Here is a 115,343-nt window from a genome sequence, read left to right as displayed (position 1 = left end):
ATGCCCTGGCGGTTGCGCAGCGCCGGGCGCTTCTCGATCCGGTATTCGGGCCGCTCGGCGGTACGGCGAAAGGCCGAGAAGATCGCGGCGTCGCGCCCCAGATCCATCGCATAGTCGCGCCAGTGTCCCGCCGCGACCATCCGGCCATACAGGTCGAGGATGCGGTTCAGCTCGGCACGCTCGAACCCCACCTGCCCCGGTGCCTTCGGAAACGGGACGATCCCCATCAGGCGCGGTCGCGCTCGATATTCTGTTCGGCCAGCAGCGTGTCGAGCTGTCGCCGCAGCGTGTCCAGCTCGCACCGCAGCATCTCGATCTTCTGGGTCTGGGGGTCGAACACCTCCGAACAGGGCGTACCATAGGGGACGAAGCGCTTCTCGGGCGCCGCGCCGCCCTCGACCATCGTCGGCCTTGCCGGAATGCCGACCATCACTGCGCCTCCGGGCACGTCACGCGTGACGACCGCATTGGCCCCGACCCGCGCACGCGGGCCGATCGTGATCGGGCCGAGCACCTGCGCGCCCGATCCGACGATCGAACCGTCCATCAGCGTCGGATGCCGCTTGCCCGCCACGCCATTGTCGGGGCTGGTCCCGCCCAGCGTCACGCATTGATAGATGGTGACGTCGTCGCCGATCTCCGCCGTCTCGCCGATCACGACGAAGCCATGGTCGATGAAGAAATTCCGCCCGATCTTCGCACCCGGATGGATGTCGATCGCGGTCAGGAAGCGGGTGAAATGATTGACCAGCCGCGCGAGAAAGAAGGCGCGCGACCGGTAGAGCCGATGCGCCACGCGGTGCCCCGCCAGGGCCCAGACGCCCGGATAGAGCAGGATCTCGGCACGCGAGTGCGGAGCGGGGTCACGAGCCCGGATCGAATCGAGATAAGCGGCCAATCGGCTCGGCATGAGCATGTCCCCAGATGCGATACCGGCATTTAAGCACGGCTTTTCCTGAATTCCAGATAGGCGTGGAACCTTGGCGGACGCGACAAAGTCTATCTTTGTTGCAGCCACGCTTCGGGCACGGCATGGGCCGGGCGTCACAGGGTAAGGAGAGATGATGGACCCGACCAGTAGCGAATGGATCCATATCCTGCCCTTTATCGGCGTCGGCTTTGCCGCCCAAGTGGTCGACGGCGCTTTGGGCATGGCGTTCGGGGTGATTTCCAATACCCTGCTGATCAGCTTGGGCGTGCCCCCGGCAGCCGCGTCGGCGGGGGTTCACAGCGTGGAAACCTTCACGACCGCCGTATCGGGGATCAGCCATGCGGTGCATCGCAACGTCAACTGGCGGCTGTTCCTTCGGCTGATGATTCCGGGCGTCATCGGCGGCGCGCTGGGCGCCTATGTCCTGTCCAATATCGATGCGGCGGTGGTGAAGCCGTTCATCCTCGCCTATCTGACCGCGATCGGCGTCTATCTCCTGATCCGTGCCTGGCGGCACAAGGCGCATAGCCGCGAGCCGAAGGTGGTCGAGCCGCTGGGCTTTCTCGGCGGGTTTCTCGATGCGGCGGGCGGCGGCGGATGGGGGCCGGTCGTGACCTCCAACCTGCTGGCCCAGGGCGCGGCCCCGCGGACGACGATCGGGACGGTCAACACCGCCGAGTTCTTCCTGACCGCGACGATCTCGGCGACCTTCATCACCCAGCTGGGTTGGGAGGCGTTCACCATGGCGACGGTCGGGCTGCTGATCGGCGGTATCTGCGCCGCGCCGTTCGGTGCGATGCTGGCCAAGCGCGTGCCCGCGCGGGTCTTGCTGACGCTGGTCGGCGTCATCCTGACCCTGACCAGCCTTTGGGGTTTCTACCAGGCCATGAAGGGCTGACCTGCAAGAGCGATGGGGCGCCCGGCCAATGCCGGCGCGCCCCTCGACCGGTTACGCGATCGCCGCGTGGACGGTCGCCACCGCCTGCATCACCGCCGCGATACGGACCGAGGTCTGGATGACCTCCGCCGTGACGCCCGCCTTCTTCAGCACCGCCTCATGTGCGTCGATGCACATGCCGCAGCCGTTCATCGCCGACACGGCGAGGCTGAACAGCTCGAAATCGATCTTGTCGATGCCGGGCGCGCCGATCACGTTCATGCGCAGCTTGGCGGGCATGTTGCGATATTCCTGGTTCCCGGCCAGGTGCGTGAAGCGGTAATAGACATTGTTCATCGCCATCACCGCGGCGGCCGCGCGCGCCGCATTGGCCGCCTCGGCCGACAGCTTGGGGGCGCATTCGGCTTCCGCCGCCTCGACCAGCGGCTTGTGGCCCGAGCCATGCGCACAGGCGAGCAGCAGGCCGTATTTGCGCTGGTCGTTCAGCACTGGCTCGTTGATCAGCGAGCCGACGTTCAGGCGGATGTCCTTGGCGAAATCGGGCAGCTGCCCGGCAAATTCCTTGAGCGACATGGATGGAATGCTCCAGATATGCGACGCCCCAGTCCGGGCCGTCGATCGCATGGGACCGACGACCCTCGCCGGGGCGCCTGAAAGATGGGCCGGGGGACGATGCCGCCCCCCGACGCGAAGATTACTCGGCCGCGAGCTGGAGGACGTCGTCGCCCTTGTTCCAGTTGCACGGGCACAGCTCGTCGGTCTGCAGCGCGTCGAGAACACGCAGCGTCTCGGCCGGGTTGCGGCCGACGTTCAGGCCGTTGATCGTGACGTGCTGGATGACATTGTCGGGGTCGATGATGAAGGTCGCGCGGTAGGCGACATGCTCATTCTTGTCGACGATGCCCAGCGCGTCGGCCAGGACGCGGCCATTGTCCGCGATCCAGGGGAAATCGGCCGCAGCCAGATCCGGGTCCGACTTGCGCCATGCCAGGTGGACGTGCGCGGTGTCGGTCGACGCGCCGATCAGTACGGCGTCGCGATCCTCGAAATCGCCCTTCAGCTCGGAATAGCCGACGATCTCGGTCGGGCAGACGAAGGTGAAGTCCTTAGGCCAGTAGAACAGGACCTTCCACTTGCCCTCGTACGACGTGTCGCTGATCGTCTCGCCGGCGGGCAGCGCGCTGGTGCCCTGCTGGACGGGAACGGTGAATGCGGGGAGCTTGTCTCCAACGGTCAACATGGCAATGTGCCTCCTTCTCTAGAAATTCGGCTCCAGCCATCCTCTCGCACGATCGGCGGTTCGACCGCCTGTATTCGTTGTACCGACGGATATGGGGACTGGCGCCTTTGATCCAACAAGCTATTTGTCACATGGCAATCGACTGAGACGATCAATGGCCGCGACCTATCTACCGACCCTGAAACAGCTTCAATATCTCGTGGCCTTGCAGGACCATGGCCATTTCGGCCGGGCCGCCGACGCCTGCTTCGTGACCCAATCGACCCTGTCGGCAGGCCTGCGCGAGCTGGAAACGCTGATCGGCGTGACGTTGGTCGAGCGGACCCGGCGCGTGGTGCGCTTCACCCCGCTGGGCGAACGGATTGCCGACAAGGCGCGCCGGGTGCTGCGCGAGGCGGACGAGCTGGGCGACATGGCGCGCGCCGCCGGGCGTCCACTGTCGGGCGAGATGCGCATGTCGGTCATCCCGACCATCGCGCCCTTCATGCTGCCGCGCATCCTGCCCAGACTCCGCCGCGACTTTCCCGACCTGAAGCTGTTCCTGCGCGAGGAGCCCAGCGGCCCCGCCTGCGAGCGGCTGCACAATGGCCGCACCGACTGCGTGCTGCTCGCCCTGCCCTTCGCCTGTGGCGAGGTGACCGCCGAGCCGCTGTTCGACGACCGGCTGTTCGTCGCCTTCCCGACCGACGAGGATCACAGCCCCCCGCCCGCCTTCCCGGCGTCGGCGATCGACGAGAATCGGCTGCTGCTGCTCGAGGACGGGCATTGTCTCAAGGACCATGCGCTCGCGGCGTGCAATCGCCCCGAGCTGCGGGCCGAGGCGACGATGCTGGGCACCTCGCTCCACACCATCGTTCAGATGGTGGACAATGGGCTGGGCATGACGATGCTGCCCGAAATGGCGCTGCGGTCGGGTATCCTCGACAATACCAACATCACCGCGCGGCCGCTCGACGCCGACAATGCCGTGCGCAAGATCGCGCTGGTCTGGCGCCGGGCGAGCCCGCGCGAGAAGGATTTCCGGCTGCTCGCCCAGGTGCTGGCGGAAGCGGCCTGATCGATCGCGTTCATCGACACCCATCGATTTGCAAAGGAGTTTTGGCCCATGACCCATCCAGCGAAGCGCATGCTGGCGGCCCTGCCGATGGCGGCTCTGGTGATGCTGGGCGCCTGCGGGCGGGGACGGGACGAGCGAGAGGCGCCCGCCGCCCCCTCCGCCACGGCGGTCACGGCGCCCGCGCAGGAGGCCCCCTTCGTCGCCGACCGGCCGATGGCGCCGACCCGCACCATCCTGGACAATGCGGCCGCGACCCCTTCGCTCTCGTCGCTGGTCGCGGCGATCCGCGCGGCCTCGCTCTCGACCACGCTGGCGGGCCCCGGCCCCTTCACGCTGTTCGCGCCGACCAATGCGGCGTTCGGGCGGCTCGCCCCCGGTGTCGAGGCGCAGCTGCTCCAGCCCGCCAACCAGGCCTCGCTGGTCCGCGTGCTGCGCTATCACCTGGTGCCGGGGGTGGTGACGGTGACCGAGCTGCAACGGCGTATCGCGGCGGGCGGCGGGACCGCCACGCTGATGACGGCACAGGGCGAACCGCTGACCCTCAGCATGACCCAGTCGGTCATCACCCTGACCGATGGCGGCGGTAACAAGAGCTATATCGAGGCGGGCGACATGCGTCAGGCCAACGGCATGATCCACATCGTGAACGGTGTATTGGTGCCAAAACTGGATTAAGTGCGTTACCCTCGACGGGGCGTCCGTTTCGCAACCGGTTCGGATGTCCTGCCCTTCCACGCGGCGTGGGCCCCTATGTGTGCTCCGCCGCCCATAGACGGGAATATGCTTTCATGACGAAGACCTTTGCCATCCTGATGTCAGCCACCGCGATGGTCGCCGCGGGCACCGCCGCCACCGCCCAGACGGCCCAGACCGCGCCGACGGCCACGGCCCCCGCCCAGGCTCCGGCCCAGCCTGCTCCGGCCACCCCGGCCGCGACCGGCACCGTCGTTCAGGTCCTCGCCGCCACGCCCGACCGCAGCACGCTGGCCAAGCTGGTCACGACGGCGGGTCTGGCCGTCGATCTGTCGGGCCCCGGCCCCTTCACCGTCTTCGCCCCCAGCGACGAGGCGTTCAGCCGCATGCCCGCAGGCGCGCTCGACACGCTGAGCCAGCCCGCGAACAAGGCGGCGCTGACCACGATCCTCAAATATCACGTCGTCTCGGGCAAGCTGACCGCCGAGCAGTTGAAGCAGCAGATCGCCGCCGGCAACGGCACCGCGACGCTGACGACGCTCGCCGGACAGCCGCTGACCGCGCAGCTGGGGCCTAACGGCAACATCATGCTGACCGACGTTAACGGCCAGAAGGCCTATGTCGACAAGGCGGACGTGGCGGCGACCAACGGCGTCGTCCATCTGACCAACGGCATCAGCGTGCCGAAGATCGGCTGATCCCTCCCCCCCTCGGGGGACGATCGGAAAGGCGGGGCTGCGGCTCCGCCTTTTTTGTGTCGATCAGATGTCGTCCCAGCGCGCGGCAGCCGCCCCGTCGCTGTCGCGCGCCTCGACCCAGCGGGCGTCCGCCCCCCGCGTCTCGCGTTTCCAGAACGGCGCATCGGTCTTGAGCCGGTCGATCAGATAGGCGCAGGCGTCCAGCGCATCGCGCCGATGCGGGGCTGCCGCCGCGACGAAGACGATCCGCTCGCCGGGCCGCATCGGTCCGACCCGGTGGACGATGGTGGCCGCCTGCAACGACCACCGCGCCTTGGCGAGATGGGCGATCCTGTCCAGCGCGCCCTCGGTCGCGCCGGGATAATGTTCGAGTTCGAGCCGGTCGACCCCGTCGTCCGCGCGGACCAGCCCGCAAAAGGTGGCGACCGCGCCCACCTCCGCCTGCTCGACGTGCGCCGCCTCGGCCGCCAGGTCGATGGGATCGCGCGATACGAGAATCCGGATCATCCGCCAGTCACCGGCGGGAAGATCGCGACCTCGCGCGCCCGACCGATCGCCGTATCGAGGCCGACGAAATTCTGGTCCACCGCCGCGCGCAGCCGTTCCGGCTCGGCCAGCGCCTCGGCATAGCCGCCGCCCCGCGTCGCCAGCCAGCCGATCAGATCGGCCATGGTCGCGACCTCCGGCGGCGGGGTGACCGTCTCTTCGGACAGGCCGATCCGTTCGCGGACCCAGGCGAAATAGAGAATGGTGAGCGGCATCAGCTGTCCATATGCTTGAGGCCGACGCGCAGATAGTCCCAGCCGGTGACGAGCGTCAGCACCGCCGCGCCCCACAGCGCGGCCAGCGCCGCCACGTGGAGCCAGGGCCATCCGGGCAGCGCCCCGCCCAGGATCAAGCCGCCCAGCGCGATCAGTTGCAGCGTCGTCTTCCACTTGGCGAGCCGCGACACCGGCACCGACACCTGCAACTGCGCCAGGAATTCGCGCAGGCCCGAGACCGCGATTTCCCGCAACAGGATGACGAGGCCCGCGACGACGCTGATCCCGCTCAACACCTGCACCGCGACCAGCACCAGGATCACCGAAGCGACCATGATCTTGTCGGCGATGGGGTCGAGGAACACGCCCAGCTTGGACACCGTGCCCTTGGCCCGCGCCAGATAGCCGTCGAAATAATCGGTGATGCCCATCAGGCAGTAGAGCGCGAAGGCGATGGCATAGCCCAGCGCCCATTCGGGTTGCCACAACAGCCCCGCCAGAAGCGGCACGGCCAGGATTCGCGAGAGTGTCAACAGGTTGGGCAGCGTCAGCATAAGGCCTTCTAACGACAAGCCTGCCCATGACAAACCGCTTTAAGCGGTTGGCGATGGCCCGCCGGATGGTTATGTTGCTGCCATTCTGTTGCCACGATCGGGCCATTTTTCGTTATGCTCAATGCCCTCGGGCTTCTCAAGCGGCGTCGGTTCCTGCCGCTGTTCGCCACCCAGTTTCTCGGCGCCTTCAACGACAATCTGTTCAAGACCTCGATGGTGCTGTTCGCGACCTATGCGATCTTCACCGATGCGACGTCGGAATCCTATTTTAACGCCGCCGCGACCGGGGCATCGATCCTTCCCTTCGTCTTCCTCTCGGCATTGTCGGGACAGCTGGCGGACAGCCATGACAAGGCGCGGATCATCCGCATCGTCAAGACGGTCGAGATCGGCATCATGCTGGTCGGCGCGGCGGGCCTGCTGATCGCCAGATCGGGGCATAGCACCATCGGGCTGGCGCTGATGCTGGGCACGGTGCTGGCGCTGGGCGTCCATTCGACCTTTTTCGGCCCGATCAAATACGCCATCCTGCCCCAGCATCTGGAGCCCGACGATATTCTGGGCGGCACCGGGCTGGTCGAGGCGGGCACCTATCTCGCGATCCTGCTGGGCACCGTCGCGGCCGGATGGATCCCGGTCGAGACGGCGGCGGGCGGCGTGATCGTCGTGGCGGTGCTGGGCTGGTTCACCGGGCGGCAGGTGCCCCCCGCCCCGCGCGAAGGGCCGCCGCTCAAGCTGAACTACAACCCCTTCACCGCATCCTGGCGGCTGATCTCGGCGACGCTGCATATCCGCCGCCTGTTCCTGGCCATCATCGCGATCAGCTTCTTCTGGACGATCGGCGCGGTGCTGATCATCGTCTTCCCGCCACTGGTCAAGAATGTGCTGACCGCCGACAAGGAGGTGGCGAGCCTGGCCATCGCGATCTTCTCGGTCGGGGTGGCGATCGGATCGGTGGTCATAAACACGATGCTGAAGGGTGAGATCTCGGCGCGCTATTCGCCGATCTCGGTCATCGCGATGGGGGCGTTCGTCGTCCTGTTCTCGGTCCTGTGCCGCAACTGGACACCGGCGCCCGATGGCGGGCTGTATAGCTGGCAGGCATTCCTCGCCGAACCGCGCGCGATCGGCATCCTCGCCACCTTGCTCGCCATCGCGACGACCGGCGGCATGTTCGTGGTCCCGCTCTATGCCTTCCTGACCACCACCGTCGAAAAGGACCAGACCGCGCGTACCGTCGCGGCGAACAACATCGTGAACTGCTTTGCGATGACGATCGGCTCGGTGGCGGTCTTCGGGATCAGCGCGATGGGCGTCACGCCGGAGAATATGCTGTTCGTCGTGGCGGGCATGTGCCTGGTTTCCGCCTGGCTGGCGCTCCGGCTCCACCGCGCCTGCGACGATGGGTGCGTCCAGCCGGGCTGATCCCGCCCGGCGAACGGCGGCCGCTCAGAACAGGAAGCTGTAGAAGCAGATGAAGAAGGCGGTGAAGCTGAGCACGAACAGGCGAATGTCCTGATCGTCGTCCCGGCGGCTTCGCGTGGGCGGCACGGGCGGCAGCGACCGTCGAAAGGGGTGACGGGCGGCTTCGTTGGTCAGGACAAGGCGGCGTCTCATGGCATGGACGTTAACGTTTTGTTGACCATTGGGGCACGGGTCCATGCCGCGCCGGAACCGTCCCCGCTGCCCCATTTGAAGACAGCGGGGACAGGCTCGATCAGTGATCGTGCGCCGCCGCCGCGCCGATCCCGGTTTCCGAGCGGATGCGCTGGGCCGGATAGCCCGCCTTGTCGACCGCCGCGCGGCCGCTGCGATCGGTGATCGACACCAGCCAGATGGTCAGGAACGCCAGCGGCATCGAGAAGATGGTCGGCGATCCATAAGGGAAGATCGGCGCGTCATAGCCCAGCACCTTCACCCAGATGGCGGGCGACAATATGGTCAGCACCAGCGCGGTCGACAGGCCGACCACCCCGCCCACGACCACGCCGCGCGTCGTGCACCCGGACCAGAGCAGCGACAGCAGCAGCACCGGGAAATTGGCCGATGCCGCCAGCGCGAAGGCCAGGCTGACCATGAAGGCGACATTCTGCTTCTCGAACAGGATGCCCAGCAGGATGGCGACGACCGCCAGCACCAGCACCGTGATGCGCGACACGCGCAGTTCGGAGGCCGAATCCGCCTGCCCCTTCTTGACGACGGTCGCGTAAAGATCGTGGCTGACCGCCGAGGCGCCCGACAGGGTCAGCCCCGCGACCACCGCCAGGATCGTCGCGAACGCCACCGCCGAGATGAAGCCCAGGAACAGGTTGCCGCCGACCGCCTGCGCCAGATGGATCGCGGCCATGTTGCTGCCGCCGCGAAGCGCGCCATCGGCATCAAGGAAGCCCGGGTCGGTGGCGACCAGCACGATCGCGCCAAAGCCGATGACGAAGGTCAGGATATAGAAGTATCCGATCCACCCCGTCGCCCACAGCACCGAGCTGCGCGCCGCCTTGGCATCGGGCACGGTGAAGAAGCGCATCAGGATGTGGGGCAGGCCCGCGGTCCCGAACATCAGCGCCGCACCGATCGAGATGGCGGAGATCGGGTCCTTGATGAACCCGCCCGGCCCCATGATCGCCCGGCCCTTCGTCACCGCCTCGTCAGGCCCCGCCCCGGCCAGCGCGGCGAGCGCCGTCTTGACCTCGACCGCGCGCGCGAACAGCGCCTCCGGGCTGAAGCCGAACCGCGCCAGCACCGCGATCGCCATGAAGCTGGCCGCGCCGAGCAGCATCATCGCCTTGACGATCTGGACCCAGGTCGTCGCGGTCATCCCGCCAAACAGGACGTAGAAGGTCATCAGCACGCCGACGATCACGACGGCATAGCCGTAAGGCAGGCCGAAGAGCAGCCGGATCAGCTGCCCCGCCCCCACCATCTGCGCGATCAGATAGAACAGCACGACCAGCAGGGTCGAACAGGCCGCGACCATCCGCACCGGGGTCTGGGCAAAGCGGAACGACGCCACATCGGCAAAGGTGAACCGCCCCAGATTGCGCAGCCGCTCGGCCATCAGGAACAGCAGGATCGGCCAGCCGACCAGAAAACCAATCGAATAGATCAGCCCGTCATAGCCGTCGGCATAAATCTGCGCCGAGATGCCCAGGAACGACGCCGCCGACATGAAGTCGCCCGCGATCGCCAGTCCGTTCTGAAAGCCGGTGATGCCACCGCCCGCCGTATAGAAGTCCGATGCCGTCCGCGTCCGGCGCGCCGCCCAGCGGGTGATCGCCAGCGTGAGTGCGACAAAGGCCGCGAACATACCGATCGCGGTCCAGTTGGTCGCCTGTTGCACCGCCGGGCCGATCGCATGGGCATGGGCCGCCGACAGGGGCAGCAGCGCCAGCGGCACGGCGAGCCATAGCCCCCGCCCCCTCATGCCCTTTCCTCCGCGCGCAGGGCGTCGATCACCGGATCAAAGTCGCGATTGGCGCGCCAGACATACAGGCCGGTCAGCAGGATCGCGAGCGCGATCACCCCCAACCCGACCGGGATGCCCCAGGATGTCGCGCCGCCCGAGATCGATCGGGCCAGCAGCGCCTTGTCGAAGGCGATGGTGAGGACGAACCCGAAATAGACGATCAGCATGATGATCGTCAGGATGGTGGTGAAACGACCTCGCTTGCGGACGAGCGCGATGTAGCGCGGGTCACGCGCCAGACGGCTGGCGGCATCCTCCATGGCATTCTCCTAACCCTGCGCCGATTGCGTCCGGCGTCGGGGCCATGCTCCCCCGCCCCCCGTTCGGCGTCAAGCGGGAATGGCGCTAACTTCGCTGGGGTCGATAGGCGTTCAGGTCGATGCCGTGGCGCGCGACCTTGTCGTAGAAGGTCTTGCGCGGAATGCCCAGGATGGCGAGCGCGGCGCGGACATCCCCCGCCGCTTCCTCCAGCACCGCGCGGATCGTCGCCCCCTCGAACCGCTCCACCCGTTCGGGCAGCGGCAGCGGATCGCCCTCCGCCTGCCCCTCGCCCGACAGGCCTAGCGCGACGCGATTGGCGTAGTTGCGCACCTCGCGGACATTGCCCGGCCAGTCGTGCGACAACAGCCGGGCCTGGATCGCGCCGTCGATCATCGGCACCGGGCGGCCGAAGCGCTCGGCCGCCTCGCGCAGGAAATGGGCGAAGAGCAGCGGCACATCGGCCCGCCGTTCCCGCAGCGGCGGCACCCGCAACCGCACCGCGTCGAGCCGATAGAGAAGGTCGGCGCGGAACCGCCCCTCGTCCACCGCCCGCGCCAGGTCGGACTTGGCGGCGGCCACGATCCGCAGGTCGAGGATCTGCGGGTCCTCGGCACCGATGGCGCGCACTTCGCGCTCCTCGACCACGCGCAGCATCCGGCCCTGCAGGGCGGGTGCCATGCTGTCCACCTCGTCGAGGAACAGCGTGCCGCGATGCGCCGCCGCGATCCGCCCCGGCGTCCGGCCATGCGCCTGGCCGAACAGCTCGTCCTCGGCGATCGCCTCGGGCAAGGCCGCGCAATCGACCGCGACGAAGGGGCGCGTCCGCCGCCCGCTCCAGCGGTGGAGCAAGAGCGCAACCAGTTCCTTGCCGGTCCCCGTCTCCCCCTCGATCAGCACATCGACATCGGCCTGCGCCACCTGCCGCACGGTGTCGCGCAGTCGCATCATCACCGGGGTTTCGCCGATCAGCGGATAGGCCCCCTGCGCCTCCTCCACCGCCAGCCGCAGCCGCCGGTTGTCCAGCACCAGCCGCCGCATCTCCAGCGCGCGTTCGGCGCTGGCGATCAGGTGATCCGCGGCAAAGGGCTTGGCGACGAAATCGAACACCCCCTGTTTCAGCGCGGCGACCGCCATTGGCACGTCGCCATGCCCGGTCATCAGGATCACGGGAATCTCGCTGTCGATCGCCGCGACCCGCCGGGCCAGTTCGATCCCGTCGATCCCCGGCATCCGGATGTCGGAGACGACCATCCCCGGAAAATCGGCGTCGATCCGGGCGAGTGCCGCCAGCGGGTCGCCATGCGGCTCGACATCGATCCCCGCCAGCTCGAACGATTGGGCCAGCGCCTGGCGCAGCACCGTGTCGTCATCGACCAGCAGGACGCGCAGCATATCGCTCATGCCCGGCGCATCCGGATGCGGAAACCCGCACCGCCCAGTGTCGAGGGGATGACCTCCAGCATGCCGCCAAACTCCGTCATGATATCCCTTGCGATCCCCAGTCCCAAGCCGAGCCCGTCGGGCTTGCCGGTGACGAAGGGGGTGAAAATCTCGGTGGCGATGGCGGGGTCCAGGCCCGGCCCGTTATCCTCGACGGTCAGGTCCACCCCGTCCGGCTGCTCGGTTACGGTCAGCCGCACGCGCGGGGCCGGGCGGTCCGCCACGGCGTCGAGCGCGTTCTGGAGCAGATTGACCAGCACCTGCTCCAACCGGACCCGCCCCGCCACCACCCGTGGCAGCGCGCCGCCGCCGGGGCGCTCCAATGCGACCCCGGCGGTGCGGAAACGGTCGCCGATCAACAACATGGTGCCGTCGAGCACTTCGTTTAGCGATACCGCACCGATGCCATGCGTGCCCCGCCGGACGAAACGGCGCATCTCCTGGACGATCGACCCGATCCGCTCGGTCAGCTCGACGATGGTCGCCAGGTTGGTCGCCGCCCGATCGGGCCTGTCGCGGGTCAGGAAGGTGCGGGCATTGTCGGCCAGGGTGCGGATCGCCGCTACGGGCTGGTTGATCTCATGCGCGACGCCCGCCGTGATCGATCCCAACGAGCCCAGCCGATTGGCCTGGGCCAGTTCCTCGCGCGCGGCGCGGAACCGCTGGTCCGCCCGGATGCGCTCGGAGATTTCGACGGTCAGCTGGTCGTTGGTCGCGCGAAGCTCGGCGGTGCGGCGGGCGACCTCCTGCTCCAGCGCCTCGCGCGCCAGTGCGGCGCGTTCGGCGCGGGTCCGGCGCCAGATCGCCAGCAGCGTCAGACCGATCAGCCCGACCGCGATCAGCGCGGTCGCCGAACGGACCCAGCCATCCGCCTCCTTGAGCGCCGGGCGCGACGGCAGGACATGGACGAGCCGCCAGCGTGGCAAGGGCGCCGCCGTGGTCCCGGCGACATAGCGCGCGCCGTCGCGGTCCGTCGCGTCCCCCCCGGTGATGCGAAAGGGGCCGGGACGCAGCAGGATGTCGCCGAATTGCTGGCTCTGGCGGATCGCCGCCCGCGCCGCGGCGGTCAGCGGGCGGGTCAGGGTGAAGACCGCGCGCGGATCGGTCGTGACGACCACCACGCCATGCTCGTCGAGCAGCAGCGTCTGGCCCGCGTCGCTGGCCCAGGCCTGCACCATCCGGGCGAATTCGACCTTCACCACCACGACGCCGTCCGGGGCCGAGGCGGGGCCGATCCGCCGCGCGAGGAACAGGCCGGGGCGAAGGCTGGTATTGCCCAGCGCGAAATATTCGGCGGTGCCGGTGCGCATCGCCTGCCGGAAATAGGGGCGGAAGCTGTAATCCCGCCCGACGAAACTGTCCGACCGGCCCGCATTGGAGGCCGAGATGGTCCGCCCCCGCCGGTCGATCGCATAGATGACGGGCGCGCCGGTCCGCTCCGCCAATCCGCGTAGCTTTTCGTTCAGCCGCTCGGCCGCGCGAACCGATCCGTTGCGCAACGCCGCGCCCACATCGGGATATTCGACCAGCACGATCGGAAGCAGGCGAAAGCGCTGCAGCTCGCTGTTGAGCAGCCGCTCTTCCTGCCGGGCCACGCGGACGGCCTCGGCACGCAGCTCCGCCACGGCCTGGCGATGCGCATAGACCCGCAGGATCGCCGCCGCCGCGATGGTCAGGACCAGCACGCCGATCAAGGGCAGCGCATAGCGCTGCATATACAGACGGATGACGGACCATGTCGGCGGCATATGTGCGAAATATCGCAACCGACCGCCAAGCGCCATGCGGATTTTCGCGCTACGTGTCCGACCACATCGACTTATATCGTTGTTTTACAATATATTAGGTAGGTTTCCGGAAAATTTGTAATGCGTACGTGCATCCCGCACACTCACGGCAATTCGGAAGCGCGGCCTACCGCGTCCGGCCCTTTTTTGCAGAGGATGTCCTAAAGTCATGATCGCTCAGGATTATGCCGTGGCAGAGGCGCCCCGCCGGGCGCGTATCTGGTCCCATCTCTATGTCCAGGTTCTTTTCGCGATCGCGCTCGGCGCGGTCATCGGCCATTTCTGGCCCTCCTTCGGCGAGTCGCTGAAGCCGATCGGCGATGCCTTCATCAAGCTGGTGAAGATGATCATCGCCCCCGTCATCTTCCTGACCGTCGTCACCGGCATCGCGGGCATGCGCGAGCTGGGCTCGGTCGGCCGCGTCGCTGGCAAGGCCTTTTTCTACTTCATCACCGTGTCGACCTTCGCGCTGGTCGTCGGTCTGATCGTCGCCAATGTCGTCCAGCCGGGCGCGGGCATGAACATCGATCCCGCCACACTGAACGCCGGATCGATCGCCGAATATACCGCCAAGGCGCATGATACGACCGTTACCGGCTTCCTGCTGGGCATCATCCCCGACACGCTGGTCAGCGCCTTCACCCAGGGCAATATCCTGCAGGTGCTGATGGTCGCCATCCTGTTTGGCGTGGCCATGGCGCTGGTCGGCGAGCCCGCCCGTCCGCTGCTGACCAGCCTGGAGCGGATCAGCGTCGTCATCTTCCGTCTGGTCGGCATCCTGATGCGCGCCGCGCCGATCGGGGCCTTCGGCGCCATCGCTTTCACCATCGGCAAGTACGGCGTCGGCAGCCTCGTCAATCTCGGCGCACTGGTCGCGACCTTCTACCTCACCTCGATCCTGTTCGTCGTCGTCGTGCTCGGCACCATCGCCCGCGCCAACGGCTTCTCGGTCCTGAAGCTGATCCGCTATCTGAAGGCCGAGCTGCTGCTGGTTCTGGGCACCTCGTCTTCGGAAGCCGCGCTGCCCAGCCTGCTCCAGAAGATGGAGAAGGCCGGTTGCGAAAAGTCGGTCGTCGGCCTCGTCGTCCCCACCGGCTATTCGTTCAACCTCGACGGCACCAACATCTACATGACGCTGGCGGCGCTGTTCATCGCCCAGGCCTGCGGCGTGGACCTGTCGCTCGGTCAGCAGCTGGCCCTGCTCCTCGTCGCGATGCTCTCCTCCAAGGGTGCGGCGGGCGTCACCGGCGCGGGCTTCATCACCCTGGCCGCCACCCTGTCGATCGTGCCGGACGTGCCGGTCGCGGGCATGGCGCTGATTTTGGGCGTCGATCGCTTCATGTCGGAATGCCGCAGCCTCACCAACTTCATCGGCAACGCCGTCGCCACGGTCGTCGTCGCCCGCTGGGAGAATGCCCTCGACAAGGACGCGCTCGACGCCGCGCTGAACGGCACCCCCGTCCTCCCCGATCCCGCCGCCCGGCCCGTCATCGCCTGATCCCGGTACAGGCCCGGCCGCTCCCAACGGCCGGGTCATTTGTTTACCTGGGTGCGATAAGGCCGCCATCGTCTTGGCAGAGTGGTTTGATTGAGGGGGGTATTTCATGAAGTTTCGTTGGCTTGTCGGTACGGCCATAATGACCGCGGGGCTCGCCGCGTCCCCGGTGACGGCGCAGACCGTCACCCCCAAGGCGGCATCCGAACCCGCCAGTCCCGCCAGCACCGCCTATCCGGCCAGTGCGTCGGGGGACGGCAACACCGCCGGCGGGTATAACCAGTCGCGCTGGGCCGAGGACTGGCGCAAGATGTGCGACCCCGCCAAGCGGGACGATGTCATCGACGCGCTCAAATGCGTGAAGCTGACCGAGGACGGCAAGTCCTATGTCACCTTCTCGGGCGAGCTGCGCACGCGGGTCAACATCACGACCAATCCCAATCTGCGCGAGGTCGAGCAGCAGCGGCAGGACATTGCGCGCATCATCGGTGGCGCGGACGTCCATCTGGGCGACCATTTCCGCGTCTTCGGCGAACTGGGCCGCGCCGAGCTGCAGGGCATCAACCTCGGCACACCGGGCGGCAACCTGCGCAACAAGCTGGCGGTGCAGCAGCTGTTCGCCGAGGTGAAGGGCAAGGCGCTGGGCCTGGATGTCGGCGTGCGCGCGGGCCGTCAGGAATTTTACGACGGGCCGCAGCTTCTGACCGTAGGCCGCGACAACAACACGCTGTATTTCGTGCTGGACGGCGTTCGCGCCTATGCCCGCGGCAAGGATGCGCGGGTCGATGTGTTCGACCTGAACTATGTCACCTACGGCTTCCAGGGCATCAGCGACGACAAGACCAACCCGGACGTGCGCTTCACCGGCGCGACCTTCGGCTTCCGCCTGTCGCCCAAGCTGTTCGGCGGATCGAAGCTCTATCTCGATCCCTTCATCTGGCGGCTGCGCAACCGTCGTGCCGTCTGGGGGCCGACCACCGGGTTGGAGGAACGCTATTTCCTGGGCCTGCATGCCTATGGCGATGCCGGGCCGGTCAATATCGACTGGACGGTCAACAACCAGCGCGGCACCTTCGCCAACCGCCCGATCTCGGCGTGGCAGGCGTTCATCGCGCAGACCTATCGCCTGGGCAAGAAGCCCGATGCCCCGCGTGTCGGCGTCCATTTCGACTATGGCTCGGGCGGCGGTTCCTATCAGCGGACCGGCGAGCTGAACACGACCAACGGCCTGTTCGGCAACAATATCTATTACAGCTATGGCCTGTTCCTGACACCCACCAACCTGCTCTACGCGGCCCCGAACTTCACCTTCACGCCGATCAAGGGCGTGCGTCTGGCGACCGAATATGGCTTTGCCTGGCGTCCCGACGAGTTCGACGCGGTCTATCGCGCCAGCGGTGCCCCCTGGGCGGGAACCCAGAATGTCCGGGGCAAGAAGATCGGCGAGGTCGCCCGCCTTCAGGCCGTCTGGACCATCACGCCGCGCTTTTCGTTCACCGGGCGGTACGAACATTTCAAGGCGGACACGGTGATGCAACGCGCCAACCTCAAGAGTTCGGATTTCTGGGCCGGCTGGCTCAGCTTCCGCTTCTGAGGATCGTTCGCGGGCAAGATGCAACCAAAGGGAGTATGACATGACCACCAGTATCGCCGACCCCGGGCGCGAGCGGCTGAAGGCCATTATCGGCGGCTCGACCGGCAATCTCGTCGAATGGTTCGACTGGTATGTCTACTCCGCCTTCACCCTGTATTTCGCGCCGCACTTCTTTCCGTCCGAAGACCGCACCGCGCAGCTGCTGAGCGCGGCGGCGGTCTTCGCGGTCGGTTTCATCATGCGGCCGATCGGGGCATGGGTGATGGGCATCTATGCCGATCGCAAGGGGCGCAAGGCCGGGCTCAGCCTCTCGGTCACGCTGATGTGCCTGGGGTCGCTCATCATCGCGGTGACGCCCGGCTATGCGACGATCGGGATCGCCGCCCCGGCGCTTCTCGTGCTGGCGCGGCTGATGCAGGGCCTGTCGGTCGGCGGCGAATATGGCGCCAGCGCGACCTATCTGACCGAGATGGCGGGCAAGGACCGGCGCGGATTCTTCTCGTCCTTCCAATATGTCACGCTGATCTCGGGCCAGCTGCTCGCCATCTGCGTCCTGCTGATCCTCCAGGCGACGCTTTCGGAGGCGGCACTGGACGAATGGGGCTGGCGCGTCCCGTTCGCGCTGGGCGCGGTGCTGGCGGTCGTCGTCTTCTATATCCGGCGCGGGCTGGCCGAGACGAAGAGCTTCGAGAACGTCAAGAAGGACGGTGCGCCGCAATCGGGCCTGATCCAGCTGTTCACCAAGCACCCGCGCGAGACGCTGACCGTGATGCTGCTGACGGCGGGCGGCACCCTCGCCTTCTATGCCTATTCGATCTACATGCAGAAGTTCCTGGTCAACACCAGCGGCTTCAGCCGCGAGGTCGCCAGCCAGATCAACGCCGTCACGCTGTTCGTCTTCATGCTGCTCCAGCCGGTGGCGGGCGGGCTGTCCGACCGGATCGGGCGCAAGCCGCTGATGGTCGCGTTCGGCATCGCGGGCGTGCTGTTCACCTATCCCATCTTCTCGACGCTGGCGACGACGCGCGATCCGATGGTGGCGGGCGGGCTGGTGATGGTCGCGCTGATCATCGTGACCGGCTATACCTCCATCAACGCGGTGGTGAAGGCCGAGCTGTTCCCGGCGCATATCCGCGCGCTGGGGGTCGCTTTGCCCTATGCGCTGGCCAACACCATCTTCGGCGGCACGGCCGAGTCGGTCGCGCTGCTGTTCAAGAAGGCCGGGTTCGAACAGGGCTTCTACTGGTATGTCACCGCGATGATCGGCGTCTCGCTGATCGTCTATCTGCGGATGCGCGACACCCGCAACCACAGCCAGATCGTCGAGGACTGATCCTCAACCGCGCGCGGCCAGGACGCGCGACACGATCGGGCCGAGGCTGTCGGCCTTGGCCCGATCGATATGCGAACCATGGGTGATCAGCGCCTGGTCGAGCACCGTATCGATCGGCGACGCGGTCCGCTCCGCAGGCAGCAAGGCCGCCAGCTCCGTCACCAGCCCCCGCGCGGTCGCCGCATTCCGGGCCAGTTGCGCCAGCACCGCGTCGACCTCGACATGCGCCTCGTCCTCGCGCCAGCAGTCATAATCGGTGACCATGCCGATCAGCGCATAGGGCAGTTCGGCCTCACGCGCGAGCTTGGCCTCGGGCATGGCGGTCATGCCGATGACGTCGGCGCCCCATTGGCGATAGAGCAGGCTTTCGGCACGGGTCGAGAATTGGGGGCCCTCCATCGCCAGATAGGTCCCGCCATGCGTCACTGCCGCTCCGGCGCGCTCCCCGGCCTGTGCCGCCAGCGCCGACAGGCGCGGACATACGGGATCCGCCATCGAGACATGCGCGACAAGGCCAGCCCCGAAGAAGCTGGTGTCGCGGTGCACCGTCCGGTCGATGAACTGGTCGACCGCGACGAAACGGCCCGGCGCCAGCTCCTCGCGCAGCGACCCGATCGCCGAGAGGGCGAGGATGTCGGTGCAGCCCGCCAGCTTCAGGGCATGGATATTGGCGCGCGCATTGACCTCGGTCGGCGAGAGGCGATGCCCCCGGCCATGGCGGGGCAGGAAGACGAACCGCACCGCGCCGATCCGCCCGCGCACCAGCGTGTCCGACGGCGCGCCCCAGGGCGTGTCGACCACCAGCGGCTCGACATCCTCCAGCGCATCGATCGCATACAGACCCGATCCGCCGATGATCCCGATCGTCCAGCCCGTCATGCCCTGCTCCTGTTCCATGACAGGCCGGTTAGGCGCTCCGGGTCGCAAAGCAAAGGGGTGGGCCGGCGATCCCCCTGTCCGCATGCCAAAGCCACCAGCCGCGACGATCCGAAAGGGGAAAATTTGGACCGGCCGTGAAACTCCCCGAACCCCATGACGTTCAAGTCCTGCAATTCCCCTGGATCACGCATTTTGCATAAACGACACGACGCGGTGCAGTTGAATTTGACGGCGCAGGGATAAGGCCGCAGAAGGGGGATCATGGCCATTACGAAAAGGACTGCTGGCCGCCCGACCCGGGAGCAGGCACAGCAGATCGACGATATCATCATGTCGGGCGCGCGCGAGGCGTTTTGCCGTCGCGGGATCGAGGGCACCTCGATGGAGGAAATCGCCCTTTCCGTCGGCGTCAGCAAGCACACCATCTATCGGCGTTATGCGGGCAAGATGGCGCTGCTCGACGCGGTGGTGTCGCGCGATCTGGATCGCCTCAACCAGGCGATGGTCGAAGACAGCAAGGGCAGCGATCCGCTGGAGCGGCTGAAGAATTCCGCGCGCCGCTTCTTCTTCTTCTGCGTCGAACCCGACACGGTGCGTTTCCTCGCCTTCCTGACCTCCGAAGCGGTGTTTTCCGACGAACTGCGTCGACGCTTCGCGACCTGGGACCGCGTCCTTTCCGATCCGATCATCGCCTGTATCCAGGCGTCGCAAAAGGTCGGGCTGTTGCGCGCGGACGAGACGCCGATCGCGCTGTTCAACCTGCTCGCCGACATGATCGACGGCCCCAGTCGCCGGATGCAGTTCGAATTGCCCGATCCCTTTTCGGGGTTGGACCCCAGCGACTTCTTCGAGCACCGCTGGTCGGTCTTCCTGAAGGTCGCCAGCGCCGGATGAGCGGGAACGGGCGATGACAGCAGGCGTTGGCGGCACATGTCCGACGACCTGCTGATCTTTCGCCCCGACGATGTCGACCTGTCCCGGTCGCCGCTGCGCCGGGGCATCGCCGAGCCGACCTATGTCCTGGGCGCCTTCAATCCGGGCATGACCCGGCTGGCCAATGGCAATCTGCTGCTGATGGTCCGGGTGGCGGAAGCGCTGTCGAACCCGGTCGATGGCGATCATGTCCGCGCGATCCGCTGGACCGGGGCGGGTTATGCGCTCGACCGCTATCCGGTCGACCGGGTCGACATGACCGACCCGCGCCAGTTCGCGATCCGTGGCTCGGCCCATCGCATATTGGCGCTGACCTCGCTGTCCTGGCTGTTGCCGGTCGAGCTTTCCCCCGACGGTAGGACCGTCCTGGCGGTGCATTACGACAAGGCGATCGAGCCCGCCGCCTCATGGCAGAATTATGGGGTGGAGGATGCACGGATCAGCCGGGTCGGCGATCGCTGGTACATGACCACCTGTTCGGTCTCGGCCGAGCGGCATTCGACGACGCTCCACATCTCGGACAACGGGCTCGACTATCGCCTGGCGGGGATCATCCTCGACCATCAGAACAAGGACATGCTGTTCTTCGAGGGACTGGTCGACGGGCGATTCATGGCGCTGACCCGGCCGCTGGGCGAAGTCTATTTCGCCTATCCCGAGGACAGCCCCTTTGTCGGCGGTCCGTCGATCAATTTCGCGACATCGCCCGACGGGCTTCACTGGAAACCCCTCGAGGCACCCGGCATCCGCGCGCGCAAGGCCTCGACCTCGGCGATGAAGGTCGGCGGCGGCACCCCGCCGATCCTGACCGAGCGGGGCTGGCTGACCCTGTATCACGGCGTCGAGCGGCGGGAGTCGGTGGGCATTTACCGCAGCTTCTGGGCGCTATTCGACCGGGACGATCCGACCCGTATCCTGCGCGTAGAGGACGAGCATCCGCTGCTGGAAGCGAACCCCAGCCTCACCGCCTCCATCGCGCACCAGATGTACCTGCCGACGCCGGTCGTCTTCTCGACCGGCATCGTCGATATGGGCGATCATTATCTGGTGGCCAGCGGTGAGGCCGATCTGGCCTGCCGGATGACCCGACTGCCCAAGGATCTGTTCCGGTGAGCGCACGGCCCTGGTGGCAGTCGGCCGTCCTCTATCAAATCTATCCCTGGTCGTTTCAGGACAGCGATGGCGACGGGATAGGGGATTTGCGCGGGATCGAGAACCGGCTCGCCTATCTGGTCGAGCTGGGGGTGGATGCGATCTGGCTTTCGCCTATCTTTCCGTCACCTATGGCGGATTTCGGATATGACGTGGCCGATTATTGCGGGATCGATCCGCGCTTCGGAACGCTGGCCGATTTCGACTCGCTGCTCGCCTCGGCGCATGCGCGCGGGTTGAAGGTGCTGCTCGACTTCGTGCCCAATCACAGCTCCGACCAGCATCCCTGGTTCGTCGAGAGCCGGGCATCGCGCGACAACCCCAGGCGCGACTGGTATATCTGGCAGGACGCCGCGCCGGACGGAGGACCGCCCAACAACTGGATCAGCGATTTCGGCGGCTCCGCCTGGACCTGGGACGCGACGACCGGCCAATATTATTATCATGCCTTTCTGAAGGAGCAGCCCGACCTCAACTGGCGCAACCCGGCGGTGCGGGCGGCGATGCTCGACGTGCTTCGCTTCTGGTTCGCGCGCGGGGTGGACGGCTTTCGGATCGACGTGCTGTGGCACATCGTCAAGCATGCCGGCTTTCCCGACAACCCGCCAAACCCGGACTGGGACCCGGCGACCGGCGAGATGAACCGGGTGTTCCAACTTCATTCGACCGACCAGCCCGAGGTCCATGACATCGCCGCCGACATGCGCGCGATCGCCGATGCCTTTGGCCGTGAAGGTGACGACCGGGTGCTGATCGGCGAGATCTATCTGCCGGTCGAGCGACTGATGCGCTATTACGGATTGGCGGGCGAAGGCGTCCACCTGCCCTTCAATTTCCAGCTGATCGATGCGCCCTGGAATGCGCGCGGACTGGCCCGCATGATCGCCGATTATGAGGCCGCCCTGCCACCGGACGGCTGGCCTAACTGGGTGCTGGGCAATCATGACCGCCCGCGCAGCGCCACCAAGCGGGGGCGCGCGCAGGCGCGGGTTGCCGCCATGCTGCTGCTGACGCTGCGCGGTACGCCGACGCTCTATTATGGCGACGAACTCGGCATGGAGAACGGCCATATCCCGCCCGAGCGGGTCCGCGATCCCCGCGAACTGCGCGAGCCCGGACTGGGCCTGGGTCGTGATCCCGTTCGCACGCCAATGCCATGGGACGACAGCGCGCAAGGGGGGTTCACCACCGGCGAACCCTGGTTGCCGCTGGGCGGTGAATGGCCGCGCCGCAATGTCGCCGCCGAGTTGGAGGACCCTGCTTCGATGCTGGCGCTCCACCGCGCTCTACTAAGGCTCCGGCGCATGACGCCCGCGCTCGCCACGGGAGCGATCCGGCTGATCGAGGCGGACGGCGATGTCCTGGCCTATGAGCGGGAACAGGATGGCGAGCGGCTGGTCGTGGCGCTAAACCTGGGGTCTACCCCGGCGCCGGTCGTGCTGCCGCCGGGCGTGGCGCTGCTCTCCACCCTGCCCGGCCCGCTGTCCGATGCCGATCCCACCCTGCTTCGCCCCGATGAAGGGCTGATCCTGAAAGTCGATACCCACGCATGAAAATCGCAATGATCGCCCCGATTGCGTGGCGTACTCCGCCGCGCGCCTATGGTCCGTGGGAATTGGTGACGAGCCTGTTGACCGAAGCCCTGGTCGCGCGCGGCGTCGACGTGACGCTGTTCGCTACCCAGGACAGCATCACGAAAGCCAGGCTCGCCGGGCCCGTGCCCGCCGCCTATTCGGAAGACCCGTCGATCGATGCCAAGGTCTGGGAGATGCGCCATCTCGCCGCCGTGTTCGAGCGGGCGGGCGAGTTCGACCTGATCCACAATCAGGCCGATTTTCCGGCCCATGCCTTTTCGGGGCTGGTTGATACGCCGATGGTCACGACGATCCATGGTTTCTCGTCCAAGCGCATCCTGCCGATGTACGCCCCCTATCAGGAGCGGGTGCATTATGTCGCCATCTCGGACGCGGATCGGCACCCCGATCTGCGCTATGCCGCGACCATTCACCACGGCATTCCGATCGAGGATTTCCCCTTCGATCCAAAGGGTAGCGACGACCTCCTCTTCTTCGGTCGCATCCATCCCGACAAGGGCGCGGCGGAGGCGATCGCAACCGCGCGGGCGGCCGACCGGCGGCTGGTGATGGCCGGGATCGTACAGGATCAGGGCTATTGGGAGCGCGAGGTGCAGTCCCATGTCGATGGCGACCGGATCGTCTATCGCGGCCCCGTCGGCGGTGCGGACCGGACCGCGACGCTGGGGCAGGCCTATGCCCTGCTGCACCTCATCAATTTCGACGAGCCCTTCGGCCTGTCGGTGGTCGAGGCCATGGCCTGCGGCACGCCGGTCATCGCCATCCGGCGGGGCTCGATGGCCGAGCTGATCGAAGACGGCGTGACCGGCTTTCTGGTCGATACGGTCGAACAGGCGATCGAGGCGGTGGCGCGCATCGGTGAAATCGATCGGGCCGCCTGCCGCCGCGCGGCGGCGACCCGCTTTTCGGTAGACCGGATGGCCGACGAATATCTGGCGCTCTATCGCTCGATCTTGGGCTGATCGCGCAGCGACAGTGCGACCGCATCGATCCGGTGGAGCATGGCGACGAATGTCTCCAGCTCCTCCGGTTTGAAACTGGAGAATAACTGTTCCTCCAGTTCCAAGGCCTTGGGCGACACATCTGCGTAGAGTTCTCGCCCCGCATCGGTCAGGACGAGCAGGTGCGAGCGTCGGTCGCCGTCATGCGCGGTCCGGGCCAGCAAGCCGCGCCCGACCATCGCGATCGCCGCGCGCGAGACGGTGACCTTGTCCATCCGGCTGCGCTCGCACACCGCCGACTGCGCCACCGCGCCTTCCTCCGCCACGATCGCGATCAGCCGCCATTCCGGGATCGTGAGCCCGAACAGCTGCTGATAGGCGCTGGCGATATGGTCGCTGACCAGGTTCGAGGTGATCGACAGGCGATAGGGAAGAAAGGCGTCCAGCCGCAACTTGCGAGATCGTAACATTTGACACCAATTCTCCGGTCTGCGATTTAGTCTCCAACGTTACTGGATCAGGAGTTGGACGTCATGGCAACCACCCCGAACAATCCGCTGGGCCTCGACGGCTTCGCTTTCTGCGAGTTCACGACCCCCGAACCCGACCTGCTGGCGCGCCAGTTCGACATGATGGGCTTCGTCCCCACCCATCGGCACCCCGCCAAGGCGATCACCCGCTACAAGCAGGGGCGCATCACCCTACTTCTCAACGCCGAGGCCGAAGGTCAGGCCGCCGAGTTCCGCAGCCAGCATGGCCCCTCGGCCAGCGGCATGGGCTTTTACGTGGCCGATCCGGCGGAGGCGTTCGACCATGCGGTAAAGGGCGGCGCGGTGCCGGTCGACGCGGCGCGCGGCTGCCTGAGCCCGGACGCCCGGGCGATCGAGGGCATTGGCGGCAGCTATCTCTATCTGGTCAAGGCGGGCGACGACCTGTTCGCCGACTGGACCGAGGTGGCGGGCTGGCAGCAGGCGGAGGTCGAGAACAATGTCGGGCTCGACCTGCTGGACCATCTGACCCACAATGTCCGTCGCGGCGAGATGCGGACCTGGTCGGGCTTCTATTCCAAGCTGTTCGGTTTCGAGGAACAGAAATATTTCGACATCAAGGGCAAGGCGACCGGACTGTTCAGCCAGGCGATGATTGCCCCCGACAAGGCGATCCGCATCCCCCTGAACGAGAGCCAGGACGAGAAGAGCCAGATCGAGGAATTCATCCGCGAATATAATGGCGAAGGCATCCAGCATCTCGCGCTGACCACCGACGATATCTACGAAACCGTCGAGAAGCTGCGCGCGCGCGGCGTCCGGTTGCAGGACACGATCGAGACCTATTACGAACTGGTCGACAAGCGCGTGCCCGGCCATGGCGAGGATCTGGACCGGCTGAAGCGCAACCGCATCCTGATCGACGGCAATGTCGGGGAAGAGGGCATCCTGCTCCAGATCTTCACCGAGAATATGATCGGCCCGATCTTCTTCGAGATCATCCAGCGCAAGGGCAATGAGGGCTTTGGCAACGGCAATTTCCAGGCGCTGTTCGAGAGCATCGAACTCGACCAGATCCGTCGCGGGGTGATTACGGTCGACGCCTGACCAGGATCGACCGGCCGGCACGGCGGGGCCACGCCACAGGGGCGCGGCTTCGCCGTGACCGACGGCGTGGCGGGTAGAAGTGCCCGGACAAAGGAGAGGATCATGAACGAGACGGCAACCCCGCGCTACATCCCCGGCTTCGGCAACCACATCGCGACCGAGGCGGTCCCCGGCGCGCTGCCCATCGGCCGCAATTCGCCGCAGCGCCCCGCCTTCGGCCTCTATGCCGAGCAGCTATCGGGCACCGCCTTCACCGCGCCGCGTCACGAAAACCGCCGTTCCTGGCTCTATCGCCTGCGCCCGACCGCCGAGCATCCGCCCTATCGGCCCTATGACGGCGCGCCGCGTTTCGCGCCCGGCACCAGCGACGCCCCCCTGCCCCCCAACCGGCTGCGCTGGGACCCGGCACCGATGCCGCCCGCCGGGACGGACTGGCTGGACGGCATGACGACGATGCTCGCCAATCGCGACCCCGCCGATCTGGAGGGCGTGGCGGTGCATGTCTATGCCTGCAACCGCGACATGGCGCGGGTCTTCGTCGACGCTGATGGCGAGTTGGTCTTCCTGCCGCAATCGGGGCGCCTGACGATCCTGACCGAACTGGGCCGGATCGACATCGCGCCCGGCCAGATCGCGCTGGTGCCGCGCGGCGTGCGCTTCCGCGTCGAGTTGCCCGATGGCGAAGCGTCGGGCTATGTCGCCGAGAACCATGGGAGCCTGTTCCGGCTGCCCGACCTGGGACCGATCGGCGCCAACGGCCTGGGCAATCCGCGCGACTTCGAGACGCCCGTCGCCTGGTTCGAGGATCGCGACGAGCCCACCCAGGTCGTCCAGAAGTTCCTCGGCTCGCTCTGGACGATGACGCTCGACCACAGCCCGCTCGACGTGGTGGCCTGGCACGGCAATCTGGCACCGTGGCGGTACGATCTGTCGCGCTTCAATACGATCAACACGGTCAGCTTCGACCATCCCGATCCGTCGATCTTCACCCTGCTGACCTCGCCCAGCGACGTGCCCGGCCGGGCCAATGCCGATCTCGTGCTGTTCCCGCCGCGCTGGATGGTGGCGGAGGATAGCTTCCGTCCGCCCTGGTTCCACCGCAACGTCATGTCGGAGGCGATGGGCCTCATCACCGGCGCCTATGATGCCAAGGCGGAAGGCTTTCGTCCCGGCGGGCTGTCGCTGCACAATCTGATGGCGGGGCACGGCCCCGACCTCGCCAGCTGGCAGGCGGCGAGCACCGCCGACCTCAAGCCGCACCGGATCGAGGGGACGATGGCGTTCATGGTGGAAAGCTGCTGGCCCTATCGGCCCACCACCCATGCCCTGTCGCATGCGCAGCTCGACTATGACGCGGTGTGGAAGGACTTCCCCAAGGCCCGGCTGCCATGAGCCTGACGCTCCACGGCTATTGGCGGTCGAGCGCGGCCTATCGCGTCCGGCTGGCCTTGGCGCTGAAGGGCCTCTCCTATGACAGCGTGTCGCACGATCTGCGGACGGGGGCGCAGCGGGCGGAGGCATATCGCGCCCTGCAACCGCAAGGGCTGGTGCCGGTCCTGGACGGCCCGGACGGCGCGCTGATCCAGAGCCCGGCGATCCTCGAATGGCTGGAGGAGCGCTATCCCGATCCGCCGCTGCTTCCCGCCGATCCGGCTGGCCGCGCGGTGGTGCGCGCCATGGCGGCGATCGTCGCGTGCGACATCCATCCGATCAACAATCTGCGCGTCCTGACGGTGCTTCGCCAGGACATGATGGCCGATGAGGATGCGGTCCGGCGCTGGATTGCCCACTGGATCGCGGAGGGCTTTGCCGCGCTGGAGGGGCTGATCGCGCGGCACGGACGCGGCTATGCCTATGGCGACACCGCGACGCTGGCCGACTGCCATGTCCTGCCGCAAGTCTATAATGCGGAGCGGTTCGCGGTCGACCTCAGCTCCTACCCGCATCTGACCGCTGCCGCCGACCGGCTGCGAAGCCGCACGCCCGCAGCCGCGCCCGAAGCGCAGGAGGACGCGGGATGAGCGACGAACGGCTGACCGCCACCCCGGCCGGAATCGCGCTCGGCCCACTGGAGACGATCGCGGACGGCGCGGCGCGCAACTTCGTGATCCAGATGCGTGCCGGACGCTTCCACGGCTTCGTCGTCCGACGCGGGACCATGGTGCATGGCTATGTCGACCGCTGCCCGCATATGGGCCTGCCGCTGGCGCAGGAACTCGATGCCTACCTCACTCCCGGCGGCGAGCGCATCGCCTGTTCGTGGCATGGCGCGCTGTTCGCGGTCGAGGACGGGCATTGCCTGGGCGGCCCCTGCATGGGCCAGGCGCTCACCCCCTGGCCGGTCGCCGTCCGCGACGGAAAGATCGTCACGGAATAGCTTGCGTCAGCTCGGCCTGGGCGATCGCCTGCAACCGGCCGACCACGCGCGGATCGAGGCCCAGATCGCGCCCCGCTCGCTCCTGCTCGCCCAGCCGCCGGACGTCATAGCCGGTCACTTTTCCGAACACGACCAGCGCCTCCAGATAATAGCCCGCCGCGCTGGCATGATACTGGTCCCAGGTCCACAGATCGACCTGACCATAGGCAATGCCGTCATAGGGGTTGGGATCGGCCACCCGGTCGCGCCATGCCCGGTTCCAGGCCTGCCCCACCGGGATCGCCCCCGCGATCTCCGGATTGCGACGCAGGGCATAGGCATTGCCCGCCGCCAGATCGTCCGCCATCGCGTCGATCGGCTTGCCCCGCCACGGACTGGGGGTGCGATAGGTCAGGTCGGCGCGGCTCCAGGTGGTGACCAGTTCGATGCGGACGCGCGGATTGGCGCGGCGGAGCATCGACGCGATCAGCCCCGCCGCCTCGGCATGGCGGGTCGGATCGCCGGGGCGCTGCGCATCGAGCGTGCTGTAATCCTGAAGGATCACGACATCCCAGCGCCCATCGATCTCGCGCCGTTTCTGTTCGTAATGGAACACCAGGTCCTTGCCCGGCGAGGTCTCCAGACTGACCGTCCAGTTCTGCCCCACCTCCTCTGCAAAGGTCTTGAACAGCGCGGGCACGCCGCCGATCCCCTCATTGTTGAGGTCGCGGACCAGATCGGGGCGATAGCGCATGACCGGCGAGTGGGCGCCGAAGGTGAAGCTGTTGCCGACGAACAGGATCGTCTCCGCCCGGACCGGCAGAGCCGCCGTGCCCGCCAGGAACCCCGTCAGCGCCACACTCCATCGCCGCCATGCCTTCACGTCCGCCATCTCCCGCCGTTGTATCCACCACCTTGGCCGAACCGACGCCGCCCCGGCAAGCCGTCTTGCGGAAACGCCCGATATACCCTATACCCCTATAAGTTATGGCACATGTCACCACCAGCAAGGAAAAGATCGTCGCGCGCGTCCGCCGCATCGCGGGGCAGGTCGCGGCGATCGAGCGATCGGTGACGGCGGATGCCGATTGTGCCGAGACGCTTCATCTGGTGGCGGCGGTACGGGGTGCGGTGGCCGGGTTGATGGACGAGCTGGTCGAGGATCATCTCCACGCCCATGTCGCCGCCCCCGATCTGGGCGACGCCGAGCGGACCGCCGCCGCCGCCGAGTTGGCCAAGCTGCTCCGCCGCCATTTCCGCTGAGTTTCCATCCCGTGACCCGATGCTGCCGAAGGACCCGACCGTGACCGCCCACAGCCATGATTATCTGGGCCATGCCCATGACGAGAATGCCCGGCGGACGCGGGCGGTCGTCTGGCTGTCGGCCGGAATGATGGTCGCGGAGATCGTCGCGGGCTATCTGACCGGATCGATGGCGTTGCTGGCGGACGGCTTTCACATGGCGACGCATGTCGGCGCGCTGGGGATCGCCGCGCTCGCCTATTCCTATGCCAAGAAGCATGTCGCCAATCCCCGTTACAGCTGGGGCACGGGCAAGGTCGGCGAACTGGCGGGGTTCGGATCGGCCATGGTGCTGGGCATCGTGTCGCTGGGCATCGGCTATGAATCCGTCGTGCGGCTGGGCGATCCGCATCCGGTCGCGTTTCGCGATGCCATATTGGTCGCGGTGCTGGGCCTGGCGATCAACCTGATCAGCGCGTGGATGCTGGCCGGTGGCCACGGGCATGATCACGGGCACGGGCACAGCCATGGGCATGGGCATGACCATGGCCATCATCATGGGCATCCTCACGACCATACGCATGACCGGCATGGCGGCGACACCAATATGCGCGCGGCCTATATCCATATCCTTGCCGATGCGCTGACCTCGGTCATGGCGATCGTCGCGCTGGTCGCGGGCCGATATCTGGGTTGGGTCTGGCTCGACCCGGCGGTGGGCCTGTTGGGCGCGCTGGTCATTGCCAACTGGGCGGTCGGGCTGATGCGGCAGGCCTCCGCCGTGCTGCTCGACGCCGCCGATCCCAGGCTGGCCGCCGAAGTGCGCGAGCGGATCGAGGCGTCCGGCGATACGCGCATCCATGACTTCCATATCTGGCGGATCGGCCCGACCGCCCATGCCGTCGTCCTGTCGATCGAGGGGATCGGCACCACGCTGGACTGTGCGGAAGTCCATCGCCGCCTGGATGGCATGCCCGCGGTCGGCCATGTGACCATCGAAATCCGGTAACGCTTCGTTGAAGCCATTCTGCTAAAGCGCTGTCCATGCGCCCCTTGCAGCTTCTGGCCGGTGCGATCCTGATCGGCGCCCTGGGTGGCGGTGTGATGCTGATCCGGCATTCCGCCGATGCGGACGCCACGCGGGCGAAGGTCGCGGCGGCGCCAAAAGCGGCGGCTACCCGTTCCCCCGCCCCCTCTCCCGGCCCAAGCCCCTCGCCCGCGCCTTTCGTCGTGCGCCGCATTCTCGACCTGAAGGCGCCGCTGCACCATGGCGACTTTGTGTGGGACGAGAGTGGCGCGCCGCAGGGACCGGTGGTGATTACCGTCGACCTCGCCGCGCAGGTCGTGTCGATCTTTCGCGACGGCTATGAGATCGGCACGGCGGCGATCATCTATGGCGCGGACAATATGCCGACTCCGCTCGGCGTCTTTCCCATCTTGGAGAAGGACGCCGACCATGTGTCCAACCTCTATGATGCGCCCATGCCCTATATGTTGCGGCTGACCCGCGACGGTGTGGCGATCCATGGCAGCGATGTCCGCTATGGCTATGCGACCCATGGCTGCGTCGGCGTGCCCACCGCCTTTGCGCGCAAATTGTTCGCCGCGACGCGGATCGGCGACCGGGTGATCGTTACCAATGGCAAGCAGCTCGCCATGGGACAGAGCATCGTCGGGTAAAACGCATTCCCCGCACAGGCACCATTGGATCACAGCTATTTCAATGGCTTGCGCCCAATACCTCTGGTTAGAAACCAAAACGCGACACGAAATCCGCGCAACTGGCGATGCACCGCCCCTAGCGTTAGCTCATAGGCCATAATGCGAGTCATTTGCATTTTTCCATTGAGAATTGCACCTTAGCGCCTTATTGCGAGTGATAGGCAATAGATGAAAGGGGTCATATGCTTCTGGCGCTCGCCGTAATGGCTGCGATCGGGGAACCCGGGGAAAAGGCTGACGAAAAGACCGAACAGCGCGACATCGTCGTGACGGCGACCCGCGCGCCGATCGAGGCGCAGGATGCGCCGGTCACCATCTCGGTCAAACGCGCCGAGACCATCGCCGACGAACTGGCGACCGACATCAAGGATCTGGTCCGCTTCGAACCGGGCGTCAGCGTCCGCCGCGCGCCCACCCGCTTCGGCGCCGCATCGGGATCGACCGGACGAGCGGGCAATGAAGGCTTCGTCATCCGCGGCATCGGCGGCAACCGCGTGCTGATCCAGGTCGACGGCGTACGCGTGCCCTACGGCTTCAGCTTCGGGGCGCAGGATGCCGGGCGCGGCGACTATGTCGATATCGGTCTGATCAAGTCGGTCGAGTTCCTGCGCGGCCCCGCCTCGGCGCTCTATGGCAGCGACGGGCTGGCGGGTGCGGTCAGCTTCGTCACCAGCGACCCCGCCGATATTCTGGGCGACAAATCCTTCGGCGGATCGCTGCGCACCCAGTATAATTCGGCGGACGAGGAGTTCACCCAGTCGGGCATCGTCGCGGGTCGATCGGGCGCGGTGTCGGCCATGCTCGCCTATACCCGGCGCGACTTTTCCGAACTGAAGAACCGGGGCGATGTCGAGGGCACCGGCGTTACCCGCACCGCGCCCAATCCGCAGGACGGCCATTCCAATGCCCTGCTGGGCAAGCTGGTCTGGAACGTCGCGCCGGGCCACCGCCTGCGCGCGACCGGCGAGTATCTCGGCAACCGCGTCGCCACCGACGTGCTCACCGGGATCAGCACCAGCGTCGCCGGGTTGCAGGCCCGCGACACCGCCGAGCGCTGGCGCGGCACGCTCGACTGGACCTATGACGGGACCGGCCTGATCGAGTTTGCGCGCGCCGCCGCCTATGTCCAGAATGCCGAGGATCGCCAGTTCAGCGCCGAGGACCGCCGGACGCTGGCCGACCGCACCCGGCTCAACACGCTGGAGAACCGGGTCTATGGCGGCTCGGGCGAGGTCCGGCTCGGCTTCTCGACGGGGGCGATCACCCACCGGCTGGTGACGGGCGCGGATGTCAGCGTGCTGCGCCAGCGGGGCGTCCGCGACGGCACCGTGCCGCCTTCGGGCGAGACTTTCCCGACCCGTGCCTTTCCGACGACCGACTTCACCCTGGCCGGGGCCTTTGTTGGGGACGCGATCGGCATCGGGCCGGTGACGCTGCACCCGGCGCTGCGCTATGACTGGTATCGCCTGTCGCCCCGGCGCGATCCCCTGTTGCCGCAATTCACCGGCGCCGGGCAATCCGCCGACCGGGTCAGCCCGCGCATCGGCGCGGTCGTCACGCTCACCCCCATGGTGCGACTGTTCGCCAGCTATGCCCGTGGCTTCCGCGCGCCCGAGCCGGGGCAGATCAACCAGTTCTTCTCCAACCTCGCCTTCGGCTATACCTCGATCCCCAATCCGAACCTTCGCCCGGAAACGAGCGAGGCGGTCGAGGCCGGATTGCGGCTGAACAGCGATGCCGTGGACCTGTCGGCAAGCGTCTTCCGCGCCGATTACCGCGACTTCATCAGCCAGGAGGTGGTGGGCGGCCGCTTCACCCCCAGCGATCCCGCGCTGTACCAATTCATCAATCTCGACCGCGCGAGCGTGAAGGGCGCCGAAGCCCGGTTCGAGGGGCGGGCCCGCAACGGCCTGACCGGCCAGCTCGCCATTTCCTATTCGCAAGGGGACCAGATCGCTGCCGACGGCACCCGCAAGCCGCTGGCGACGATAGACCCGCTCAAGCTGGTGATGGGGGTGGGCTGGCGCGAACCCGGCCAGGGGCGCTTCGGCGGTCAGGTCGTGATGACCCACAGCGCGCAAAAGGCGGCGCGGGACACCACCGGCCTGTGCTCCACCACATGCTTCCGACCGGCCGCCTTCACAATCCTCGACGCGACGCTGTTCGCGAAGCTGACCGACACGCTGACCATGCGCGCGGGCATCTTCAACCTGACCAACGCCACCTATGCCTGGTGGTCCGATGTGCGCGGCCTGTCGGTGCCGCGCCCCCTCCCCACCGGCGCCGCCGATGTGCCCCCCGCCGCCTTCACCCAGCCGGGGCGCAACGCCAGCGCGTCGCTCTCCTTGCGCTTCTGAAAGGACTGACCCGATGATGAACCGTCCGATGTTGATGCTGGCCGCGCTCGCGCTGCTCCCCGTTCCCGCCCATGCCGATGGCCCGGTGAAGCAGACCATGGCCGAGGCCCAGGCCGCCAAGGCCGCCGACCGGGCCGAGATCCTGGCGATGGCGGGCGATTACAAGGTCCGCTTCGACATGCAGGAAACCACGCCATGGGCGGCGGACTATGTTCCGTTGGAGCGCAAGATTTCCGGCGGGAACGAAGTGGTCCGCGTGATCGAGGACACGCCCGACCATATCGCGCTCCAGCATCTTCTGGTTGTCGAGCATGGCGGCAAGACCCATGTCATCAAGCATTGGCGGCAGGATTGGGATTATCAACCGTCCCGCGTGCTGGTCTATGCGGGACCGGGCCGATGGGTGTGGGAGGCCGTGCCCGAGCGGATGCGCGCCGGACGCTGGTCGCAGACCGTCTATCAGGTCGACGACAGCCCGCGCTATGCCGGATGGGGCCAGTTCGAGACGCAAGCCGGCATCCGGCGCTGGCGGTCGAACTGGACCTGGCGCCCCCTCGCCCGCCGCGATGCGGTCCGCCATCCGGTCTATGACCGCTATTATGCGATCAACCGGCACCAGCCGACCCCGACCGGTTGGATCCATTGGCAGGACAATACGAAGATGGGGCTGAAGGACGGCAAGCTCGTCCCCATCGTCCAGGAATCGGTGCTGAACAGCTATGAGCGCTTCGACGGCTATGACGTGAAGGCCGCCGACACCTATTGGGCGAAGACCAGCGCCTATTGGGCAGCGGTGCGGGCCGCATGGCAACGGGTCGCCGAGACGAAGGGCGGGATCGCGATCCAGGAAGAGCCCGAAACCGGCACCGTAATCAGCGGCCGACTGCTGACGATCGCCGACGAGATCCAGTCGGGCAAGATCACCAACGCCGCCGGAACGGCCGAGGCCATCGCGCTGATCGATGGGCATACGAAGCGGATCGGGTGATCGGCTGACGGATTTCGGGATCGTTCGCAATCGGCCATAAATCACGACCCGCCGGTTTGCCGACCGGCGGGTCGAACGGCTTGATGACGTGACTTTTGTCGGCCCAAGCGTGTGGCGTTGAATTTGGGGGGGGGGCAGGGCCGCGTTGCAGCGATCATCATCCGGCGATCGAAAATCTGCCGAGCAGGACCATTCCTATCAGAATGGAGCGGGTGAAGGGAATCGAACCCTCGTCGTAAGCTTGGGAAGCTTCTGCTCTACCATTGAGCTACACCCGCATCGCGTAGAGTTTACTGGAAAAACCACGCTTTGCCGTTCGTCGTTCCAACTTCCATTCCGTTGGAATTCCGACATGGTGTAAGCCCACTATAAAAGTGCGCCTCCCTTGGCAAGCACCCGGATGTCGTTTTCTTCATTCCGTCATTGCGCCGCGGTGCCGGTTTCGTCACGCCGCCCCGCCTTGGCGGGCGGATTGCGCTTCGGCAGGGTGCGCAGATAGAGGATACGCACGACGCACAGGGCCAGTGCGGTCCCGACAGCCGAAATGCCTGCGCCGATCAGGCCGAACAGCCAGAGGCTGAGCGAACTGAGAAGCACCGTCAGCAGCACGCCGCCGACATTGGTGATGGCATAGACGCGATCCTTGCCCGCGCTGGTCAGTCCGACGCTCAGCAGGTCGCCACAGGCTCGCAGGACCGCCGCGATCAGCATGAGGATCAGCAACGGGCGCGCCACCGGGAATCGTCCCGGTGGCGCGAAGCGGATGATTGCCTCGGTCGCCAGGAAGATAACGACGCTCAGGACGGCGGCGAACGCCAGGACCTTGAGAACCTCCCGACGCAACGCCGCCAACCACTCGTCCATCCCGCGCTGGCGCAGCACCAGCACCATCCGGGGCAATGCCAGCTGGACGACCGCGGTGCTCAACAGCGTGTAGAGCGCATTGGTGATCGACCAGTAGAAGCTGTAGATGCCGGTCGCCGCGAGCCCCAGCATGGCGTTCAGGATGAAACGATCGGCATAGCTGAGGCCGACGAGCCCCAGGTCGCTGAGGTAGATATACCATCCGTTACGGATGCGCAGCCACATCCCCGCGCGGTCGAGCCGCTTGGAAAGCGCGGCGCGCACCGGCCAGTGGCGCAGAAAGACGAACAGCAGGGCGATCGCCATGAAATGACTGACGATCCAGCTCGCGAACACGGTTTCCAGATTGCGGAACGTCGGCGACACCATGCCCAGCCCCACCGCCACCGGAATCCAGAGGGCGGACCGCACAAGCACCAGAATATTGGCCTGCAAGGCCATCTGAAGCCCGACCAGCGGCATATACACGTCAAGCGCCAAGGTTTCGAGCCACAGGAGCGCGAGGATCAGCATATAGACGGTCGAAACCCCGCCGGTCTGCGCGACAATCACGGGAATGGCGACGGCCGTGCCCAGGGCCAGCGATACCAGCGTCACGGTCAGGCGATCGCGCACCAGCGGCGCGGCCCCATCCGGGGTCATGCCGACGACATCGCGCGACACGAAATAGTTCAGTCCCCAGCCCAGCAAGGCCGGCACGATGCCGATCGCGCCGATCGCCAGGCCATAGACGCCGGCCGCCTCCAATCCGAGATAGCTGACCACGTAAAAGGACAGCGCGAAGCGGAAGAACAGCGTTGCCGCACGGATTCCCATGCTGACGAAACCGCTGCGCATCAGGCGAGAAAGGAGTGCGGCCATTCGTTCGGGACCTATCCTGTTTCTGCCGTCCTGACCACGGGGATTGCACTCCGGGACATGACGTTCGGGCGTGAAGGGCCACCGTCTCGCAGACGGGCCGCTGGCCGGACCGGGACGTTGATGCAGCGCAGCATGATGTCCCAATGCGGGAAGAGGGTGCCGCTGCGCAAGGGTTAAAAAAGGGACAATCTGTCCCTCAAATAATGGCGATCGGCATATACCCCGGCATATTGCATGCGCTAAGGCATTTGACGGAATGGGTTTCGTCGCACAGCGGAGGCAGACCCGTCTTGTGGTGTTACGAAGCGGGAGAGTGAACTCTGATGCGTTCCCAACGGGTCGATTCACTACAGGTCCTGCGCTTCGTCGCAGCATTCCTGGTCTTGTGCGGTCACGCGCAGCAGGCGCTGGTCAAGCTGACCGGCGGCACCCCCCGCCCCTGGTCGGTCATTCCCCTCGATTGGGGTCTGGGCGTCGACATCTTCTTCGTCATCTCGGGTTTCGTCATGTATTATATGATGCATGATCGGTTCGGGGTGCCGGGCGTCGCCGCCGACTTCTTGCGCCGCCGGGTCATTCGGGTAGTGCCGCTCTATTACCTGTTCACCACGCTCACCCTGGTCATGGGGCTGGTGCTGCACGTGCCGCTGCCCAGCACGATACGGATCGTCTTCTCCTATCTGTTCCTGCCGGGACCGACCTGCGATCTCTATTGCACGCCGCTGCTGACGCTGGGATGGACGCTCAATTACGAGATGATGTTCTATCTGGTGTTTGCCGCGGGATTGCTGCTGCCCTATCGGCGGGGACTGATGCTGATCGTCGGCATTCTGCTGCTCCTGATCGCAATCGCCGCGCCCACGCCGCCCGATTGGCGCATGATCCGTTTCTGGGGCCTGCCGATCACCCTGGAGTTCGTGGCGGGCATGGGAGTGGCGCATATGTTCCTGCGCGGCATGGCGATTCCCCGCGCTCTGGCGTGGACGATCGTCGGCGCCGGATTTGCACTGGCGGTGCTATTCTATCAGATCGGGGCCTATGACACGATCGGCCGACCCTTTACCGGGGGGCTGCCCGCCGTGATGATCGTCACCGCTTCGGTTCTGGGGCTCGAGCCACGGCGGCGGACGCGCTGGATAGGCTGGCTGATCGCGGGCGGGAACGCGTCCTATGCGCTGTATCTTTCCCACCCGTTCGCGATCCATGTCGGCGAGATCCTGGACGCGCGGCTGGGATTGTCGGCGCGGTCGCCGGCGCTGTTCCTGGCGATGGTCATTCTCGGCGCCTTGATCGGATCGGCGATCGTTCATGTCGGTATCGAAAAACCGATGCTGCGATGGCTGAACCGTCGCTGGAGCCGCGAAGGCAGCACCGGGCGCGGCGACGGCCAGCCCGCCCCCGGCCGATCGGGCATCATCGTAGAAGCTGAAACGGGAGTTCGGTAAATGGCGACGACCATCGGCGAAATCCTGCCAGTACGGCGCTGGCGTTCCGCCCCATCGCGCAAGACGACCGAAGCGCCGATCATCGGCGAGCGCGCCTATCTGCTGATCCTGGCGGTGGCGTTCATGTTCTTCTTCCGGGATACGCTGACCAGCTCGCTACGCTATTACCTGTCGCTGGTTCACCTGAGCGCGGCCTGGTTCATCCCCGACCTGTTCAGCCTGTTCATCTTCTTCTATTTCGCATGGCGTGTCGCATGGCAGCGCCGGTCGCCCTATGCGATCCTGCTCACCTGTTCCTTCCTGTTCTCGACGATCGTCGGCCTCGTGTTCATGCAGTCGACGGTGTTCGCCTTCGTGTCGTCGATCAAGCTGTTCCTGCCCTTCTTCGTGGGGGCGGTCATGGTCGATCGCTCGCTGACGGCAACATGGCCCGCACGGTGGGCGCTCACCGCCCTGTTCGTCGCGTCGACCATCGGCCTGCTGATATCCCCCTATGTGGATTTTCCCTGGCTGGGACAGAATCTCGACAATTTCGGCGCGGTCAAACAGGTCGGCAAAATCTGGTGGACGGGCGGCAAAATCCGATACGGGGGATTCGCCGGAGAATCGACCATGGCCGCCTATATGGCGGTTATCCCCTATATCGTCATGCACCGCCATTTTCCGCGGATGGTCAACTTCGCGCTGTGGATCCCGCTCTATATCGCGGTGGAGCTCTCGACGAGCAAAACCGCTCTGTTGACCCTCATCGCTTTCTCTGCGATTTATATTGCGGTAGAAATTCAAAGGGATCGCGAACTGCGGGTCGCCCAGTTTCTGGCTCGCGCCTCCTATCTGACCATTCCAATCCCGTTCATCCTTATGCCGCTGATGGGCGGCATGGACCTGACGAAGATCAGCCCCGTCCTTTTCAGCATGCAGGACCGGATCAGCCGCACATGGATCTTCCCCTTCACCTGGCTGGCGGAAAACGCACCGGCGGCGATCTTCGCCGGGTGCGGCCTGGGCTGTTTCACCTATCCGATGGAATATACCAAATTAGGTTATCTTATTGTTCCAGTTGACAATTTCTACGTAGCAACCTTTATCATGATGGGGCTGCCGTTTTTGGTTTTCGTCATCGGATCCTATTTCACGATCGGCAAGAATCAAAGTATCGAAAAGCTTTTGTTGCTGACCACGCTGAATTTTTATGCGGTCACGGTGCAATGTTACGGTCCTTCGACTGCAACCTTGTTCCTGGGATATGCGTTTAGCAATATGTTCATCAGCGGTGACAGATGGAAAAGGAGTTGGCGTGGTTCTGGTAAGGCTGATACCTCTTCGGATTTTGCCGGACAGACGTAGTATGTATTTCCGGCGGCGAGCCGATTGATGCAAAAGCCGCGACTTGACTGGATCGACGCCGGGCGTGGATTTTGTGGCGTGGGCGTGGTTTTATACCATGTCTGCGACTGGTTTTCCGAATTCTCGCCCGACCGTTTCCTGCTGCAAGATGTCGCGCTGGCATTGGCGCCTCTTCGGATGCCCTTGTTCTTCCTGATCTCGGGCATCCTGTCGCAGAACATCCACAAGGCTCCGGTCGAGAAGCGCGACGCCCGCATCGTCGGCCTGTTGTTCATCTACCTCTTCTGGTCCTGCATATTATTCTCGCGCAGCTTCCTGATCACGTTGGCGACCGGTGAGACGGCCCCGACGGTCGGTGAATTCCTGACGGCCCTGGCCATTCCGACCATCTACTGGTTTCTGCTGTGCCTGCCGCTGTTCAACGTGCTGATCATCCTGTGCAAGAACCGGATCGGGCCTCATCCCTGGCCGGTGCTCCTCGTCGCATTGGCGATGGCGCTGCTATCCAATGTCGCGCAACAGCGTGTCGAACCGATGGTGACGAACACGTTCGGGCACGTTCAGGTCGGACCGATCCTGTTCAATTTCATCTGGTTCGCGCTGGGCGCCTATTTCGGCGAGATCTACAAACGGATCGTTCAGCAGGCGAACGGGATGCGTCTGCTCATGACGGGCCTGTTGTGCGCGCTCGTCATCTGGGCGAGCTGGGGGTCAGACGCCGCCGGTGTTCGGCTTATCAAGTCCGTACTATTGCTGTGGTTCTTCGCCAATTTGCTGGGCATGATCCCCGGCCGACTGGCGATCATGCGGATTTTCAAATCGGTCGGCAAACAGACCCTGCCGCTCTACATCTTCCACATTCTGATCATCGCCGGAGTCGGCGGACTGATCCGCATCATGGCGCCGCCGCTGGACGCGATCCATCAATCGTCGATCGTGGCGAATGGAGTCATCCTCGGGATCACCGTCTTCCTCACGGTGATATGCGTCGTGGCGGGCCAGTGGTTGAGCAACAGCCGATTTTCCTGGCTGATCGTGCCGCGCTATTGGGGGCGGGCGCCGCGAGCGGAAAGGCGGGAAGCCGTTTAGGCCCCCGCCCCACCCCCTACCGCTCCCGCGCCGCTTCGGATACGTCGCGGCTGACCGGGTCGATCAGATATTCGATCAGGCGCCGCTGACCGGTGCGGATGTCCGCCGTGGCGCTCAGGCCCGGGGTCAGCGGCACCTGCCGCCCGTCCACCCCGATCGTCCGCCGGTCGAGCGCGATGCGGGCCAGATAATAGGGCGCGCTTTTCTCCTCGGTCACCGCATCGCGGCTGACCGACAGGATATGGCCCGGCACCGTGCCGTAGCGGGTGAAGGGATAAGCCTCCAGCTTCACCGCGACCGACTGTCCCGCGCGGACGAAGCCGATGTCGCGGTTAAGGAGCTTGGCCTCCACTGTGACCTGTCCGTTGGGCACCACGACCATCAACGGCCGGACCGATTCGACCACGCCGCCCAGCGTATGGACACTCAACTGCTGCACCGTGCCGTCGACCGGCGCGGTCAGCCGCTGCATCCGGCTGTGCTGGCGTGCCTTGGTCAGTTCCTCGCGGCGCTGCATCGCCTCGGTCTGCGCCTTGGACAGGTCGGACAGCGCGATCTGGCGCGCCTGCTCGCGCGAACGGGCCAGTTCCTCGGCATAGCGCCCGGCTTCCGACAGGCCACGTGAGCGCTGCGCCGCGGCGACGTTGCGGTTGCCCGCCTCGGCCCGCTGCTGACGTTGCATCTCCAGCACGCGCATGCCCGATGCATAGCCGCGCTGGGCCAGCGTCTCGACCGCCTGGACCTGCCGGTCGAGCAGCGGCTGGTTGGCGGCGTAGGTGCGCATCTGCTGCGCCGCCGCCTCGGCATCCGACAAAGCGGAGCGCCGCGCCGCCGCCAGGCCCGCCTCGGTCGCGCGAGCACCGGCGATCTGCGCGGCGACCAGGCGGCGCTGGGTCGCCGCGACATCGGCGGGCGTCCCCTCGGGCGCGGTGAAGACCCCTGCCCCGCCGCTCAGGCCGTCGACGATCGCGGCATTGCGCGCGACATCGATCTCGGCCGCGAGCAGCGCCTGACGCGCCTGGGCCTCGTCGGCGCTCGACAGCGTCGGGTCCAGATCGACGAGCGGCTGGCCGCGTCGGACCACATCGCCCTCATGCACCCAGATGCGCCGGACGATGCCGCCGGTCGCCGACTGGACGAGCTTGACCGACTCCGCCGGGACCGTCCGCCCCTGTGCCGAGGCGACGACATCGACCTTGCCCAGCACCAGCCAGCCGCCGGTCAGCGCCAGACCGCCCATCAACAGCCAGGCGGTGATCCGCGCAGTCGGCGATACCGGCCGCTCGATCACCTCCAGCGCGGCGGGCAGGAAGCTGTGTTCGAGCGGGCGGGCCGCCCCGCGCCGTTCGGCACGATCCTCGGACCATGCGGTGCGAAAGAGCGCCCAGTTCTGCGCCAGCGTGCTCATGATGCAATTCCATACAGGACGCCCATCTGGCGTCGGTGAAGATCGGCATAGCGCCCGCCGGTGGCGAGCAGTTCGTCATGCGAGCCCGTCTCGACCAGCCGCCCGCGCTCCAGCGCGACGATGCGGTCGCATTGGCGGATCGCGGACAGGCGGTGGGCGATGATGATGACGGTACGCCCCGCCGCCATGCGCTTGAGATTGGTCTGGATGATCTCCTCGCTCTCGGCGTCGAGCGCGGAGGTCGCCTCGTCGAAGATCAGGATGCGCGGACGGTTGATGAGCGCACGGGCGATCGCAAGCCGCTGACGCTGGCCACCCGACAGGTTGGCGCCGCGCTCCTCGATCATCGTGTCATAGCCTTGCGGCAGCCGCGTGATGAACTCGTGTGCGCCCGCCAGCTCGGCGGCCTTCATCACCCGCTCCATCGGCAGCGCGGGGTTGGCGAGCGCGATATTCTCGCGCACCGTACGGTTGAACAGGATATTCTCCTGCAACACCACGCCGATCTGCCGCCGCAGCCAGGCCGGATCGATCTGCGCGACGTCGGTGCCGTCGATCAGGACGCGGCCCCCCGCCGGGACATAGAGCCGCTGGAGCAGCTTGGTCAGCGTCGACTTGCCCGAGCCCGACGACCCGACGATGCCCAGCGTCGAGCCCGCCGGAATGGCCAGGTCGATATCCTCCAGCGTCCAGGGGCCGTCATCGCCATAGCGGAAGCGAACCCGCTCGAACCGGACATCGCCACGGATCGAGGGAAGCGCGGTCTGGCTGCCGCTGCCCGGCTCGACCCGGTGGTTGAGCACGTCGCCCAGCCGGTCGACCGCGATGCGGACCTGCTGGAACTCCTGCCACAGCTGCGCCATGCGGATGACCGGACCCGACACGCGCTGCGCGAACATGTTGAAGGCGACGAGCGCGCCGACCGTCATGTCCTGCGCGATCACCGCCTGCGCCCCGAAATAGAGGATGGCGGCCAGGTTCAGCTTGGAGATCAGCTGGATCGCCTGCGACCCGCTATTGCCCAGGTCGATGACGCGCTGGTTGGCGGCGGAATAGCCCGCCAGCTTGCGCTCCCAATTGTCCTGCCATTGCGGCTCGACCGCGGCGGCCTTGACCGTCTGGATGCCCGCGATCGTCTCGACCAGAAGCGCGTTGTTCGCCGCGCCGCGCTCGAACTTGTCGTCCAGCCGGTTGCGCAGCGGCCCCGTCACCAGCACCGCGACCGCGATATAGGCGGGGATCGCGATGATGCTGATCAGGAACAGCTTGATCGAATAGAGCGCCATCACCGCCAGGAAGACCAGCGCAAAGGCCGGGTCGATCAGCACGGTCAGCGAGGCGTTGGTCAGGAATTCGCGGATCGTCTCCAGCTGGCGGACGCGCGCGGCGGTGTCGCCGACCCGGCGCTGCTCGAAATAGCCGAGCGGCAGGCGGAGCAGATGGCGGAACAGCCGCGCGCCCAGCTCGACATCGATCTTCTGGCTGGTTTCGGAATAGAGGCGGGTGCGCAGCCAGCCGAACGCGGTTTCCCAGAACGACACCGCGACGAAGCCGATCGCCAGCACCGCCAGCGTCGACATGGTGCCATGGACCAGCACCTTGTCCACCACCGTCTGGAAGAACAGGGGCGCCGCCAGGCCCAGCAGGTTGAGCGCCAGTGTCAGCAGCAGCACCTCGCCGATCAGCCGGCGATAGCGGACGATCTGGGGAATGAACCAGGAAATGTCGAAGCCGCGCTGGTTGAGGCGTGCGCTCTCGCGCGTGGCAACCAGGACCAGTTCGCCCGACCACATCGCCTCAAACTCGGCGCGGCCGATCTTCACGACCGGCGCTCCGGCCCGCTGGACCAACAGCTCGTCGCCCTGCATCCGGCCGATCAGGAACCAGCCCTCCGGGCCGTTGCCCAACACGGGCAAGGGCATGCGGCCCAGCTCCGCCCAGTCGGCACGGCGCGTCTTGGCGCGAACCCCGTCCATGCCATTGGCCAGCCGGACCAGATCGTCCCCGGTCAGGCTGTGGAAATGACCGAGGCCGTGGCGAAGCTGCTCGGGCTCGACCGCGATGCGATGGATGGCCAATAGCGCGGCGAGCGCCGTCAGCCCGCTATCGTCACGAATAGTTTTGAAATCCACTGTCGACCGTCCACCCGCTCATGGCTTGTCGGAACCGGCGGGCGGCGGGGTGCCGCCCTGTCCGGGCTTCCGACGGTCGGATCGTGGCGGCCTGCACCCCGCTCGGCACCACCATCCGATGCGACCGCAATAGCGTGAAATCCCTACATTTTCGTTGTCACGACAGCACTTGGTCGATGGGCCGAACAAAAATAAGGCCCGGACGACGGAACTTCGTCGTCCGGGCCTCGTTCTGGCCGTCCAGCCGCGATCAGCCGAGCTGGAACAGCCCCGATGCCGCCTGATTCGTGTTCAGCTTGTCGGGCGTGACGCCGACCAGCGTGACCGATTCCCCTCCGGCATAACGGAGCAGCGTATTGCCGTCCTCCAGCGAGATCATCGGCTGATAGCCCGACTTGGCAAAGGCGCTGAGGTCGAGCAGGTCATGGCCCGCGCCGAAGTCGCGGATCGTGGCACTGGCCCCCAGTGTGACCAGGAACCGGTCGCTGCCGCTGCCGCCCGTCAGCACCATGTCCCGCCGGTCGGCGAGCAGGATGTCGTCGGTCGCGCCGCCGTTGATCCAACCCTTCGAGTCCGAAACCATCACGCCGAAACCGGGCTGGGCCGCGACCCTGGTCGTATCGTAACCGCTGGCCGAGAAGGTCTCGGTCGTCGCGCTGCCGCCCGCAGGCTGGGTCACGCGGCGGACCAGAACACCGCCCGTATAGGTCGAGACCACGTTCGTCCCATCGGCCAGCTTCGCGGTCGCCGACAACGGCGTGCCGGTGGCGGCATCGAGCTGCGTCTCGATCCGGTCGCCATTGGTGCGGACCTGCAACTGGGTCGTCGCTCGCCCCTGCGCATCGCGGTACAGCTCGGTCCGGCCGTCGGCGCCCGTCTGGCTGGTAAAGGACAGGGTGCCGTCGCTGCGATAGCGGAACACCGCCACAGCCTTGCCGTTCGCATCGACCACCTGCCGCTGCTCGGCATAAGGTTGACCCGAGGCATAATATTGGGTGTTCTCGCCCGTACCGTCGGCATGGGTGACGTACTTGGTCGTCAGCGTCCCCGAAGCATCGTACTTCAGCGTCGTCCACTCTCCGGCAGCCGTGACCGTGACGTCGGACACCAGGGTTCCGGCGGCATTGTAATCGCGGGTTCGCTTGGCGCCATCGCTTCCCTTGAAATCGATACGGCTGACCTTGCCACCGGTATAGGTCGTCGCAGTCACGCCATCGGCCTGTTCGGAGATCAGGTTCTGCAACGTGCCGGTGGCCGCGTCATAGTTGCGCGTGTCGCGCGCGCCCGACGTCGCGATCGTGACGTCCGAGGTCTTGCGCCCCTTTCCGTCATAATAGGAGGCATCGATGCCGCCATCGGCGCGACGCTGCTCGGTGTAGCGCAACGATCCATCGGATCCCAGACGCGTCACCCCCACGACCACGCCCTTGGCGTCGACCTTCTGGACCTGGGTCGTGTAATTCTGACCCGTGACATTGTAGACGGTGTTCTCCGAGGTGCCGTCCGCTTGCTGGACGAACAGCATCGTCGGCCGCCCGGTCGCCGCATCGATCAGCGTCGTGCGCCAGGTGTTCGATGCGTCGCGGCTCTGGGACTGGATCTTCGAGCCTGCGCTGTTCAACGTATCCGCCGACCACGACCCGTCGGCGTTGAAGGTTTCGAGCACGATATTGCCCCTCGCCAGCTGGCTGCGACGGCTGACCATCACGCCCTGGTCGAACTGGCTCACGATGACATCGCCCGACGCCGGCCGGTCCAGCTGACGCTTCAGCTTCCCGCTGGCGACGTCATAGTCCTTGACGACCTCGCCACCGTCGGCGGCGATGACGATATCCTGCGTCATCCGGCCGCTCTGGTCGAAGCTGGTCATCTGGCGCCCGCCATTGTCCAGACGCCGGTCGAGATAGGCCAGGCTGTCATCGGCGTTGCGCCGCTCGACCCCGATCACCTTGCCCTGCGTATCCAGCGTCTGATGCTCGCTGACATAGGTCTGGCCGGTGATGCCATAGGCATAATTGTCGCCCGAACCATCGGCCCGCTTGACATAGCGGCGGCTGACATTGCCGTTCGCATCGTAATTCGTCGTGGTCCATGTGTTGGCGGCATCGACCAGCTGCTCGCTCAGCTTCACGCCCTTCGCGTCATATTTGGTCGTCGTGCGTGCCCCATCGGGCGCGACCGTCAACAGCGAGGTCACAATGCCCGACGAGATCGTGGCCGTGGTCGAACCGCCCGCTGCGGGCTTGGTCACGCGCTGGGTTAGCTGGCCATCGGATGCGTAGGTGAGGATCGTCTGGCCGCCATCGGTCGCGGTCATCGTCTCGACCTGCTTGCCGCCCTTGGCGTCATAGGTCGTCACGGTCAGGCCGTTGCCGTCGCGCCGTTCGGTATAGACCGCGCTGCCATCGGCGCGGGTCCGGGTCAGCGCGATCACCTTGCCGGCCGTGCTCGTGACCTGAACCTCGGTCGTCCAGCTCTTGCCCGTGATCCCATAGATCCGCGTCTCGCCGCTGCCATCGGCATAGGCGGCATAGACCGCCGTCACCGCGCCCGTGGCGGTATCATAGGTGGTGGTCGTCTTGTTGCCCGCGGCGTCCACCGCCAGCTGCGACTTGCGCACGCCGTTGGCGTCATAGGCATAGGTGATGCTGGTGCCCGAACCGGCAGGCGCCGCGTCCGTCGAGGTACCGCCATTGGTCGCGGTCTTGTTGCTCTCCACGAGCTGCGGGGTCTGCCCGGTCTGCGAAGCCGCGGACATATCATAGGTCTTGGTCGTGCGGCTGCCGTCCGGCGCGATGATCGTCGTGCTCGTGCGCTGTCCGCTTGCGTTGTAATAGGTCAGCGTATGGCTGCCGTCGCTTCCGGTGATGTCGGTATAGTCATAGGTTCCGTCGGCATGGGTACGCACGACGGACATGACCTTGCCCGCCTTCGAGACGATCTGGACTTCGGTCACATAGCTCTTGCCGGTGATGCCGAAGGTCGTGTTCGTATTGGTGCCGTCGGGGCTGGTGACATAGATTTTCGTCGGCTTGCCCGACACCGGATCGAATAGCCGCGTGGTAAAGGTCGCGTCGGCCGCCACTTCGACGAGGCGGATGCAGATGCCGTTCGAAAACGTCTCCGACTGGCGGCTGCCGTCCGCGCGGACCAGCGTGCGGTCGGTCATCGCGCCGCCGCTATAGGTGATCGTGGTGGTCCCGGCCGACGTCTGGTCGACACGGGTCTTCACATTGCCGCTGGCCGTATCATAGACCAGCGTCGTCCGATCCCCCTTGGCCGAGACGCTGACCTCCTGCTGCCTGACGCCACGGCTGTCGAAGCTGGTCACGACGCTGCTGCCGTCGCCCGGATAACGTTCGGTGCTGACGAAACTGCCATCGGCGCGGATACGCTCGACAAGCGTGACCCGTCCGCCCGCGGCCGTCACCTGGCGCTGGGTGGTCCAGGCCTGGCCGGTGATACCATAGGTGGTGTTCTCGCCGGTGCCGTCCGGCCGTTCGATGAAGACGCGCGTCGCCTTGCCCGCGGCATCCAGGTTCGTCGTCGTCCAGACACCGGCCGTATCGACGCGGACGGTCGTGGTCAGCCTGCCGGTCGAGTCGTAGCTGTCCACTTCGCTGCTCTTGTCGGCGGCATTGATCGTCCGGGTCGACAAGATTCCGTTCTTATAGACGCTGTACGTCGTGGACGACGACGTAACCTCGGACATTGCGGTGGGCTTGCCCGTCGCCACGTCATAGGTGATCGTCGTGCGCAGCCCGCCAGGCGCCAGCGTGGTTACCTGCGCCAGCTTGCCGCCATTATAGGTCCGATCGCTGACCGTCCCGTCGGCCAGTTCGCTGTGGACATTGGCGAGGACACCGGCCGAATAGCCATAATCCACCGTGCCGGTGAGCTTGCCCGCGCTGTCGAAGCTGCGCTCTTCCTTCCAATTGTCTCCGGTCTGCGTGACCTGGAAGGAATAGCTGCCCTTCACCTTGGACAGGACCGAGCCGTAATTGGCGACCATGTACTTCATCGTCGCGTCCGACGCGACCTGCAGCACCGAGGAGCCGGTCAGCGTGACGCTGTTGAGCCCGGTCGACACCGCGAGCTTGTCGATCTGCGCGACAAAGGCTTCCGCCGTCAGGGTCAGGTCGGGTGCGACGCTGGGCTTGACCTCGGTATAGGCGCCCTTGGCGCCGACCTCGACGATCAGCGGCCGATCGCCCATGGCGACGGTGATCGAGCTGACATTCGTATAGGTCGCGATCGGCGTCGTGCCGTTCAGCGGATCATAGACATAGACGGTCTTCTGCACCCCGCCGAGATCGATGGTCATCGAACGCGGCGCGGTCGTCGTTTCGGTCTGGCTGGCGCTGTCCCACATCTTCACGTCGCGCCACAGCACCAGGTCGTAGGCGCCATTGCCCTTGGTCATCGCCATCGAATGCCCATCGGCGGGCATGTCCTTCAGCGTATAGGCGGTCGCGGCGCTGGCCGCCGTGCCGGTCCCGGCATCGGTATAGGCCAGGATGCTGGTCAGGTTGTGCAGGGCAACGGCCGCCTGCTTGGGCGTGCCGTCCGTCTTGAACAGGCCGAAGTTGAATTCCCGCGCCGGACCCGTGGGCTCCAGGCTGCTGTCAAAAAGTTCGTAAAGAAATGTCTTGCTCGAGCCGTTCTCATACGCATGCAGAACCGCGTTCAACGTCAATTTGGCCTGCGCGCTCTCGTTGACGCCCAGACCGGTGTCGCTCTTGAGGGTCGTATAGCCCGTTTCGGTGACGATGACCGGATCGCCCTTGGCCGCGCCCGCCGCGCGCGCCATCGACGCCTCCATGACCTTGTCCGACTGCCACCCCGTCGCGGTATAGGCATGGGCGTTGCCGTAATCGGCATAGGAGCCCAGATTGCCGATGGCGGCATAGGCGGAGCTGCTCTCCAGACCGATCGACAGGTTGATGACCGGAATGCCGGACAGGGCGGAGTCGCCCTTCACGGCGCCGTACAACGCCTTTTGATAGGCCGCCGCAGCCGCCAGATCGCCGCTGCCCTTATAGTTGAACGCCTGAATGTTGACTTCATTCAGCCCTTCGATCGCAAAGATGCTGCCCGCATATTTGCTCTGGAACGCCTTCAGTCCGGCGACATAGTCCGCCATCCCCGCATCGCCCTTGGCAGGCAGATCGGACGACGCCACGAAATCGAACTTGATACCGGCCGCGGCCATCGCGCCGACCGCGGCACCGCCGGTGCCCAGGTTCGTGAAATGATCACGGACCGTGCTGATCCCCAGGTAATTCAGCGCGCTTAGCACCATGCTGGAATTCGCATAGGCACCGTTCGCGCTGCCAGCATGGGCGTTTACGCCCAGCGTCGAAAGAAAGGCAGAAACGGAAGCAGGTTGAGCAGCCACGGGCTTGGAACTCCGATTAGGTTCGGTCCCCAATATCGGAGTCCATCCGTGGCCGAATCTCTAATCGGAATAGCTAAACCAATTTTAAGTAAATTGGATCAGCGACATAACTCATTGCGCAAACGTTACGTCGCAAAGACCAACAAATGATTAATGCTGCGGAAAGCCTGTTCCGGGTCGCTGCCTGCCCTGAACGTATCAAGCCTGGGTTGGTTCAACCCCAGTCGGAATTTCGGGCTGGACCCGGCTCCGGGACAGGCGATTGAAAAAGCGGCGACCAGGAACCTCGACGAACCGATAGGTCAGGGTCGCACAGACAACGACCGTGATCAGGTAGCCCAGGGCGACCAGGTCCATGAGCCAGGATGGGCCGAAATCCATCACCTCGATCCCGCCGATCGCACCGATCAGCGGCACGTGCAACTTCGCCTGTGCCAGACGCACGATGACGAACATCACGGCAAAGATGATGAAGTGCACGAGATAGATCGAATAGGACAATTCCCCCAGCCGCTGCAGCGCCGGTGCACGCATCACACGCGCCACGGCGCCGCCCTCATAGGAGAATAGCAGGATGACCAGGCCGAACACCAGAATATCGAATGAGATGAAGGGCGGCTTGAACCAGAACAACAGAACCATCAGAATGGTCGCGAGTATCTCCGGCCGTGTTCCCTGAAATACGGGATTGTCACGCAGACGCAGATACAGCTCGTATGTCAGATTGCCCGTGAAGAAACCGAACACGCACTGCGCCATGCCCATGCCTTGCACGATGCCCAGTTGCGGGTGGAATATCTCGATATTCAACAACACCAGCCCGGATGCGACAAAGGCCATGGCGCATCCCAGCAGGCGATGACGAGCCCCGGACAGCAGATAGACCAGCAAAAACACGAGATAGGTGTAGAATTCCGTGCTGATCGACCAGCTCGCTGCGTTCCAGCTCAGGTCGGGAAATGGAATGATGGCGTGCAGCAGGAAGATGTTGGCGATCAGCGACGATATGTTGTTCGTACCCTGAAACGCGCCCTCGGCGGCGGAAAACCCGAACTGCATCGCGGCCAGCTTTGCAAGTTCCAGCACGACAAGCACCATCAGCGTGACGAAGTGCAGCGGATATAGACGTCCAAAACGTCGGATCATGAACCGCCAGCCATCCCCCGCATCATGCAGCTTGGATCGATAGGCATGGGTAATGACGAAGCCGCTCAGGACGAAAAAGAACGGCACGGCCAGGTTGCCATGCCGCACCAGCGGAACCGCGTAAAAATATCCGGCCGCCTGGAAATGGAACAGGGCGACGATCAGCGCCGCAATGCCCCGCCACGCGTCCAGCGCATCGAACCTGATCTGTCGTTCCGCCATCCAAAAGCCAACCCCGTTCGTTCCCCATGCGGAACAGTGTAACGGGTTCACAACATGAGCTTCTTTAAGGATTACTCAATAGGCCAACAGGCAAATCTGTCCCATGGCGGTGCCACACGGCGTGTCTGGAGACCAATTTGGCCAAAAAGATTGCCGCAGATTACCGGAACAAAATCATTTGGTCATCAAATCGCGATAAACATCGTCAACTTGGCTCACCATACGGTCCGCGGAATACTCTGCCAGAAAACGTTTGCGACCAATTTCTCCAAATGATGGCAATTGATCTTTATCAAGATTGGTCAGCAGAGTGCGAAGTGCTTGCACGTCACCGGCCGGAAAACTGAAACCATAGCGGCCATGATCCAGAATGTCGTTCAGCCCGCCTGCGTCGGATGCGATCACCGGGCGGCCGAGCCGCATCGCCTCGATCGCGACCAGGCCAAAGCCTTCCCAGCGTGACGGCACGATCACCGCGTCCGCAGCCTTCATTTCGGCCGAGACCCCGTCCCGATCGCGCCAACCGACGAAATCCACGAAATCCAGCGGCGCTCCGAAATCGGTGCCACCGCCGACCACCGGCCGCCCAACCACGCGAACGCTGTACTTCCCGCCCAGCGGACGGATCGCATCGATCAAGAGATCCAGGCCCTTCTGCCGATCGAACCGCCCGACGAACAGCAATTTGATGCGCGGATCGTTCCAAGGCACTGCGGGAACGGGCGGCGGATCGGTCGCGATCGCGTTGGGGATCGTGACCAGCTTGGCCGCCGCCATGCCGACCTCTTCGGCCGATTCGCGTTCATGCTCGGAAATCAGGAGAATTCGGTCGGCACGCAAAGCCAAAAGCCGTTCGACCAGGATGATGCAGCGCCGGACCAGCGGCTTGACCTGCATGTTGAAGGCCCAGCCATGCGGGCAAAAGGCAATGCGGGGCCGACCGAAGATCGGCAGAAGCCGCGTGCAGACACCAGCCCCGAAGGAGTGGGCATGGACGATGTCGGGCCGGAAGCGCCTCAGGCATGCCAGATAGGCGAACAGCAATATCGCCATCCCCGCCAACCGATTGGGTCGATTGAAATAGGCGAAGGCAATGCCGCTGTCGCGCAATCGGGGCTCGACATCGTCACGATGCTGGCGCGGGATCAACAGCATCAATTGCCCCGGCCCGTAACGCTCCGCCTGGGGTGGTAGCAGTTCAGCCAGGTAACTGCCCGTGCCCCCCACGATGCTGTCGCAAACGTGCAGCACCCGGGGTGCCGCGCGCGCAGGACTGTGCTCCGACGCCATGGTGTGGCTCAAACCAGGACCGTACCGACGATCGGCACGCGGTGCTGGTCCAGAACGTCGATCAGCGCACGGGTTGGCCGGACTTGCGTCACGTTCTTGCGCGCGACGATCACCGCCGCGTCGAAGCCATGCAGCGCGTTGGCGATGCTGGCGGCACTGTGCGCCTCGTTCAGCGCGATCGCGACGATGACCTGATCGACCCGCGCATTCCATTCGTCGCGCTGCTCGATCAGCGGGCGACGCTCGACCGGGTCGGCCACGCCGCCCTCGCCGCGCCCCGTCCCGATCACCGTCAGCCCGACCAGCGGCGTCGACTGGACCACCGGCGAATCCGAACAGCCGAACAGTTCGGCGACGCGCGGATGCGCATGGTTGGTGTCGACCACCAGCGTCGACGATCCCATATGCGTCGTCACCACCGCCAGATTGGCGGCCATCACCGCCAGCGCCTCGTTGCAATCGAGACCGATCAGCGCGCAGTAACGGGTGTCGCGCGACACGTCTTCGTAACGCTGGACGATCGAGCTGCGGATGCTGCGGATCGCGACGACATAGGGGTCGTCCATCGTGAAGGCCGCGACCAGCAGGGGATCGATCCCCTGCCCTGTCGCCCGCCCCTGCAGCGCCTCAGCCTCGGCATAGGACTGCGCGGAATTCGCGCTCGAACGGAGCCTCACGCCATTACCTCCCGGTTTGCGGCCCAGCCGCTATTTTGCGTCGACCGCAAGTCGGTCATATCCGCCAGCACGTCCAGATCGAGCGACTGCGACGTGCCCGCCGGTGTGCGCAGCCGCGGCCGGAGCATTTCGGAGCCCAGTGCCGCGGCCAGTCCGGTGCCGGCGCCCAGGATGATGGCGGCGATCAGCCACAGCACCAGATTGGGCTTGGACGGCAGCAGCGGCGGTTCGGCCGGATCGAGGCTGCTAGCATTGGCCCGCGAAATCTCGCTCTGAAGCGTTGCTTCGTTGAAGCGCTGACGCACCGTGTCATAGGTCTGGCGCGCGGCGTCGACGTCACGCTGGAGCACGTTCAGATCGTCCTGCACGCTCGACAAGGCGACCATCCGGGCCTGCTGCTGAGCCAGATCGGAACGAAGCGTGGCTTCGCGCTGCGCCGCTGCCGAACTGGCGGCGGTCAGGGCCTGGGCCTGCACAGATCGTGCATTGCCCAGCTGGCTGCGCAGCGCGGCGAGTTGCGCGTTCGCTGCGACCATGTCCGGGTGGTTCGGGCCCAGCGTCTTGGACAGTTCGGCCACGCGACCGGCCTGGACGCCGATCTCGCGCTGGAGATCCTGAACGATGGTCGACTGCGCGACCTCCGGCTGCGCGGCCGAGCCCGACTTGGAGCGGGCGGCGGCAGCGGCGGCCTGGGCCGCGACGAGCTCGGTCGACAGGCTGCGGGCCTTGTCGGCCTCGAGATCCATGCGGTTCACGCCGACGATGCCATGCTGGCGCTGGAAGTCGGACAGGCGGCGCTGCGCTTGTTCCAGTCGGCTGCGAACCTCTGCGGTCCGGGCGTCATACCATTTGGCATTCTCGCGCGCAGCGACGCTACGCAGCGCCACCTGCTTACCGAGGAACACCTCGGTGATGATGTTCAGCGTCTTGGCCGCTTCCTGAGGGGTGGGTGCCGTATAGCTGAGCTGAATGACATTGCTGCCCTTGTCGGCATCGGCCTTCAGATTGCGGCGAAGAATACCGACCGCACGCTGCATGCGCGATTCCGCCGTGCCTTCCCCCGCCTTGGCGAGGACCGATGGCGGCGCACGACGCGCCACCTCTTCTAGCACGGCACCGCTGCGGATGATGTCGAGCTGGGTCCCGATGATCGTGTCGATCACCGAGGCGGCGGTCTCGCTGGCCTGACGTTCGGTCGTCGGATCGCGCTGGGTCAGATCGATCAGGATCGACGAACTGGCGGTGTAGGCCCGTGGCTGGAGAAAGCCGAGCACCGCGATGAGCGCGAAGACCACGCCGCCCACGACGATCGCCAGTCGGCTGCGATGGCGCAGCGCCATCAAGAGATCGGAAAAACTGGTCATGCCATGGGCCCTCCCTGCTCCAGGAACGCTCGCAGGTCGGAGCGCAGGCCCTGGTCGGCCGGTTGCGGATCAATCCTGCCGCTGTGCAGCAGGAGGTAGAATTGCGGCGCAAGCGCGTCGTCGAACAGATATTGGCCGTCGATGGCGCTGGGCCGCAAGATGGGACGGAGCATGTCGAACGCGGCCTGGACGACCGCCGGGTCAAGCGAGCCGTCGCCGATCGCCAGCGCGGTGATCTCGGCCTGGTCGACCCGCGTGCGCATCGCCGCCGCATAGGCGATCAGCGCGATCACGAAGCGGTGCCCGGTCGGCAGCTGGGCGCATCGCACCAGCAGGTCCACCGTCGTGGCGCTGAGCATTCGCCAGTCCGCAAAGGCCTTGCCGAACCCGATGCGCACGATCTCGCGATCGATCCGGCTCACGCCCGCCTTCTCGGCGGCCAGCGCGCAGTTCAGGCCGAAAAGCCGCAGGTGATAGGGCGAGCCATAGGCCGCCGACGCGACCTCGCTCGCTGCGCCGTCCTCGACCGTCAGCCCCGCCTGCGTGCAGCAGCGCACGAACAGGTCCTTGAGCGACTCCGCGCCGATCCCGCCGACCGGCACCGACACCATGTGGCGGCGCAGCGAGGGATGGCCCTGGATCAGATCCTCGACATTGGCAGCGATGCCGACCGTCACGACCCGCGTCGTGGCGCGCATATCGGTCAGCAGCTTCATCAGCGCCGCGACCTCGGACTTGGTCGCGGCGGACTCCACGCGATCGAACTCGTCGAGCACCAGGATGACCGGCCGACGCACCCGCTCCGCCAGGATGCTGGCCAGCGCACGCGCGTCGAACGGCGCATCGAGCAGCGACGCGATGTCGCCGCGCCGCAATCCGCCGCCGGGAATGGTCGCCAATTCGGTAAGATAGGGTCGATACAGCTCGGAGAAGCTCAGGTCACCGCTGGCGAGATTATAGAGGACCACCGCCCCCTTCTCGTCCGCCAGATCGCCGAACACGCGCGACAGCGACGTCTTGCCCGAGCCGCGCGCGCCGAAGACGATGCCGTGCTTGCCATTTTCGATGACCGCCTCGACCAGCCGGTTCAGCTCTTCGGACCGCCCCGCCAGTCCGGCGCGGCTTTCGACCGGCATGCCGGTGTCGAACGCGGCATGGATCCGCGCACGCGCCGACCCCGACGGAGCGGGCGCAGGCGCGGCGAAGGCCGGGGCGACCGGCACCGGCGACCGCACCGCGCCGTCGACCGGCACGCGGGCCATCGGCCGCTCACCCGCTACTGGGCGCGGCAAGCCGGTGGCCGCTTCCGCCGTGCCCCCCATCAGCCACGCCTTGATCGCGGCCAGCCATGTCTTGAACCCCATCTACGCCACTCCCAACGCCATTACCGGGTTCCACGGCCCCAGGATCAGAACCATTTTTCCTTGATGACCAGCACGTCCTCGGGCTGGACCACGTCGTCGAGCGTCGCCTTGGGCAGGACCTTGCCGCCGCGGCGCACTTCGATCCGCTTGGTCGAGCCCGCCAGTGTCGGGCCGCCGGCCAGCGCCAGGGCCTGACGGAAGGTCATGCCCGGCTGGACCGGGAAGCCGCCGCCCTTCTCGACCTGGCCATAGACATAGACCTGCTCGGCGACCGGCACGAACAGCGTGTCGCCCGGCTGGACCAGCCGCGCCGCGCCACCGCTGACATCGGCCAGCGAGATGCGCTCGGGCTGGCCGCCCATCGGGGTCAGGATCACCGTATTGGCCCCGTCCGCGCGCGGACCGCCCGCACGTGCGACCATCGCCGCCACCGTATAGGGGCGATCGAGCGGATACAGGCCCGCTTGCCCGACCGAGCCGAGCACCGTCGCGCTCTTGCTGGCATAGTTGGTGACTTCGATGTTGATCGACGGACGGCTGAGATAGCCGCCGCGCAGATAGGCCTCGCTCAGCTGCTGGGCGAGTTGCGCGGTGGTCCGCCCGGCCGCCTGGATATTGCCCAGGAACGGCGCGGTGATCGTGCCGTCGGCGCGGATGCGGGTCTTGAGCGACATATTGTCCTGCCCGAAGACCTTCATCTCGATCTCGTCGTCCGGGCCCAGCACATAGGCGCTGGCGGCGGTATCGACCGGGCGCACGCCCGGGGTCGGCAGCGGGGCCGTCCGCACGGGGGCGGGCGCGACACCCTGCTGGGCCGACGCCATGCCCGGCGTCAGCACGACCATGGCCAGCAATAGCTTATGCTTACGGCGCATTTTTCGTCCTCATGCTATTCGCGCGATATCCGGCCGGTCTTGGAAGACCGATCAGAAACGATAGGAAACTCCGGCAACAAGGCGGGTGAAGTGATATTCGTTCACACCCGTATCCGTGTTGCGATTGCTATACTGCCCGTCCAGGTTCAGGTTCAGACGCTCGCCGAGCTGGCGTGTCACGCCCAGCGAGTAGGACTGAAAATCGTCCTTCGCGAAGGGCGAGGCAATGACGAGCGGGTCGCCCCGAAAGTTGCGATGCCCCAATATGGCACCGGCCCGAAAGCGCGTCCGCTCGGCGAAGCGCAGCTCGCTCGCCAGCTGGACATCGGTCTGCACGGCGAAACCGGCCGGGACCAGCGAGTCGTTGACGATCCGGCGCTCCGTCTCGACCGAGAAGGAGGCGGCGGGAACCGGCTTGAGTTCGAGCTTGGCGTCCCAGCCCGGCCCGCGATAGGGCCGCACATTCGCCCCGCGCGACGTCACGTCGAGATAGCTGAGGTCCAGGTCCAGCGTCACACGGCTGACCACCGCGCGGTGGAAGGTCACCCCGACCTGCTCGGCCCGGTTAGTGACGTTGATCGTCGGACGCTCGCTGTTCAAATGGCGATAATAGAGCACCGCCTGACCGATGCTCGGGCGGCTATAGCCGATGCCGCCGAGCAACGAGACGCTGCGCAGGTCGGCAAAGTCGAAGGCCGTGCTGTTCGTCGTCGTCCGGCGGCTGATATCCGCCACGGGATAGAAGCCGACGGTGCGCGGGCAGCTGACGCGAAGCGACAGATTGCTGACCGTCTGGAAATTGTCGCGCGCCGCGTTGATGTCGCCATAGTCCGATTGCTGCCGCAGGATGCGCGCATCGGGCTGGATCTGGCACACGCCCGCGACCCGGAACGTCCCGCTGCCATGCAGGTCGGCGCGACCCCGGCTTCGATCCGGGTTCAGCGTGAAGAAGCTATAGGCCAGATCGGCATCGACCCGCACGTCGTTCAACCCGACCTGCCGCCAATATACGCCGCGCACGCCCGGCGTCAGGATGAAGTCGTCCACCGACGGCGTCCGCCTCGAATTGGTGCGGAAGATATTGTCGTCATAGGCCGCTTCGGCCGAGGTGGTTAACGACAGGCCGGGATCGGCGACGACCGGCCGCGCGACCGGCAGGACCGGCACCAGGGGAACGCCCAGCCGCTCGTCCTGCGCATGGGCGGCACCGCCGACGCACCATAAGGCGATCGCGGCAAATCCCATGCAGACAGGCCGTGATGGCAGCCGCAAAATGTCACCGCTTTGCAGCATCCTGCTCGTGCCCTCGTTACGTTTACCCAACCAACAACGACCTGCGGTGCCCTTTCCCCTATCACCGGTCAAGCCCGAGCACTGTCCCAAAAGGGGCGGTTTTGTTGCAACGCGGCAAAAATGGGACAGGTCGAAATTATCTCCTCGACAGGGAACCAAATCGATTTTCTGGATAACCGCAAAATCCCGGTGAATCCGGCATTAACCAGTGGACTTAACCAAGCTGCATCATGCGCGGCCTACAAGGTGATGAAACCTAGCAAGGCTTTGTCATGCGTGCCCATTTTGCTCTGCTCCTCCTTCCCCTGATGGCCGCATGCGGCGGCGGGGGCGGTTCCACGTCATCGGGCGCGGTGAGCGTGGTCACGGGCCCGACACCGACGCCGACACCCACCGCCACCCCGACGCCGACCGGCTCCGCCTCGGCGGACGCCACCGCGCTGGCCAGCGATCCGGGCGCCACTGCCATCATCTTCGGTGCCGGGGACCTGTCCGCCCGGTCGACGCCCTATGAGATCGGCGTGGCGACCCATTTCGCCTATGCCAGCAAGTCCGGCTATGACGCGGCCACCACCACCCAGTGGATGAAGGCGGCCAATGTCACCGCGTTTCGCGACGACATCTTCTGGAACGACTTCGCGCCCGACTGGGACGTCAACGGTTCGCACCTGGCGCCCGCGATCAGCGGCTTCCTGAAGCAGACCAGCGCGCGGCCGATGTTCATCCTGACCAACGGCAATCCCTTCATCCCCGAAAGCTGGCCGCCGATCAGCGCCGCCGGTCGCGCCGCCTTCGTCGCCTTCGCCAAGCGCGCCGTCGCGGCGACGGCGGGTCGCAATGCGATGTACGAGATCTGGAACGAGTGGAACGTCACCGCCGCGCCCGACAAGCCGATGCTGATGACCGCGGGCGAGGAAGGCGATGTCCGCGCCGCACGCTATTATGCGGCGCTGGCCAGCGACACCGTCGCCGCGATCAAGGACAGCACGCCCGATACCAAGGTGATCGTCGGCGCGGGCGGCAGCGACCCCAGCTGGGACTGGATCGCCGATGCGGTCGCACGCGGCGCGGCCAAACGGGCGGACGGGGTGTCGGTCCACCTCTACAACCAGTGCGAACGCACCGACCTGCGCACCGCGACGGCGGCGATCGCGCGTCTTTATCAGCTTCAGACCCGTCTGGCATCCGTCACCGGCGGGCAGACGCCGCCCATCTACATCTCCGAATGGGGCTGGCCGGGCGGATCGCTGTCCTGTTCGGTGGCCAGTTCGGTCGTCGCGACCAGCGTGCCGCAATTCCTGCTCCACACTGCCGCCCTGCCCTGGGTCGCGGGAAGCTGGATCTACGAACTGAAGGACTCGGGCACCAACGCCAACGATCTGGAGCATCATTTCGGGCTGTACGACGCGGCGGGCAACGCCAAGCCCGCGCTGTGCGGTTTCAGCGAAGCGGCGCAGATCGTCCGCAACGCCACCGCCATGTCGGTGCAACAGGTCGGATCGGGCCTGACCGTGGTGCGCGCGGCGACGCCGCAGGGGCTTCAGGTCATTGCGTGGAGCAGCCTGGCCGGACGGACCGGCCGCCTGACCGTGGGCGGCACCGCGGCCTATACCACGCGCACGCTCTGCCAGTCGGCGACGGCGGGGACGGCCGACCGCACCGTCACGGTCGGCGAGATGCCGGTCGTCATCGACGTACCCGGCGTCAGCCGACTGGGGGTCAACGCCCGGCTGCTCTGACCCGCGGCCCCGCGCTCCTGAGCGATCAGGCTGCGCGGGCCGGTTGCGCGGCGATGTGTTCCAGCGCCGCCATGATCTGTCGGCCCAGCCGGTCATAGTCGAAACGGTCGGCCGAACGGATCGTGCTTTCGCGCAGCGCCGCCATTTTTTCGGGGTAGCGCAGCACATCGGTGATCGCCGCGCGCCACAGCGCCTCGTCGCCCGGCGGCACCAGCATTCCGTTCTCGCCCGGCTGGATCAGCTCGGGCAGGCCGCCCTTGTCGCTGCCCATCACCGGCAGGCCGTTGGCCAGAGCCTGGATCACCACGCCGGGCGAATTCTCCGCCCAGAGCGACGGCGTGATCAGCAGGTCGCTGGTCGCCATGATGTCCGACACCTCCTGCTGCGGCACATGGCCCTTCAGCTCCAGCCAGTCGTGATGGCCATATTGCTCGCGCAGGCGCGGTTCCTCGGGGCCCTTGCCCAGCACGGTCAGATGGAAATCGAAATCCTTCGACAGCGTGTCGAGGATGCCGAGCAGGAAGTTGATTCCCTTGGTTTCCTCCAGGCGCCCGACGAAGAGCAGCCGGGTCCTGGCCTGCGGCGAATGGCGCACCGTCGGGGCCGGATAGCGGTTAGGGTTAAGGATATGGAACTTCGGGTAATCGTCGATCGGCAACAGCTCGGCCACCCGGTCGAGATTGGCCTGAGACGGCGAGATGAAGCCCAGGCGGGGCAGCTGGCGCAGATAGCCCATCTTCACCTTCGCGCTGAACTTGCACGTCCCGCATTGCCCGGCGCATTCGTCGATGCCGCGGAACATCGTCGTCCGGACGCAGGCCAGCGCCAGATCATGCAGCGTGATCGCAGTCGGGATGCCGTGCCGGGCAATGACCTTCAGCCCGTTATAGCCCAGCCCTTGAATCCAGTGGATATGGATGAAGTCGGGCTTGAACTCGGCGATCACCCGGTCGAACACCGCCTCGTTGCGGGGATCGAGAATGTCCTGCATGTGCCAGATCGGCTTCTTCCAGCCCGGTTGCTGGTTGGTCGCGGCGACCGGATAGAGGTGCGGCGTGCTGACGCGATAGACCTTGTAGCCGTCCTTGTCCGCGCCCCATTGCTCGTCCGCCGGGGTCGGCGCGGCGGTCAGCACCGCCGCCTCATGCCCGTTGGCGACGAACCAGTCGGTCAGGTTCTGCGCGCACATCTCCGCGCCGCCGATGACGAAAGGGGTGTAGAAGGCCGTGATGCTCAGGATACGCATGGGGTAATCCTCTGGAAAGTCGGCGGGCGAGGCGAAGGCGTCAGCCGCGCGTGATGATCCGGGCGGGAATGCCCACGGCGGTGGCGCGGGCGGGCACATCGGTCAGGACGACCGCATTCGCGCCGATCACCGCGCCCTCGCCCAGCGTGATCGCACCGACCAGCACCGATCCGGCCGACAGATAGCTGCCCCGCCCGATCACCGCCTGGCTGGGCGCTTCGGGCCCGCGCGCGCCGATGGTGACGTTCTGAAGGATCGCGACATCCTCGCCGATGGTGCAGACGCCCACCACGATGCCATAGGGGTGCGGGATATAGAGCCCGTCGCCCACCGTCGCACCGATCGCGATCTCCGCACCGAAGCGGCGGCAGGTCCACCACCACCAGACCCGGCGCAGCGGCCGCCCGGCGACCGGGATCCGCACGATCAGATCCTGGATGCGGCGCGCCAGCACGAACTGGAACCCCTGGGTCAGCAGCACCATGCGAACCGCAAAGGCGAATGACGGCCGCGTCTGCTCGAAATGGGCATAGCGGTGAAGGTCGCGGCAGACCGATCGTAGAAATCCGTTCACCTTGATCCTCTTGATGGCATCGACGTGGAGACAACGCCGCTGCGTAGCGGGTTGGATCGAAAGGGTATAGCGGTCGCGACCGGGGCAGGCTGTACCATTTTGCGGCGCAGCATGGCGAAGTCGGGCTGAAACGCACCGTCACGGACGGGCGTGCCGAAAATTTCGCTGTCCTACATGAAAATTGGAACATAACTGGAACAACCATGGAGCGGACGATCCCGTCCGCTCCGATGGGAGAGTCTTTGCATGGCCGATCCACGCAGCATCATCGACACGGTGAACAGCCCCTCGCGCGCGCCCTTCCCCGTCACGCCCAGCGATACCCAGCCCCTGCCGCAGATTCCCAAGGGCATTTACGTCGGCGTCGGCGGCGACGTGACGCTTCGCGGGATCGATGGCGCGGTCGACGTCACCTATCGCAATCTGCCCGACGCCAGCTACATCGCGGTGCACGCCGCCTATGTCCGCGCCACCGGCACCACCGCCGCCAACCTGATTGCGGAGGCCTGAGCGATGGGATATGCCTCTGGCAGCATCGGGGTCGGCCTGTCGCGGCTGGCCCGCCTGAATGTCAGCCCCGACCGGCGGTTGACCAAGCAACTGACTGCGCTCGGCGACAGCCGGGTGGCGATCATCTATCTCGACTTCGGCCGCCGCAACCGCTGCGCGCGGTCGCCGATCAACTGGGCCAATGCGCTGCTTGGCCACAATATGACGATCGGGGATACGTTCGGCGTCAGCGGCGACCGGACCGACCAGATGCTGGCGCGGCTGCCCGCCGCGATCGCGACCGGCGCGGGGCTGCTCTATGTGCAGGGCGGTATCAACAATATCGGCCAAGTCGCGACGGGATTTACCTATAATCACGCGGTCACCGGCGAGACGGTGACGATCGACACGGTCGCCGCCGTCACGATGCGGGACCTGAGGCTGATCGCCGATACCGCCTGCGCCGCTGGAATGACCGTGGTCCTGGAAAATGAGGTCGGCGGATCGAGCCTGACCAGCGGAGAGAAGATCGCGGCGCTGGTCCAGCTGCGCCACCTGATCGCCGACTATGCCGAACGGACGCCCGGCATCCATGTCCATGACGCCTATCCCGTGGTGATGCAGGCCGGGGCGACGACGCCGACCTTTCGCTCGGGCTATTCCTATGACGGCATCCATATGAATGCGCGCGGGGCCTATTGGCACGGCAAGAGCCTGGCGGCGCTGCTCGCGCGGATCGTGCCCCCGCGCCCGGTGCTGTCGAGCGGGGTAATCGACACGCCCGCCAATGGCCGTCGCCAGATCCTGACCAACCATCTGTTCACCACGACGACCGGCGGGACGGCGGGCAACGGAGTGACGGGCGATGCGCCCTTGGGCTGGACCGCCGCGATGAGCAACGGCGGCGGCTCGGCCAGCTTGTCGAACGTCGCCAATCCCGACGGCATCGGCAACGGAGTCCAAGCGGCGATCAGCTTTGGCGGCGCGGGCAATTTCCGGCTGGAGCAGACCTTGCCCGGCACGGTCGGCGGGCAATATCACGCCAATCTGCGGCCGGGCGACGAACTGGAGGGCTTCGCGCTCGTCGAACTGGTCACCGCTCCCGCATCGCTCCAGTCGATCACCCTGGAACTGGCGGGGGCCAGCATGGGCTCCAACGGCACGGCCTTCGGATCGCAGGACATGAGCAATCCGAACGGCGCCAATGATCAGGGGATCAACGACCCCGCGCTGATGACCCTGCGCACCCGCCCCGCCATCGTCCCGGCGTCGAGCGGCCCCTATCCCTATCTGATCGCGACGCTTCGCGTCTCCGCGCTGGCGGCGGGCAATGCGACAGTGATCGTCCGGCAGATGGGGCTTCGCCGCCGGGTGACGGCGGCCTAGACCGCCTTCAGCGCGCGCAGCAGGGCATCGGCGCTGGCATCCCAGCTGAACTGTCGACTGCGCGCGCTGACTTTGCCGGCCAGATCGGCATGCACGGCATCGTCGCGCAGCATCGTCTGCATCGCCGTCGCGATCGCTTCGACCGACTTCGGATCGCAATAGAGCGCGGCGTCGCCGCACACCTCGCGCACCGGGGGAATGTCGCCCGCGATCACCGGGCGGCCGAACCGCATCGCCTCCAGCGGCGGGATGCCGAACCCTTCGTAAAGGCTGGGAAAGACCAGCGCCCGCGCCGAGCGATAAAGGCTCATGAGCGCCGCATCGCTGATCCGGCCGGGCAGCACGACGCCCTCGGGCGGCACGTCGCCCAGCCCGTTCTGCGCGAAGGACCGCACCGCCGCACCGACCAGCACCAGCCGATCCTCGGGCCGCCGGATCCGCGCGAACGCCTCCAGCGCGCGCGGCAGGTTCTTGTTGGGCGCGAAGGATCCGACAAACAGCAGATAGCGGCCACGCTCGACGTCGAGCGCGTTCAGCACCGTGTCGTCGGGGGCGATCGCATCAATATGATCGGCGGCATTGGGGATGACCGGGATGGCGTCCGCCGGAACCTTGAGCACCGCCGACAATCTGTCACGCGAGAACATCGAAACCGTCCCAAGATGGGATCGACGGGACAGAAGGCGCCCCAAACTCTGGTGAAGCAGCCGGTAGGGGCGCGAAAAATTGCCCGGCATGTCATAGACAAGCGCGTCGTGAATGACGGTCAGCGACCGGCGCGGCAGGACCGGCCCCGAATTGCACAGATTGACCAGCACCCCGTCCCGCGCGGCGCCTGGCAGCGTCGCCTGCTCCCAGAAATGGCCACCCCGGCTTCCGACGTTTTTTGCCGCGAAACCAGTCCATTGCACAGGCTTTTCAACCCCAGGCGGCAGGAGGAGCGTCCACCGTGCGGGCTCCGCGCCCGAAACGATCCGCGCATGGACGCGGTCCAGCACCATGAAGGCGAAGCGTTCGACCCCGGTCATCGTCCGGCCGAGGAACCGGCCGTTCACGTAGATCTTCGTCATGACTTGGTTCCATTTGATACGACCCGGACCGGGTTTTCAGAGAGCTGTCGGTACCCCGTGCTCATAATCTGTTGAACGGTCGTAACAGCTATGTTGCAGGTGCGAAAGCAGATTGCTGGCCCGGATGAACCGGGCTAGCCATCACATGCCTGGACAGCGGCGGAGCGTCCTTATGCCGGCTATGGGAAATCAGAATACGATGAGTTTCGCGACAGCGCTGACGGATGAAATGTCGCTCGCCGGGGCTATCCACCGGCGGAACGTCCGCATCCGGCTGTATGTCGCGCTGATGATGATCGACGTGATCGCGATCAGCCTGGGCTTTCTGGTGGCCAGCCTGTTCCGCGACGGCCAGTGGCTGTCGTTCAGCGGCATCGACCTGGCCTATCCGATCCTGCCCATCTACCTGATCATCGCGTTCAACAGCGAGGCCTATGGCCGCGACGCCCTGACCAGCGGGACGATCTCGCTGCGCCGGTCGCTGACGCCGCTGGCGATCACCTTCTTCGCGGCGATGACGCTGATCTTCTTCTTCAAGGCCGGGCCCGAACTGTCGCGCGTCGCGCTGGCGATCGGCATGGCGAGCAGCGCGGTCTTCATGGCGGCGATGCGCATGACGCTGGTCATCATGGTCCGCCCGACCGCCGCGCCGAAGCTGGTTGCCGAACTGCTGATCGTCGACGACAAGACGCGTGAGGAATGGTCCGAGCCGCAGCTGTGCGACACCGTCTTCTCCAAGGAGGCGGGGGTCGAGCCCGATCTCGAAAACCCCTATATGCTCCACCGTCTGGCCGAGCTGCTGGCGAAATATGAGCGCGTGGTCGTCCGCTGCGCCCCCAATCGCCAGCATGACTGGGCGCTGCTGCTGCGCGGCGCGGCGGTGGACGGCGAGATCCTGATCCCCGGCTTCGGCTCGCTCGGCGTGCTCGGGCTGACTGATTTCAAGGGGCGCCAGACCTTGGTCGTGGCGCAGGGGCCGCTCAGCTACCGCGACATGTTCAAGAAGCGCATGCTCGATCTGCTGATCACCGTGCCGCTGGTCATCGCGCTGACCCCGATGCTGCTGCTGATCGCGCTGGCAGTGAAGCTCGACTCGCCGGGTCCCGTGCTGTTCCGCCAGGAACGGATCGGGCGCGGCAACCGCATCTTCCACATCCTGAAATTCCGTTCGATGCGGGTCGAGAGCAGCGATGCCAAGGGCAACACCTCGGCCTCGCGCGACGACAAGCGGATCACCCGCGTCGGCGGCTTCATCCGTAAGACGAGCATCGACGAGCTGCCGCAGCTGCTGAACGTCCTGCTGGGCGACATGAGCCTGGTCGGCCCGCGTCCGCACGCGCTGGGCTCGCTCGCCGGGGACCAGCTGTTCTGGGAGGTCGACCGCCAATATTGGCAGCGTCACGCGCTGAAGCCCGGCATCACCGGACTGGCGCAGGTGCGCGGCTTCCGGGGCGCGACGCACCGCGACGTCGACCTGAAGAACCGCCTGCGCGCCGATCTGGAATATCTGCACGGCTGGAGCCTGGCACGGGACATCTCGATCCTGTTCCGCACGGCCGCGGTTCTGGTGCACAAGAACGCCTATTGACGGGAAAGCCGGTCGCGCCGGGGGGCGCCGTTGGACAACGAGGGAGACACCACGTGAAACGACGATCATCCCCCGCATCGCTGCTTCGGCTTGGCGGCCGTGTGCTGGCCTGTGCCACCCTGCTGGTCGGGACCCAGTCCGCCTGCTCGGGACAGGCGGCGGGCACGCTGCCCGACGGCCCGCTGACCAGACGCGCCACGCCGCTGATCGTCGGGGTGGGCGTGCATTTCGGGATCGGCGGCCAATTCGGCTATGAGCCCGCCCCCACCGCCAGGGCGATCGACGAGCTGGGCGTCGCCTCGTTCCGCGACGACATCCCCTGGGTCGCCTTCAAGCAGAAGGGGCTGGCGGTTCCCGGTGACATCTCGCCCCGGCAACAGGCGATGGTCGCCGCCACCCGCGCGCGGCCACTGTGGATCCTCACCTATACCCACCCCGCCGTCGATGGCGGCAAGGCGCCGGTATCCGATACGGCGCGGCGTGCCTTTGCCGCCTTCAACCAGGACGCGGTGCGCGTCACCGAAGCGCGCCAGCCGCTTTACGAAATCTGGAACGAGTGGAATCTGAACGCCGCGCCCGAGCGCGGGATGCTGCGCGGGGCGGGCACCGCCGACGATCCGCGTTCGGGCATCAACTATGCCCGGCTCGCCAATCAGGCCACGCGCGCGATCCGCGCGGTCGATCCCAAGGCCATGATCCTGGTCGGCGCGGCGGGCGAGGACAAGGGCTGGGCCTGGGTCCGCTCGGTCGCCGCCAATGGCGGGCTGGCCGGGGCCAGCGCGCTGTCGGTCCATTATTACAACCAGTGCGAGCCGGTGGCGAAGCGGACCGGCGCCGATGCGATCGGCCAGATCGAGGCGCTGCACCGCGCGCTGCCGACGACCGACGGCCATGCGCTGCCCATTTATGTCACCGAGCTGGGCTGGCCGACCACCACGGGCGGCCCCTGCGGCGATATCGCGCCCGAGCGCGCGGCGGACAACGTCGCGCAATTCCTGCTATGGTCGGCCGCGACGCCGTGGATGGGCGGCGTCTGGGTCTATCAGCTGAAGGATCAGGGACGGCGTCCGAGCGAGATGGAGGATAATTTCGGCCTCTACACCTATGATTATCGCCCGAAGCCCGCCGCCTGTGCGGTGCGCGAGGCGACGGCGCTGGCGTCGGCGGGCAAGGCCTGGCGGGTGGACCGGTCGCAGCCGGGCATCACCGCCCTGCGCGTCGACGGGGCGGAGGGTTCGAAGATGATCGTCTGGACCGACGCGCCGGACGATCGGCTCGTGCTGAAATTCTCGGGGTCGGTGCGCTATCGCCCGATCTGCGGGCAAGCTGGGCAGGGCGCGGCGGTGCCGGTCGGCTATCGCCCGGTCGTGATCGCACTCGGCGCGGCGAAGGCGACCGCGCCGCGCTTCGAACGGCAATAGCTCAGCTGAGCAGCAGATCGGCGAGCGAGACCATCATCGTGCCGCCGACGAAGGTCATCGCGACGAACAGCGCGAGACGGGCGCGGGGCGACCATTTTTCCTCGACCGATTCGCCACGGCCGGCGATCGGCATGATTCGGACCTGGGCATGCGACACGGGCGACGGCGCCCCCGTCAGCGCATGGACATTGTCGGCCAGCGCCGAGCCGACGCTGCCCGCAGGCAGCGGGCGGAGGAAACAGGCACCATATGCCCCGTCATTCTTCCATTTTACCCGCGCTTCACGCAGGCCGATGCCGGGAATGCCGATCATCACGGTCTGGTTGACCGAAAGCTCTACCGAGCCGTCGATCCGACAGCCCTCGCGATGGAGGTTCGAGATCAGGATGGGCAGCGAATCGCCGTCGTCGGCGACACGGACGGTGCCTTCGCGCTGGATCGGCACGCGGACTTCCTCGCGACGCTCGGTCGGGTCCTGCCACGCGATATTCTCGGGGATGCCCACGCTATCTCTTCCTCACGCTCACCGCCCCGTCGACGGTCCGTTGCGCGTATAGGACGAAATTCGTTTCCAAATGCTTTAAATCGGCACTGACATTGCCGGATTTCGGCAGAATGCTGCCGGACCGGCAATCGATCAGACCCGGAAATAGCCGCGATACCAGTCGGCGAAGCGGCCGAGCCCCTCCTGCAATCGAACGCGCGGGGCATATCCGGTCAGCGCGTGGAGCCGCGAGACATCGGCATAGGTCGCCGTCACGTCCCCCGGCTGCATCGGCTTCATGATCTTCACCGCCTCGCGGCCCAGCGCGCGTTCCAGCGTCGCGATCATCTCCATCAGCCCGACCGGATGGCTGCCGCCGATATTCAATATGCGGTGTTCCCCCGTCTCGGGCGGACGGTCGAGCGCGCCGATGATGCCGTCGACGATGTCGTCGATATAGGTGAAGTCGCGCGCCATCCGCCCTTCCCCGTAAACCTCGATCGGCTGGCCCGCCATGATCCGGTCGGTGAACGAGAAATAGGCCATGTCGGGCCGCCCCCAGGGGCCATAGACGGTGAAGAATCGCAATCCCGTCTGCGGAAAGCGATAGAGCGCGGCATAGGACTGGCTCATCAGCTCGCAGGCGCGCTTGGTCGCGGCATAGAGCGAGACGGGGCTGGCGGCGGGTTCGTCCTCGCGAAACCCCTGCCCGCCCATCGGCTTGTCGCCATAGACCGAACTGGACGAGGCATAGACGAGATGGGCGAAGCCGGGTGCATGGCGACACGCCTCCATCACCGCCAGATGTCCGGCCAGGTTGGAGCGTTCATAGGCGAAGGGATTGGCGATGCTGTACCGCACCCCCGCCTGCGCGGCGAGATGGACGACGCGGGTGACGCCCCGTTCGCGGACCAGACCGGCGACCGCCTCGGCATCGGCCACGTCCATCCGGTGGAACGCGAAGCCCTCTCGCCCCTCGAAGGTCGCGAGCCGGGCCTGCTTCAGCGCCGGGTCGTAATAGTCGTTGACGATGTCGACACCGATCACCGTCTCGCCGCGGTCGAGCAGCCGGTGAGCAGTGGCGTGACCGATGAACCCGGCTACACCCGTGACGAGAATGGGTGCGTTCCCGCGCATTGCCGCCGCCACCGGGTCAGATGCCGCCCGGCACCACGTCGCGCCCCGTCGCCTGCAGCGCGCAGATTAGATCGGCCAGGCACGTCTCCATCAGCGCTGGGTCGGGGCTGCGCACGACGAAATTGGCGCCGGTCCGGCCTTCGCGGAAAAAGGGATAGCTGCCGATGGCGACGCCCTCATGCGCCTTTTCGGTCGCGCGGAGCAGATCGGCCACCTCGCTCTCCCCCACCCAGCAGCCGACCGTGCCCGACACGACCGGCCGCCCGCCCTCCAGCGTGCCGGTCAGCGCATCGAGCATCCCCGCCGTGATATGCGGCACGCCCGCCATGATGAAGATATTGCCGATCCGGATGCCCGGCGCGCCCGACACGCGGTTGGGGATCAGCGAGGCCCCCTCCGGCGTCCGCGCCATCCGCGCGCGGGCCGGGGTCACGCCGCCGCGCGTGGTGTAATAATCCTCCAGAATCGCCCGCGCCTCGGGATGTTCGATCACCGCCACGCCCAGCGCCGCCGCGATCGCATCGACCGTGATGTCGTCATGCGTCGGGCCGATCCCGCCGGTGGTGAAGAGATAGTCGTTGCGCGCGCGCAGCGTGTTGACCGCCTCGGCGATAGCATCCGGCTGGTCGGCGACGACCCGCACCTCGGCCAGCCGGATGCCCTGCACGTTCAGCCAGGTCGCCAGTTGCGCGATGTTGCGGTCCTGGGTGCGGCCAGAGAGGATTTCGTCGCCGATGACGATCAGCGCGGCGGTCCAGATACGCTCGGAGGCGGGGTCGGCTTGCATGGTGCCGGACATAGCCTCGCAAAAGCCGCGATGCCACGCTATATCGCGGCCATGACCGAATATGTGACCGTTTCCGCCAACGCGCCCGAGGGGCGGACCGGCGCGATCAAGCTGTGGGGCCGCGAGGCGTTCGATGGCATGCACAAGGCGGGCCGCCTGGCCGCCGAGACGCTGGACATGCTCGTGCCCCATATGGTGCCGGGCGTCGCCACCGCCGAGATCGACCGGCTGATCCACCAGTTCATCCTGGAACGCGGCGGCGTGCCCGCGACGCTGGGCTATCGCGGCTATACCCATTCGACCTGCATCTCGATCAACCATGTCGTCTGCCACGGCATTCCGTCCGAAAAGACGCTGAAGTCGGGCGATATCGTCAATGTCGACGTGACCCCGATCGTCGATGGCTGGCATGGCGACACCAGCCGCATGTACCTGATCGGCGACGTGCCGCTGAAGGCGCGCAAGCTGGTCGAGGTTACCTATGAATGCCTGATGCTGGGCATCGAGCAGGCCCGGCCCGGCAACCATATGGGCGATGTCGCCAACGCCATCCAGCGCCATGCCGAGAAGCATCGTTACGGCGTGGTCCGCGATTTCTGCGGCCATGGCCTGGGCCTGTTGTTCCATGACGCGCCCGAGGTCGTCCATGTCGGTCGCCCCGGCACCGGCCCCGAGCTGAAGCCCGGCATGATCTTCACCATCGAGCCGATGATCAATATCGGCCGCCCCGATGTGAAGCTGCTCGACGATGGCTGGACGGCGGTGACGCGCGACCGGTCGCTCTCAGCGCAGTTCGAGCATTCGATCGGCATCACCGAAGACGGCTGCGAGATCTTCACGCTCAGCCCGGCGGGCTTCACCCAGCCGCCTTATAGCTGAGCCGGTCATGCTGGGCGCGATCCGGGTTGCGGCACGCGACCGCGCCCGCTTGGCCGAGGTGATCGCCACCGCCTCGCGCTTCGGGCTGGACGTGTTGCTGGCGCGCATCGGGCTCGACCCGGCGCGGCGGGACCCGGATGCCCTGCCCTTCGACCTGCCCGCCAGGACGCGCGCGGCCATGGAGGCGCTGGGCCCGGTCTGGGTCAAGCTGGGCCAGATCCTCGCCACCCGCGCCGACCTGTTGCCGCCCGACTGGATCGCCGAACTCGAAAAACTGCATAGCGAGGCGCCGCGCCTCCCCTTCGCGCAGTTGCGCGATCAGGTCGAGGCGGCGCTGGGCGAGCCGCCCGAGAGCGCCTTTGCCCGGTTCGATCCCGAACCGCTGGCCGCCGCATCGATCGCGCAGGTCCACCGCGCGGCGCTCCACGACGGGACCGAGGTCGTCCTGAAGATCCGCCGTCCCGGCATCCGCGCCATCATGGAGGCCGACCTTCGCCTGCTGACCCAGATCGCCGCGATGGTCGAGGCGGCCAATGCCGAGGCGCGTCGATACGGCGCGATGCGGATGATTCGCGCGCTGGGCCGCGACATCCTGGAAGAGCTGGACTTCACCAACGAAGGCCGCAACGCCGACCGGCTGCGCGAGGATTTCGCGGACGAACCGCGCGTGGTCGTGCCGGTCATCCACTGGTCGCACAGTTCGGAAACGCTGCTGGTGATGGACTTCATCGCGGGCGTACCGCCGCGAAATGCCGCGACGCTGGAAGCGGCGGGGATCGATCCCGCCGCCATCGCCTCGGCGGGGGCGGACATCGTGCTCGACATGACGCTGATCAACGGGCGTTTTCATGGGGACCCGCATCCGGGCAACCTCCTCTGCCTGCCGGGCAACCGCATCGCGCTGCTCGACCTGGGCCTGATCGGCCATGTCAGCCCGCGTCGCCGCGAAGAGGTGATCGCCTTTACCCAGTCGATCGCGAACAGCGATCCGACCTTGCTGGCCGAGACGCTGAGACACTGGTCGCAAACCGACGATATCGCGCCCGAACGGTTCCAGGCGGTCGCCGACCGGCTGGTCGCGCGGCATGGCGGCGGCGCGTTGCGGCTGGCGGCGATCCTGGCCGATATCTTCCCCGTGCTTCGCGAGGAACGGATCGTCCTGCAACCCGACATGCTGCTGCTGTTCAAGGCGCTGATCACCATCGACGGCGTGTTGAGCGGCATCCAGCCCGATTTCGACCTGTCCGCCGCGTTGCGGCGGGCAAGCGCCCGGATCGTCGAGGCGCGGCTCTCGCCCGAGCGCTGGACGCGGCGCGCGGCGGCGCTGGCGCTGGAACTGGACCGGCTGGGCGACGACCTGCCCCGGCTGATCCGGGCGACGACCCGCAAGCTGGAAGGCGAGGCCCCCGCCGTCTCGACCGCAGGGGTCGAGGCCGCGATCCGCACCGGCGCGGGCTGGATCGCGGGCGCGCTGGCCCTGTCGGGCGTGGCGATCGCGGTGGCGATGCGGCTGGGTTAATCCAGCCGCCGCAGTTGTTCGCCGAGCGCGAAGGGCTGGCGGCGATACGCCTGCCGCCAGTCGACGCCCGAGCGTTCGAGCATCTCCGCCTCGATCGCGCCATAGACATAAAGCGCGCTGCGCTTCCACGTCTTGAAACCCTGCTCGCGAATCGCCCTCAGGCTCGTCGCCAGCCCCGTCCAGCGGTCGAGCGCATCGGCGCGCATCGCGGCGTCCCCCTGCCGTGCCAGCGTCAGTTCGGTCCAGCGTGCGACGCCCTCCTGCCCGACCTGAAATTCGTAATAGAGCCGGTCTTCGGCGCTGACCCGCGCCAGCGCCGTCTCGCGCGCCGCGACATAGGCCTTTCTGGCCGCAAGGCGCTGCTCGGTCGATGGGGCGGTCAGAAAGGCGAGACCCGCCTCCCCCATGGCGAGGAAGGCCTCCCCGACCTTTGGATCGGCATAGGGAAAGGGATAGTTGAGCACCCAGCCGCCATCGGACGAACGCAGCGATCTGCCGACAGCCTGCACGGCCTGGCCATAGCCCGGCAAATGCGATTGATAGAGGTGGAACGCCTCGTGAAGTATCGTGGCTTTCCAATAGGCTGGACTCATCTCCAGCGTCGCGGGATAGCCGATCGCGATGCTCTGGCCGCCGGGAAACACAGGATATGCCGCCGCAAGATCGGGGCTCAGCCGGCGAGGCCTGACCTGTAGATGGCAGTTCGTCAGCGGGTCGCGCCCGGCGGCCGTAAAGCCCTTGACCGCCGCGTGACAGAACAGGGTCTCGCGATCCGCGCCGATCAGCACCAGGTCCAGCGGCACCTTGCCGAATCCCGGCCACAGCCGATCCCCCGCCCCGCGATAGAGGCGCTGAACCTCCGCCAGCATCGCCCGCTCGGGTCGGGGCGGCATTTGCGCCCCCGCCAGCGCCGCACCCATCAGCATCGATAGGATCATCGGATTCAGCCCCCCGCAATTGGTCCCATCGGATAGCAGCACATCATTCGACACAGCGATAGTGACGAACCCGCGACACCTCGCTAAAGGCGCGGGCCATGACCGAGATCACGCCCCAGATCGTCGCCGACCACGGCCTGTCCGAAGAAGAATATCAGCGCGTCCTGAACGCGCTGGGCCGCGAGCCCAATCTCGTGGAGCTCGGCATCTTCTCGGTCATGTGGTCCGAGCATTGCAGCTACAAGTCCAGCCGCATCCACCTGAAGAAACTGCCCACCGAAGGGCCCCAGGTGATCTGCGGTCCCGGCGAGAATGCGGGCGTCATCGACATCGGCGACGGCCAGGCCGCCATCTTCAAGATGGAGAGCCACAACCACCCCTCGTACATCGAGCCCTATCAGGGTGCGGCGACGGGCGTGGGCGGCATCCTGCGCGACGTGTTCACCATGGGCGCACGGCCGGTCGCGAACCTGAACGCGCTGCGTTTCGGGCGGCCCGATCACCCCAAGATGCGCCACCTGATCTCGGGCGTGGTGCACGGCATCGGCGGCTATGGCAATTGCGTCGGCGTGCCGACCGTGGGCGGCGAGGTGAACTTCCACCCGGCCTATGACGGCAACATCCTGGTCAATGCGATGACCGTCGGCGTCGCCGATCAGGACAAGATCTTCTATTCGGCCGCCAGCGGCGTCGGCAATCCGATCGTCTATGTCGGGTCGAAGACCGGCCGCGACGGCATCCACGGCGCGACCATGGCCTCGGCCGATTTCGGCGAGGATGCGGAGGCCAAGCGCCCGACCGTGCAGGTCGGCGACCCTTTCACCGAAAAGCTGCTGATCGAGGCGTGCCTCGAGCTCATGGCGTCGGACGCGATCGTCGCGATCCAGGACATGGGCGCGGCGGGCCTGACCTCGTCGTCGGTCGAAATGGCGTCCAAGGGCGGCGTCGGCATCGAGCTGATCATGGACGACGTGCCCCAGCGCGAAGAGGGCATGACGGCGTATGAAATGATGCTGTCGGAGAGCCAGGAGCGGATGCTCATGGTGCTGAAGCCCGGTCGCGAGGATTTCGCCGAGGCGATCTTCCGCAAGTGGGAACTCGACTTCGCGGTCATCGGCCACGTCACCGAGACGGGCCGCATGGTCCTGCGCCACAAGGGCGAGATCGTCTGCGACATCCCGCTCGCGCCGCTGGCCGACGACGCGCCGCTCTACGACCGTCCGCATGTCCCGACCGAGGTTCCCCCCGCGATCGCCTCGCCCGGCTGCCAGGACCCGGCGGCGGACCTGCTCAAGCTGATGGGCTCGCCCGACATCGCCTCGCGCCGGTGGATCTGGGAGCAGTATGATCATATGGTCGGCGGCGACACGGTGCAGCGCCCCGGTGGCGACGCCGCCGTGGTCCGCGTCCATGGCACACAGAAGGGGCTCGCGATGAGCACCGACTGCACGCCGCGCTATTGCTATGCCGATCCAGTCACCGGCGGCATGCAGGCGGTGGTCGAGACGTGGCGCAACATCACGGCGGTCGGCGCCAAGCCGCTCGCCATCACCAACTGCCTCAACTTCGCCAATCCGCAGCGCCCCGAGATCATGGGCCAGATCGTCGGCTGCCTCGAGGGCATGAGCCAGGCCTGCCGTGCGCTCGACTATCCGATCGTGTCGGGCAACGTCTCGCTCTACAACGAGTCGAAGGCGACCGGCGGCGGCTCGGCGATCCTGCCGACCCCGGCGATCGGCGGCGTCGGCCTGATGGCCGACTGGTCCAAGTCGGCGACGGTGGCGTTCAAGGGCACCGGCGACGTGATCGTCCTGATCGGCACGCCCAAGGGTGAGATCGGCCAGTCGCTGTGGCTGCGCGAAGTCCATGGGCTGGAGGGCCGCGACGCGGGTCCGCCGCCGTCGATCGACCTGGATGCCGAGCGTCGTACCGGCGACTTGGTCCGCGAGTCGATCACCGCAGGCCATCTGACCGCCGTACACGACGTGTCGGACGGCGGCATCGCGGTGACGGTCGCGGAAATGGCGCTGGCGGGCAATATCGGCGCGCTGATCCAGTTCCCGGAGACGGGCGAGGCCTGCCGCCAGCTCTTCGCCGAGGATCAGGGCCTCTATATCGCCACGGTCGAGGATACCGCGCTGGTCGACTTCCTGGCGAACGCGCATCAGGCCGGGGTCGAGGTCGAGCGGATCGGCCGCACGGCGGGCAGCCGCCTGATCTTCGAGCGCGAGGATGGCGATTTCGTCGTCGCGCTGGACGATCTGCGCCGCGCGCATGAGGGCTTCTTCCCGGCGCTGATGGGCGCCGACGCGGCCCTCGCCTAAGGTTCCGGCGGGGCCCCGGCCATGGGTCGGGGCCCCGTGCAGGAGCGAAGGATCGCATAGCCGATCGCCGCCGCCAGGATCGAGGCGATCAGCACCCCCAACGACGCCGCCTCGCGCATCTCGCCATCGCCAAAGGCCAGCCCGGCGATGAACAGCGAGATGGTAAAGCCGATCCCGGCCAGCGCCCCTACCCCGGCCACCATCCGCCACGTCACCCGATCGGGACGCCGCGCCAGGCCGATCGCGCTGGCCGCCCAGGTAAAGCCCAGAAACCCCAGCGGCTTGCCCACGACCAGCCCCAGCACCACGCCGATGACGAGCGGGCTGGCCACCATCGCCAGCAGATCGCCCGACAGGTGGATGCGCACATTGGACAGCGCGAACAGCGGCAGCACGACATAATTGACCCAGGGCGTCAGCACCTCGATCAACCGGCTGCTGGCGACGCGGGTCGCCGACGCCATTTCCTGAAGATAGCCCAGCCGCTCCTCGGCGCGCTCGCGCTGTTGATGTTCCTCCTCGTCATCCTCCGCGCGCTCGGCGGCGCCATGGGCATGTTTGAACTCGTCCACCCGGCGCTGGACGCGCTCGGCAAAGGCCGCCTGGGCCAGTCGCGGCGCGACCGGTACGGTCAGGCCGATCAGCACGCCCGCGATGGTCGCATGAATGCCCGACTCGAGCACGCCGCCCCAGACGATCAGCGCGAGCAGGACATAAGGCACCGAGGACACCCAGCCGATCCGTCGCAACCCGACGATCCCCGCCAGCGCCGCGCCCGCCACGATAAGTCCGATCGGATCGATCGCGTCGCTATAGGCAAAGGCGATGACCAGCAGCCCGCCGACATCGTCCACCGCCGCGAATGCCAGCATCAGCGCGCGCAGGCCGACCGGCAGGCTGGTCGCGAACAGCGCGATCAGGGCCAGACCGAAGGCGGTATCGGTGGTGATCACCGTGCCCCAGCCCGGCTGTGCGGCGCCGCCGCCCGCCACCAGCAGATACAGGCCGATCGGCACCGCCATGCCGCCGATCGCCCCCGCCAGCGGAAAGGCCGCGCTTCGCCATTGCGACAGGGCCCCGTCAACCAGCTCGCGCTTCACATCGGCGCCGACGATGACGAAGAACAGCGGCAGCAGCGCATGGTCGATCCATTCGGCCAGCCGATGCGACACCGCCCGGTCGCCAAAGGCGATGCGGACCGGCATGTCCCAGAACCGCTCATAGGCGTGAGCGGTGCCGATATTGGTCAGGACCAGCGCCAGGATGGTGGCGATCAGCAAGGGGCCGCCCGTGACCTCGCTTCCCGCGAAGAAGGGCTCGACCCGGCGGAGGAACGCCGAGGCCAGCGGCGAATGATGCGCGCGGGCGGAGGCGCGTCCGGTCAGGCGAGGCGATAATCCCATCCCTGGCCAATGCTTCGCGGTCGCCGGCAGTTGCATCCGGCGCGCCGCCAGCTAATCGGACAGGCCGCAACGGAGCCCGTGCTTGTCCGATCCCGCCCCCCTTTCGCCCGCCATGACCACCGATCGCGGGCGGCTGTTGACCCTCGATGCGTTGCGCGGGGTGGCGGTGATGGCGATCCTGATCGCGAACATGCCGGGCTTCGCGCTGCCCGACCCGGCCTATTCCAATCCCGCGGCATGGGGCGATGCGGGACCGGGCGACATCGCGGTCTGGCTGTTGACCGAGATCTTCGTCACCGGGCGGATGCGCGGGCTGTTCTCGCTTCTGTTCGGCGCCTCCACGCTGCTGATCCTCCAGCGCGCCGACCAGGCCGGGCTGAACGGCGCGTCGCTGCACCTGCGGCGGATGGGGGTGTTGTTCGTGCTGGGCATGATCCACCGGACCTTCATCTGGACCGGCGACATATTGGTGCATTACGCGCTGGTCGGGATCGTCGCGCTGGCCTTTGTCGGGCTGTCGGTGCGACGGCTGTGCATCGCCGCGCTGCTCATGGCGGGGCTGTCGATGCTGCTCGGCTGGCTGGACTGTGCGAGCCTGCTGGCCGCCTCGGCCCGCGACACGCCCCAGGCGATCGCGCTGTGGCATGCCTATCAGGTCGCGTTCGGCACGCCCGGCGCGGCCGCGCTGGCGCCGGAGATCGCCGCGATGCGCGGGCCATGGAGCGCCGCCACCGCCTTTCGCCTGGACAATAATGGCGACCCGCTGTTCGACCTGATGACGATCGGGCCCGATACGTTGAGCGCGATGCTGATCGGCATGGCGGCGCTGAAATCGGGTTTCCTGACCGGGGCCTGGCCGCGCGCCCGCTATCGCCGCTGGACGATCGTCGCGATGGCGCTGTCGCTGCCCGCCTATGCGGCCATGGCGATCACCACCATGGCGAGCGGCTTCGACGTCCGCGCGGTGTCGCTGGCGGAGTTGTTCCTGAACGTGCCCTTCCGGCTGATCGGGACGGTCGGCTATGCCGCGCTGATCCTCCTGCTACTGCGCCCCGGCGGGTGGTGGACGACCCGAATCGCGGCGGCGGGGCGGATGGCGTTCACCAACTATATCGCGACCAGCCTCGCGATGACCTTCATCTTTTACGGCCATGGCCTGGGGCAGTTCGCCCGCTGGGACCGGGCGGCCATCTATCTGCTGGTTCCGCCGATGTGGGGGCTGATGCTGCTCTGGTCCAAGCCCTGGCTCGACCGTTTCGGTCAGGGGCCGCTGGAAAAATTGTGGCGTCTGGCGACGCGCGGGCACCCCAAGAGCAGCTGACTTTTTCTGCAAACGAGTTGCAAGAGCCTTGCGATCCACTCTCATTAGCGCTACGAAGACAGTGCTTCTCAGGGAGATGGTCTTGGTCGTCTGCGTCTGTAATGCCATTCGGGAATCCCAGGTCCGCGACGCGGCCCGTGCGGGATCGGTCACCCCCTGCCAGATGTATCGCGCGCTGGGCCGCCAGCCCAAATGCGGCCAGTGCGCCGTCCTGGCCCGCGCGATCATCGACGAGGAACGCACCGCCGCCTGACGCCCCGGCCCCCTCGCTGCCGGTTTTACATCCCTCCCGCCGCGCCGGGACAGGGATCATCTTCCATCCCCGCTGGTTGAGCGGGAAGATCACCCGATCTTCTCGTGGGTTAGCGCCGGAAGGATGGATTATGAGCGATATCGACACCTCTCGGCGCGGCGTGTTGGGCGGCGCGGCCTTGGGCCTTGCGGGCGCGGTCGCCCCCGGCGCGGCGCTGGCGCAGGCGGCGGCCCCCGCCTCCGTCTCCAGCCTGCGCGATCCCCGCAACGCCTATACGCGCACTCCCTTCCCCGAACAGCGCCAGCCTTGGCCCGCATTGGCCAGCAAGATGACCCCCCGCCCCGATCATGGCGAGACCAGCTATCGCGGATCGGGCAAGCTGACCGGTCGCAAGGCGCTGCTGACCGGCGGGGACAGCGGCATCGGCCGCGCCGCCGCCATCGCCTTCGCGCGCGAAGGGGCCGATGTCGCGATCAACTATCACCCCAGCGAGGAACCCGATGCGCGCGAGGTCGCCGATCTGATCCGGCAGGCCGGGCGCAAGGCGGTGCTGCTGCCCGCCGACATCCGCACGCAAAAGGCCTGCGAGGACACGGTCCGCAAGGCGATCGCCCAGCTCGGCGGGCTCGACCTGCTGGTCAACAATGCCGCCTATCAGCAGTCGAAGGCGGACATCATGGAGATCAGCGACGAACAGTTCGTCCGCACCTATGAGACCAATGTCTTCCACGTCTTCCGCTTCTCCAAGGCGGCGATCCCGTCGATGCCGCCGGGGTCGGTCATCATCAACACCATCTCGCAAAACTCCTACGACCCCGGCGAGGACCTGATCGACTATGCCTCGACCAAGGCGGCGATCCAGAATTTGACGCGTGGCATGGCCAAGCAACTCGCCAAGAAGGGCATCCGGGTGAACGCGGTGTCCCCCGGCCCGATCTGGACCCCGCTTCAGGTCGCGGGCGGCCAGTTGCCGGGCAAGATGCACGAGTTCGGGCAGGACACGTCGCTGGGTCGCGCAGGGCAGCCCGCCGAACTGGCCTCGCTCTATGTCGCGCTGGCCTCGGGCGAGGCGAGCTATTCGACCGGCACCGCCGTCGGCGCGCATGGGGGCAAGGGTTTCCCGTAGCCCCAAGGCCGTTCCCGACCCGTTCGTCAACCGCCCTGCAATCGATGACTGTAATCGGGTTATCCCGTTATGCCGCGCGCATGCGCTTTCCTAATCGGCCCCCCGCACCACGAACGACACACAAAGGGGCCTTATGTCGATTGCACCCGTTTCCCTGATCGCGATGGTCGCCGCGCTGACCAGCCCGGCGCAGCAGACCGATCGTCCGCAGCCCAAGGCGGCCACCGCCGCCAAGACCGTGACGCAGAACCCGCCCGCGCCGGTCGTCGCCAAGCCCGGCGGCATGACCAACCGCGACTGGTGGCCCAGCCGCCTCGACCTGACCGCGCTGCGCCAGCACGAGGACACGCGCGCCAATCCTTATGGCGCCGATTATGACTATGTGAAGGAATTCAACACCCTGGACATGGCGGCGGTCAAGGCCGACATCCGCAAGGTGCTTCACACGTCGCAGCCCTGGTGGCCGTCCGACTATGGCAATTACGGTCCCTTCTTCATCCGCATGGCCTGGCACAGCGCGGGCACGTACCGCGCCGGGGACGGGCGCGGCGGCTCGGACGGCGGCGAGCAGCGCTTCGATCCGCTGAACAGCTGGCCCGACAATGTCAGCCTGGACAAGGCCCGTCGCCTCGTCTGGCCGATCAAGCAGAAATATGGCCGCAAGCTCAGCTGGGGCGACCTGATGGTGCTCAGCGGCAATGTCGCGCTGGAGGATATGGGCTTCAAGACGGTCGGCTTTGCGGGCGGTCGCGTCGATGCGTGGCAGCCCGACGTCGTCTTCTGGGGGCCCGAGACGAAGATGATGGGCACCGAGCGTTCCAACCCCGACGGCTCGCTGAAGCGACCGCTGGCGGCGACCACCATGGGCCTCATCTACGTCAACCCCGAGGGGCCGAACGGCAATCACGACCCGATCGGCGCGGCCGCCGACATTCGCCGCGCTTTCGGCAACATGGCGATGAACGACGAGGAGACGCTGGCGCTGATCGCGGGCGGCCATACCTTCGGCAAGGCGCATGGCGCGCATCCGCAAAAGGCATGCCTCGGCGTCGAACCCACCGCCGGTGCGATCGAGCAGCAGGGCATGGGCTGGGCCAACAAGTGCGGCAAGGGCAATGCCGAGGACACGATCACCTCGGGCCTGGAGGGCGCCTGGTCGGCCTCTCCCACCCAGTTCACCACGCAATATATCGACAATCTGCTGAACTATGACTGGGTGAAGACCAAGAGCCCGGCGGGCGCGACCCAATGGGTGCCGACCGACCCGGCCGCGGCGCAGCTGGTGCCCGACGCGCACCTGCCGAACGTGCGCCACGCGCCGATCATGTTCACCACCGACATGGCGCTGAAGGACGATCCCGCCTTCCGCAAGATTCTGGAGAGCTGGCAGAAGAACCCCGATCTGTTCGCTCAGGCCTTTGCCCGTGCGTGGTTCAAGCTGACCCACCGCGACCTCGGCCCGCGCGCCCGCTATCTGGGCAGCGAGATTCCGGGCGAGACCTATAACTGGCAGGACCCGCTTCCGGCCGCTAGCTTCGCACCCATCGGGGCGGAGGATCAGGCCAAGCTGAAGGCGATGGTGCTGGCCTCGGGCCTGTCGGGTCCGGCGCTGATCCGGACCGCCTGGGCCTCGGCCTCGACCTTCCGCAGCACCGACATGCGCGGCGGGGCGAATGGCGCGCGGCTGCGGCTCGACCCGCAACAGGGCTGGGCGGTCAACGACCCCGCCGAGCTGAAGACGGTGCTCGCCAAGCTGACCGCGATCCAGAAGGACTTCGCGCGCGGCGGACGCCAGGTGTCGATGGCCGACCTCATCGTGCTGGGCGGCAATGCGGCGGTCGAGCGGGCGGCGCAGGCCGGCGGCGTGCCGGTCAGCCTCCCCTTCACCCCCGGCCGGGTCGACGCGACCCAGGCGCAGACCGACGTGACGTCCTTTGCCCATCTGGAGCCGGTCGCCGACGGCTTCCGCAACTATTATGGGCCCAAGGCGGAAGTCAGCGCGCCCGAAGCGCTGGTCGACAAGGCCGATGCGCTCGACCTGACCGTGCCGGAAATGACGGTGCTGGTCGGCGGCCTGCGCGCGCTGGACGCCAATAGCGGCGGATCGCGGAGCGGCGTGCTGACGACCCGGCCGGGAACGCTCAGCAACGACTTCTTCGTCAACCTGCTGACCATGGACACGGTCTGGACCAAGTCGACGACGCCGGGTCTTTACGAGGGCAAGGACCGCGCGACGGGCACGGCCCGCTGGACCGCGACGCCGGTGGACCTGATCTTTGGCTCCAACTCCGAACTGCGCGCGGTGGCGGAGGTCTATGCCGCCGACGACGCCAAGGAGAAGTTCGTCAAGGACTTCGCCGCGGTGTGGACCAAGGTGATGGACGCGGATCGCTTCTGATCCGCAGGGAGCGAGGTCGCGGGCTCAGGCCACGGCCTCGCTTTCCACGATCTGCGGCCTGCGCGTCGCGATCCGGCGAACCTGATCGGCATCGGCCAGCAGGCGCGACGGCCTGCCGATCAGATAGCCCTGAATGGCCGTACACCCCTCGCGCGCGACGATCGCCAGCTGCGCGGGTTCCTCGATCCCCTCGGCCAGCACCGGCATGTTGAGCGTCGCGCCCAGCGCGGCGACCGAGCGCAGGATCGACACGGCCTGCTCGTCCCGCTCGATCTCCGAGACGAAGGACGCATCCAGCTTGATCCGGTCGAACGGAAAGGATCGCAGCACGTCGAGCGAGGAATAGCCGACCCCGAAATCGTCCAGCGCGATGGCGATGCCCATCGCCTTGAGCGCCCGCAACTGGCCCAGCGCGAAATGCCGGTCATGGATGATCGCGCTCTCGGTCAGCTCCAGCGACAACCGCTCGGGCGGCAGGCCGCTATCCTCCAGCGCCGAACGCACCGTCTCGATCAGCCGGGGATCGGCCAGATGCATGGGCGACAGATTGACCGAGACGGGATGGCTGTTGGCCCAGCGCGCTGCCTCGAAACAGGCCTGGCGCAGGATCCAGATGCTCAGCGGCACGATGTCGCCGCTCTTTTCGGCCAGCGGGATGAACTCCGACGGCGGCACCATGCCGCGCATCGGATGGTTCCAGCGGATCAGCGCCTCGTATCCGCAAATCTCACCCGACGGGATGGCGGCCTGCACCTGATAGTGAAGCTCGAAGGCGTTCTCGTCCAGCGCCGTGCGGAGGTCGGCGACCAGTTCGCGGCCCTGCCGGATCGCGTCGTCCATCTGCGCGTCATAGAAGCAGGGCTGGCGGGAATGGGCGGACTTGGCGCGGTACATGGCCAGGTCGGCCTTGGCGAGCAGCGCATCGGCGTCGAAGCCGTCCCGATTGGCGATCGCCACGCCGACATTCCCCCCGATCGAGGCGGTGAACCGCTCGAACAGGAAGGGCGCGTCGCAGGCGGCGGTCAGACGCGACAGGAAATCGGCCAGCTCCTCGGGCCGGTGATAGGAGATGACCGCCGAGAATTCGTCACCGCCCAGGCGTGCGACGCATTCGCCCGGCTTCAGCATCGCCGACAGCCGGGCGGACAACGCGGCCAGCAACTGGTCGCCCGCCTGATGCCCATAGGTGTCGTTGACCACCTTGAACCGGGACAGGTCCATCATGACGACCGCCATGCACGGATATCCGCCCCGGATCAGGAAACGCTTCTCGATCTCCTCGATGAAGCTGATCCGGTTGGGCAGATCGGTCAGGCTGTCGTGCATCGCCATGTGGCGCAGGCGCCGATAGGTTTCCGACTGGGTATGCCCGTCGATCAACGCGCTGATCGCGGCACAGCCGACGATGATCAGCGTCGCCACCGTCGTCGTCGTCGCCAGCGCCACCATGGTCACATCGGACAGTCCTTGCCCGAATTGCAGGACGGAGATGCGCATCGCCGTCATGCCGGTGAAGTGCAGCGCCGCGACCGCCAGGCTGAGCAGCCCCATCCCCTCCGCGGTCCGCCAGCGCCCACGCCCGGTCAGGACATGAAAGGCCAGCGCCGACAGCCCGCTGGAAAGCAGGATCGAGGCGACGACATAATGCCAGTTCCAGGTCACGATCCCGTCGACGCGATAGGCCGCCATGCCGACATAGTGCATCACGCTGATGCCCATACCGATCAGCGCGCCGCCGCACGCCCCGGCCCCGCGCCGTCGCCCGGCGGCGATGGCCAGACCCGGAATGGCAAGGCCGATCACCGCCAGCAGCGACAGGAGCGTCAATATCGGATCGAGGATCACCGGCGCGGTCGTCCGGAACGCCATCATCGCGACGAAGTGGGTCGCCCATACCATCGTGCCCGCCCCGACCGCGCCCAGCACGACCCAGCCGAAGCAGCGATAGCCCGAGGACGCGCGCACCCGGCTGAACAGCTGGACGGTCGCCGCCGATCCGATCAGGCAGATCAACAGCGCGAGCGCGACGAGGCGCAGATCATGTTGCGTGAAGATACAGAGCGCGACCGCGATCATGCCGACCCCCGCATGTCGAGCAGATCCGCCCGGGCCTCCAACGCGGCCGACGCCTGCCGCGCGAGCGCCGCGAGATAGGCCTTTTGGTCGACGGACGCCGGATCGCGCCGCCGGACGTCGATCACGCACAGCGCGCCGACATCCACGCCCGCCCCGACCCGAAGCGGCGCACCGATATAATATCGGATGTGCGGTGCCCCCGCCACGAACCGCAATGTCGCGAAACGGCTATCGCCGCACGGATCGCAGACCTCCAGCCCATCGGCTCGATCCAGCGCGAAGTTGCAGAAGCTGCCTTGGCGGGAATTGCAGTCGATATCCATGCCATGGGTCGCCTTGAACCATTGCCGGTCGGCATGGATCAGCGAGAGCAGGGCGATCGGAGCGTCGAACGCATGCGCCGCCGCCGAGACGAAGCGGTCAAAGCCCGGCTCGCGTGGCGATCCCATGATGCCCAGGGCATGTACGGCGTGGGAACGTCGCCGTTCCCGGAACAGGCTCTTGAGCATCGTCTCTCATATTATGATCGTTGTTCGACCCCCTAGGTTTCACGAAAGGCTTGAGAAATCATGCTTTTCCGGGATGGTTCGGACGACTGAACCTCCCGCCCCGTCACGCCGCGCGATCGATGACGGTGCCGCGCTCGCCAACGATCCGGTATTCGTCGCCGTCCACCAACAGCTGGGGGCTGACCGCGCGGCAATTATAGGTCGACGCCATCGCCGCGCCATAGGCGCCGGTGGTATGGAACACCGCCAGGTCGCCCCGGCGCACCGCATCGATCTCCCGCCCCCGCGCGAAGCTATCCCCCGTCTCGCAGATCGGCCCGGCGATATGCGCCTGCATCCGTCCGCCGCGCGGCGCGACCGCCGCAAAGCGGTGGAACGCGTCGTACAGGGCGGGCCGCATGAGGTCGTTCATCGCCGCATCGACGATGACATAGGGATGGGTGACGCCCGGCTTCACCCATATGACGCGGGTCAGCAGCAGCCCCGCCGCGCCTACGATCGCCCGGCCGGGCTCGAAGGTCAGCGCGACGTTCCAGTTGCGGGTCACGCGACCGACCATCCCAGCATAATCCTCGAAAGACGGCGCCGTCTCGTCCGGCGCATAGGCGATGCCCAGCCCACCGCCCAGGTCGACATCGCTCACCCCGTGCCCGGCCGCGCGCAACGTCCGGACCAAGTCGCCGATACGGGTAAAGGCCCGCTCCATCGGCGTCAGGTCGCGAAGCTGGCTGCCGATATGCACCGCGATCCCCCGCAGATCGAGCCCGTCGAGGCGCGCCAGGCGCGCATATATCGCCGGGGCCGCATCGATCGGCACCCCGAACTTGGTCTCGCGCTGGCCGGTGGCGATCTTCGCATGGGTGCCCGCATCGACATCCGGATTGACGCGCAGGACGACCGGCGCACGCACGCCCCGCACGCGGGCGAGGTCGGACAGCACCTGCCCCTCCTCCTCCAGTTCCAGATTGAACTGGCCGATGCCCGCATCGAGCGCCTCGATCATCTCGCGGTCGGTCTTGCCGACGCCGGAAAAGACGATGTCCTGCGGCTTCATGCCGGCCGCAATCGCATGGGCCAGCTCGCCCCCCGAGACGATGTCCGCGCCATAGCCGCATTCCGCGAGGAGGCGCAGCAGCGCGATGTTGGGATTGGCCTTCACCGCAAAGGCTCGCCGCGCGACGGGCAGCGGGGCCAGCGCCGCCGAGAAGCCATAAGCGGCATGGCGCAACGCCGCGGCGGAATAGACATGCACCGGGGTGCCCACCGCCTCGGCGATGCGCGGCAGCGGCACGTCCTCGGCATGGAGGATGCCGTCGCGATAGTCGAAAAATGCCATGAAGGGTCTCCGTGATGGAGGAATGGTCAGTCGAGGCGGCGGCGATGGCGCCGGATACGCTCGGCATGGATCACGTCGGCGGTGAGGCCATGGCCCCGCCGCTCGGCGCGCAGCGCGGTCGCCACCCGCTTGCCATGGGTCATCAGCACCAGCCCCAGCAGCGCGAGCGGAAAGAAGGGGATCGCCAGCGGTGCCTCGCCCAGCCCCATCGCCGCCGCGCAGGAGCCGCCGCACAGCAGCGCGCCCATCGCCCGCCAGGCCCTGTCGCGCCGGGTCATGCCGCGCCGGGTCATGCCGCCTTCTCCAGCCATGTCCGGTCGTCCTGTGCGATGACGAGGATGGCGGCCTGCGATACGGCGGCCGTGATCGGCCCACGCCACAGCAGGATGTCGGCGGGCACATCGCGTTCGGTCCGCAAGGCTTCGTCCAGCGTCAGCGACGCGAACTCCAGGCCGATGGCGGGGTCGCTGGCCCGCCGCGCGGCGCAGCGGGCGCGGCCGATCATCGCGGGCGAGCCGCTGATCCCCCGCCCCTCGATCGCGGTGAAGCCGAGCATCCGGGCATGGCGTACCGAGCGGATCAACAACGCCCCCGCGCCGCAATCGGCATCGACGATGCGGACCGCGAAACGCCGCTGCTCGCGCAGGCCGGACAAGGCGGAACGGATGGCAGGCCAGCGCGGGTCATGGGCGATCATCGACCATCCCCCCTCAGGCCGCACGCGGCAACGCGCGTTCGGACGGCGCGACCGGCACGAACGCCACCAGCGGGCGGAGCGGCTCGATCGCCACCACGACGGCGGCGTGATAGGCGTGACGCTCGCCTTGTGCATACTGCATCGCGGCCGCGAAGGAGACGAAACGGCCCTCCATCCGCTTGCCGCTATCCTGGACCAGCCAATGGCCCGCGACATCCTGTCCGACATACAGGGTCGGGCCGCTTGGGTCCGCTTCGGGAAGCACTTCCGACATGACGTACGATCCTCGTCATCGACGCGGACCGACCGTGATCCGCGCCGCCCCAGCTACGGATCGGCGCATAGGGTTTCGAGATCGATTTCCGAGGATCGCATAGCATTGGCATAGCGTCGCGATGTGCGGGCCCCGCTCAATCCTTCGGCAGCGTCTCCAGCCCCTTGCCGACCAGCGGCGCGACCCGATCCGCGATCCGGGCGACGCCGGTCGCATTGGGGTGGACCCCGTCGGGCAGCATCAGCGTCCGGTTGCCCAGCACCCCTTGCAGGATGAACGGGTCGAGCACCGCATGATGGGTGGCCGCAAGGTCGGGCCATATCGCATTGAAACGCGACGCGAAGTCCGGCCCCAGATTGGGCGGCGCCATCATCCCGGTCAGGATCACCGGAATGCCCCGACGGGCCAGTTCGTCCAGCATCGCCGTCATGTTCGCGCGCGTCTCCGCCGGATCGACCTGGCGCAGCACGTCGTTGCCGCCCAGCCCGAGCATCACCAGATCGGGCTTCGTCTTCAGCCGGTCGAGCGTATAGGCCAGCCGTCGCCGCCCGTCGGCGGTGGTGTCGCCCGACACCCCGGCATTGATGACCGTGGCATCGATCCCCTGCCCGCGCAGCCGCGCCTGGATCGCATCGGGCAGGCTCTGCCCCCGCTGGAGGCCATATCCGGCATAGAGGCTGTCGCCGAATGCCAGCACCACCCGCCGGGGGCCGGACACGGGGACGCTGGCGCTGGGCGAAGGGCTGGGCTGCGCCAGGGCGGCCGAGGCGATATTCGTCGCGGACGCGTCGTCCTCGCGCCGGGTATCGCAGGCGGATAACAGCCATGCCGCTTGGAGAAGCGCGGCCCCGGCCACATATGGCGTCCTGGTCATCTCTGTCTTGGAATCCCCGCAACTATGGTCGCAGGCAATATGGTCATCCGGGCGACGGATGTAAGGCTGACGCTGGGCGGTGCCGCGCCGGTCGAGATCCTGAAGGGCATCGACCTGACGGTGGCAGACGGCGAGAGCCTGGCGCTGCTCGGCGCATCGGGATCGGGCAAGTCGTCGCTGATGGCGGTGCTCGCCGGGCTGGAGCGGGCGACGTCGGGCCGGGTCGAGGTGGCGGGAACCGATTTCGGCGCGCTGGACGAAGACGGGCTGGCCATCGCGCGGCGCGGCCGGATCGGCATCGTGCTCCAGGCCTTTCACCTGTTGCCGACGATGACCGCGCGCGAGAATGTCGCGGTGCCGATGGAACTGGCCGGGGAAGCCGACGCCTTCGCCCGCGCGGAGGCCGAGCTGACGGCGGTCGGGCTGGCGCACCGGCTGGACCATTATCCCGCGCAATTGTCGGGCGGCGAGCAGCAGCGTGTCGCCATCGCCCGCGCGCTCGGCCCGCGCCCCCGGATCGTCTTCGCCGACGAACCCACCGGCAATCTGGATGCGGCAACCGGCGCACGGGTGATGGACCTGTTGTTCGACCGGCGCGCGGCGACCGGCGCGACGCTGGTCGTCATCACCCATGATCCGGCGCTGGCCCGGCGCTGCGACCGGGTGGTCGAACTCGCCGATGGCCGGATCGCCGCGTGAGCGGCTGGTCGCTGGCCTGGCGGCTTGCCCGGCGTGAGCTGTCGGTGCGGTTCCGGGGACTGCGCCTGTTGCTGCTGTGCCTGTTCCTCGGCGTCGGCGCGCTGGCCGCGATCGGCAGCCTGAGCGATGCGATCGGCGGAGAACTGGCCGCGCGGGGCCGGGTCATCCTGGGCGGCGATGTCGAATTCGCCGTCTCGCAGCGGCAGGCGGACCGGCTCGAACGGGCGGCGATGCAGGCCGCAGGTCGGGTGTCGGAAACGATCCGGATGCAGTCGATGGCCGTCACCCCCGACGGCGCGACCGCCCCGGTCCATCTGAAGGCGGTCGATGCCGCCTATCCACTCTACGGCCGGTTGACGCTGGCCGATGGCCGCACCGCCCGCGCACCGGGTGCGGGCGGCGTCTGGATCGGCCGTGCGCTGGCCGAGCGGCTGTCCGTGACGCCCGGCGCCCGGCTGCGCTTCGGCACGGCATGGTTCCGCGTCGGCGGGATCATCGCGGACGAGCCCGACCGGCTGGGCGAAGGCTTCACGCTGGGCCCGGTCGCGATCGTCTCGCGGGCGGGGCTGGATCGCACCGGACTGGTCCAGCCGGGCAGCCTGTACGATAGTCGCTATCGCATCGCCACCGCGCGCGATCCGGCGCAGGTCGCCAAGGCGTTCGAACGCAGCTTCGCCACCGCCGGTTGGGAGACGCGGACCCGCGACCGCGCATCGCCTGGCGCCAGCCGCTTCGTCGCGCGCATGGGGGAGTTCCTGACGCTGGTCGGGCTCGCCGCGCTGGTGATCGCCGGGATCGGGGTCGGCAACGGCGTCGGTTCCTATCTGGAGGCGCGTCGCGGCAGCATCGCGATGCTGAAGGTGCTGGGCGCGACATCGGGTCTGGTGGCGAGGATCTATCTGCTCCAGCTGTTCGCCGTGGCCGGGGTCGGCATCCTGTTGGGCCTGGCGGCGGGGATCGTCGCGGTGCCGCTGGTCGGGCTGGCTATCGGGTCGGTGCTGCCCGTCGCGCCGGGGCTGACGATCGCGCCCGTTCCGCTGGCGCTGGCGGCGGCATATGGCCTGTTGATCGCACTCGCCTTTTGCGCGCGACCGCTCGTCGCGGCGGGGCGCGTGCCGGCGGCGGCGCTGCTGCGCGGTGTGCTCGATGCGCGAGCGGGTGGCGGCTGGCGCGGCACCCTATGGGGCGTGGCGGCGGGCGTGCCCGTCGTGGCGCTCGCGCTGTCGACCACCGGGCGTCCGGGCTTTGCGGCCGGGTTCCTGGGCGCGACGACGGCGACGCTGGCGCTGCTGGTCGGGATCGGCGCGGCGATCCGGGCGGCCGCGCGCCGCCTGCCCCGCCCGCGCCGCCCGCTTGCGCGGCTCGCCGTCACCGCGCTCCATCGGCCGGGATCACGGACCGTATCGCTGGTCGTCGCGCTCGGCCTGGGGCTGACACTGTTCGTGCTGCTGGCGAGCATCCGGACCAGCATCGATGGCAATATCCGGCTTTCGGTCCCGGCGCGGGCGCCCGCGCTGTTCGCACTCGACGTGCCGCCCGAACGCGAAGCGGAATTCCGGCGCATCGTCACGCAGGTCGCCCCGTCGGCCCGGATCGCGACCGTTCCGCTGATGCGCGGCACGATCACCGGCTATGGCACCACCCGCGTCGCCGACCTGGCCACGATCCCCGAAGGCGCCTGGGCGCTGCGGGGCGAGCGCGGGCTGACCTTCGCGGCGTCGCTGCCCCCCGGCAGCACGTTGACGGCCGGGCGATGGTGGCGCGGCGCGGAGGGTAGCCGGAGCCTCGTGTCGATCGACGAGCGGCTGGCAAAGGCGCTGAACCTGCGGATCGGCGACCCGCTGACCGTCTCGGTACTGGGGATCGAGCGGACCGCGCGGATCGCCTCGTTCCGGCGGATCGCCTGGGACACGCTGGGGTTCAACTTCGTCATGGTCTTCTCGCCGGGTGCATTGGCCGATGTGCCGCACAATCTGGCCGCGACCATCGACATGCCCGCCGCACAAGGGTCGGCAGTGACCCGCGCTCTGCTCCCCCATTTCCCCTCCACCTCGGTCGTGGAGGTGGGCGGCGTGCTCCAACAGGTTCAGGACGTCGTCGGCCAGATGGCGACCGCGATCACCGTCGCGGCGGGCATCGCGGTGCTGGCGGGGATCGCGGTGCTGCTGGGCGCGATCGCGGCGGCGCGCGCGGCACGGACCTATGATGCGGTCATGCTGAAGGTGCTTGGGGCGACGCGGCGACAGGTTCTGGCGACGCAGGCGATCGAATATGCGCTGCTCGCCGGGATCGTCGGCCTGGTCGCGCTGCTGCTCGGCGTGGGTGGCGGGTGGTTCGTCGTCACCCGGCTGTTCCAGTTCGAATGGCTGCCCGACTGGACCGTCATCCTGGCGACGCTGGTGACCGGCGCCGTCGTGACGATCGGCATCGGTATCCTGGGCACGCTTCCGGTCCTGCGGGCAAGACCCTCGGCCGCGTTGCGGGCGCTATAGATCGAGAGGCGTTCCGCACACTAGCGAGCGGTGCGATCGATGTCCATCATGGAGGAATGACGATCCCCTATCCTAGTCCCCGGTCGCGTCGTACCGCCCTGTCGCTGGCCCTTGGGCTGATGATTGGCGCCTGTTCGCCGCTCAAGACCTTCGACACGCTGGTGCCCAAGGACGGCGAAGGCAGGCGGGTGGCGACGGGGCTGGCCTATGGCCGCGATGCCCGGCAGGTACTCGACATCTATGCGCCACGCTCGGGCGCCGCCGGGTCAAGGCCGGTGATCGTCTTCTTCTATGGCGGCAGCTGGAACAGCGGGACGCGGTCGGGCTATGCCTTTGTCGGGCGGGCGCTGGCGGCGCAGGGTTTCGTGGTCGTGATCCCGGATTACCGGTTGGTGCCGAACGTCCGCTATCCCGCCTTTGTCGAGGACGGCGCTGCGGCGGTGCGCTGGGTGGAGGCGCATATCGGGGCGGTCGGGGGCGATCCGCGGCGCATCGTGCTGATGGGCCATTCGGCGGGTGCCTATATCGCGGCGATGCTGGCGGTCGACGATCGCTGGCTCGGCGCGGATCGGAGCGCGGTCCGTGGCCTGGTCGGGCTGGCGGGCCCCTATGACTTCGCGCCCTTCGACGTCGATGTCAGCCGCGCGGCGTTCGGCGCATGGCCGCGCCCCGAGGAAACCCAGCCCGTCCACTGGGCGGGCGCAGGCGATCCCCCCGCCCTGTTGCTGGTCGGGGGCGAGGACCGGACGGTCCTGCCCCGCAACAGCGAGGCGCTGACGAACCGATTGCGCGCGGGCGGCGTGCCGGTGACGCTGCGCACCTATCCCAGACTGGGGCATGTCGGGATGATCCTGTCGGTCGCACGCCCCTTTCGCGGCCGCGCCCCCGTCATCGCCGATGTCGCGGCGTTCGCCCATGCGGTGACGCGGTAGGGCCCCGCCGCTCGGCGCTTCGATTGCGGCGCGCGTGATGGTGGTCCCGGTGACGGCCGGGTTCCCAGCATGGCGTCGCTTCGGCCATGGGTGCCGCGACGTCGAAGCAATCCTCGGCCATGTCTCCGGCAGCCGGCAAGGCATGCGCCGGGACGGCGGCCAGGCCCGAGCAAAGGGCGATCATCGACAGGCAGAGGCGGCGCATGGGGAATCCTTCGGGCGTGAGGCGTGCGATACCCCGCCGTTTCGCTCGAAAGCCCGATCCGGCCGACTTAAATGAATTTCACCTGACGCGCCGAGCCTTGGCCGTGAACGGCATGTGCGGCTATGCCGGTCGCATGGCTGCCATCCTGGTCATCGAAGACGACGACGCCACCGCCACGGCCATCATCGCCGAGCTGGAGCGGCACGGCCATGATGCCAGCCGCGCCGCCGATGGCGAGACCGGCCTAACCCTGGCCACGCGCGAGGCCTTCGATGCGATCACGCTCGACCGGATGCTGCCGGGGCTGGACGGGCTGAGCCTGGTCGCCCGGCTGCGCGAGCGCCATATCGCCATCCCCGTCCTGATGCTGAGCGCCTTGAGCGACGTGGACGAGCGGATCGCGGGCCTGCGCGCCGGTGGCGACGATTACCTGACCAAGCCGTTCGATTTCGCCGAGATGGCGATGCGGGTCGAGGTGCTGCTCCGGCGGCGCGAACAGGCCGAGGCGGTGGTGCTGCGCGGCGGCGGGATCGAATGCGACCTCGTCCGTCGCACGGTCAGGGTGGACGGCGTGCCGACCCGGCTGCTCCATATGGAATTCCGCCTGCTCGAATTCCTGATGCGCAACCGGGGCGAGGTGATGACCCGGCGGATCATCTTCGAACGGGTCTGGGGCTATTATTTCGATCCCGGCGCCAATCTCATCAGCGTCCATATCGCCCGCCTCCGCAAGAAGATCGACCGGCCGGGCCATCCCTCCCCCATCCTGACGGTGAAGGGAGAGGGTTATCTCTTCGACGCCGGTTGAGCCGCTGCACTGGCGCGAGGTCGTCCGGATCAGCACCTTCCGCCTGTCGGCGATGCTGGGGGCGGTGTTCGTCATCGGGCTGATCGCGATGCTGGGCGTGGTTTATTTCGCCGCCGCCCGCGACCTGACCGCGCGCAGCGACCGCATCCTGCACGCCGTCGCCGAGCGACTGGCGCGGGTGCCCGCCGACCAGCTGCCCGACCGGGTCCGGTACGAGCTGAGGCGGAACCGGACCGGCTTCAACTATCTGGCGCTGATCGCGGGCGACGGTACGCCGGTGCTGGGCAATGTCCGTCTCCTGCGGCCGCTGCCCCCCGGCCGTCCCGTCGACGTGGAGAGCGGATCGCGCGGGCCGTTCCGCCTGGTCGCGTTCCGGACGCGCGATGGCGAGACGTTGCTGGTCGGTCGCGACATCAGCCTGCTGCGCGACCTGCGCCGTACCATATTGGAGACGCTGATCGTCAGCGGGCTGCTGATCCTGCTCTGCGTCGCGGCGGCGGCGGTGGGGTTCAGCCGGGCCCCGCTCCGCCGCGTCCGGGCGCTGCAACGTGCCAGCCGGGAGATCGCGGCGGGCGACTTTTCGGTGCGGATGCCGATCGCGGGACGGCACGACGAACTCGATCAGTTCGCCAATACGGTGAATGCGACCGTCGAAGAGGTCGGTCGCGTCGTCGCGCAGGTGAAGGGGGTGACCGATGCGATCGCCCATGACCTGCGCACCCCGCTCACCCGCGTCCGCGCCACGCTGAACGCGCTCTCCCATCGGCCGCATGACGTGGCGGAGGTGGCGGCGGGCATCGGTCGGGCGACCGCCGACCTGGACCTGGTCCTCGAACGCTTCGCCGCGCTGTTGCGCATCTCGGAACTGGAGGCGGGGCGTCGACGGGCGGGCTTCCACAGGATCGACCTGGCCCTGCTGGTCGCGCAGGTCGCCGAGCTGTACGAGCCGCTGGCCGAGGACCGCGACATCGCCCTGTCGGTGGCGACCCGGCCGCTATGGGTCGAGGGCGACGACCGGTTGCTGTTCGAGGCGCTCAGCAACCTTCTCGACAATGCGATCAAGTTCGCGCGCCCCGGCGGCCGGGTCGGCATCGCGCTGACCGAGGACGATCGCGGCCCGTCCATCGAAGTCCGTGACGATGGCCCCGGCATTCCACCCGAGGAGCGCGATGCGGTCCTGCGGCGTTTCCACCGGGGCGTGGCGGCGCGGGACGTGCCGGGCAGCGGCCTGGGCCTCAGCGTCGTCGTCGCGATCCTGCACCTTCACGGCTTTCGCCTGCACCTGTCCGACGCCCGGCCCGGCCTGTGCGTCCGGATCGCGCTGCCCCGGTCGGTGTGAAATTCATTTAAGTCGCCTGCGCGCCCGATCGGCGCGAAGAGGCTCCCGTTGGCGACGCGGCCGCGGTCCCCACCCTCTTCCCCGCGCCGTCGCCGACACCCTGTTCGTGTCCGACACCGGGATGCCCATGCTTCAACTCGTCAAGCTCGCCCTTGCCAAGCCCTATAGCTTCGTCGTCCTCGCGATCCTGATCGTGCTGGGCGGCGGGATCGCGGCAGTCGAGACGCCGACCGACATCTTCCCCGACATCCGCATCCCGGTGATCGCGGCGGTATGGACCTATCGCGGCCTGCCGCCCCGCGACATGTCGGGGCGCGTCATCTATTATTACGAGCGTTCGCTGTCCGCGACGGTCGGCGATATCGACCATATCGAGAGCCAGTCGCTGTCGGGCGTCGGGATCGTGAAGATCTTCTTCCGCCCCGGCGTCGATATCCGCACCGCCACCGCGCAGGTGACGGCCGCTTCGCAGACCGTCTTGAAGCAGATGCCGCCGGGCATCACCCCGCCACTGATCCTGAACTACAACGCCTCGACCGTGCCGATCCTGCAACTGGCGCTGTCCGGCAAGGGCCTATCCGAACAGAAGATCTACGACCTAGGCCAGAACATGATCCGTCCGGCGCTGGCATCGGTCCAGGGCGCGGCGATCCCGTCGCCCTATGGCGGCAAGGAGCGGCAGATCCAGATCGACCTCGATCCCGCCGCGCTTCAGGCGCACCGGCTGTCGGCGACCGACGTCGCCAATGCCCTGGCGCAGCAGAACCAGATCATCCCCGCCGGGACCGCCCGGATCGGCCGCTACGAATATAATCTGCGGCTGAACAACAGCCCCGACGCCATCGAGGATCTCAACGCCCTGCCGATCCGGACGATCGACGGGACCACGGTCCTGATGCGCGACGTGGCGCATGTCCGCGACGGCTCGCCGCCGCAGCGCAACGAGGTCCGGGTCGACGGCGCGCGGTCGGTGCTGATGACCGTGCTGAAGAGCGGGTCGGCCTCGACCATCGCCATCGTCGATCACGTCAAGGCGCTGATGCCGCAACTCGAAGCGACCCTGCCCGCCGGACTGAACGTCAAGCTGCTGTCCGACCAGTCGGTATTCGTGAAGGCGGCGGTGTCGGGGGTGATGCGCGAAGGCGTGATCGCCGCCGCGCTGACCAGCCTGATGATCCTGCTGTTCCTCGGTTCGTGGCGTTCGACGGTCATCATCGCCGCCTCGATCCCGCTCGCCATCCTCGCCGCCATCGCCGGGCTGGCGCTGGCCGGGCAGACGCTCAACATCATGACGCTGGGCGGGCTGGCGCTGGCGGTCGGCATCCTGGTCGACGATGCCACCGTCACCATCGAGAATATCAACTGGCATCTCGAACAGGGCAAGCCGGTGCGCGACGCAATCCTGGACGGCGCCCGGCAGATCGTCGGCCCCGCCTTCGTCTCGCTGCTGTGCATCTGCATCGCCTTCGTGCCGATGTTCTTCCTGCCGGGCGTCGCGGGCTTCCTGTTCGCGCCGATGGCGATGGCGGTGGTGTTCGCGATGATCGCCTCGTTCATCCTGTCGCGCACGCTGGTCCCGACCATGGGCAATTACCTGCTGCGCGACCATGCGGGGCCGCACACCGCCCAGGTGATGGTGACGCATGACGCCCGGGCCGGACGCCCCGACAGCCGCAACCCGTTCCGCCGGTTCCAGCATGGCTTCGAGCGCCGGTTCGAGGGGGTACGCGGCTATTATACCGGCCTGCTCGCCTTTGCGCTGGCCCGGCGGCGGCCGTTCGTCATCGCCTTCATGGCGGTCGTCCTGATGTCCTTCGCGCTGGTGCCGATGCTGGGGCGCAACTTCTTTCCCGCGGTCGATGCGGGGCAGATCAGCCTTCACGTCCGCGCGCCCGTCGGCACCCGGATCGAGGAGACGGCAGCGCTGTTCGACCATATCGAGAACCGCATCCGCCAGGTCGTTCCCGCCGACCAGATCGACACCATCGTCGACAATATCGGCCTGCCGGTCAGTGGCATCAATCGCGCCTATTCCAACACCGGCGGCGTCGGTCCGCAGGACGGCGACATCCTGATCACGCTGAAGGAAGGCCATGGCCCGACGGCCGGGTTCGTGAAGGCCCTGCGCGAGCAGCTCCCGCACGACTTTCCGGGTTCGTCCTTCTCCTTCCTGCCCGCCGATATCGTCAGCCAGATCCTGAACTTCGGCTCGCCCGCGCCGATCGACGTCCAGGTCGCGGGCCCCGATACCAAGGGGGGCGAGGCCTATGCGCGGATGCTGGTCGCGAAACTGTCGCGGATTCCGGGGCTGGCCGATGTCCGGCTGCAACAGGCGTCCAACTATCCCGAATATGCGGTCGATGTGGACCGTACCGAGGCGAGCCGCCTGGGCATCACCGAGAACGACGTGACGCGCAGCCTGTCGGTCAACCTGGCGGGCAGCGCGCAGGTCGCGCCGACCTTCTGGCTGAACCCCAAGAACGGCGTGTCCTATCCCATCGTGGTCCAGGCCCCGCAATATCGCGCCGACACGGTCGAACAGATCGACAATCTGCCGATCACGGGCAGCACGCCGGGTAGCTTCCAGACGCTGCGCGCGCTGGGCACGCTCCACCGCGAGCCGAGTCCCGCCCTCGTCTCGCATTATGCGGTGCAGCCGGTGTTCGACGTCTATGCCACGCCGCAGGGCCGCGATCTGGGCGCGGTCGCCGCCGACATCCGCCAGGTGCTGGCGCAGACCAGGGGCCAGTTGCCCAAGGGCGCGACGGTGGCGCTGCGCGGACAGGTGGAGACGATGAACACCGCCTTCACCGGCCTGATCCTGGGCCTCGCCGGGGCGGTCGTGCTGATCTACCTGCTGATCGTCGTGAACTTCCAGAGCTGGACCGATCCGCTGGTGATCGTCTCCGCCCTCCCCGCCGCGCTGGCCGGGATCGTGTGGATGCTGTTCGCGACCCATACGCCGCTCAGCGTGCCCGCGCTGACCGGGGCCATCATGTGCATGGGCGTCGCGACCGCCAACAGCGTGCTGGTCGTCAGCTTCGCGCGCGAAAGGCTGGCGGCGTGCGGCGACGCCGTCCAGGCGGCGTTGGAGGCGGGCGCCACCCGGTTCCGCCCGGTCCTGATGACCGCGCTGTCAATGATGATCGGCATGGCCCCGATGGCGCTGGGGCTGGGCGAAGGCGGCGAGCAGAATGCGCCGCTCGGCCGCGCGGTCATCGGCGGCCTGCTCTGCGCGACGCTCGCCACGCTCGTCTTCGTCCCCGTCGTCTTCGCCATCGCGCACCGCCGCCGGACGGCCGCCACCCCTTCCCCTGCCATGCCCATTGGAGAAGCCATCCATGCATGAAGCCGCCCCGGCCCCCGCTGTGTCGGCCGACACCCCCACGCCCAAGGGCCTGAAGACCGCAGGCCTTGCCGCCGCCGTGCTGGCGATCGGCATCGTGGGGGTGGGAACCCTGTCGCGCAGCCATGACGTCGCGTCTGCGGCCAGCTGGTCGACGGCCAATGCCATTCCGACCGTCCACCTCGTCACCGTCAAGGGCGGCGCGGCGAGCGACGCGCTCGACCTGCCCGCGACGCTCCAGGCCTGGGAGGCCGCCCGGCTCTTTCCGCGCGTCAGCGGCTATGTGCGCCGCTGGTCGCAGGATATCGGCGCGCATGTCGCGCAAGGGCAGGCGCTGGGCGAGATCGACACGCCCGAACTGGACGAGCAGATCGGGCAGGCCCGCGCCGCGCTCGCCAGCGCCATGGCGCATGAGAAGCTGGCGCGCAGCACGGCGGCTCGCTGGGCCGACCTGCTGACCAGCGCCTCGGTTTCCCGGCAGGAGGTCGACGAGAAGAATGGCGATCTGGCGGTCAAGACCGCCGGGGTCGCCGAGGCTCGCGCCGCGCTGTCGCGGCTGGAGGCGATGAAGCGCTATGCCGTGGTGCGCGCGCCCTTTGCCGGGGTGGTGACCGCGCGCAATGCCGAGGTCGGCGATCTGGTCGGCCCCGGCGCGGCGGCCCAGGCACCGATGTTCGGGGTGGCCGACACCCACCGCATCCGCGTCTATGTCAACGTCCCGCAATCGCTGTCCGCGACGATCCGGCCGGGCATGACCGCGACGTTGAGCGTCCCCGCCTTTCCAGGACGCCGCTTCCCCGCGACGGTGGCGGGGCTGTCGAGCGCGGTCGATCCGCAGTCCGGCGCCTTTCGCGTCCAGCTGCTGGCCGACAATCCCGACGACCTGCTGAAGCCCGGCGGCTATGCCCAGGCGCGGTTCGACCTGCCCGGACAGGCCGGAACGGCGATGGTGCCCTCCAGCGCGATCCTGTTCGGCGCGGGCGGGGCGCAGGTCGCCACGGTCGATCCGCATGGCCGCATCGCGATGCACCAGATCCATATCGGACAGGATAACGGCCCGACCGTCCAGATCCTGTCGGGCGTGACCCCCGGCGAGCGGATCGTCGACAATCCCCCGGACTCGCTGGCGCAGGGCGAGCTGGTGCGCGTGGGGGACGACCATCATGGCTAAACCCCGCGCCCGGTGGCTGTCGGGAGCGATGCTGGCGCTCCTCGGCGGCTGTTCGATGGCCCCCGCCTATCGCCCGCCGGTCATGGCTGCACCCGCGGCGTACAAGGAGATGCCGACGACGGGGGATGGAGTGTGGAAGCCTGTCGATGCGATCGCAGCCGCTCCGGCGGCGGCATGGTGGACGGGCTTTGGCGATCCGCTGCTCGATGAACTGGAGGGGCGGATCGAGCGCGACAATCCGACGCTGGCGGGTGCGCTGGCCCGCTATGATCTCGCCCGCGCGACGCTGGCGGGGGCGCGGTCGGGGCTGTTTCCGCATGTCGAGCTGACCCCCGGCCTGCTCCGCAACCGGCAATCGGACGAACGCCCCTTGCGGGGCGGCTCGCAGCCCGACTTCTACACCGCCGCGACGCTGGGCGGCGACCTGTCCTATGAGGCGGACCTGTGGGGCCGCGTGCGCGATTCGGTGGCGTCCGGCCGCGCGCTGGCGGAGGCGAACCGGGACGATCTGGCGGCGGTCAAGCTGGCGCTGCAGGGGCAGCTGGCGACCGATTTCGTCCAGTTGCGGGGACAGGACCAGCAACTCGCGCTGCTGGCCAAGACCATCGACGCTTTCGCCAGGGCGGACGCGCTGACCCGCAACCGGTTTCGCGGCGGCATCGCGACGGGGATGGATGTCGGCCGCGCAGGTGCGCTGCTTGGCGAGGCGCGCGCCCAATATGCCGCGTTGGAGGCGTCGCGCGCGGTCACCGAACATGCGATCGCCAGCCTGGTCGGACAGCCCGCCTCCACCTTCGCCATCCCGCGCCGCGACGCACCGCTGGCCCAGCCCGCGATACCCGTCGGCCTGCCCTCCACGCTGCTCGCCAATCGGCCGGACGTCGCGGCGGCCGAACGGCGCATGGCGGCGGCCAATGCCCGGATCGGTGTCGCCCGGGCGGCCTTCTTCCCCCGGATCACGCTGGGCGGCACGGGCGGCTTCCAAAGCACCGCGCTGGCCGGTCTGGTCGCCGCCCCGAACCTGTTCTGGGCGATCGGACCCGGCGCGATCCTCAACCTCTTCGACGGCGGGCAGCGTCGCGCCGATCTCGCCGCCGCGCGCGCCAACTGGAAGGCGGCCATGGCCGACTATCGCAGCCATGCGCTGGGCGCGTTCCAGGATGTCGAGGATGCGCTCGCCACGCTCCGCCACCTGGACGACGCGCAGACCGCGCAGGCCCAGGCGGTGGCCGCCGCCGCAAGCACCGAACAGATCGCGCTGGACCGGTACATCAAGGGGGCGGCCACCTATCTCGACGTCGCGACCGCGCAGGAGAGCCTGCTCCGCGACCAGCAGAGCGCCTTGTCCCTGCAGACGCAGCGGCTGGCGGCCAGCGTCGCGCTGGCACGCGCGCTGGGCGGCGGTGTCACCCCGGCTTCGGTACGACCGGGCTAATAGGTGACCGTGACGACGACGGTGTCCGAATAGAGGCCGGGCGCCGGGGTCGGCTGGGGCGGCACGCGGCCATGGATCGCCTGCGACTGCGCCAGCCCGGTGCCCGTGGCCTGGAGAGCGCCATCCCAGCTCGACGACAGTGCCGCGTCACGGAACAGCCCATAGGCGATGAAACTCCCCGAAGCGCCCCGCATGCGCCGGACACCCGACGCATCGGCATTGCGCCCCGTATCGAGCCGCACCGCATAGGCGGTCTGGTTGGTGCAGGTCAGGGTCAGCGCGCTTTGCGCCGTCACCGGCCGCGACAGCACGCCGGTCGTCGGGAAAGACAGTGGCGTCGCCGCCACGGTGCAGCCCCTGGACGGCGATGCGCTGACATCGAATGTCGGGCGGATCGAGGCGGAGCCCGCAAAGCCGGTGCAGTTGCTGCTCGCGCCGATCAGTTCGACCCCATAGCTGAACTGCGTGGCGTTGCCGATGAAGCTGGAGCGATAGCTGCCCGGCACCACCGTCGTCTGGCCGCCGAACAGCCGCGCATAGAGGGTGCGCGTCGCCGACCCCGCCCCGTTGAGCGCGACCGACACGATGATCGCGGGCACGCTGCCCAAGGTCGGATTGTCGAGCGAACCCCAGGCGACCGATCGCGCCGCATCCTGATACAGCTGATAGCGCAGCGTGCCCGCCGTCCCGGTCATCAACCGGGCCGACCCATCGGTGCCGCCGCTGCCCGCGCCGATGCCGGGACAGACCTTGACCACGCTGAGCAGCGGGATGCCGGTGCACGTCACCGACACCGTCCCCGTCACGTCGACCGGGCCGCTGCCCAGGAGCACCGGGCTGCCGAAATCGATCGTCGAAACCGTCGCCGAACAGGTCTGCGCCTGCGCGGTGCCCGGCATGACAAGGAGCGCCAGGGCGGCGAGCAGCGCCAGGATCAGGGGCTTCATGGGGTCGTGCCTCCGATCGGCAGGCAGACCGCGCGGACGCGGACCTGTTCGCCCGGTCGCGCCGCAAAGGCGAAGCGCGCGCGGCAACGCCCGCCATCGGGGTCGGTGACGACCACCTCGTTCCGGGGGGCAAGCGCACCGAGAAAGGCGACCCCGTCATAGCCGATCGCCTCGTCGGGCGCGCCCTCCCGCGCGATGCGCGATCCCAGCGGCAGCAGCCGCCCTTCCCCATCGACGAACTCGACCAGCGCGGTATCGGTTTCGCGCGCCACCCCGAAGGCGACGCGGGCGGGCACGCGGGAAAAAGCCACCGCCTCGGCATGGGTCGAGGCGATCCGCGCATCGACGGGCAATGACGAGGGGTCGATCGAGATGGCGCTCGGCTCGAACGGCGCGATATCGGGGACCAGCAGCTTGCCCGACACGCCGGTCGTCCCGACCAGCCGGTTCTCGCGGTACACCCGCACCCCGCTCGCCCCCGCATCGGCCACCGCAAAGGACTGGTCGAGCCGCCGGGCCGCATAAAGGTCGCCGCCGATCAGCGCCACGGCCCCCTCCGCTTGCAAGGTTCCCGATACCCCGCCCCCGGCATAGAGGCCCGTCGCCTCGAACTGCGCAAAGCCGGTCGTGTGGCGCAGGATCGCATGTCCGGCCCGTTCGCGGCCATCGGCGACGCGCACCGACCATCCCCAGGAGCCCGGCTCATGTGCGCCCTGGCGCGACATTTCGGCATAACCCGACACGCGCCCTCGCGAAACCGTCGCACCGGTGGTGATCGAGGCGCGCCGTCCGAACGGCAGGCTGGCGCCGACGAACAGGCCGAAGCTGCGATCGCCGCCCAGATCGGCCACGGCGTTGGCGAACAGCGACAAGCGCCCGACATTGGCGGTCGAGGACAGGCTGGCCAGCCGATAGCGATCCCCCGCCGCCGATTTGGAATTGACGAGGCTGATGCCGATCGACGCCGAGGTCGCCTGGATGGGAAGCGACAGCGAGAACTGGTCGATCTCGCGCGGCGCGCCGAAGATGCGGCGATCGCCCGTCAGGACCGGACCGAAGGATGCGGTCCGAGACGCCAGGTCGGCATAGCCGCCGATCGTCCTCATCGAGCGCAGGAGGACCGAGAAGCCGGGACGGCGCGCCTCCAGCCCGATATCGACAAGCCCGCCGGTCCGCCCACCGGCCTGGCTGATCGCGCCCGCGACCGACAGCAACGCCCGGTCGCGCAGCGTCACGACGCTCCCCCCGCCGATCTGGACCAGGCCCGCGCCAGCCTCGAGATGCGCCTGGAGCGTCCATCGGCTGGAGATGCCGCGCCGCGCCGATGCCGAGGCGATCAGCCGCCGGTCATAGTCGTTCGACACGATCGCATAGCTGCGCCGCGCAAAGCCGATCTCGGCGCTGAAGTCCGTCAGCCCCTCCGCCAGCAATTGCGGCGAGGCATAGAAGGGCGCGGTCGACACCGTCTCGCGGCCCAGCGCGTCGCGGACGACCACGGTCGCGACGCCCGCGCCCTGCACGACCGGCGGGTGCATCACGGCATAGGGGCCTGCGGGCACGCGCGCCGACAGCGTACGCACCCGGTCGATGAACAGGTCCAGGGTCGAGGGGGCGGCCGCGCTCCCCGCCAGGCGCGGGATCGGCATGGTGACCAGGTCGGGCCGCATGCCGAACGTCCGCTGGATCTGAAGGCCGCCCATCCGGATCGGCCGGGTCCAGCCGTGCCCGCCATTGATCGTGTCGCCCGCGCGCAGCGTCACCAGACGCGACGGATCCTCATAGCTGTAGCTGGTCGACAGTCGCGTGACGCGCGGCCCGCTGGACAACAGCGCGACGGCGCTGTTCTCGATCAGGCCGAACGCGCCGAATATCCGCGTCCCGAACGCCCCCGATGCGCCCGTGAAGCGGGGACCGACCGCGCTTCGGTCGCCGCTGGCGAACAGCGTATAGTCGAGCACCACGCCCGGCGGCGGACGATCCGGAACCGCCCCGCCACGACCGTTTCGCCCGCCATCGATCAGCGTCGGCCGCTCGGCGGTCGGCCCCGCGACCAGCCACATGATCTGCCGCATCTCCTCATAGCGATACCGCAGACCGGCGATGCGCTCGAGCGGCACGTCGCCCCGATCGATCTCGACGGGCAGCGCGACGCCGACGGTCCGCAACTCGGTCGCCGGGGCGCTGAAGCCGCCATCCGGGCGCTGGGTGAACGACGCGACATAGCCGGTGGGACGGTCGTTCAGATAGACCTCCAGCTGCAACGCCTGTTCCTGGCGGCGAGGGTCCACGTCGACACCTACCCGCAGGCTGCCGTCATCCTGGGCCCGTGCCGGATGGGCGCAGGACAGCGCGGCCAGGATCGTCCAGCCCAGTTCACCGGCGCGGCTGGGACGCAAGGGAGACCTCGATCGGGCCACCATCGGAAACCGCGCGCATCCGCACATCGGCGCCGTTCGGAACGCTGGTGCCGGGGTTCAGCGGGATGCGAAGCTCGGACCCCGCCAGGACATAGCCGACCAGCCCCGCCCGCGCGAGGATCTGCTGGCTTCCCGCGATCAGTTGCAGGTCGGCCAAGCGCAGCCGCCGATTGCCCGTATTCCGCCCGACCAGCGCCGTGGTGCCTCCCGAACGCTCGATCCGCCAGCTGACATCGGGCATTCGGCGGGGAATGTCCGAGAAGAAGGCCGGGATCGACTGGCGGACGACCAGGTCGACGGTGCCCGGCTGCGCCCGGCCCGGATCGGGCACTTCGTCGATCAGGACGCGGTAGGCCTCCTCGCCCACCGGCGGCGCCTTGGCGGTGCGCACGACGCGGATCAGATATTGCTGCTGCGGCGCCAGCGTCGAAAAGGGCGGACTGGCGACGACGTCGCTGGTCGGCGTCAGCACGTCCGCGCCGTTGCGCGAGGTCCATCGCATCACGCGGACCTGGACCCGTACCGGCCGCTGCTCGGCGTTGCTGAGCGTCAGCGCGGTGGTCCGCGCGCCGGGCAAGGGATCGATGGCGACCGGCGCGACCCGGATGTCCGATGCCCGGCCGATCGCCGGAACCGTCAGCAGCATGGCGGCCGCCGCTATGGCGCGTCTCATGGGCGTTCCTCCTGCGGGGAGCTCAATAGGTGACGGTCACCTGTACGGTGTCGGTATAGCTTCCGGCCGCCGGGGTGGTCTGCGGGGGGACCCGGCCATAGACGGTCAGCGTCTGCACCGCGCCATTGCCGATCCCGGCCAGCGTATCGGTGCCCGCCGTGTTGCCCCAGATCTGCGAGCGTGCGGGGTCGCGGAACAGCTCATAGACCACCGTCGCGCCCGCGCCCGAGGTCATCCGCCGCGCCGTCACCGTCGCGCCCGCCCCCGCGCCCGCGTTCAGGCCGATATTATAGGGCGTCGTGTTGGTGCACTGGACCCCGATGGTGCTGGTCGAGGTGATGGCGGTCTGGATCACGCCGGTCGCGCCGAACGCCAGGTCGCTTGCCGAGGTCAACCGGCATTCGGCCTGGATCGTCATCGTCACCTGGAACTGCGTGCTTTGCTGCGCGGCCGAGGTCGCGGGGATCACGACGCAGCCAAGCGCTGCGATACCGATGGCGAGATAGCGTTTCACGATGCGGTGCCTCCAGATCACGCTTCGTCAAAGCGCGATCGCCCGCATCGGCTGCTATAGCTTCGGAATCGGAAGCAAATTCCCGATCATGGGTTAAAGCCCGGAGCGTACAGGCCAATTGCGACCGGGAGCGTGCCACAAGATCGACACGCGGCTTGCCGGAATTCGCAGATGGCACCCATGCAAATATAAGCCATGAACTACGGCAAGCTTTTCGTTAACCATAAATTGCACAGGATTGCATGACAGCATTCCTCTTGTTCGGGAAACCCTACCCGCCAATATTGGTCGCTGTGACCGAACCCAATGAAGACCGACTGATCGGCATCGAAAGCGACGCATCGGGAGCAGCCACCGGATAAGCCACGCGGAACCCGATATGCGAGGTCGGCAGGTCGTGTTCCTGGGCCTGATAGGCGGCGGGGCGGAAATTGGCGCAATAGTTCATCGCGCACAGATAGCTGCCGCCCTTGACCAGCCCCACATCGCCCTCGCCCGCCACCCATTCCCAGACATTGCCGACCATGTCGTAGAGCGCCAGGTCATTGGGTTCGAAACAGCCGACCGGGGCGATCCCGGCATAGCCGTCCTCGGCGGTGTCGCGGATCGGGAAGACGCCTTCCCAGACATTGGCGCGCGGCTTGCCATGGTCGAAGGCCCATTCGACCGGGTCGCGCGTGGCATTCTGATTGCCCCGCGCCGCGCGTTCCCATTGCGCCGTGGTCGGAAGCGCGCCGCCGACCCAGCGGGCATAGGCGGCCGCATCGTCGCGGTCGACATGGACGACCGGCTCGTCCGCCCGGCCGGTCAGGTCGCTGCCCGGCCCCATGGGATGACGCCAGTCCGCCCCCTTCGTCCAGCGCCACCAGCGCGAGGCGTCGTCGAGCGATACGGCCTCGGTCGGGGCGACGAACAGCGCGGATGCACCTTCGCGCTCGGCCCGGGTGCGATGGCCGGTCGCCGCGACGAAGGCGGCGAACTGGCGGTTGGTGACCTCATGCGCGTCGATGCGGAACGCCGCTACCCGCACCGCCTGCCCCGGACGCTCCGCGCCGTCCTCGCCCAGCAGGACGGTCCCGGCGGGCACCGTGACGATTGCGTCCTGGCCGAGACAGCGACGCACCGGCGCGGGGGCCTGCGCGCCCAGCGTCGCGGTCGCCGCCACGGCCAGCAGCAACGCCGCCCCTATCCTCACGGCCGCGCCGCCGGGGCGGTTGCGGTCTCGGCCCCGGCGGGCAGCGGCACCACGCCCTTGGCCTTCGCATAGCGATCATAGGCCGCCACCAGATCGGCCAGCCGCGCGGGCTCGGCGGCGGACAGGTCCTTCGTCTCGCCGGGGTCGGCCGCGATGTTGAAGAGCTGCCACCGCCCGGTGCTGACCCCGCCGCGCGTGTAGCGATTGGTCGGCGCGGGCAGATACACGACCTTCCAGTCGCCCTTGCGCAACGCCCGGCGGAAGAAGAGTTCATAGCCCAGCGCCTCGTCCGCGCCGCGCACTCCCGCCGCATCGGCCGCCAGCACGGGGCGCAGGCTATGGCCCTCATAGGGCAGGATCGGGCGACCGGCGAACGCGCTGGGCTGGCGCAGCCCCGCATAGTCGAGCAGCGTGGGCGCGACGTCGCGCACGTCCAGATTGGCATTGGCGATCCGCCCGCCGCCCTTCACCCCGCGCCCGGCGGCAAAGGCGCTCACCCGGATGCCGCCCTCGGTGGTATAGCTCTTGACCAGCCAGGACGGGACCGAATTGGCCTGGGCCCAGCCGGGGCCATAGCCGACATAGCTGCTGCCCTTGCCGATATTGCCCAGGCTGTTGTCGATCCCCAGCGCCTCCGCCGGGGGCAAGGCCGCATCGGGCGAACCGACCTTGAAGCGCGGGCTGGGCGCGTGGATGTCGTTCCCTTCGGGGCCATTGTCGGCGAAGAACAGGATGATCGTATTGTCGAGCCTGCCTTGCGCCTTCAGCGCGGCCAGGACGCGGCCGACATTCTGGTCCATCCGGTCGACCATCGCGGCATAGACCTCCATCTTGCGCGCCTCGATCGCGCGCTCCTCGGCGGTCAGCGAGGCCCAGGGCCGCGCCAGTTCCAGCGCGTGCGGCACCGCATCGGCAGGAACCAGCCCCAGCGCCTTTTGCCGCGCCAGCCGCTGGCTCCGCAGCGCTTCATAGCCTGCGTCATAGCGGCCCTTATATTTGGCGATCGTCTCCGCCGGGGCCTGGAGCGGCCAGTGCGGCGTGGTGAAGGGCAGATAGGCGAAGAAGGGGCGCCGATCCCCCGACCTGGCCGCCGCGTCGAGATAGCCGATCAGCCGGTCCGCGAAATAGTCGGCGGAATAGGTGCCCTTGGGCAGCGCGGCGGGCTTGCCGTCGTCGCGATAGCTAGGGGCGAGGCCCGCCCGGGTCCAGGCGTCGTTCTGGTCCTCGCCGAAATGGTTCGACAGGCCCTGGAGCAGCGCGAAGCTGTGCTCGAAGCCCCGCGCGGCGGGTTCGCGCTCCGGGGTCAGGCCGAGATGCCATTTGCCCGCCATCAGCGTCGTGTACCCGCCCGCGTGCAGCAGCTCGGCGATCGAGGCGACGCGGTCGTTCAGATAGCCCTCATAGCCCGGCCGCCCGCGCGTTTCCGGCCCCAGCAACTCGGCCATGGTGCCGAGCCCGGCCTCGTGATTGTCGACCCCGCTCATCAGCATCGAGCGGGTCGGCGAACAGGTGGGCGCGGTATGGAAGCCGGTGAAGCGCACCCCCGACAGCGCCAGCGCGTCGAGATTGGGGGTCGCGATCTCACCCCCGAACGCGCCCAGATCGGACCAGCCCAGATCGTCCGCGACGATGACCAGGAAATTGGGCGCGTCCTTCGCCGCCTGTTGTTGGGAGGGCTGTTGCGGGGCGGGTGCGACCGGCGCGGTCTGTTGGGCCGCCACCGGGACAGGGGTGGCTGCCACAAGCGCGGGGATGGCGGACGCCATAAGTCTCAGGCCGATCATATCTGCTCCCTTTGGGCGGCCATGGGCGCGGCCGCATGCCCGGCATAAGGACCTGTCCGGTTGCGACAATGCTAGTTTACCTACTCAATAGGTAGGAATTACTTGGCGTACTGCCCTCGCCGCCGCTCGCAGCAAGCCCCTTGACACCATGCTCGATGTAATACCGTATAAGAAACAGAGGTGACAGCGATAGGCATGGGCACACCGTATCAGCGGGCGTCACATGGGCCGATCGTGGCACACCCCATCAAAGGCGGCACGACAGAGGCCGCCCCAAATTCGCAGCAGGAACGGGAGCATAGCAGGACCAAAAAGGGGAAAGATCATGGTTTATCGACCGAGCCGGTTGCGAAAATGGGCGCTGACGGGGGCGGCCATCGGGTCCCTGATCCTGGCCGTCGAGGCCCAGGCGCAAACCCAGTCTTCGGGCGGCAGCGGCGCCGCCGAGACCGCCGATGGCGATGCGGCGGGTGCCAGCGACGGGACGATCGTGGTGACGGGATCGCGCATCCGCCGCAACCCGCTGGACCAAAGCGCGCCGCTGACCGCCATCGACGGCGCGGACATCGCGCGAACCGGCCTTTCCTCGATCGGCGACGTGCTGCAACGCCTGCCCGGTGCGGCGGGCGGGCTCAATTCCCGCTTCAATCGGTCGGGCAATAACGGCAACCCGCCCGATGGCGGCGGCGTCGGCGCGGGGTCGGCCGAGATCGACCTGCGTTATCTGGGCAGCCGCCGCACGCTGGTGCTGGTCGACGGCCTGCGCTTCATCAACGGCAGCGCGGCGAGCGGCATTCCCGGCGCGGTCGATCTGAACGCCATTCCCGACAGCATGATCGAACGCGTCGACGTGCTGCGCGACGGGGCGTCCACCATCTACGGCTCGGACGCGATCGCGGGCGTCGTCAACATCATCACCAAGAAGCGCCAGAACGGCTTCCTCGCCTCGGCGCAGCTGGGCGGCTATGACAAGGGCGACGGAGTAACCCAGAATTACCAGCTGAGCTGGGGGCACCGGACCTCGGACGGCCGCGTCTCGATCGTCGCGGGCGCCAATTACATCAACCAGGGGTCGGTCTTTGCGGGCGATCGGCCCTATTACGCCTTCCCCGATCCCGGTGCGACCGCCTGCACCAGCACGTGCAGCTCGGGCACGCCCAATGGCCGGTTCATCATCAACAACCCCGTGACGGGCGAGGCGATGAACCTGACGCTGAAGAGCAACCCGCTCACCCGGCCGCGCTTCGACCCGTCCGACCCGACCGGCGCGAACAGCGACTTCAAGTCCTTCACCGTCGCCGATCGGTTCAACTTCCGCCCCTATAACTATCTGCTGACGCCGCAGGAGCGGGTCGGCGCCTTCGTCAACTTCACCGGTCAGCTGGCGGACAATGTCCGGCTGAGCACCAAGCTGATCTACAACCGCCGCACCTCGGACAATCAGGCGGCGCCGCTGCCGCTGTTCGTCGGCCCGGATGCGGGCAACGGCAATCTTCTCGATACCATTTCGATCGACCGGACCAATCCGTTCAACCCGTTCGGCGTGACGCTGAGCGCGGGGAATAGCGGGACGCCCGCCAATTACGGCTTTATCGGGCGGCGCTTCGTCGAAAACGGACCGCGCCACTACAGCCAGCGGGTCGACACCATGTACATGTCGAGCACGCTGGACGGCCAGATCCCGATCGGCGCGGGCACCTGGTACTGGGACGCCAATGTCATCTATGCCGAAAACCATGCCAAGCAGGTGGCGCACGGCAATGTGAACGCCGCCAACCTGGCCCTGGCGCTGGGGCCGGTGGCGAACTGCACTGGCGCGTGCGTGCCGTTCAACATCTTCGGCGGCGCCGGTTCGATCACCCAAGCGATGATCGACTATGTGACCTTCACCCAGCGCGACCGGTCCGAACAGACGATGACCGACGCGACCTTCAACCTGACGGGCACGCTGTTCCAGCTTCCCGCCGGGCCGCTGGGGCTGGCCACGGGATATGAGTTCCGCCGCCAGACGGGGTCTTTCAACCCCGATCCCATCGTCGCGGCGGGGCTGGGGTCGGACATTCCGGCCCAGCCGACGGCGGGCGCGTTCGACGTCAACGAGGTTTACGCCGAACTCAGCATCCCGGTGCTGAAGGACGTCCCCTTCTTCCGGCTGCTCGAAGGGTCGTTCGCCGCGCGCTATTCGGATTACTCGACCAGCGGCAACCGCACGGTGATGAAGGGCGGGCTCAGCTGGAAGCCGTTCGAGGATCTGCGCCTGCGCGGCACCTGGGCGCAAGGGTTCCGCGCCCCCAGCATCGGCGAATTGTTCGGCACGCCGTCGCGGTTCGACGGCACCGTCATCGATCCCTGTTCCGGCATCGCCAGCCTGCCCGCGACCAGCACCGTGCGGCAGAACTGCGCCGCGCTGGGCGTGCCGGTCAATTACGTCCAGAACGGGTTGCAGCTGCCGATCCTGACCGGCGGCAACCGCGCGCTGAAGCCCGAAAAGTCGGAAAGCTGGGTGCTGGGCGCCGTCTATAGCCCCAGCTGGGCGCGCGAGGCGGGCATCGCCAGCCAGCTGAGCCTGGAGGCCGATTACTACACCATCCGGGTCGACGACGCGATCGCCTCGGTCGGTGCGGACGTGCTGCTGGCGAACTGCATCAACCAGCGCGATGCGGTCAGCTGCGGCGCGATCACCCGCTCCTCGACGGGCAGCGGCCAGATCACGCAGATTCGCGGGCTGCTCCAAAATATCGCCTCGCTCAAGAGCGAGGGGATCGACATCACCCTGCTCTATCGCAGTCCGCGCGTCGGGGCGGGCACGTTCGGGCTGAACTGGGCCAGCAACGTCCTGCTGGAATATTCGACCACCCTGCCCACCGCCACCGGCAGCGCCAAGCTGGAGCGGCAGGGCACCGAACGCGGCGACCAGGCCTATCCCCGCTTCAAGAGCGTCGCGACGATCGACTGGTCGAGCGAGACGTTCCTGGCGTCGCTGACCGGCCGTTATATCGGCAAGGTGACCGAGCCCGCCTATGCCAATCGCGAGATGAAGCCGATCCTGTATCTGGATGCGCAGGTCGGCTGGACCCTGCCCTGGATGTCGCAGCGTATGACGCTGACCATGGGGGTCAACAACATCCTGGGGAAGAGAGCGCCGGATTGCCTGAGCTGCGGCGGGTTCGATCCGACCACCTATGACCTGCCGGGCCAGTTCGGCTATGCCCGTCTGGGCTTCAAATTCTGACGTGACGGTGGCCGGGGCGCAGGTCCCGGCCGCTCACCCGCGCGTCGAGGCGTCGGCCCGTCAGGCGGACAGGCGTTCGATTTCGTCCAGAACCTGCCGGGGATCGAACGGCTTGGCGAGGAACACCGATCCGTCGGGCAGGTCGGCTATGAGCGGATGCCCCATGCCCGACACGATGATGAGGATCGCCAGCGGACAGCGGTCGCGGACGACATGCGCCAGCTTCACGCCGTCCATCGTCCCCGCCATCTGCACATCGGTAAGCACGATGCGGATGGACGCGTGCGCGGCGAGGATCTCGGTCGCCGTGTCGGCATCCTGCGCCGCGAAGACCTGAAAGCCGCGATCCTCGAAAAAGTCCGCCAGGTCGTGGCGGACGAACGGCTCGTCCTCGACGATGAGGATGCTGCGCGGCGAATTGGGCTGTCCCATATCAACCGTCGATCAGCTCGCCGGTGTCGCCCAGCGGCGCATCGATCCGGAACACGACCCCTTCGGGCGGAAAGTCGAGTACGGTCCTGCCCCGGAAATAGGCGCCGAGCGAGCGTTCGATCATGCGCGATCCAAAGCCGCGCTGTGACGGACGGACGACCGGCGGCCCGCCCTGCTCCTGCCAGCGCAGATGGAAACAGGCACTGCCCTGCGTGCCGCTGACTTGCCATCGCAAGGTCACCGACCCCGTATCGTTGCCGAGCGCGCCATATTTGGTCGCATTGGTCGCCAGCTCGTGGAAAGCCAGGGTCAACGCCAGCGCGACATGCGAGTTCAATCGGATGCGCGGACCGTCGATCGCGATCCGGTCCCGCATCCCGGAGACGGCCGACAGTCCGGCCTCGATGACATCGTGAAGCTCCGCCTGCTGCCAGGCGGTGGTGGTCAGCACATCGGTCGCCCGCCCCAGCGAGGCGAGCCGCGAGGAGAAGGCGGCGGAGGCCTGCTCGATGCTGTGCGCGCCGCGCAGCGTCTGATTGGCGATCGACTGGACCAGGGTCAGCACATTCTTCAGCCGGTGGCTCAGCTCGCCGTTCAGGAGCTTCTGCTGCTCGCGGGCTTCGTACAGCGCGGTGAGGTCGCGTGACACCGACAGGATACGCGCCGGGCGGCCATCCGGGCCGGGGATGGGCGAGACGGAAACCGACCACCATTTGGGAACGCCGATATAGGTGTCCGCAGGCGTCTCGAAATGCGACGAACGCCCCTCGGCCGCCGCCTTCAGCGCCGCGCGGGCCTGGGCCGCGCCGTTGCCCTTCAGGAAATCCGGCCAGGGACAGCCACGGACCGCATTGAAGTCGCTGATGTCCATCACCTTCATGCCGCCCTCGCTCATGAAGGTCAGGTTGCCGTCCAGGTCCACGACCTTGATGCAGTCGGTGGACGCGGCCAGGACGCTGGACAGGAACACCTCGCGCTCCGCCGAGGAACGCTCCCGCTCGACCAGTTCGGCGTTCAGCGCCAGCGACCGCCGCAGCGTGTCCCGCAATTCGCCGGTCATCATGACCATGCCGATCAGGATGAAGAGGAACACCGCCGCCGCCGCCCATTGATTGTCCGGCAGCCAATAGGGGTTGGCAGCATTGCCGATCGACAGGGCGCCGGCGACCGTGGACACCATGCTGGCGAACAGTCCCGCGCCCAGCCCCAGGACCAGCGCGACGCCGATCGTGGCCGGAATGAAGAGCAGCCATGGCAGTTCGTCGGGGATGATGAGGATCCGCGCGACCGCCACGAATGCGACGACCAGCGCCGCCAGCGTATAGCGCGTGAAGCCCGACACCGGTCGGTCGAAAGACCAGATGATGATCCGATCGAAGATGCTGCCTGGCTGTGTCCTGATCATTCTGCCACCCGAAAGCGGGACAAGGCCCCCCGGCCCGGCCCGCCGCCTGCGCTAACGTAGATCATTAAAAAGACAAATGCCCGATGGGTTTGTCCAGCCATTTTCCGTATCCGCGCGGTGGCCCGCACGCCGACCGGAGCGGATCGACCGCCTACGGTCCGGGTTATCGCAGCTTCATGAACGCCGCGACCGCATTGCGGACGCTGTCGGTGAAGCGATCATAGATCATCCGCGACAGCTCGGCGATGACGGGCTGGCGATCGCGTCCCCCGCGTGCGAACACGGCGATCGCCACGCGGCGGCCGTCGGGCATGGTGATGAACCCGACATCGTTCGAGATGCCGTCCAGCGTCCCCGTCTTGTCCTCCACCAGCGTTCCGGCGGGCAGCAGCGCGCGGATACGGCGGGTGCCCGTCCGGCATTGCCGCATCAGGCCGAGCAGGAAGGCTCGGCTCTGCGGCGCGAGGACCGAGCCGCTGTCCAGCCGCTTCAGCAGGGTGACCATGGCGACCGGCGTCGCGACGTCCTTGATGTCCGCCAGATGGCCGCGTTCGCGGAGAAGCTGGGCGATGGTCCGGTCGACCCGGATGCCGGTGATGTTCTGAGTCCATAGCCATTGCTGGACCTTGGCAGGGCCGCCGACGGCTGCAAACAGCTGGTCGGCCGCCAGATTGTCGCTGCGCACGATCATCGCCTCCATCGCCTTCGCGGCGGTGCGGCCATGGATCATGTCGCTCAGGCTCCGCCGCCCCTGATCGACCTCGGTCAGATAGGCGGCCGCGATGGCGAGCTTCACCGTGCTCGCCATCGGAAAGGGGATCGTGCCGTTGACGCTGGCGGTATAGCCGTCGCGCAGATCGATCGCGGCGATGCCATATTCCCCCGAGCGCCCGGCCAGCAGCGCGTTCATCTCGCGCTGAAGCTCGACCAGTTCGGACGTCGGGGTGACCGCCGATGCCGGGTTCGTGAAACTCGCCGCCATACCCGTCAGAAAAAGACGGAAAAGCAGGGCTACTCGCATCAACCTTCCTCGATCACGGCATGGGGTAATGGATCGACGCTAGCCGCAAAAACCGGACGCGTCGCGTGGAATATGACGGTCATGAGACCAGGCGAATTTTTCGGGCGGCACACCGTCATGCCGCCCGGCACCGGCCTATCCGGCGGTCGTCCCGGTCTGCGCCTGCTCCGGGGTATCGGCGTCCAGGCCCAGGTCCTTCAGCAACGGGCCGACTTGCGGGTCCGCGCCGTTGAAGGCCCGGAACATCGGCGCATAGTCCTCGGTATGCCCCTTCGACAGGATCATGTCGCGGAATCGCTGGCCATTGGCGCGGGTCATGCCGCCATGGCGTTCGAACCAGTTGAACGCATTGGCGCTCAGCATCTTGGTCCAGCTATAGGCGTAATAGCCCGCCGAATAGCCGTTCGACCATATGTGGAGGAAATAGCTGGAGCGATAGCGCGGCGGGACCTCGGCAATGTCCAGCCCGGTCGCGGCCAGCGCCTTGTCCTCAAAGGCGTCGACATCCTGCCGCCCCTGCGCCGCCGTCAGCGAATGCCAGCTCATGTCCAGCTCGGCCGCGGCCAGCGCCTCGCCGAAGGAATAGCCCGAATTGAAGGTGCTGGCCCGCTTGATCTTGTCGACCAGCGCCTGCGGGATGGGCTTTCCGTCCTTGTAGTTCACCGCATAATGCGACAGCACCTTGGGATCGAGCGCCCAATGCTCGTTGAACTGCGACGGGAATTCCACGAAGTCGCGGGCGGTATTCGTGCCCGATACCGAGGGATAGACCTGGTTCGCGAACAGGCCGTGCAGCGCATGGCCGAATTCGTGAAACATCGTCACGACATCGTCGAAGCTGATCAGGGCGGGCTGACCGGCGGCGGGCTTGGTGAAGTTCGCGACGTTATAGATGACCGGCTTGGTGCCGATCAGCTTCGACTGGTTGACGAAGTTCGACATCCACGCGCCGCCATTCTTGTTGTCGCGCTTCCAATAGTCGAAATACATCAGGCCCAGCATCGCGCCGTTCGCTTCGTCCACCTCATAGACCATCACGTCGGGCTGATAGACAGGAATGTCGGTGCGGCGCTTGAAGGTCAGGCCGTACAGCTCGTGCGCGGCATAGAAGACACCGTCGGTCAGGACCTTGTTGATCTCGAAATAGGGTTTCAGCTCGTCTTGGTTCAGATCATATTTCGCCTTGCGAACCTGTTCCGAATAGAAATCCCAGTCCCAGGGCTTCAGCTCGAAATCGCCGCCGGTCGCCTTGATCCGCGCCTGCAATTCCGCCGCCTCGCGATGCTGCTCGACGGCGACGGGCTTGCCCAGCCGCTGCATGAAGGCGAGCGCGGTCTGCGGGTTCTTGGCCATCTGGTCCTGCAGCACGTAATCGGCCCAGGTGGGGAAGCCGAGCAGCTTGGCCTTTTGCGCCCGGAGCAGGGCGATCTGCGCGATCGTGTCGCGGGTATCGTTGGCGTCGCCCTTCTCCGCGCGCGTCCAGCTCGCCCGGAACAGCGCCTCGCGCGTGGCGCGATCGGTCAGGCTGGCAAGCTCGGGCTGCTGGGTGGTGTTTTGCAGGGTCAGCACATATTTGCCGGCCAGCCCCCGCGCCTTGGCCGCATCGGCCGCCGCCGCGATCTCGGCCTCGGACAGTCCGGCCAGCTTGGCGCGGTCCTCGACCACCAGCGCACCCGCCTTGGTCGCGGCGAGCAGCTTCTGCTGGAACGCGGTCTCCAGCGTCGACAGTTGCGCGTTATATTTACTCAGCGTGACCTTGTCGGCCGGGGACAGGAGCGCGCCCGCGCGCACCATGTTCTGATAGGTCAGCGTCAGCACCTGAAGCTGCTCGGGCGTCAGGCCCAGCGTCCGGCGCTTGTCGTACAGCGTCCGGATGCGGGCGAACAGCGCGGGGTCCAGGTTGATCGCATCCTGATGCGCGGCGAAGGCCGGGGCCAGATCGGCCTCGGTCTTTTGCAGGACATCGTCTGTATTGGCACCGACCACGCCCTCGAAAGCCAGGCTGGCACGCTCCAGCAACCGGCCCGACCGTTCGAGCGCGGCGATCGTATTGTCGAACGTCGGCGCGCTGCGCGCATTGGCGATCGCCCGTACCTCGGCGCGTTGCTGCGCCATCCCCGCCAGCAGGGCGGGCGCATAGTCGCTGCTCTTGATCCGATCGAAGGGCGGTGCCCCCAGCGGCAGCGTGCTGGCCGCGGCAAAGGGATTGGACGCGGGCAGGGACGCAACACTTGCACCGGCCGGGGCGGAGGCCGGGGTCTGGGCAATCGCGGTGGTCGACATCAGCAGGATCGTGGCAGTCGCGGCGAACAGGCGCATGGGAGCTCCATCAACTAGCGAATGGCCTGTGCCATGCTCCTGCGAAGCCTGCGGATCAAGAGCCGGGGCGGGACGGTCCGCGTCGCCGGAGGGGATGCGCGTTGCGCCCGCCTGCCGTTACGCGCGGCCGCCTGCCGGTCGTCGCGTCGTCGCTTTAGGGTCGATCGACATTCACGATTGCTTTTCTTCCCCTCTCCCCTGGAAAGGGGAGAGGGTTAGCGAAGCTTGCCAGCTTGCTGGCTAGCGCAGCTTGGGTGAGGGGTCGAGCGAGCCCAAAGGCTCGCGCGCTCGCGAAGCGAGCGCCCACCCCTCACCCAGCTCCGACTAAGCCTTTGCTCTCGCAAAGACCAAGTCTGCGCAACCCTCTCCCCTCTGCGAGGGGCGAGGGA

Annotated in this window: 96 protein-coding genes and 1 tRNA gene (1 of these 97 running past the window's edge); 45 read left to right on the top strand and 52 right to left on the bottom strand. The window is 67.1% G+C overall.

Annotation, left to right across the window (positions count from 1 at the left end; genetic code table 11):
• Window positions 1–227, bottom strand: partial view of a DUF2794 domain-containing protein gene (locus tag ACFX59_RS07000; protein ID WP_307098965.1) — the 5' portion only. Its footprint begins 106 nt before the window's first position; 227 of the gene's 333 nt are visible here — the first part of the coding sequence; it begins with the start codon at window positions 225–227; its stop codon lies beyond the left edge, outside the window.
• Entirely contained in the window at window positions 227–910 is a 684-nt protein-coding gene (gene epsC, locus ACFX59_RS06995) for a serine O-acetyltransferase EpsC (RefSeq protein ID WP_387430959.1), read from the bottom strand. The genes ACFX59_RS07000 and epsC overlap by 1 nt, the downstream gene beginning before the upstream one ends.
• Before the next feature lie 151 nt (window positions 911–1,061).
• On the opposite strand from epsC, the gene ACFX59_RS06990 reads away from it, so the two are divergent.
• A complete protein-coding gene (locus ACFX59_RS06990; protein WP_387430957.1) occupies window positions 1,062–1,829 on the top strand; it encodes a sulfite exporter TauE/SafE family protein in 768 nt (255 codons plus the stop codon).
• A gap of 51 nt (window positions 1,830–1,880) precedes the next feature.
• Here ACFX59_RS06990 and ACFX59_RS06985 read toward each other — a convergent pair whose 3' ends face one another.
• The gene (locus ACFX59_RS06985) at window positions 1,881–2,402 is read right to left on the bottom strand and encodes a carboxymuconolactone decarboxylase family protein (protein WP_307098971.1); all 522 of its coding nucleotides are present in this window, start codon (window positions 2,400–2,402) and stop codon (window positions 1,881–1,883) included.
• Between the two features lie 121 nt (window positions 2,403–2,523).
• The gene (locus ACFX59_RS06980; RefSeq protein ID WP_307098974.1) at window positions 2,524–3,069 is read right to left on the bottom strand and encodes a peroxiredoxin; all 546 of its coding nucleotides are present in this window, start codon (window positions 3,067–3,069) and stop codon (window positions 2,524–2,526) included.
• Between the two features lie 154 nt (window positions 3,070–3,223).
• On the opposite strand from ACFX59_RS06980, the gene ACFX59_RS06975 reads away from it, so the two are divergent.
• The 3 genes from ACFX59_RS06975 (at window position 3,224) to ACFX59_RS06965 (ending at window position 5,517) form a co-directional block, all read left to right on the top strand.
• Complete coding sequence (locus tag ACFX59_RS06975; RefSeq protein WP_307098978.1) at window positions 3,224–4,126, top strand: hydrogen peroxide-inducible genes activator; 903 nt, start codon at window positions 3,224–3,226, stop codon at window positions 4,124–4,126.
• Window positions 4,127–4,174: 48 nt separating this feature from the next.
• Window positions 4,175–4,801: a fasciclin domain-containing protein gene (locus tag ACFX59_RS06970; RefSeq protein WP_387430953.1), complete on the top strand. Its 627-nt coding sequence runs from the start codon at window positions 4,175–4,177 to the stop codon at window positions 4,799–4,801.
• A 113-nt stretch (window positions 4,802–4,914) separates the two neighbouring features.
• Entirely contained in the window at window positions 4,915–5,517 is a 603-nt protein-coding gene (locus ACFX59_RS06965; protein WP_387430950.1) for a fasciclin domain-containing protein, read from the top strand.
• Window positions 5,518–5,580: 63 nt separating this feature from the next.
• Here the strand turns inward: ACFX59_RS06965 and ACFX59_RS06960 are convergent, their stop codons facing one another.
• The 3 genes from ACFX59_RS06960 to pgsA are packed head-to-tail and all read right to left on the bottom strand — an operon-like array spanning window position 5,581 to window position 6,832.
• Window positions 5,581–6,024 carry a molybdenum cofactor biosynthesis protein MoaE gene (locus ACFX59_RS06960; RefSeq protein WP_387430948.1) on the bottom strand — a complete coding sequence of 148 codons (444 nt, stop codon included), beginning with the start codon at window positions 6,022–6,024 and terminating at the stop codon, window positions 5,581–5,583.
• Entirely contained in the window at window positions 6,021–6,278 is a 258-nt protein-coding gene (moaD, locus tag ACFX59_RS06955; protein ID WP_387430946.1) for a molybdopterin converting factor subunit 1, read from the bottom strand. The genes ACFX59_RS06960 and moaD overlap by 4 nt, the downstream gene beginning before the upstream one ends.
• The gene (gene pgsA / locus ACFX59_RS06950) at window positions 6,278–6,832 is read right to left on the bottom strand and encodes a CDP-diacylglycerol--glycerol-3-phosphate 3-phosphatidyltransferase (RefSeq protein WP_307098988.1); all 555 of its coding nucleotides are present in this window, start codon (window positions 6,830–6,832) and stop codon (window positions 6,278–6,280) included. Before pgsA ends, moaD begins: the two co-directional genes overlap by 1 nt.
• Before the next feature lie 114 nt (window positions 6,833–6,946).
• Between pgsA and ACFX59_RS06945 the strand changes: the two genes are divergently transcribed.
• Window positions 6,947–8,257 carry an MFS transporter gene (locus ACFX59_RS06945; RefSeq protein ID WP_387430944.1) on the top strand — a complete coding sequence of 437 codons (1,311 nt, stop codon included), beginning with the start codon at window positions 6,947–6,949 and terminating at the stop codon, window positions 8,255–8,257.
• A gap of 24 nt (window positions 8,258–8,281) precedes the next feature.
• On the opposite strand, the gene ACFX59_RS06940 is transcribed toward ACFX59_RS06945, so the two are convergent.
• The 5 genes from ACFX59_RS06940 to ACFX59_RS06920 form a co-directional block, all read right to left on the bottom strand.
• A complete protein-coding gene (locus ACFX59_RS06940; RefSeq protein ID WP_387430941.1) occupies window positions 8,282–8,449 on the bottom strand; it encodes a hypothetical protein in 168 nt (55 codons plus the stop codon).
• A gap of 100 nt (window positions 8,450–8,549) precedes the next feature.
• On the bottom strand, window positions 8,550–10,253 hold the full coding sequence (locus tag ACFX59_RS06935) for a cation acetate symporter (protein ID WP_387430939.1): 1,704 nt from the start codon (window positions 10,251–10,253) through the stop codon (window positions 8,550–8,552).
• The gene (locus tag ACFX59_RS06930; RefSeq protein ID WP_387430937.1) at window positions 10,250–10,555 is read right to left on the bottom strand and encodes a DUF485 domain-containing protein; all 306 of its coding nucleotides are present in this window, start codon (window positions 10,553–10,555) and stop codon (window positions 10,250–10,252) included. The genes ACFX59_RS06935 and ACFX59_RS06930 overlap by 4 nt, the downstream gene beginning before the upstream one ends.
• Before the next feature lie 85 nt (window positions 10,556–10,640).
• Window positions 10,641–11,957 carry a sigma-54-dependent transcriptional regulator gene (locus tag ACFX59_RS06925; RefSeq protein ID WP_387430934.1) on the bottom strand — a complete coding sequence of 439 codons (1,317 nt, stop codon included), beginning with the start codon at window positions 11,955–11,957 and terminating at the stop codon, window positions 10,641–10,643.
• The gene (locus ACFX59_RS06920) at window positions 11,954–13,711 is read right to left on the bottom strand and encodes an ATP-binding protein (RefSeq protein WP_387430932.1); all 1,758 of its coding nucleotides are present in this window, start codon (window positions 13,709–13,711) and stop codon (window positions 11,954–11,956) included. Before ACFX59_RS06920 ends, ACFX59_RS06925 begins: the two co-directional genes overlap by 4 nt.
• A 241-nt stretch (window positions 13,712–13,952) precedes the next feature.
• Between ACFX59_RS06920 and ACFX59_RS06915 the strand changes: the two genes are divergently transcribed.
• The 3 genes from ACFX59_RS06915 (at window position 13,953) to ACFX59_RS06905 (ending at window position 18,205) form a co-directional block, all read left to right on the top strand.
• Complete coding sequence (locus ACFX59_RS06915; protein WP_387430930.1) at window positions 13,953–15,281, top strand: dicarboxylate/amino acid:cation symporter; 1,329 nt, start codon at window positions 13,953–13,955, stop codon at window positions 15,279–15,281.
• Window positions 15,282–15,387: 106 nt separating this feature from the next.
• Window positions 15,388–16,872, top strand: a complete 1,485-nt coding sequence (locus tag ACFX59_RS06910) for an alginate export family protein (protein ID WP_387430927.1) — start codon at window positions 15,388–15,390, stop codon at window positions 16,870–16,872.
• A gap of 40 nt (window positions 16,873–16,912) precedes the next feature.
• Window positions 16,913–18,205: an MFS transporter gene (locus ACFX59_RS06905; RefSeq protein WP_387430925.1), complete on the top strand. Its 1,293-nt coding sequence runs from the start codon at window positions 16,913–16,915 to the stop codon at window positions 18,203–18,205.
• A 3-nt stretch (window positions 18,206–18,208) separates the two neighbouring features.
• Here the strand turns inward: ACFX59_RS06905 and mtnP are convergent, their stop codons facing one another.
• Window positions 18,209–19,084 (bottom strand): S-methyl-5'-thioadenosine phosphorylase, encoded by an 876-nt coding sequence (mtnP, locus tag ACFX59_RS06900; RefSeq protein WP_387430922.1) that lies wholly within the window; start codon window positions 19,082–19,084, stop codon window positions 18,209–18,211.
• A 261-nt stretch (window positions 19,085–19,345) separates the two neighbouring features.
• Between mtnP and ACFX59_RS06895 the strand changes: the two genes are divergently transcribed.
• Genes ACFX59_RS06895 through ACFX59_RS06880 form a run of 4 tightly spaced genes read left to right on the top strand, consistent with a single transcriptional unit; the run spans window position 19,346 to window position 23,726 of the window.
• The gene (locus tag ACFX59_RS06895) at window positions 19,346–19,978 is read left to right on the top strand and encodes a TetR/AcrR family transcriptional regulator (RefSeq protein WP_307099010.1); all 633 of its coding nucleotides are present in this window, start codon (window positions 19,346–19,348) and stop codon (window positions 19,976–19,978) included.
• Window positions 19,979–20,014: 36 nt separating this feature from the next.
• Entirely contained in the window at window positions 20,015–21,130 is a 1,116-nt protein-coding gene (locus ACFX59_RS06890) for a glycosidase (RefSeq protein ID WP_387430920.1), read from the top strand.
• The gene (locus ACFX59_RS06885; protein ID WP_387430917.1) at window positions 21,127–22,722 is read left to right on the top strand and encodes an alpha-amylase family glycosyl hydrolase; all 1,596 of its coding nucleotides are present in this window, start codon (window positions 21,127–21,129) and stop codon (window positions 22,720–22,722) included. Before ACFX59_RS06890 ends, ACFX59_RS06885 begins: the two co-directional genes overlap by 4 nt.
• Window positions 22,719–23,726 carry a glycosyltransferase family 4 protein gene (locus ACFX59_RS06880; protein ID WP_387430915.1) on the top strand — a complete coding sequence of 336 codons (1,008 nt, stop codon included), beginning with the start codon at window positions 22,719–22,721 and terminating at the stop codon, window positions 23,724–23,726. Before ACFX59_RS06885 ends, ACFX59_RS06880 begins: the two co-directional genes overlap by 4 nt.
• Here ACFX59_RS06880 and ACFX59_RS06875 read toward each other — a convergent pair.
• Complete coding sequence (locus ACFX59_RS06875; protein ID WP_387430913.1) at window positions 23,705–24,175, bottom strand: MarR family winged helix-turn-helix transcriptional regulator; 471 nt, start codon at window positions 24,173–24,175, stop codon at window positions 23,705–23,707. The two genes, ACFX59_RS06880 and ACFX59_RS06875, sit on opposite strands and share 22 nt — an antisense overlap.
• Before the next feature lie 63 nt (window positions 24,176–24,238).
• Between ACFX59_RS06875 and hppD the strand changes: the two genes are divergently transcribed.
• The 4 genes from hppD to ACFX59_RS06855 all read left to right on the top strand — a co-directional run bounded on the left by hppD (window position 24,239) and on the right by ACFX59_RS06855 (window position 27,677).
• The gene (hppD, locus tag ACFX59_RS06870) at window positions 24,239–25,300 is read left to right on the top strand and encodes a 4-hydroxyphenylpyruvate dioxygenase (RefSeq protein ID WP_387430911.1); all 1,062 of its coding nucleotides are present in this window, start codon (window positions 24,239–24,241) and stop codon (window positions 25,298–25,300) included.
• 102 nt (window positions 25,301–25,402) lie between these two features.
• On the top strand, window positions 25,403–26,692 hold the full coding sequence (hmgA, locus tag ACFX59_RS06865) for a homogentisate 1,2-dioxygenase (protein ID WP_387430909.1): 1,290 nt from the start codon (window positions 25,403–25,405) through the stop codon (window positions 26,690–26,692).
• Window positions 26,689–27,321 (top strand): maleylacetoacetate isomerase, encoded by a 633-nt coding sequence (gene maiA, locus ACFX59_RS06860; protein WP_387430907.1) that lies wholly within the window; start codon window positions 26,689–26,691, stop codon window positions 27,319–27,321. Before hmgA ends, maiA begins: the two co-directional genes overlap by 4 nt.
• Window positions 27,318–27,677 (top strand): Rieske (2Fe-2S) protein, encoded by a 360-nt coding sequence (locus ACFX59_RS06855; protein ID WP_387430905.1) that lies wholly within the window; start codon window positions 27,318–27,320, stop codon window positions 27,675–27,677. The genes maiA and ACFX59_RS06855 overlap by 4 nt, the downstream gene beginning before the upstream one ends.
• Here ACFX59_RS06855 and ACFX59_RS06850 read toward each other — a convergent pair.
• Window positions 27,667–28,548 carry a PEP-CTERM sorting domain-containing protein gene (locus ACFX59_RS06850; protein ID WP_387430903.1) on the bottom strand — a complete coding sequence of 294 codons (882 nt, stop codon included), beginning with the start codon at window positions 28,546–28,548 and terminating at the stop codon, window positions 27,667–27,669. The genes ACFX59_RS06855 and ACFX59_RS06850 overlap by 11 nt on opposite strands.
• 95 nt (window positions 28,549–28,643) lie before the next feature.
• Between ACFX59_RS06850 and ACFX59_RS06845 the strand changes: the two genes are divergently transcribed.
• The 5 genes from ACFX59_RS06845 (at window position 28,644) to ACFX59_RS06825 (ending at window position 33,965) form a co-directional block, all read left to right on the top strand.
• Window positions 28,644–28,919, top strand: coding sequence for a metal/formaldehyde-sensitive transcriptional repressor (locus tag ACFX59_RS06845; protein ID WP_309695678.1), 276 nt, complete (start codon window positions 28,644–28,646; stop codon window positions 28,917–28,919).
• A gap of 19 nt (window positions 28,920–28,938) precedes the next feature.
• Window positions 28,939–29,907: a CDF family Co(II)/Ni(II) efflux transporter DmeF gene (gene dmeF / locus ACFX59_RS06840; protein ID WP_387430901.1), complete on the top strand. Its 969-nt coding sequence runs from the start codon at window positions 28,939–28,941 to the stop codon at window positions 29,905–29,907.
• A gap of 35 nt (window positions 29,908–29,942) precedes the next feature.
• The gene (locus ACFX59_RS06835) at window positions 29,943–30,578 is read left to right on the top strand and encodes a L,D-transpeptidase family protein (RefSeq protein WP_387430899.1); all 636 of its coding nucleotides are present in this window, start codon (window positions 29,943–29,945) and stop codon (window positions 30,576–30,578) included.
• A 245-nt stretch (window positions 30,579–30,823) separates the two neighbouring features.
• Entirely contained in the window at window positions 30,824–32,977 is a 2,154-nt protein-coding gene (locus ACFX59_RS06830; RefSeq protein ID WP_387430897.1) for a TonB-dependent hemoglobin/transferrin/lactoferrin family receptor, read from the top strand.
• 13 nt (window positions 32,978–32,990) lie between these two features.
• The gene (locus ACFX59_RS06825; protein ID WP_387430895.1) at window positions 32,991–33,965 is read left to right on the top strand and encodes a DUF6607 family protein; all 975 of its coding nucleotides are present in this window, start codon (window positions 32,991–32,993) and stop codon (window positions 33,963–33,965) included.
• Window positions 33,966–34,169: 204 nt separating this feature from the next.
• Here the strand turns inward: ACFX59_RS06825 and ACFX59_RS06820 are convergent.
• Window positions 34,170–34,243, bottom strand: a tRNA-Gly gene (locus ACFX59_RS06820).
• Between the two features lie 142 nt (window positions 34,244–34,385).
• Complete coding sequence (locus tag ACFX59_RS06815; RefSeq protein WP_387430893.1) at window positions 34,386–35,690, bottom strand: lipopolysaccharide biosynthesis protein; 1,305 nt, start codon at window positions 35,688–35,690, stop codon at window positions 34,386–34,388.
• 323 nt (window positions 35,691–36,013) lie between these two features.
• On the opposite strand from ACFX59_RS06815, the gene ACFX59_RS06810 reads away from it, so the two are divergent.
• The 3 genes from ACFX59_RS06810 to ACFX59_RS06800 are packed head-to-tail and all read left to right on the top strand — an operon-like array spanning window position 36,014 to window position 39,571.
• Window positions 36,014–37,135: an acyltransferase family protein gene (locus tag ACFX59_RS06810; protein ID WP_387430890.1), complete on the top strand. Its 1,122-nt coding sequence runs from the start codon at window positions 36,014–36,016 to the stop codon at window positions 37,133–37,135.
• On the top strand, window positions 37,136–38,482 hold the full coding sequence (locus ACFX59_RS06805; RefSeq protein ID WP_387430888.1) for a hypothetical protein: 1,347 nt from the start codon (window positions 37,136–37,138) through the stop codon (window positions 38,480–38,482).
• Between the two features lie 27 nt (window positions 38,483–38,509).
• On the top strand, window positions 38,510–39,571 hold the full coding sequence (locus tag ACFX59_RS06800) for an acyltransferase family protein (protein ID WP_387430886.1): 1,062 nt from the start codon (window positions 38,510–38,512) through the stop codon (window positions 39,569–39,571).
• Window positions 39,572–39,587: 16 nt separating this feature from the next.
• Here the strand turns inward: ACFX59_RS06800 and ACFX59_RS06795 are convergent, their stop codons facing one another.
• From ACFX59_RS06795 to ACFX59_RS06750, 10 genes are all read right to left on the bottom strand, one after another.
• On the bottom strand, window positions 39,588–40,979 hold the full coding sequence (locus ACFX59_RS06795; RefSeq protein ID WP_387430884.1) for an HlyD family type I secretion periplasmic adaptor subunit: 1,392 nt from the start codon (window positions 40,977–40,979) through the stop codon (window positions 39,588–39,590).
• Window positions 40,976–43,111, bottom strand: coding sequence for a type I secretion system permease/ATPase (locus ACFX59_RS06790; protein WP_387430882.1), 2,136 nt, complete (start codon window positions 43,109–43,111; stop codon window positions 40,976–40,978). The genes ACFX59_RS06795 and ACFX59_RS06790 overlap by 4 nt, the downstream gene beginning before the upstream one ends.
• 250 nt (window positions 43,112–43,361) lie before the next feature.
• A complete protein-coding gene (locus ACFX59_RS06785; RefSeq protein WP_387430880.1) occupies window positions 43,362–48,413 on the bottom strand; it encodes a hypothetical protein in 5,052 nt (1,683 codons plus the stop codon).
• 294 nt (window positions 48,414–48,707) lie between these two features.
• A complete protein-coding gene (locus tag ACFX59_RS06780) occupies window positions 48,708–49,877 on the bottom strand; it encodes an acyltransferase family protein (protein ID WP_387430878.1) in 1,170 nt (389 codons plus the stop codon).
• A gap of 174 nt (window positions 49,878–50,051) precedes the next feature.
• Window positions 50,052–51,167 carry a glycosyltransferase gene (locus ACFX59_RS06775; protein WP_387430875.1) on the bottom strand — a complete coding sequence of 372 codons (1,116 nt, stop codon included), beginning with the start codon at window positions 51,165–51,167 and terminating at the stop codon, window positions 50,052–50,054.
• 8 nt (window positions 51,168–51,175) lie between these two features.
• Window positions 51,176–51,844 (bottom strand): hypothetical protein, encoded by a 669-nt coding sequence (locus tag ACFX59_RS06770; protein WP_307099059.1) that lies wholly within the window; start codon window positions 51,842–51,844, stop codon window positions 51,176–51,178.
• Window positions 51,841–53,208: a GNVR domain-containing protein gene (locus ACFX59_RS06765; protein ID WP_307099061.1), complete on the bottom strand. Its 1,368-nt coding sequence runs from the start codon at window positions 53,206–53,208 to the stop codon at window positions 51,841–51,843. Before ACFX59_RS06765 ends, ACFX59_RS06770 begins: the two co-directional genes overlap by 4 nt.
• On the bottom strand, window positions 53,205–54,572 hold the full coding sequence (locus ACFX59_RS06760) for an ATP-binding protein (RefSeq protein WP_387430872.1): 1,368 nt from the start codon (window positions 54,570–54,572) through the stop codon (window positions 53,205–53,207). The genes ACFX59_RS06765 and ACFX59_RS06760 overlap by 4 nt, the downstream gene beginning before the upstream one ends.
• A gap of 44 nt (window positions 54,573–54,616) precedes the next feature.
• Entirely contained in the window at window positions 54,617–55,447 is an 831-nt protein-coding gene (locus ACFX59_RS06755; RefSeq protein WP_307099065.1) for a polysaccharide biosynthesis/export family protein, read from the bottom strand.
• A gap of 51 nt (window positions 55,448–55,498) precedes the next feature.
• Window positions 55,499–56,692, bottom strand: coding sequence for a hypothetical protein (locus ACFX59_RS06750; protein ID WP_309702380.1), 1,194 nt, complete (start codon window positions 56,690–56,692; stop codon window positions 55,499–55,501).
• Between the two features lie 320 nt (window positions 56,693–57,012).
• Between ACFX59_RS06750 and ACFX59_RS06745 the strand changes: the two genes are divergently transcribed.
• Window positions 57,013–58,479, top strand: a complete 1,467-nt coding sequence (locus ACFX59_RS06745) for a hypothetical protein (protein WP_387430869.1) — start codon at window positions 57,013–57,015, stop codon at window positions 58,477–58,479.
• A gap of 25 nt (window positions 58,480–58,504) precedes the next feature.
• Here the strand turns inward: ACFX59_RS06745 and ACFX59_RS06740 are convergent, their stop codons facing one another.
• Both ACFX59_RS06740 and ACFX59_RS06735 read right to left on the bottom strand, forming a co-directional pair.
• Window positions 58,505–59,725 (bottom strand): glycosyltransferase family 4 protein, encoded by a 1,221-nt coding sequence (locus ACFX59_RS06740; RefSeq protein WP_387430866.1) that lies wholly within the window; start codon window positions 59,723–59,725, stop codon window positions 58,505–58,507.
• Window positions 59,726–59,765: 40 nt separating this feature from the next.
• Complete coding sequence (locus ACFX59_RS06735) at window positions 59,766–60,299, bottom strand: serine acetyltransferase (protein WP_309695769.1); 534 nt, start codon at window positions 60,297–60,299, stop codon at window positions 59,766–59,768.
• A gap of 246 nt (window positions 60,300–60,545) precedes the next feature.
• Here ACFX59_RS06735 and ACFX59_RS06730 point away from each other — a divergent pair, with 246 nt between their 5' ends.
• Window positions 60,546–60,809 (top strand): hypothetical protein, encoded by a 264-nt coding sequence (locus tag ACFX59_RS06730; protein WP_387430863.1) that lies wholly within the window; start codon window positions 60,546–60,548, stop codon window positions 60,807–60,809.
• Between the two features lie 3 nt (window positions 60,810–60,812).
• Window positions 60,813–62,174: an SGNH/GDSL hydrolase family protein gene (locus ACFX59_RS06725; RefSeq protein ID WP_387430860.1), complete on the top strand. Its 1,362-nt coding sequence runs from the start codon at window positions 60,813–60,815 to the stop codon at window positions 62,172–62,174.
• Here the strand turns inward: ACFX59_RS06725 and ACFX59_RS06720 are convergent.
• The gene (locus ACFX59_RS06720) at window positions 62,171–63,244 is read right to left on the bottom strand and encodes a glycosyltransferase family 4 protein (protein WP_387430857.1); all 1,074 of its coding nucleotides are present in this window, start codon (window positions 63,242–63,244) and stop codon (window positions 62,171–62,173) included. The two genes, ACFX59_RS06725 and ACFX59_RS06720, sit on opposite strands and share 4 nt — an antisense overlap.
• 199 nt (window positions 63,245–63,443) lie before the next feature.
• On the opposite strand from ACFX59_RS06720, the gene ACFX59_RS06715 reads away from it, so the two are divergent.
• Window positions 63,444–64,832, top strand: coding sequence for an exopolysaccharide biosynthesis polyprenyl glycosylphosphotransferase (locus ACFX59_RS06715; RefSeq protein WP_309695775.1), 1,389 nt, complete (start codon window positions 63,444–63,446; stop codon window positions 64,830–64,832).
• A 53-nt stretch (window positions 64,833–64,885) separates the two neighbouring features.
• Entirely contained in the window at window positions 64,886–66,253 is a 1,368-nt protein-coding gene (locus tag ACFX59_RS06710; RefSeq protein ID WP_387430853.1) for a cellulase family glycosylhydrolase, read from the top strand.
• Window position 66,254: 1 nt separating this feature from the next.
• Here the strand turns inward: ACFX59_RS06710 and ACFX59_RS06705 are convergent, their stop codons facing one another.
• The 3 genes from ACFX59_RS06705 to ACFX59_RS06695 form a co-directional block, all read right to left on the bottom strand.
• The gene (locus ACFX59_RS06705) at window positions 66,255–66,758 is read right to left on the bottom strand and encodes a hypothetical protein (protein ID WP_387430851.1); all 504 of its coding nucleotides are present in this window, start codon (window positions 66,756–66,758) and stop codon (window positions 66,255–66,257) included.
• Between the two features lie 132 nt (window positions 66,759–66,890).
• Window positions 66,891–67,874 (bottom strand): NAD-dependent epimerase/dehydratase family protein, encoded by a 984-nt coding sequence (locus ACFX59_RS06700; protein ID WP_387430849.1) that lies wholly within the window; start codon window positions 67,872–67,874, stop codon window positions 66,891–66,893.
• Between the two features lie 16 nt (window positions 67,875–67,890).
• Window positions 67,891–68,661 carry a competence/damage-inducible protein A gene (locus ACFX59_RS06695; protein ID WP_387430847.1) on the bottom strand — a complete coding sequence of 257 codons (771 nt, stop codon included), beginning with the start codon at window positions 68,659–68,661 and terminating at the stop codon, window positions 67,891–67,893.
• Between the two features lie 51 nt (window positions 68,662–68,712).
• On the opposite strand from ACFX59_RS06695, the gene map reads away from it, so the two are divergent.
• Entirely contained in the window at window positions 68,713–69,540 is an 828-nt protein-coding gene (gene map / locus ACFX59_RS06690; RefSeq protein WP_307104535.1) for a type I methionyl aminopeptidase, read from the top strand.
• Window positions 69,541–69,547: 7 nt separating this feature from the next.
• Entirely contained in the window at window positions 69,548–71,059 is a 1,512-nt protein-coding gene (locus ACFX59_RS06685; protein ID WP_387430845.1) for an ABC1 kinase family protein, read from the top strand.
• Here the strand turns inward: ACFX59_RS06685 and ACFX59_RS06680 are convergent.
• Complete coding sequence (locus tag ACFX59_RS06680) at window positions 71,056–71,997, bottom strand: hypothetical protein (RefSeq protein WP_387430842.1); 942 nt, start codon at window positions 71,995–71,997, stop codon at window positions 71,056–71,058. The two genes, ACFX59_RS06685 and ACFX59_RS06680, sit on opposite strands and share 4 nt — an antisense overlap.
• A gap of 98 nt (window positions 71,998–72,095) precedes the next feature.
• Between ACFX59_RS06680 and purL the strand changes: the two genes are divergently transcribed.
• Window positions 72,096–74,321: a phosphoribosylformylglycinamidine synthase subunit PurL gene (gene purL / locus ACFX59_RS06675; RefSeq protein WP_387430840.1), complete on the top strand. Its 2,226-nt coding sequence runs from the start codon at window positions 72,096–72,098 to the stop codon at window positions 74,319–74,321.
• On the opposite strand, the gene nhaA is transcribed toward purL, so the two are convergent.
• Entirely contained in the window at window positions 74,318–75,724 is a 1,407-nt protein-coding gene (gene nhaA / locus ACFX59_RS06670) for a Na+/H+ antiporter NhaA (protein WP_387430837.1), read from the bottom strand. The genes purL and nhaA overlap by 4 nt on opposite strands.
• A gap of 82 nt (window positions 75,725–75,806) precedes the next feature.
• Between nhaA and ACFX59_RS06665 the strand changes: the two genes are divergently transcribed.
• The 4 genes from ACFX59_RS06665 (at window position 75,807) to katG (ending at window position 80,822) form a co-directional block, all read left to right on the top strand.
• Window positions 75,807–77,045: a DUF418 domain-containing protein gene (locus ACFX59_RS06665; RefSeq protein ID WP_387430835.1), complete on the top strand. Its 1,239-nt coding sequence runs from the start codon at window positions 75,807–75,809 to the stop codon at window positions 77,043–77,045.
• A gap of 82 nt (window positions 77,046–77,127) precedes the next feature.
• Window positions 77,128–77,298, top strand: coding sequence for a (2Fe-2S)-binding protein (locus ACFX59_RS06660; RefSeq protein WP_309695797.1), 171 nt, complete (start codon window positions 77,128–77,130; stop codon window positions 77,296–77,298).
• A 130-nt stretch (window positions 77,299–77,428) separates the two neighbouring features.
• On the top strand, window positions 77,429–78,424 hold the full coding sequence (locus ACFX59_RS06655) for an SDR family oxidoreductase (RefSeq protein ID WP_387430832.1): 996 nt from the start codon (window positions 77,429–77,431) through the stop codon (window positions 78,422–78,424).
• A 163-nt stretch (window positions 78,425–78,587) separates the two neighbouring features.
• On the top strand, window positions 78,588–80,822 hold the full coding sequence (gene katG, locus ACFX59_RS06650; protein ID WP_387431197.1) for a catalase/peroxidase HPI: 2,235 nt from the start codon (window positions 78,588–78,590) through the stop codon (window positions 80,820–80,822).
• A 24-nt stretch (window positions 80,823–80,846) separates the two neighbouring features.
• On the opposite strand, the gene ACFX59_RS06645 is transcribed toward katG, so the two are convergent.
• From ACFX59_RS06645 to ACFX59_RS06615, 7 genes are all read right to left on the bottom strand, one after another.
• Entirely contained in the window at window positions 80,847–82,898 is a 2,052-nt protein-coding gene (locus ACFX59_RS06645) for a putative bifunctional diguanylate cyclase/phosphodiesterase (protein ID WP_387430830.1), read from the bottom strand.
• Window positions 82,895–83,347, bottom strand: a complete 453-nt coding sequence (locus tag ACFX59_RS06640; RefSeq protein ID WP_387430828.1) for a GAF domain-containing protein — start codon at window positions 83,345–83,347, stop codon at window positions 82,895–82,897. The genes ACFX59_RS06645 and ACFX59_RS06640 overlap by 4 nt, the downstream gene beginning before the upstream one ends.
• Before the next feature lie 163 nt (window positions 83,348–83,510).
• Window positions 83,511–84,743 (bottom strand): diaminopimelate decarboxylase, encoded by a 1,233-nt coding sequence (gene lysA / locus ACFX59_RS06635; protein WP_387430826.1) that lies wholly within the window; start codon window positions 84,741–84,743, stop codon window positions 83,511–83,513.
• 26 nt (window positions 84,744–84,769) lie between these two features.
• Entirely contained in the window at window positions 84,770–85,054 is a 285-nt protein-coding gene (locus tag ACFX59_RS06630) for a hypothetical protein (RefSeq protein WP_387430824.1), read from the bottom strand.
• Window positions 85,033–85,440 (bottom strand): SAM-dependent methyltransferase, encoded by a 408-nt coding sequence (locus tag ACFX59_RS06625; protein ID WP_387430822.1) that lies wholly within the window; start codon window positions 85,438–85,440, stop codon window positions 85,033–85,035. The genes ACFX59_RS06630 and ACFX59_RS06625 overlap by 22 nt, the downstream gene beginning before the upstream one ends.
• A 13-nt stretch (window positions 85,441–85,453) precedes the next feature.
• Window positions 85,454–85,714 (bottom strand): hypothetical protein, encoded by a 261-nt coding sequence (locus tag ACFX59_RS06620; RefSeq protein WP_309702333.1) that lies wholly within the window; start codon window positions 85,712–85,714, stop codon window positions 85,454–85,456.
• A gap of 136 nt (window positions 85,715–85,850) precedes the next feature.
• Window positions 85,851–86,570, bottom strand: coding sequence for an arylesterase (locus ACFX59_RS06615; protein ID WP_387430819.1), 720 nt, complete (start codon window positions 86,568–86,570; stop codon window positions 85,851–85,853).
• Window positions 86,571–86,612: 42 nt separating this feature from the next.
• Between ACFX59_RS06615 and ACFX59_RS06610 the strand changes: the two genes are divergently transcribed.
• From ACFX59_RS06610 to ACFX59_RS06575, 8 genes are all read left to right on the top strand, one after another.
• Window positions 86,613–87,287 (top strand): ABC transporter ATP-binding protein, encoded by a 675-nt coding sequence (locus tag ACFX59_RS06610; RefSeq protein ID WP_387430817.1) that lies wholly within the window; start codon window positions 86,613–86,615, stop codon window positions 87,285–87,287.
• Window positions 87,284–89,779: an ABC transporter permease gene (locus tag ACFX59_RS06605; protein ID WP_387430814.1), complete on the top strand. Its 2,496-nt coding sequence runs from the start codon at window positions 87,284–87,286 to the stop codon at window positions 89,777–89,779. Before ACFX59_RS06610 ends, ACFX59_RS06605 begins: the two co-directional genes overlap by 4 nt.
• Before the next feature lie 56 nt (window positions 89,780–89,835).
• Window positions 89,836–90,711, top strand: coding sequence for an alpha/beta hydrolase (locus ACFX59_RS06600; RefSeq protein ID WP_387430811.1), 876 nt, complete (start codon window positions 89,836–89,838; stop codon window positions 90,709–90,711).
• A gap of 338 nt (window positions 90,712–91,049) precedes the next feature.
• A complete protein-coding gene (locus tag ACFX59_RS06595) occupies window positions 91,050–91,724 on the top strand; it encodes a response regulator transcription factor (protein WP_387430808.1) in 675 nt (224 codons plus the stop codon).
• Window positions 91,725–91,776: 52 nt separating this feature from the next.
• Window positions 91,777–93,063, top strand: a complete 1,287-nt coding sequence (locus ACFX59_RS06590; RefSeq protein WP_387430805.1) for an ATP-binding protein — start codon at window positions 91,777–91,779, stop codon at window positions 93,061–93,063.
• A 127-nt stretch (window positions 93,064–93,190) separates the two neighbouring features.
• Window positions 93,191–96,412 carry an efflux RND transporter permease subunit gene (locus ACFX59_RS06585; protein WP_387430804.1) on the top strand — a complete coding sequence of 1,074 codons (3,222 nt, stop codon included), beginning with the start codon at window positions 93,191–93,193 and terminating at the stop codon, window positions 96,410–96,412.
• On the top strand, window positions 96,405–97,580 hold the full coding sequence (locus ACFX59_RS06580) for an efflux RND transporter periplasmic adaptor subunit (RefSeq protein WP_387430802.1): 1,176 nt from the start codon (window positions 96,405–96,407) through the stop codon (window positions 97,578–97,580). The genes ACFX59_RS06585 and ACFX59_RS06580 overlap by 8 nt, the downstream gene beginning before the upstream one ends.
• Entirely contained in the window at window positions 97,573–99,015 is a 1,443-nt protein-coding gene (locus tag ACFX59_RS06575) for an efflux transporter outer membrane subunit (protein WP_387430799.1), read from the top strand. Before ACFX59_RS06580 ends, ACFX59_RS06575 begins: the two co-directional genes overlap by 8 nt.
• On the opposite strand, the gene ACFX59_RS06570 is transcribed toward ACFX59_RS06575, so the two are convergent.
• The 6 genes from ACFX59_RS06570 to ACFX59_RS06545 all read right to left on the bottom strand — a co-directional run bounded on the left by ACFX59_RS06570 (window position 99,012) and on the right by ACFX59_RS06545 (window position 106,545).
• Window positions 99,012–99,962: a spore coat protein U domain-containing protein gene (locus ACFX59_RS06570; protein ID WP_387430797.1), complete on the bottom strand. Its 951-nt coding sequence runs from the start codon at window positions 99,960–99,962 to the stop codon at window positions 99,012–99,014. The two genes, ACFX59_RS06575 and ACFX59_RS06570, sit on opposite strands and share 4 nt — an antisense overlap.
• The gene (locus ACFX59_RS06565) at window positions 99,959–102,358 is read right to left on the bottom strand and encodes a fimbria/pilus outer membrane usher protein (RefSeq protein WP_387430795.1); all 2,400 of its coding nucleotides are present in this window, start codon (window positions 102,356–102,358) and stop codon (window positions 99,959–99,961) included. The genes ACFX59_RS06570 and ACFX59_RS06565 overlap by 4 nt, the downstream gene beginning before the upstream one ends.
• Window positions 102,336–103,052 carry a molecular chaperone gene (locus tag ACFX59_RS06560; protein ID WP_387430793.1) on the bottom strand — a complete coding sequence of 239 codons (717 nt, stop codon included), beginning with the start codon at window positions 103,050–103,052 and terminating at the stop codon, window positions 102,336–102,338. The genes ACFX59_RS06565 and ACFX59_RS06560 overlap by 23 nt, the downstream gene beginning before the upstream one ends.
• 22 nt (window positions 103,053–103,074) lie before the next feature.
• Window positions 103,075–103,566 (bottom strand): spore coat U domain-containing protein, encoded by a 492-nt coding sequence (locus ACFX59_RS06555; protein ID WP_307099139.1) that lies wholly within the window; start codon window positions 103,564–103,566, stop codon window positions 103,075–103,077.
• 271 nt (window positions 103,567–103,837) lie between these two features.
• Window positions 103,838–104,743 (bottom strand): formylglycine-generating enzyme family protein, encoded by a 906-nt coding sequence (locus ACFX59_RS06550; protein WP_387430789.1) that lies wholly within the window; start codon window positions 104,741–104,743, stop codon window positions 103,838–103,840.
• Window positions 104,744–104,757: 14 nt separating this feature from the next.
• Window positions 104,758–106,545, bottom strand: a complete 1,788-nt coding sequence (locus ACFX59_RS06545) for an arylsulfatase (RefSeq protein ID WP_387430787.1) — start codon at window positions 106,543–106,545, stop codon at window positions 104,758–104,760.
• A 325-nt stretch (window positions 106,546–106,870) separates the two neighbouring features.
• Here ACFX59_RS06545 and ACFX59_RS06540 point away from each other — a divergent pair, with 325 nt between their 5' ends.
• Window positions 106,871–109,777 (top strand): TonB-dependent receptor domain-containing protein, encoded by a 2,907-nt coding sequence (locus ACFX59_RS06540; RefSeq protein ID WP_387430785.1) that lies wholly within the window; start codon window positions 106,871–106,873, stop codon window positions 109,775–109,777.
• Window positions 109,778–109,837: 60 nt separating this feature from the next.
• On the opposite strand, the gene ACFX59_RS06535 is transcribed toward ACFX59_RS06540, so the two are convergent.
• The 4 genes from ACFX59_RS06535 to ACFX59_RS06520 form a co-directional block, all read right to left on the bottom strand.
• On the bottom strand, window positions 109,838–110,209 hold the full coding sequence (locus ACFX59_RS06535) for a response regulator (protein WP_387430782.1): 372 nt from the start codon (window positions 110,207–110,209) through the stop codon (window positions 109,838–109,840).
• 1 nt (window position 110,210) lies between these two features.
• On the bottom strand, window positions 110,211–111,614 hold the full coding sequence (locus ACFX59_RS06530; protein WP_387430780.1) for a sensor histidine kinase: 1,404 nt from the start codon (window positions 111,612–111,614) through the stop codon (window positions 110,211–110,213).
• 163 nt (window positions 111,615–111,777) lie between these two features.
• On the bottom strand, window positions 111,778–112,635 hold the full coding sequence (locus ACFX59_RS06525) for a serine hydrolase (RefSeq protein ID WP_387430777.1): 858 nt from the start codon (window positions 112,633–112,635) through the stop codon (window positions 111,778–111,780).
• 135 nt (window positions 112,636–112,770) lie between these two features.
• A complete protein-coding gene (locus ACFX59_RS06520) occupies window positions 112,771–114,954 on the bottom strand; it encodes a M3 family metallopeptidase (RefSeq protein WP_387430775.1) in 2,184 nt (727 codons plus the stop codon).
• Window positions 114,955–115,343 lie beyond the last annotated feature (389 nt).

Source organism: Sphingomonas sp. NCPPB 2930 (assembly GCF_042867205.1).
Lineage (GTDB): Bacteria > Pseudomonadota > Alphaproteobacteria > Sphingomonadales > Sphingomonadaceae > Sphingomonas.
This window is presented reverse-complemented; position numbering and strand designations above follow the sequence as displayed.

What these genes read in the sequence shown, in the direction of transcription:
- ACFX59_RS06780 (WP_387430878.1), bottom strand. Translation starts at nt 49,877, where the DNA reads ATGGCGGAACGACAGATCAGGTTCGATGCGCTGGACGCGTGGCGGGGC.
- ACFX59_RS06975 (WP_307098978.1), top strand. Translation starts at nt 3,224, where the DNA reads ATGGCCGCGACCTATCTACCGACCCTGAAACAGCTTCAATATCTCGTG.
- ACFX59_RS06905 (WP_387430925.1), top strand. Translation starts at nt 16,913, where the DNA reads ATGACCACCAGTATCGCCGACCCCGGGCGCGAGCGGCTGAAGGCCATT.
- ACFX59_RS06875 (WP_387430913.1), bottom strand. Translation starts at nt 24,175, where the DNA reads ATGTTACGATCTCGCAAGTTGCGGCTGGACGCCTTTCTTCCCTATCGC.
- lysA (WP_387430826.1), bottom strand. Translation starts at nt 84,743, where the DNA reads ATGGCATTTTTCGACTATCGCGACGGCATCCTCCATGCCGAGGACGTG.
- ACFX59_RS06540 (WP_387430785.1), top strand. Translation starts at nt 106,871, where the DNA reads ATGGTTTATCGACCGAGCCGGTTGCGAAAATGGGCGCTGACGGGGGCG.
- ACFX59_RS06810 (WP_387430890.1), top strand. Translation starts at nt 36,014, where the DNA reads ATGCGTTCCCAACGGGTCGATTCACTACAGGTCCTGCGCTTCGTCGCA.
- ACFX59_RS06750 (WP_309702380.1), bottom strand. Translation starts at nt 56,692, where the DNA reads ATGGGATTTGCCGCGATCGCCTTATGGTGCGTCGGCGGTGCCGCCCAT.
- ACFX59_RS06970 (WP_387430953.1), top strand. Translation starts at nt 4,175, where the DNA reads ATGACCCATCCAGCGAAGCGCATGCTGGCGGCCCTGCCGATGGCGGCT.
- ACFX59_RS06910 (WP_387430927.1), top strand. Translation starts at nt 15,388, where the DNA reads ATGAAGTTTCGTTGGCTTGTCGGTACGGCCATAATGACCGCGGGGCTC.
- ACFX59_RS06720 (WP_387430857.1), bottom strand. Translation starts at nt 63,244, where the DNA reads ATGACGAAGATCTACGTGAACGGCCGGTTCCTCGGCCGGACGATGACC.
- ACFX59_RS06700 (WP_387430849.1), bottom strand. Translation starts at nt 67,874, where the DNA reads ATGCGCGGGAACGCACCCATTCTCGTCACGGGTGTAGCCGGGTTCATC.
- ACFX59_RS06520 (WP_387430775.1), bottom strand. Translation starts at nt 114,954, where the DNA reads ATGCGCCTGTTCGCCGCGACTGCCACGATCCTGCTGATGTCGACCACC.
- moaD (WP_387430946.1), bottom strand. Translation starts at nt 6,278, where the DNA reads ATGCCGCTCACCATTCTCTATTTCGCCTGGGTCCGCGAACGGATCGGC.
- ACFX59_RS06920 (WP_387430932.1), bottom strand. Translation starts at nt 13,711, where the DNA reads ATGCAGCGCTATGCGCTGCCCTTGATCGGCGTGCTGGTCCTGACCATC.
- ACFX59_RS06965 (WP_387430950.1), top strand. Translation starts at nt 4,915, where the DNA reads ATGACGAAGACCTTTGCCATCCTGATGTCAGCCACCGCGATGGTCGCC.
- ACFX59_RS06580 (WP_387430802.1), top strand. Translation starts at nt 96,405, where the DNA reads ATGCATGAAGCCGCCCCGGCCCCCGCTGTGTCGGCCGACACCCCCACG.
- ACFX59_RS06695 (WP_387430847.1), bottom strand. Translation starts at nt 68,661, where the DNA reads ATGCAAGCCGACCCCGCCTCCGAGCGTATCTGGACCGCCGCGCTGATC.
- ACFX59_RS06730 (WP_387430863.1), top strand. Translation starts at nt 60,546, where the DNA reads ATGGCCGATCCACGCAGCATCATCGACACGGTGAACAGCCCCTCGCGC.
- ACFX59_RS06525 (WP_387430777.1), bottom strand. Translation starts at nt 112,635, where the DNA reads ATGCGAGTAGCCCTGCTTTTCCGTCTTTTTCTGACGGGTATGGCGGCG.
- ACFX59_RS06895 (WP_307099010.1), top strand. Translation starts at nt 19,346, where the DNA reads ATGGCCATTACGAAAAGGACTGCTGGCCGCCCGACCCGGGAGCAGGCA.
- ACFX59_RS06960 (WP_387430948.1), bottom strand. Translation starts at nt 6,024, where the DNA reads ATGATCCGGATTCTCGTATCGCGCGATCCCATCGACCTGGCGGCCGAG.
- ACFX59_RS06655 (WP_387430832.1), top strand. Translation starts at nt 77,429, where the DNA reads ATGAGCGATATCGACACCTCTCGGCGCGGCGTGTTGGGCGGCGCGGCC.
- ACFX59_RS06880 (WP_387430915.1), top strand. Translation starts at nt 22,719, where the DNA reads ATGAAAATCGCAATGATCGCCCCGATTGCGTGGCGTACTCCGCCGCGC.
- ACFX59_RS06535 (WP_387430782.1), bottom strand. Translation starts at nt 110,209, where the DNA reads ATGGGACAGCCCAATTCGCCGCGCAGCATCCTCATCGTCGAGGACGAG.
- epsC (WP_387430959.1), bottom strand. Translation starts at nt 910, where the DNA reads ATGCCGAGCCGATTGGCCGCTTATCTCGATTCGATCCGGGCTCGTGAC.
- ACFX59_RS06930 (WP_387430937.1), bottom strand. Translation starts at nt 10,555, where the DNA reads ATGGAGGATGCCGCCAGCCGTCTGGCGCGTGACCCGCGCTACATCGCG.
- ACFX59_RS06725 (WP_387430860.1), top strand. Translation starts at nt 60,813, where the DNA reads ATGGGATATGCCTCTGGCAGCATCGGGGTCGGCCTGTCGCGGCTGGCC.
- ACFX59_RS06640 (WP_387430828.1), bottom strand. Translation starts at nt 83,347, where the DNA reads ATGGGATCGCCACGCGAGCCGGGCTTTGACCGCTTCGTCTCGGCGGCG.
- ACFX59_RS06990 (WP_387430957.1), top strand. Translation starts at nt 1,062, where the DNA reads ATGATGGACCCGACCAGTAGCGAATGGATCCATATCCTGCCCTTTATC.
- ACFX59_RS06740 (WP_387430866.1), bottom strand. Translation starts at nt 59,725, where the DNA reads ATGCGTATCCTGAGCATCACGGCCTTCTACACCCCTTTCGTCATCGGC.
- ACFX59_RS06760 (WP_387430872.1), bottom strand. Translation starts at nt 54,572, where the DNA reads ATGGGGTTCAAGACATGGCTGGCCGCGATCAAGGCGTGGCTGATGGGG.
- ACFX59_RS06775 (WP_387430875.1), bottom strand. Translation starts at nt 51,167, where the DNA reads ATGGCGTCGGAGCACAGTCCTGCGCGCGCGGCACCCCGGGTGCTGCAC.
- ACFX59_RS06590 (WP_387430805.1), top strand. Translation starts at nt 91,777, where the DNA reads ATGCTGGGGGCGGTGTTCGTCATCGGGCTGATCGCGATGCTGGGCGTG.
- maiA (WP_387430907.1), top strand. Translation starts at nt 26,689, where the DNA reads ATGAGCCTGACGCTCCACGGCTATTGGCGGTCGAGCGCGGCCTATCGC.
- map (WP_307104535.1), top strand. Translation starts at nt 68,713, where the DNA reads ATGACCGAATATGTGACCGTTTCCGCCAACGCGCCCGAGGGGCGGACC.
- ACFX59_RS06800 (WP_387430886.1), top strand. Translation starts at nt 38,510, where the DNA reads ATGCAAAAGCCGCGACTTGACTGGATCGACGCCGGGCGTGGATTTTGT.
- ACFX59_RS06985 (WP_307098971.1), bottom strand. Translation starts at nt 2,402, where the DNA reads ATGTCGCTCAAGGAATTTGCCGGGCAGCTGCCCGATTTCGCCAAGGAC.
- ACFX59_RS06600 (WP_387430811.1), top strand. Translation starts at nt 89,836, where the DNA reads ATGACGATCCCCTATCCTAGTCCCCGGTCGCGTCGTACCGCCCTGTCG.
- hmgA (WP_387430909.1), top strand. Translation starts at nt 25,403, where the DNA reads ATGAACGAGACGGCAACCCCGCGCTACATCCCCGGCTTCGGCAACCAC.
- hppD (WP_387430911.1), top strand. Translation starts at nt 24,239, where the DNA reads ATGGCAACCACCCCGAACAATCCGCTGGGCCTCGACGGCTTCGCTTTC.
- mtnP (WP_387430922.1), bottom strand. Translation starts at nt 19,084, where the DNA reads ATGACGGGCTGGACGATCGGGATCATCGGCGGATCGGGTCTGTATGCG.
- ACFX59_RS06890 (WP_387430920.1), top strand. Translation starts at nt 20,015, where the DNA reads ATGTCCGACGACCTGCTGATCTTTCGCCCCGACGATGTCGACCTGTCC.
- katG (WP_387431197.1), top strand. Translation starts at nt 78,588, where the DNA reads ATGGTCGCCGCGCTGACCAGCCCGGCGCAGCAGACCGATCGTCCGCAG.
- ACFX59_RS06620 (WP_309702333.1), bottom strand. Translation starts at nt 85,714, where the DNA reads ATGTCGGAAGTGCTTCCCGAAGCGGACCCAAGCGGCCCGACCCTGTAT.
- ACFX59_RS06610 (WP_387430817.1), top strand. Translation starts at nt 86,613, where the DNA reads ATGGTCGCAGGCAATATGGTCATCCGGGCGACGGATGTAAGGCTGACG.
- ACFX59_RS06630 (WP_387430824.1), bottom strand. Translation starts at nt 85,054, where the DNA reads ATGGCTGGAGAAGGCGGCATGACCCGGCGCGGCATGACCCGGCGCGAC.
- ACFX59_RS06945 (WP_387430944.1), top strand. Translation starts at nt 6,947, where the DNA reads ATGCTCAATGCCCTCGGGCTTCTCAAGCGGCGTCGGTTCCTGCCGCTG.
- dmeF (WP_387430901.1), top strand. Translation starts at nt 28,939, where the DNA reads ATGCTGCCGAAGGACCCGACCGTGACCGCCCACAGCCATGATTATCTG.
- nhaA (WP_387430837.1), bottom strand. Translation starts at nt 75,724, where the DNA reads ATGGGATTATCGCCTCGCCTGACCGGACGCGCCTCCGCCCGCGCGCAT.
- ACFX59_RS06815 (WP_387430893.1), bottom strand. Translation starts at nt 35,690, where the DNA reads ATGGCCGCACTCCTTTCTCGCCTGATGCGCAGCGGTTTCGTCAGCATG.
- ACFX59_RS06560 (WP_387430793.1), bottom strand. Translation starts at nt 103,052, where the DNA reads ATGAGACGCGCCATAGCGGCGGCCGCCATGCTGCTGACGGTTCCGGCG.
- ACFX59_RS06855 (WP_387430905.1), top strand. Translation starts at nt 27,318, where the DNA reads ATGAGCGACGAACGGCTGACCGCCACCCCGGCCGGAATCGCGCTCGGC.
- ACFX59_RS06575 (WP_387430799.1), top strand. Translation starts at nt 97,573, where the DNA reads ATGGCTAAACCCCGCGCCCGGTGGCTGTCGGGAGCGATGCTGGCGCTC.
- ACFX59_RS06645 (WP_387430830.1), bottom strand. Translation starts at nt 82,898, where the DNA reads ATGATCGCGGTCGCGCTCTGTATCTTCACGCAACATGATCTGCGCCTC.
- ACFX59_RS06715 (WP_309695775.1), top strand. Translation starts at nt 63,444, where the DNA reads ATGAGTTTCGCGACAGCGCTGACGGATGAAATGTCGCTCGCCGGGGCT.
- ACFX59_RS06685 (WP_387430845.1), top strand. Translation starts at nt 69,548, where the DNA reads ATGCTGGGCGCGATCCGGGTTGCGGCACGCGACCGCGCCCGCTTGGCC.
- ACFX59_RS06825 (WP_387430895.1), top strand. Translation starts at nt 32,991, where the DNA reads ATGATGAACCGTCCGATGTTGATGCTGGCCGCGCTCGCGCTGCTCCCC.
- ACFX59_RS06980 (WP_307098974.1), bottom strand. Translation starts at nt 3,069, where the DNA reads ATGTTGACCGTTGGAGACAAGCTCCCCGCATTCACCGTTCCCGTCCAG.
- ACFX59_RS06595 (WP_387430808.1), top strand. Translation starts at nt 91,050, where the DNA reads ATGGCTGCCATCCTGGTCATCGAAGACGACGACGCCACCGCCACGGCC.
- ACFX59_RS06755 (WP_307099065.1), bottom strand. Translation starts at nt 55,447, where the DNA reads ATGCGCCGTAAGCATAAGCTATTGCTGGCCATGGTCGTGCTGACGCCG.
- ACFX59_RS06915 (WP_387430930.1), top strand. Translation starts at nt 13,953, where the DNA reads ATGATCGCTCAGGATTATGCCGTGGCAGAGGCGCCCCGCCGGGCGCGT.
- ACFX59_RS06745 (WP_387430869.1), top strand. Translation starts at nt 57,013, where the DNA reads ATGCGTGCCCATTTTGCTCTGCTCCTCCTTCCCCTGATGGCCGCATGC.
- ACFX59_RS06765 (WP_307099061.1), bottom strand. Translation starts at nt 53,208, where the DNA reads ATGACCAGTTTTTCCGATCTCTTGATGGCGCTGCGCCATCGCAGCCGA.
- pgsA (WP_307098988.1), bottom strand. Translation starts at nt 6,832, where the DNA reads ATGCTGACGCTGCCCAACCTGTTGACACTCTCGCGAATCCTGGCCGTG.
- ACFX59_RS06805 (WP_387430888.1), top strand. Translation starts at nt 37,136, where the DNA reads ATGGCGACGACCATCGGCGAAATCCTGCCAGTACGGCGCTGGCGTTCC.
- ACFX59_RS06845 (WP_309695678.1), top strand. Translation starts at nt 28,644, where the DNA reads ATGGCACATGTCACCACCAGCAAGGAAAAGATCGTCGCGCGCGTCCGC.
- ACFX59_RS06835 (WP_387430899.1), top strand. Translation starts at nt 29,943, where the DNA reads ATGCGCCCCTTGCAGCTTCTGGCCGGTGCGATCCTGATCGGCGCCCTG.
- ACFX59_RS06830 (WP_387430897.1), top strand. Translation starts at nt 30,824, where the DNA reads ATGGCTGCGATCGGGGAACCCGGGGAAAAGGCTGACGAAAAGACCGAA.
- ACFX59_RS06545 (WP_387430787.1), bottom strand. Translation starts at nt 106,545, where the DNA reads ATGATCGGCCTGAGACTTATGGCGTCCGCCATCCCCGCGCTTGTGGCA.
- ACFX59_RS06570 (WP_387430797.1), bottom strand. Translation starts at nt 99,962, where the DNA reads ATGAAGCCCCTGATCCTGGCGCTGCTCGCCGCCCTGGCGCTCCTTGTC.
- ACFX59_RS06530 (WP_387430780.1), bottom strand. Translation starts at nt 111,614, where the DNA reads ATGATCAGGACACAGCCAGGCAGCATCTTCGATCGGATCATCATCTGG.
- purL (WP_387430840.1), top strand. Translation starts at nt 72,096, where the DNA reads ATGACCGAGATCACGCCCCAGATCGTCGCCGACCACGGCCTGTCCGAA.
- ACFX59_RS06680 (WP_387430842.1), bottom strand. Translation starts at nt 71,997, where the DNA reads ATGATCCTATCGATGCTGATGGGTGCGGCGCTGGCGGGGGCGCAAATG.
- ACFX59_RS06940 (WP_387430941.1), bottom strand. Translation starts at nt 8,449, where the DNA reads ATGAGACGCCGCCTTGTCCTGACCAACGAAGCCGCCCGTCACCCCTTT.
- ACFX59_RS06925 (WP_387430934.1), bottom strand. Translation starts at nt 11,957, where the DNA reads ATGAGCGATATGCTGCGCGTCCTGCTGGTCGATGACGACACGGTGCTG.
- ACFX59_RS06795 (WP_387430884.1), bottom strand. Translation starts at nt 40,979, where the DNA reads ATGAGCACGCTGGCGCAGAACTGGGCGCTCTTTCGCACCGCATGGTCC.
- ACFX59_RS06935 (WP_387430939.1), bottom strand. Translation starts at nt 10,253, where the DNA reads ATGAGGGGGCGGGGGCTATGGCTCGCCGTGCCGCTGGCGCTGCTGCCC.
- ACFX59_RS06785 (WP_387430880.1), bottom strand. Translation starts at nt 48,413, where the DNA reads ATGGTGCTAAGCGCGCTGAATTACCTGGGGATCAGCACGGTCCGTGAT.
- ACFX59_RS06625 (WP_387430822.1), bottom strand. Translation starts at nt 85,440, where the DNA reads ATGATCGCCCATGACCCGCGCTGGCCTGCCATCCGTTCCGCCTTGTCC.
- ACFX59_RS06850 (WP_387430903.1), bottom strand. Translation starts at nt 28,548, where the DNA reads ATGGCGGACGTGAAGGCATGGCGGCGATGGAGTGTGGCGCTGACGGGG.
- ACFX59_RS06585 (WP_387430804.1), top strand. Translation starts at nt 93,191, where the DNA reads ATGCTTCAACTCGTCAAGCTCGCCCTTGCCAAGCCCTATAGCTTCGTC.